The sequence below is a fragment of the Streptomyces sp. NPDC050121 genome, assembly GCF_044460385.1.
Lineage (GTDB): Bacteria > Actinomycetota > Actinomycetes > Streptomycetales > Streptomycetaceae > Streptomyces > Streptomyces soliscabiei.
In genome coordinates this window covers 173,015-282,643 of sequence record NZ_JBITJV010000008.1, presented here as the reverse complement: position 1 = coordinate 282,643, position 109,629 = coordinate 173,015, and the positions used below count along the sequence as shown (strand labels likewise).

The 109,629-nt window shown below is 71.7% G+C and carries 106 protein-coding genes and 8 pseudogenes (2 of these 114 only partly in view); 48 read left to right on the top strand and 66 right to left on the bottom strand.

The window, feature by feature from the left end:
* On the bottom strand, positions 1 to 901 hold the 5' portion of the coding sequence (locus tag ACIBTS_RS15455; RefSeq protein WP_399319639.1) for a D-alanyl-D-alanine carboxypeptidase. It extends 2,159 nt beyond the left edge of the window; 901 of the gene's 3,060 nt are visible here — the first part of the coding sequence; the start codon lies at positions 899 to 901; the stop codon falls past the left edge of the window.
* 223 nt (positions 902 to 1,124) lie between these two features.
* Between ACIBTS_RS15455 and ACIBTS_RS15450 the strand changes: the two genes are divergently transcribed.
* From ACIBTS_RS15450 to ACIBTS_RS15440, 3 genes are all read left to right on the top strand, one after another.
* Entirely contained in the window at positions 1,125 to 1,880 is a 756-nt protein-coding gene (locus ACIBTS_RS15450; protein WP_079661643.1) for a GPP34 family phosphoprotein, read from the top strand.
* Between the two features lie 373 nt (positions 1,881 to 2,253).
* The gene (locus ACIBTS_RS15445) at positions 2,254 to 3,111 is read left to right on the top strand and encodes a helix-turn-helix transcriptional regulator (protein WP_079661644.1); all 858 of its coding nucleotides are present in this window, start codon (positions 2,254 to 2,256) and stop codon (positions 3,109 to 3,111) included.
* A gap of 186 nt (positions 3,112 to 3,297) precedes the next feature.
* The gene (locus ACIBTS_RS15440) at positions 3,298 to 3,489 is read left to right on the top strand and encodes a DUF397 domain-containing protein (RefSeq protein ID WP_079661645.1); all 192 of its coding nucleotides are present in this window, start codon (positions 3,298 to 3,300) and stop codon (positions 3,487 to 3,489) included.
* Positions 3,490 to 3,648: 159 nt separating this feature from the next.
* On the opposite strand, the gene ACIBTS_RS15435 is transcribed toward ACIBTS_RS15440, so the two are convergent.
* Positions 3,649 to 4,152, bottom strand: a complete 504-nt coding sequence (locus ACIBTS_RS15435) for a glutathione peroxidase (protein WP_399319637.1) — start codon at positions 4,150 to 4,152, stop codon at positions 3,649 to 3,651.
* Positions 4,153 to 4,206: 54 nt separating this feature from the next.
* The gene (locus ACIBTS_RS15430; protein WP_399319636.1) at positions 4,207 to 5,202 is read right to left on the bottom strand and encodes an ArsR/SmtB family transcription factor; all 996 of its coding nucleotides are present in this window, start codon (positions 5,200 to 5,202) and stop codon (positions 4,207 to 4,209) included.
* Positions 5,203 to 5,299: 97 nt separating this feature from the next.
* Here ACIBTS_RS15430 and ACIBTS_RS15425 point away from each other — a divergent pair, with 97 nt between their 5' ends.
* Positions 5,300 to 6,508, top strand: a complete 1,209-nt coding sequence (locus ACIBTS_RS15425; RefSeq protein WP_399319635.1) for an MFS transporter — start codon at positions 5,300 to 5,302, stop codon at positions 6,506 to 6,508.
* Here ACIBTS_RS15425 and ACIBTS_RS15420 read toward each other — a convergent pair.
* From ACIBTS_RS15420 to ACIBTS_RS15400, 5 genes are all read right to left on the bottom strand, one after another.
* Positions 6,505 to 6,948: a MarR family transcriptional regulator gene (locus ACIBTS_RS15420; RefSeq protein ID WP_319670871.1), complete on the bottom strand. Its 444-nt coding sequence runs from the start codon at positions 6,946 to 6,948 to the stop codon at positions 6,505 to 6,507. The two genes, ACIBTS_RS15425 and ACIBTS_RS15420, sit on opposite strands and share 4 nt — an antisense overlap.
* Positions 6,949 to 6,981: 33 nt before the next feature.
* Positions 6,982 to 7,731, bottom strand: coding sequence for a hypothetical protein (locus tag ACIBTS_RS15415; RefSeq protein ID WP_399319633.1), 750 nt, complete (start codon positions 7,729 to 7,731; stop codon positions 6,982 to 6,984).
* 211 nt (positions 7,732 to 7,942) lie between these two features.
* On the bottom strand, positions 7,943 to 8,458 hold the full coding sequence (locus ACIBTS_RS15410) for a DUF4396 domain-containing protein (protein ID WP_399319632.1): 516 nt from the start codon (positions 8,456 to 8,458) through the stop codon (positions 7,943 to 7,945).
* A gap of 154 nt (positions 8,459 to 8,612) precedes the next feature.
* The gene (locus tag ACIBTS_RS15405) at positions 8,613 to 9,275 is read right to left on the bottom strand and encodes a DUF305 domain-containing protein (RefSeq protein ID WP_399319630.1); all 663 of its coding nucleotides are present in this window, start codon (positions 9,273 to 9,275) and stop codon (positions 8,613 to 8,615) included.
* A 99-nt stretch (positions 9,276 to 9,374) separates the two neighbouring features.
* Positions 9,375 to 9,776, bottom strand: a complete 402-nt coding sequence (locus ACIBTS_RS15400) for a DUF6153 family protein (RefSeq protein WP_399319628.1) — start codon at positions 9,774 to 9,776, stop codon at positions 9,375 to 9,377.
* Positions 9,777 to 9,955: 179 nt separating this feature from the next.
* Between ACIBTS_RS15400 and ACIBTS_RS15395 the strand changes: the two genes are divergently transcribed.
* The 3 genes and pseudogenes from ACIBTS_RS15395 to ACIBTS_RS15385 form a co-directional block, all read left to right on the top strand.
* Positions 9,956 to 11,032 carry an acyltransferase family protein gene (locus tag ACIBTS_RS15395; protein WP_399319626.1) on the top strand — a complete coding sequence of 359 codons (1,077 nt, stop codon included), beginning with the start codon at positions 9,956 to 9,958 and terminating at the stop codon, positions 11,030 to 11,032.
* 115 nt (positions 11,033 to 11,147) lie between these two features.
* Positions 11,148 to 12,059: an RNA polymerase sigma factor SigJ gene (gene sigJ, locus ACIBTS_RS15390; RefSeq protein WP_319670820.1), complete on the top strand. Its 912-nt coding sequence runs from the start codon at positions 11,148 to 11,150 to the stop codon at positions 12,057 to 12,059.
* Between the two features lie 17 nt (positions 12,060 to 12,076).
* Positions 12,077 to 14,176 (top strand): annotated as a pseudogene (locus tag ACIBTS_RS15385) (MMPL family transporter); the annotation flags it as partial.
* A 2-nt stretch (positions 14,177 to 14,178) separates the two neighbouring features.
* On the opposite strand, the pseudogene ACIBTS_RS15380 reads toward ACIBTS_RS15385, so the two are convergent.
* Both ACIBTS_RS15380 and ACIBTS_RS15375 read right to left on the bottom strand, forming a co-directional pair.
* Positions 14,179 to 14,484: pseudogene (locus tag ACIBTS_RS15380) on the bottom strand (class I SAM-dependent methyltransferase); the annotation flags it as partial.
* 91 nt (positions 14,485 to 14,575) lie between these two features.
* Complete coding sequence (locus ACIBTS_RS15375; RefSeq protein WP_399319625.1) at positions 14,576 to 15,463, bottom strand: LysR family transcriptional regulator; 888 nt, start codon at positions 15,461 to 15,463, stop codon at positions 14,576 to 14,578.
* Between the two features lie 133 nt (positions 15,464 to 15,596).
* Between ACIBTS_RS15375 and ACIBTS_RS15370 the strand changes: the two genes are divergently transcribed.
* Together ACIBTS_RS15370 and ACIBTS_RS15365 are read left to right on the top strand one after the other, a co-directional pair.
* Entirely contained in the window at positions 15,597 to 16,517 is a 921-nt protein-coding gene (locus ACIBTS_RS15370; protein WP_399319727.1) for an EamA family transporter, read from the top strand.
* A 26-nt stretch (positions 16,518 to 16,543) separates the two neighbouring features.
* On the top strand, positions 16,544 to 17,266 hold the full coding sequence (locus ACIBTS_RS15365) for an NAD(P)-dependent oxidoreductase (RefSeq protein WP_399319624.1): 723 nt from the start codon (positions 16,544 to 16,546) through the stop codon (positions 17,264 to 17,266).
* 113 nt (positions 17,267 to 17,379) lie between these two features.
* On the opposite strand, the gene ACIBTS_RS15360 is transcribed toward ACIBTS_RS15365, so the two are convergent.
* Entirely contained in the window at positions 17,380 to 18,444 is a 1,065-nt protein-coding gene (locus ACIBTS_RS15360; protein WP_399319623.1) for a glycoside hydrolase family 11 protein, read from the bottom strand.
* A 351-nt stretch (positions 18,445 to 18,795) separates the two neighbouring features.
* On the opposite strand from ACIBTS_RS15360, the gene ACIBTS_RS15355 reads away from it, so the two are divergent.
* Both ACIBTS_RS15355 and sigJ (ACIBTS_RS15350) read left to right on the top strand, forming a co-directional pair.
* Positions 18,796 to 19,470 carry a TetR/AcrR family transcriptional regulator gene (locus ACIBTS_RS15355; RefSeq protein ID WP_399319621.1) on the top strand — a complete coding sequence of 225 codons (675 nt, stop codon included), beginning with the start codon at positions 18,796 to 18,798 and terminating at the stop codon, positions 19,468 to 19,470.
* 82 nt (positions 19,471 to 19,552) lie between these two features.
* Positions 19,553 to 20,488 carry an RNA polymerase sigma factor SigJ gene (sigJ, locus tag ACIBTS_RS15350; protein ID WP_399319619.1) on the top strand — a complete coding sequence of 312 codons (936 nt, stop codon included), beginning with the start codon at positions 19,553 to 19,555 and terminating at the stop codon, positions 20,486 to 20,488.
* Positions 20,489 to 20,667: 179 nt separating this feature from the next.
* Here sigJ (ACIBTS_RS15350) and ACIBTS_RS15345 read toward each other — a convergent pair whose 3' ends face one another.
* A complete protein-coding gene (locus ACIBTS_RS15345) occupies positions 20,668 to 21,561 on the bottom strand; it encodes a phosphorothioated DNA-binding restriction endonuclease (RefSeq protein WP_399319617.1) in 894 nt (297 codons plus the stop codon).
* A gap of 115 nt (positions 21,562 to 21,676) precedes the next feature.
* Here ACIBTS_RS15345 and ACIBTS_RS15340 point away from each other — a divergent pair, with 115 nt between their 5' ends.
* Together ACIBTS_RS15340 and ACIBTS_RS15335 are read left to right on the top strand one after the other, a co-directional pair.
* The gene (locus tag ACIBTS_RS15340) at positions 21,677 to 22,132 is read left to right on the top strand and encodes a VOC family protein (RefSeq protein WP_399319615.1); all 456 of its coding nucleotides are present in this window, start codon (positions 21,677 to 21,679) and stop codon (positions 22,130 to 22,132) included.
* 84 nt (positions 22,133 to 22,216) lie between these two features.
* On the top strand, positions 22,217 to 22,735 hold the full coding sequence (locus tag ACIBTS_RS15335) for a hypothetical protein (RefSeq protein ID WP_399319613.1): 519 nt from the start codon (positions 22,217 to 22,219) through the stop codon (positions 22,733 to 22,735).
* Between the two features lie 182 nt (positions 22,736 to 22,917).
* Here ACIBTS_RS15335 and ACIBTS_RS15330 read toward each other — a convergent pair whose 3' ends face one another.
* Together ACIBTS_RS15330 and ACIBTS_RS15325 are read right to left on the bottom strand one after the other, a co-directional pair.
* Positions 22,918 to 23,958 carry an LLM class flavin-dependent oxidoreductase gene (locus ACIBTS_RS15330; protein ID WP_399319611.1) on the bottom strand — a complete coding sequence of 347 codons (1,041 nt, stop codon included), beginning with the start codon at positions 23,956 to 23,958 and terminating at the stop codon, positions 22,918 to 22,920.
* A gap of 109 nt (positions 23,959 to 24,067) precedes the next feature.
* A complete protein-coding gene (locus tag ACIBTS_RS15325; RefSeq protein WP_399319609.1) occupies positions 24,068 to 25,273 on the bottom strand; it encodes a right-handed parallel beta-helix repeat-containing protein in 1,206 nt (401 codons plus the stop codon).
* Positions 25,274 to 25,390: 117 nt separating this feature from the next.
* Here ACIBTS_RS15325 and ACIBTS_RS15320 point away from each other — a divergent pair, with 117 nt between their 5' ends.
* Positions 25,391 to 25,882: a hypothetical protein gene (locus tag ACIBTS_RS15320; RefSeq protein ID WP_079665235.1), complete on the top strand. Its 492-nt coding sequence runs from the start codon at positions 25,391 to 25,393 to the stop codon at positions 25,880 to 25,882.
* Positions 25,883 to 25,888: 6 nt separating this feature from the next.
* On the opposite strand, the gene ACIBTS_RS15315 is transcribed toward ACIBTS_RS15320, so the two are convergent.
* The 5 genes from ACIBTS_RS15315 to egtA all read right to left on the bottom strand — a co-directional run bounded on the left by ACIBTS_RS15315 (position 25,889) and on the right by egtA (position 30,617).
* A complete protein-coding gene (locus ACIBTS_RS15315; RefSeq protein WP_079663938.1) occupies positions 25,889 to 26,104 on the bottom strand; it encodes a dodecin in 216 nt (71 codons plus the stop codon).
* Positions 26,105 to 26,186: 82 nt separating this feature from the next.
* Positions 26,187 to 27,149, bottom strand: a complete 963-nt coding sequence (gene egtD, locus ACIBTS_RS15310) for an L-histidine N(alpha)-methyltransferase (protein ID WP_399319606.1) — start codon at positions 27,147 to 27,149, stop codon at positions 26,187 to 26,189.
* The gene (egtC, locus tag ACIBTS_RS15305) at positions 27,146 to 27,937 is read right to left on the bottom strand and encodes an ergothioneine biosynthesis protein EgtC (protein ID WP_399319605.1); all 792 of its coding nucleotides are present in this window, start codon (positions 27,935 to 27,937) and stop codon (positions 27,146 to 27,148) included. Before egtC ends, egtD begins: the two co-directional genes overlap by 4 nt.
* Positions 27,937 to 29,310 carry an ergothioneine biosynthesis protein EgtB gene (gene egtB / locus ACIBTS_RS15300; RefSeq protein ID WP_399319603.1) on the bottom strand — a complete coding sequence of 458 codons (1,374 nt, stop codon included), beginning with the start codon at positions 29,308 to 29,310 and terminating at the stop codon, positions 27,937 to 27,939. Before egtB ends, egtC begins: the two co-directional genes overlap by 1 nt.
* Positions 29,307 to 30,617 (bottom strand): ergothioneine biosynthesis glutamate--cysteine ligase EgtA, encoded by a 1,311-nt coding sequence (gene egtA, locus ACIBTS_RS15295; protein ID WP_399319602.1) that lies wholly within the window; start codon positions 30,615 to 30,617, stop codon positions 29,307 to 29,309. The genes egtB and egtA overlap by 4 nt, the downstream gene beginning before the upstream one ends.
* A 340-nt stretch (positions 30,618 to 30,957) precedes the next feature.
* On the opposite strand from egtA, the gene ACIBTS_RS15290 reads away from it, so the two are divergent.
* Positions 30,958 to 31,812, top strand: a complete 855-nt coding sequence (locus ACIBTS_RS15290) for a TIGR02452 family protein (RefSeq protein WP_399319600.1) — start codon at positions 30,958 to 30,960, stop codon at positions 31,810 to 31,812.
* On the opposite strand, the gene ACIBTS_RS15285 is transcribed toward ACIBTS_RS15290, so the two are convergent.
* The 3 genes from ACIBTS_RS15285 to ACIBTS_RS15275 form a co-directional block, all read right to left on the bottom strand.
* Positions 31,797 to 32,249, bottom strand: a complete 453-nt coding sequence (locus ACIBTS_RS15285) for a type II toxin-antitoxin system PemK/MazF family toxin (RefSeq protein WP_399319599.1) — start codon at positions 32,247 to 32,249, stop codon at positions 31,797 to 31,799. The two genes, ACIBTS_RS15290 and ACIBTS_RS15285, sit on opposite strands and share 16 nt — an antisense overlap.
* Positions 32,250 to 32,295: 46 nt before the next feature.
* Positions 32,296 to 33,789, bottom strand: coding sequence for an SPFH domain-containing protein (locus ACIBTS_RS15280; protein ID WP_319672576.1), 1,494 nt, complete (start codon positions 33,787 to 33,789; stop codon positions 32,296 to 32,298).
* 154 nt (positions 33,790 to 33,943) lie between these two features.
* Positions 33,944 to 34,162, bottom strand: a complete 219-nt coding sequence (locus ACIBTS_RS15275; protein ID WP_319347097.1) for a hypothetical protein — start codon at positions 34,160 to 34,162, stop codon at positions 33,944 to 33,946.
* 207 nt (positions 34,163 to 34,369) lie between these two features.
* On the opposite strand from ACIBTS_RS15275, the gene ACIBTS_RS15270 reads away from it, so the two are divergent.
* Both ACIBTS_RS15270 and ACIBTS_RS15265 read left to right on the top strand, forming a co-directional pair.
* Complete coding sequence (locus tag ACIBTS_RS15270; RefSeq protein WP_399319597.1) at positions 34,370 to 35,758, top strand: glycoside hydrolase family 43 protein; 1,389 nt, start codon at positions 34,370 to 34,372, stop codon at positions 35,756 to 35,758.
* Between the two features lie 113 nt (positions 35,759 to 35,871).
* Positions 35,872 to 36,558 carry a phosphatase PAP2 family protein gene (locus ACIBTS_RS15265; protein WP_399319595.1) on the top strand — a complete coding sequence of 229 codons (687 nt, stop codon included), beginning with the start codon at positions 35,872 to 35,874 and terminating at the stop codon, positions 36,556 to 36,558.
* A gap of 10 nt (positions 36,559 to 36,568) precedes the next feature.
* Here ACIBTS_RS15265 and ACIBTS_RS15260 read toward each other — a convergent pair whose 3' ends face one another.
* On the bottom strand, positions 36,569 to 36,973 hold the full coding sequence (locus ACIBTS_RS15260; protein WP_399319593.1) for a hypothetical protein: 405 nt from the start codon (positions 36,971 to 36,973) through the stop codon (positions 36,569 to 36,571).
* Positions 36,974 to 36,975: 2 nt separating this feature from the next.
* On the opposite strand from ACIBTS_RS15260, the gene ACIBTS_RS15255 reads away from it, so the two are divergent.
* A complete protein-coding gene (locus ACIBTS_RS15255) occupies positions 36,976 to 37,371 on the top strand; it encodes an ATP-binding cassette domain-containing protein (protein WP_399319592.1) in 396 nt (131 codons plus the stop codon).
* Between the two features lie 51 nt (positions 37,372 to 37,422).
* On the opposite strand, the gene ACIBTS_RS15250 is transcribed toward ACIBTS_RS15255, so the two are convergent.
* The 4 genes from ACIBTS_RS15250 to ACIBTS_RS15235 all read right to left on the bottom strand — a co-directional run bounded on the left by ACIBTS_RS15250 (position 37,423) and on the right by ACIBTS_RS15235 (position 41,120).
* On the bottom strand, positions 37,423 to 38,031 hold the full coding sequence (locus ACIBTS_RS15250; RefSeq protein ID WP_399319590.1) for a dihydrofolate reductase family protein: 609 nt from the start codon (positions 38,029 to 38,031) through the stop codon (positions 37,423 to 37,425).
* The gene (locus ACIBTS_RS15245) at positions 38,028 to 38,921 is read right to left on the bottom strand and encodes a metalloregulator ArsR/SmtB family transcription factor (protein ID WP_399319588.1); all 894 of its coding nucleotides are present in this window, start codon (positions 38,919 to 38,921) and stop codon (positions 38,028 to 38,030) included. Before ACIBTS_RS15245 ends, ACIBTS_RS15250 begins: the two co-directional genes overlap by 4 nt.
* Positions 38,922 to 39,009: 88 nt before the next feature.
* Positions 39,010 to 40,371 (bottom strand): 6-phospho-beta-glucosidase, encoded by a 1,362-nt coding sequence (locus ACIBTS_RS15240; protein ID WP_399319587.1) that lies wholly within the window; start codon positions 40,369 to 40,371, stop codon positions 39,010 to 39,012.
* Complete coding sequence (locus ACIBTS_RS15235) at positions 40,368 to 41,120, bottom strand: DeoR/GlpR family DNA-binding transcription regulator (RefSeq protein WP_399319585.1); 753 nt, start codon at positions 41,118 to 41,120, stop codon at positions 40,368 to 40,370. The genes ACIBTS_RS15240 and ACIBTS_RS15235 overlap by 4 nt, the downstream gene beginning before the upstream one ends.
* Positions 41,121 to 41,504: 384 nt before the next feature.
* On the opposite strand from ACIBTS_RS15235, the gene ACIBTS_RS15230 reads away from it, so the two are divergent.
* From ACIBTS_RS15230 to ACIBTS_RS15220, 3 genes are read left to right on the top strand one after another with little or no spacing between them, the layout of a single operon-like run.
* Positions 41,505 to 42,782, top strand: coding sequence for an extracellular solute-binding protein (locus tag ACIBTS_RS15230; RefSeq protein ID WP_399319583.1), 1,278 nt, complete (start codon positions 41,505 to 41,507; stop codon positions 42,780 to 42,782).
* 1 nt (position 42,783) lies between these two features.
* A complete protein-coding gene (locus ACIBTS_RS15225) occupies positions 42,784 to 43,839 on the top strand; it encodes a carbohydrate ABC transporter permease (RefSeq protein WP_399319582.1) in 1,056 nt (351 codons plus the stop codon).
* A gap of 50 nt (positions 43,840 to 43,889) precedes the next feature.
* Positions 43,890 to 44,669, top strand: a complete 780-nt coding sequence (locus tag ACIBTS_RS15220; protein WP_399319725.1) for a carbohydrate ABC transporter permease — start codon at positions 43,890 to 43,892, stop codon at positions 44,667 to 44,669.
* 362 nt (positions 44,670 to 45,031) lie between these two features.
* On the opposite strand, the gene ACIBTS_RS15215 is transcribed toward ACIBTS_RS15220, so the two are convergent.
* Together ACIBTS_RS15215 and ACIBTS_RS15210 are read right to left on the bottom strand one after the other, a co-directional pair.
* Positions 45,032 to 46,228, bottom strand: coding sequence for an SPFH domain-containing protein (locus tag ACIBTS_RS15215; RefSeq protein ID WP_399319580.1), 1,197 nt, complete (start codon positions 46,226 to 46,228; stop codon positions 45,032 to 45,034).
* Between the two features lie 14 nt (positions 46,229 to 46,242).
* A complete protein-coding gene (locus tag ACIBTS_RS15210) occupies positions 46,243 to 46,491 on the bottom strand; it encodes a hypothetical protein (RefSeq protein ID WP_399319578.1) in 249 nt (82 codons plus the stop codon).
* 209 nt (positions 46,492 to 46,700) lie between these two features.
* Between ACIBTS_RS15210 and ACIBTS_RS15205 the strand changes: the two genes are divergently transcribed.
* A complete protein-coding gene (locus tag ACIBTS_RS15205; protein ID WP_399319576.1) occupies positions 46,701 to 46,904 on the top strand; it encodes a hypothetical protein in 204 nt (67 codons plus the stop codon).
* Between the two features lie 155 nt (positions 46,905 to 47,059).
* Here ACIBTS_RS15205 and ACIBTS_RS15200 read toward each other — a convergent pair whose 3' ends face one another.
* Together ACIBTS_RS15200 and ACIBTS_RS15195 are read right to left on the bottom strand one after the other, a co-directional pair.
* On the bottom strand, positions 47,060 to 47,776 hold the full coding sequence (locus ACIBTS_RS15200; RefSeq protein ID WP_399319574.1) for a DUF6338 family protein: 717 nt from the start codon (positions 47,774 to 47,776) through the stop codon (positions 47,060 to 47,062).
* Between the two features lie 32 nt (positions 47,777 to 47,808).
* Positions 47,809 to 48,210 carry a hypothetical protein gene (locus tag ACIBTS_RS15195; protein WP_399319573.1) on the bottom strand — a complete coding sequence of 134 codons (402 nt, stop codon included), beginning with the start codon at positions 48,208 to 48,210 and terminating at the stop codon, positions 47,809 to 47,811.
* Between the two features lie 192 nt (positions 48,211 to 48,402).
* Here ACIBTS_RS15195 and ACIBTS_RS15190 point away from each other — a divergent pair, with 192 nt between their 5' ends.
* The 3 genes from ACIBTS_RS15190 (at position 48,403) to ACIBTS_RS15180 (ending at position 61,357) form a co-directional block, all read left to right on the top strand.
* Positions 48,403 to 51,168 carry a CHAT domain-containing protein gene (locus ACIBTS_RS15190; RefSeq protein WP_399319571.1) on the top strand — a complete coding sequence of 922 codons (2,766 nt, stop codon included), beginning with the start codon at positions 48,403 to 48,405 and terminating at the stop codon, positions 51,166 to 51,168.
* 154 nt (positions 51,169 to 51,322) lie between these two features.
* Positions 51,323 to 60,829, top strand: coding sequence for a hypothetical protein (locus ACIBTS_RS15185; protein ID WP_399319569.1), 9,507 nt, complete (start codon positions 51,323 to 51,325; stop codon positions 60,827 to 60,829).
* A gap of 84 nt (positions 60,830 to 60,913) precedes the next feature.
* The gene (locus ACIBTS_RS15180) at positions 60,914 to 61,357 is read left to right on the top strand and encodes a hypothetical protein (RefSeq protein WP_399319568.1); all 444 of its coding nucleotides are present in this window, start codon (positions 60,914 to 60,916) and stop codon (positions 61,355 to 61,357) included.
* A gap of 207 nt (positions 61,358 to 61,564) precedes the next feature.
* On the opposite strand, the gene ACIBTS_RS15175 is transcribed toward ACIBTS_RS15180, so the two are convergent.
* Together ACIBTS_RS15175 and ACIBTS_RS15170 are read right to left on the bottom strand one after the other, a co-directional pair.
* Positions 61,565 to 62,506 carry a transposase family protein gene (locus ACIBTS_RS15175; RefSeq protein ID WP_399319567.1) on the bottom strand — a complete coding sequence of 314 codons (942 nt, stop codon included), beginning with the start codon at positions 62,504 to 62,506 and terminating at the stop codon, positions 61,565 to 61,567.
* 72 nt (positions 62,507 to 62,578) lie between these two features.
* A complete protein-coding gene (locus tag ACIBTS_RS15170; RefSeq protein WP_399319565.1) occupies positions 62,579 to 62,782 on the bottom strand; it encodes a hypothetical protein in 204 nt (67 codons plus the stop codon).
* 10 nt (positions 62,783 to 62,792) lie between these two features.
* On the opposite strand from ACIBTS_RS15170, the gene ACIBTS_RS15165 reads away from it, so the two are divergent.
* Both ACIBTS_RS15165 and lspA read left to right on the top strand, forming a co-directional pair.
* Complete coding sequence (locus ACIBTS_RS15165; RefSeq protein ID WP_399319564.1) at positions 62,793 to 63,038, top strand: hypothetical protein; 246 nt, start codon at positions 62,793 to 62,795, stop codon at positions 63,036 to 63,038.
* A 145-nt stretch (positions 63,039 to 63,183) separates the two neighbouring features.
* Entirely contained in the window at positions 63,184 to 63,789 is a 606-nt protein-coding gene (lspA, locus tag ACIBTS_RS15160) for a signal peptidase II (RefSeq protein ID WP_399319562.1), read from the top strand.
* A 96-nt stretch (positions 63,790 to 63,885) separates the two neighbouring features.
* On the opposite strand, the gene ACIBTS_RS15155 is transcribed toward lspA, so the two are convergent.
* The gene (locus ACIBTS_RS15155) at positions 63,886 to 64,548 is read right to left on the bottom strand and encodes a TetR/AcrR family transcriptional regulator (protein WP_399319560.1); all 663 of its coding nucleotides are present in this window, start codon (positions 64,546 to 64,548) and stop codon (positions 63,886 to 63,888) included.
* A 63-nt stretch (positions 64,549 to 64,611) separates the two neighbouring features.
* Between ACIBTS_RS15155 and ACIBTS_RS15150 the strand changes: the two genes are divergently transcribed.
* Positions 64,612 to 65,238: a class I SAM-dependent methyltransferase gene (locus ACIBTS_RS15150; protein ID WP_399319558.1), complete on the top strand. Its 627-nt coding sequence runs from the start codon at positions 64,612 to 64,614 to the stop codon at positions 65,236 to 65,238.
* Between the two features lie 97 nt (positions 65,239 to 65,335).
* Here ACIBTS_RS15150 and ACIBTS_RS15145 read toward each other — a convergent pair whose 3' ends face one another.
* Entirely contained in the window at positions 65,336 to 66,256 is a 921-nt protein-coding gene (locus tag ACIBTS_RS15145) for a recombinase family protein (protein WP_399319556.1), read from the bottom strand.
* A 288-nt stretch (positions 66,257 to 66,544) separates the two neighbouring features.
* On the opposite strand from ACIBTS_RS15145, the pseudogene ACIBTS_RS15140 reads away from it, so the two are divergent.
* A pseudogene (locus tag ACIBTS_RS15140) lies at positions 66,545 to 66,988 on the top strand (helix-turn-helix domain-containing protein); the annotation flags it as partial.
* A gap of 140 nt (positions 66,989 to 67,128) precedes the next feature.
* Here the strand turns inward: ACIBTS_RS15140 and ACIBTS_RS15135 are convergent.
* Complete coding sequence (locus ACIBTS_RS15135) at positions 67,129 to 67,386, bottom strand: hypothetical protein (RefSeq protein ID WP_399319733.1); 258 nt, start codon at positions 67,384 to 67,386, stop codon at positions 67,129 to 67,131.
* On the opposite strand from ACIBTS_RS15135, the gene ACIBTS_RS15130 reads away from it, so the two are divergent.
* Together ACIBTS_RS15130 and ACIBTS_RS15125 are read left to right on the top strand one after the other, a co-directional pair.
* On the top strand, positions 67,366 to 67,632 hold the full coding sequence (locus ACIBTS_RS15130) for a hypothetical protein (protein ID WP_399319723.1): 267 nt from the start codon (positions 67,366 to 67,368) through the stop codon (positions 67,630 to 67,632). The genes ACIBTS_RS15135 and ACIBTS_RS15130 overlap by 21 nt on opposite strands.
* Positions 67,633 to 67,647: 15 nt before the next feature.
* Entirely contained in the window at positions 67,648 to 68,214 is a 567-nt protein-coding gene (locus tag ACIBTS_RS15125; RefSeq protein ID WP_399319555.1) for a recombinase family protein, read from the top strand.
* 32 nt (positions 68,215 to 68,246) lie between these two features.
* Here ACIBTS_RS15125 and ACIBTS_RS15120 read toward each other — a convergent pair whose 3' ends face one another.
* The gene (locus ACIBTS_RS15120) at positions 68,247 to 68,786 is read right to left on the bottom strand and encodes a GNAT family N-acetyltransferase (protein ID WP_399319554.1); all 540 of its coding nucleotides are present in this window, start codon (positions 68,784 to 68,786) and stop codon (positions 68,247 to 68,249) included.
* A gap of 118 nt (positions 68,787 to 68,904) precedes the next feature.
* Here ACIBTS_RS15120 and ACIBTS_RS15115 point away from each other — a divergent pair.
* Positions 68,905 to 69,204 (top strand): annotated as a pseudogene (locus ACIBTS_RS15115) (recombinase family protein); the annotation flags it as partial.
* Positions 69,205 to 69,275: 71 nt separating this feature from the next.
* Positions 69,276 to 69,743, top strand: a complete 468-nt coding sequence (locus ACIBTS_RS15110) for a recombinase family protein (RefSeq protein ID WP_399319552.1) — start codon at positions 69,276 to 69,278, stop codon at positions 69,741 to 69,743.
* A gap of 123 nt (positions 69,744 to 69,866) precedes the next feature.
* Here ACIBTS_RS15110 and ACIBTS_RS15105 read toward each other — a convergent pair whose 3' ends face one another.
* From ACIBTS_RS15105 to ACIBTS_RS15085, 5 genes are all read right to left on the bottom strand, one after another.
* Positions 69,867 to 70,514, bottom strand: a complete 648-nt coding sequence (locus ACIBTS_RS15105; protein WP_399319550.1) for a response regulator — start codon at positions 70,512 to 70,514, stop codon at positions 69,867 to 69,869.
* Positions 70,511 to 71,713, bottom strand: a complete 1,203-nt coding sequence (locus ACIBTS_RS15100) for a sensor histidine kinase (RefSeq protein WP_399319548.1) — start codon at positions 71,711 to 71,713, stop codon at positions 70,511 to 70,513. Before ACIBTS_RS15100 ends, ACIBTS_RS15105 begins: the two co-directional genes overlap by 4 nt.
* A gap of 153 nt (positions 71,714 to 71,866) precedes the next feature.
* Positions 71,867 to 73,012 (bottom strand): ABC transporter substrate-binding protein, encoded by a 1,146-nt coding sequence (locus ACIBTS_RS15095; protein WP_399319546.1) that lies wholly within the window; start codon positions 73,010 to 73,012, stop codon positions 71,867 to 71,869.
* A gap of 187 nt (positions 73,013 to 73,199) precedes the next feature.
* The gene (locus ACIBTS_RS15090; protein WP_399319545.1) at positions 73,200 to 74,189 is read right to left on the bottom strand and encodes a helix-turn-helix domain-containing protein; all 990 of its coding nucleotides are present in this window, start codon (positions 74,187 to 74,189) and stop codon (positions 73,200 to 73,202) included.
* A gap of 87 nt (positions 74,190 to 74,276) precedes the next feature.
* On the bottom strand, positions 74,277 to 75,251 hold the full coding sequence (locus ACIBTS_RS15085; RefSeq protein ID WP_319674238.1) for an alpha/beta hydrolase: 975 nt from the start codon (positions 75,249 to 75,251) through the stop codon (positions 74,277 to 74,279).
* 258 nt (positions 75,252 to 75,509) lie between these two features.
* Here ACIBTS_RS15085 and ACIBTS_RS15080 point away from each other — a divergent pair.
* Positions 75,510 to 75,725, top strand: a pseudogene (locus tag ACIBTS_RS15080) (hypothetical protein); the annotation flags it as partial.
* 19 nt (positions 75,726 to 75,744) lie between these two features.
* On the opposite strand, the gene ACIBTS_RS15075 reads toward ACIBTS_RS15080, so the two are convergent.
* Positions 75,745 to 76,692 carry an FkbM family methyltransferase gene (locus ACIBTS_RS15075; RefSeq protein WP_399319543.1) on the bottom strand — a complete coding sequence of 316 codons (948 nt, stop codon included), beginning with the start codon at positions 76,690 to 76,692 and terminating at the stop codon, positions 75,745 to 75,747.
* A gap of 188 nt (positions 76,693 to 76,880) precedes the next feature.
* Positions 76,881 to 77,444 (bottom strand): NADPH-dependent FMN reductase, encoded by a 564-nt coding sequence (locus ACIBTS_RS15070; protein ID WP_399319542.1) that lies wholly within the window; start codon positions 77,442 to 77,444, stop codon positions 76,881 to 76,883.
* A gap of 118 nt (positions 77,445 to 77,562) precedes the next feature.
* Between ACIBTS_RS15070 and ACIBTS_RS15065 the strand changes: the two genes are divergently transcribed.
* The 3 genes from ACIBTS_RS15065 to ACIBTS_RS15055 all read left to right on the top strand — a co-directional run bounded on the left by ACIBTS_RS15065 (position 77,563) and on the right by ACIBTS_RS15055 (position 80,990).
* Positions 77,563 to 78,219: a TetR/AcrR family transcriptional regulator gene (locus ACIBTS_RS15065; protein WP_399319540.1), complete on the top strand. Its 657-nt coding sequence runs from the start codon at positions 77,563 to 77,565 to the stop codon at positions 78,217 to 78,219.
* A gap of 94 nt (positions 78,220 to 78,313) precedes the next feature.
* Entirely contained in the window at positions 78,314 to 79,363 is a 1,050-nt protein-coding gene (locus ACIBTS_RS15060) for a LacI family DNA-binding transcriptional regulator (protein ID WP_399319538.1), read from the top strand.
* A 190-nt stretch (positions 79,364 to 79,553) separates the two neighbouring features.
* On the top strand, positions 79,554 to 80,990 hold the full coding sequence (locus ACIBTS_RS15055; protein WP_399319536.1) for an aldehyde dehydrogenase family protein: 1,437 nt from the start codon (positions 79,554 to 79,556) through the stop codon (positions 80,988 to 80,990).
* Between the two features lie 34 nt (positions 80,991 to 81,024).
* Here ACIBTS_RS15055 and trxA read toward each other — a convergent pair whose 3' ends face one another.
* Positions 81,025 to 81,405 carry a thioredoxin gene (gene trxA, locus ACIBTS_RS15050; protein ID WP_399319534.1) on the bottom strand — a complete coding sequence of 127 codons (381 nt, stop codon included), beginning with the start codon at positions 81,403 to 81,405 and terminating at the stop codon, positions 81,025 to 81,027.
* Between the two features lie 119 nt (positions 81,406 to 81,524).
* Here trxA and ACIBTS_RS15045 point away from each other — a divergent pair, with 119 nt between their 5' ends.
* The gene (locus tag ACIBTS_RS15045; protein WP_399319533.1) at positions 81,525 to 82,946 is read left to right on the top strand and encodes a dihydrolipoyl dehydrogenase family protein; all 1,422 of its coding nucleotides are present in this window, start codon (positions 81,525 to 81,527) and stop codon (positions 82,944 to 82,946) included.
* Position 82,947: 1 nt separating this feature from the next.
* Here the strand turns inward: ACIBTS_RS15045 and ACIBTS_RS15040 are convergent, their stop codons facing one another.
* Positions 82,948 to 83,592: a peptide deformylase gene (locus tag ACIBTS_RS15040; protein ID WP_399319531.1), complete on the bottom strand. Its 645-nt coding sequence runs from the start codon at positions 83,590 to 83,592 to the stop codon at positions 82,948 to 82,950.
* Between the two features lie 163 nt (positions 83,593 to 83,755).
* Between ACIBTS_RS15040 and ACIBTS_RS15035 the strand changes: the two genes are divergently transcribed.
* Positions 83,756 to 85,153, top strand: coding sequence for a PepSY-associated TM helix domain-containing protein (locus tag ACIBTS_RS15035; protein WP_399319530.1), 1,398 nt, complete (start codon positions 83,756 to 83,758; stop codon positions 85,151 to 85,153).
* A 163-nt stretch (positions 85,154 to 85,316) separates the two neighbouring features.
* Here the strand turns inward: ACIBTS_RS15035 and ACIBTS_RS15030 are convergent, their stop codons facing one another.
* The 4 genes from ACIBTS_RS15030 to paaK form a co-directional block, all read right to left on the bottom strand.
* Complete coding sequence (locus ACIBTS_RS15030) at positions 85,317 to 85,682, bottom strand: tetratricopeptide repeat protein (protein WP_319671624.1); 366 nt, start codon at positions 85,680 to 85,682, stop codon at positions 85,317 to 85,319.
* Positions 85,683 to 85,761: 79 nt separating this feature from the next.
* The gene (locus ACIBTS_RS15025; RefSeq protein ID WP_399319528.1) at positions 85,762 to 86,205 is read right to left on the bottom strand and encodes a MarR family transcriptional regulator; all 444 of its coding nucleotides are present in this window, start codon (positions 86,203 to 86,205) and stop codon (positions 85,762 to 85,764) included.
* Positions 86,205 to 86,690, bottom strand: coding sequence for a MarR family winged helix-turn-helix transcriptional regulator (locus tag ACIBTS_RS15020; protein WP_399319527.1), 486 nt, complete (start codon positions 86,688 to 86,690; stop codon positions 86,205 to 86,207). Before ACIBTS_RS15020 ends, ACIBTS_RS15025 begins: the two co-directional genes overlap by 1 nt.
* 80 nt (positions 86,691 to 86,770) lie before the next feature.
* On the bottom strand, positions 86,771 to 88,135 hold the full coding sequence (paaK, locus tag ACIBTS_RS15015; RefSeq protein ID WP_399319526.1) for a phenylacetate--CoA ligase PaaK: 1,365 nt from the start codon (positions 88,133 to 88,135) through the stop codon (positions 86,771 to 86,773).
* Positions 88,136 to 88,451: 316 nt separating this feature from the next.
* Between paaK and ACIBTS_RS15010 the strand changes: the two are divergent.
* Positions 88,452 to 88,976: pseudogene (locus ACIBTS_RS15010) on the top strand (NAD-dependent malic enzyme); the annotation flags it as partial.
* A 109-nt stretch (positions 88,977 to 89,085) separates the two neighbouring features.
* Entirely contained in the window at positions 89,086 to 89,664 is a 579-nt protein-coding gene (locus tag ACIBTS_RS15005; RefSeq protein WP_399319525.1) for a malic enzyme-like NAD(P)-binding protein, read from the top strand.
* A gap of 272 nt (positions 89,665 to 89,936) precedes the next feature.
* Here the strand turns inward: ACIBTS_RS15005 and ACIBTS_RS15000 are convergent, their stop codons facing one another.
* Both ACIBTS_RS15000 and ACIBTS_RS14995 read right to left on the bottom strand, forming a co-directional pair.
* Positions 89,937 to 91,019, bottom strand: coding sequence for a YihY/virulence factor BrkB family protein (locus ACIBTS_RS15000; protein ID WP_399319523.1), 1,083 nt, complete (start codon positions 91,017 to 91,019; stop codon positions 89,937 to 89,939).
* Positions 91,020 to 91,138: 119 nt separating this feature from the next.
* A complete protein-coding gene (locus ACIBTS_RS14995) occupies positions 91,139 to 92,128 on the bottom strand; it encodes an endonuclease/exonuclease/phosphatase family protein (RefSeq protein ID WP_399319722.1) in 990 nt (329 codons plus the stop codon).
* A gap of 299 nt (positions 92,129 to 92,427) precedes the next feature.
* Between ACIBTS_RS14995 and ACIBTS_RS14990 the strand changes: the two genes are divergently transcribed.
* Together ACIBTS_RS14990 and ACIBTS_RS14985 are read left to right on the top strand one after the other, a co-directional pair.
* Positions 92,428 to 93,114 (top strand): response regulator transcription factor, encoded by a 687-nt coding sequence (locus tag ACIBTS_RS14990; RefSeq protein ID WP_399319521.1) that lies wholly within the window; start codon positions 92,428 to 92,430, stop codon positions 93,112 to 93,114.
* A gap of 4 nt (positions 93,115 to 93,118) precedes the next feature.
* Positions 93,119 to 94,291, top strand: a complete 1,173-nt coding sequence (locus tag ACIBTS_RS14985; protein WP_399319520.1) for a sensor histidine kinase — start codon at positions 93,119 to 93,121, stop codon at positions 94,289 to 94,291.
* Between the two features lie 280 nt (positions 94,292 to 94,571).
* Here the strand turns inward: ACIBTS_RS14985 and ACIBTS_RS14980 are convergent.
* From ACIBTS_RS14980 to ACIBTS_RS14965, 4 genes and pseudogenes are all read right to left on the bottom strand, one after another.
* Positions 94,572 to 94,866 (bottom strand): annotated as a pseudogene (locus ACIBTS_RS14980) (ATP-binding cassette domain-containing protein); the annotation flags it as partial.
* 151 nt (positions 94,867 to 95,017) lie between these two features.
* A complete protein-coding gene (locus ACIBTS_RS14975; protein WP_399319519.1) occupies positions 95,018 to 95,947 on the bottom strand; it encodes a M56 family metallopeptidase in 930 nt (309 codons plus the stop codon).
* Positions 95,944 to 96,315 (bottom strand): BlaI/MecI/CopY family transcriptional regulator, encoded by a 372-nt coding sequence (locus tag ACIBTS_RS14970; protein WP_399319517.1) that lies wholly within the window; start codon positions 96,313 to 96,315, stop codon positions 95,944 to 95,946. Before ACIBTS_RS14970 ends, ACIBTS_RS14975 begins: the two co-directional genes overlap by 4 nt.
* A gap of 59 nt (positions 96,316 to 96,374) precedes the next feature.
* A complete protein-coding gene (locus ACIBTS_RS14965) occupies positions 96,375 to 96,500 on the bottom strand; it encodes a hypothetical protein (RefSeq protein WP_399319515.1) in 126 nt (41 codons plus the stop codon).
* On the opposite strand from ACIBTS_RS14965, the gene ACIBTS_RS14960 reads away from it, so the two are divergent.
* From ACIBTS_RS14960 to ACIBTS_RS14940, 5 genes and pseudogenes are all read left to right on the top strand, one after another.
* Entirely contained in the window at positions 96,487 to 97,161 is a 675-nt protein-coding gene (locus ACIBTS_RS14960; protein ID WP_399319514.1) for a DedA family protein, read from the top strand. The two genes, ACIBTS_RS14965 and ACIBTS_RS14960, sit on opposite strands and share 14 nt — an antisense overlap.
* The gene (locus tag ACIBTS_RS14955; protein ID WP_399319513.1) at positions 97,158 to 97,763 is read left to right on the top strand and encodes a phosphatase PAP2 family protein; all 606 of its coding nucleotides are present in this window, start codon (positions 97,158 to 97,160) and stop codon (positions 97,761 to 97,763) included. Before ACIBTS_RS14960 ends, ACIBTS_RS14955 begins: the two co-directional genes overlap by 4 nt.
* Positions 97,760 to 98,491 carry a phosphatase PAP2 family protein gene (locus ACIBTS_RS14950; RefSeq protein ID WP_399319511.1) on the top strand — a complete coding sequence of 244 codons (732 nt, stop codon included), beginning with the start codon at positions 97,760 to 97,762 and terminating at the stop codon, positions 98,489 to 98,491. The genes ACIBTS_RS14955 and ACIBTS_RS14950 overlap by 4 nt, the downstream gene beginning before the upstream one ends.
* Positions 98,492 to 98,498: 7 nt before the next feature.
* Positions 98,499 to 99,037: pseudogene (locus tag ACIBTS_RS14945) on the top strand (response regulator transcription factor); the annotation flags it as partial.
* Between the two features lie 591 nt (positions 99,038 to 99,628).
* Positions 99,629 to 100,291 carry a phosphatase PAP2 family protein gene (locus tag ACIBTS_RS14940; protein WP_399319509.1) on the top strand — a complete coding sequence of 221 codons (663 nt, stop codon included), beginning with the start codon at positions 99,629 to 99,631 and terminating at the stop codon, positions 100,289 to 100,291.
* A 35-nt stretch (positions 100,292 to 100,326) separates the two neighbouring features.
* Here the strand turns inward: ACIBTS_RS14940 and ACIBTS_RS14935 are convergent, their stop codons facing one another.
* The 10 genes in view from ACIBTS_RS14935 to ACIBTS_RS14890 are tightly spaced (at most 32 nt apart) and all read right to left on the bottom strand, a layout consistent with a single transcriptional unit that may run on beyond the window.
* Positions 100,327 to 101,661, bottom strand: a complete 1,335-nt coding sequence (locus ACIBTS_RS14935; protein ID WP_399319507.1) for a glutamate-1-semialdehyde 2,1-aminomutase — start codon at positions 101,659 to 101,661, stop codon at positions 100,327 to 100,329.
* 15 nt (positions 101,662 to 101,676) lie between these two features.
* Positions 101,677 to 102,222: a dTDP-4-dehydrorhamnose 3,5-epimerase gene (gene rfbC, locus ACIBTS_RS14930; protein ID WP_399319505.1), complete on the bottom strand. Its 546-nt coding sequence runs from the start codon at positions 102,220 to 102,222 to the stop codon at positions 101,677 to 101,679.
* On the bottom strand, positions 102,219 to 103,457 hold the full coding sequence (locus ACIBTS_RS14925) for a polysaccharide pyruvyl transferase family protein (RefSeq protein WP_399319503.1): 1,239 nt from the start codon (positions 103,455 to 103,457) through the stop codon (positions 102,219 to 102,221). The genes rfbC and ACIBTS_RS14925 overlap by 4 nt, the downstream gene beginning before the upstream one ends.
* On the bottom strand, positions 103,454 to 104,401 hold the full coding sequence (locus ACIBTS_RS14920) for a glycosyltransferase family 2 protein (RefSeq protein ID WP_399319501.1): 948 nt from the start codon (positions 104,399 to 104,401) through the stop codon (positions 103,454 to 103,456). The genes ACIBTS_RS14925 and ACIBTS_RS14920 overlap by 4 nt, the downstream gene beginning before the upstream one ends.
* The gene (locus ACIBTS_RS14915) at positions 104,398 to 105,705 is read right to left on the bottom strand and encodes a hypothetical protein (protein ID WP_399319500.1); all 1,308 of its coding nucleotides are present in this window, start codon (positions 105,703 to 105,705) and stop codon (positions 104,398 to 104,400) included. Before ACIBTS_RS14915 ends, ACIBTS_RS14920 begins: the two co-directional genes overlap by 4 nt.
* Complete coding sequence (locus ACIBTS_RS14910) at positions 105,702 to 106,955, bottom strand: DUF4910 domain-containing protein (protein WP_399319720.1); 1,254 nt, start codon at positions 106,953 to 106,955, stop codon at positions 105,702 to 105,704. Before ACIBTS_RS14910 ends, ACIBTS_RS14915 begins: the two co-directional genes overlap by 4 nt.
* 32 nt (positions 106,956 to 106,987) lie before the next feature.
* Positions 106,988 to 108,013, bottom strand: coding sequence for an NAD-dependent epimerase/dehydratase family protein (locus ACIBTS_RS14905; protein ID WP_399319499.1), 1,026 nt, complete (start codon positions 108,011 to 108,013; stop codon positions 106,988 to 106,990).
* A gap of 3 nt (positions 108,014 to 108,016) precedes the next feature.
* Positions 108,017 to 108,664, bottom strand: a complete 648-nt coding sequence (locus tag ACIBTS_RS14900; RefSeq protein ID WP_399319497.1) for a PIG-L deacetylase family protein — start codon at positions 108,662 to 108,664, stop codon at positions 108,017 to 108,019.
* A complete protein-coding gene (locus ACIBTS_RS14895) occupies positions 108,661 to 109,455 on the bottom strand; it encodes a glucose-1-phosphate cytidylyltransferase (RefSeq protein WP_319671600.1) in 795 nt (264 codons plus the stop codon). Before ACIBTS_RS14895 ends, ACIBTS_RS14900 begins: the two co-directional genes overlap by 4 nt.
* Positions 109,452 to 109,629, bottom strand: the final stretch of a protein-coding gene (locus tag ACIBTS_RS14890; protein WP_399319495.1) for a class I SAM-dependent methyltransferase. The gene runs 1,073 nt beyond the window's last position; 178 of the gene's 1,251 nt are visible here — the last part of the coding sequence; the start codon falls outside the window, past its right edge — the gene reads right to left on this strand; its stop codon occupies positions 109,452 to 109,454. Before ACIBTS_RS14890 ends, ACIBTS_RS14895 begins: the two co-directional genes overlap by 4 nt.

Genomic DNA, 109,629 nt, shown 5'->3' with positions numbered 1-109,629 from the left:
CACCAGCAACGGCCACGCGGTCCGCCCCGTCAGCCCCGGCGTCCGCGGCCGAGCGGTCCGTTGCGGCAGTCCCGACCTCCGCGGCCACGCGGTCCGTTGCGGCAGGCCCGGCCTCCGTGGACTTCCCGGTCGCGTCGGCGTTCGCCGGCTTCGCGGCTTCCTCGGCGGTCCCGGCTCGCGACGCCTGTCCGGTTTCGGTTGTTTCGTCAGTTTCTGTGGTTTCCGAGGTGCTTTCGGTCCTCTGATCCTCTGGCTCGCTGAGTTCCTCGGCGGCTTCGGTCTTCCCGGTCACGCCGACAGGCCGGCGCGGGTCGGCCTTCGCCGGGCTCGTGCCCTCTGGCGTCTCCGAGGCTTGTCCGGCCGCCGTGGCCTTGTCGGTCGTCCCGGTCTCGGCGGCGTCGTCGGCGGCGTTCTTGTCCCCGACCCCGTCCCCGTCCCCGTCCCCGGCCTCGTCGGCGGCCTCGTCGGCGGCCTCGGTCTCGCCGGTCCGGGCAGCCGGCCGGGGCGCGCCGACCTTCGCAGGCTTCCCGGTGTCCGCCGTCTCCGCGGCCTTTCCGGCTTCGTCGGCTGCGGACTCTGCCGCCGCGCTTCCTGCCGCAGGCTTCCCGGCCTCGCCGGTCTCGCCGGGCTCCTCTGTGGTGCCGGACGCGGTGAGTTCGTCGGGGGTCTCCGCGAGTGCGGGTTCGTCGGGGGTCTCCGCGGGTGCGGGTTCCTCGGGGGTTTCGGCTTTCAGGTCCCGTACCGAGAAGGCCCGGGTCGCCGTGTCCACGCCTCCTCGGGGCGCGGACGCCGCGACCCGCGGGTCGGGAACCGCACCCGCGCTCCCCGACGTCGGTTCCACCGACGACTCGCGCTGCTTCGACCTGTCGGGGGACTCGCCCGCCACCGATGCCTCCTCCATGTGCCGCACGCCGTCCGCGCGCCTGCCGAACCGTGAACCGCCCGCCCCGGACCCGCCTCGCGGCGCTGTCCGAACCATCTACCAGTGTCCTGTGTAGAGGGCTTGGCTCCTGCGGTAGACGAGAACGACATACCTACTGGTTCCACTACAAACAGGTCACGCACCCTCGACAGACCAATGTGAGAGGGGTCACCCTGTCATTCATCCACGCGGGGAGGCATGGATGGGCATGAGCCGCAGAACTCTTCCGGAAGAGTTGTTGCTGCTGGCGTTGGACCCGACCACGGGTACCACCGCACAGCCGCAGTCGCTCGACCTCGGTCTGGCCGGAGCGCAGCTAGTGGAGCTGGCGCTGGCCGGACGGATAGCCCCTGACGGGGATCGTATCGCCGTGGTGGCACCACGGCCGACTGGAGATCCGACTTTGGACTGCGCGTTGGAGTTGCTGCGAAGGCGCGGCGCTCCTGTGCGTGCCGTCCACTGGATCGGCGGGCCGCGTCTCGGGCTGCGCCAGACCTACCTCTCGCATCTGGAGCGCTGCGGCATGGTTACCGCCGTCGCGGGCCAGATGTGCGGAGTGCTGCCGACGACTCGCTACCAGGCGACGGACAACGACATCAGCCGGGAGATCAGGGCCCGGCTGGACTCCGCGATCCGCACCGGCGTCCCGCCGGACCCGCGGACCGCGGCGCTCGCCGCACTGGCGCACGCGGTCGGCCTCGGCAAGCACCTGTATCCGGGGAACGAGGGACGCTCGTCCCGCTCCCGGCTGCGGGACCTGATCAGGCACGACCCGATGGGCGGCCTCGTGGCGCACGCCGTGATGGACGTCCAGAACGGCGCGGCCGCACAGCCGCGTCGCCAGCAGGCACCCGCCGGCCGTCAGGCAGGACCGGGGGCCAGGCCCGCTCCGGAGCCCGCCCGTGGCGTTCCGGCGCAGCCGCACCGAGGTTCCATGGCGCGTGTCGTGGCCCACTGAGCCGCAGTCCCACGACGCACGCAGCTCACGAGTCGCACAGTCGCAAGTCGCACAGTCGCAAGCGGTAAGACGCACAACGCAAGACGCAGCACGCCTGACGTAAGTCCTGGTGGACGCGAGACCCGTTCGGGAGCCGCCGCGGCCCGCGCGGGGCGGAGGGACCAGTGTCCCGCCGTCCCGCGCGGACGCATGCCTGGAACACGTCGCCGCTCCCGCCGCGTTGCCCGGCATTCTTCGGAGGGCGACCCGAACTGGCGTGTACCGGCCGCATATCCACCGTTTTCCAGCGGTAGAAAGCACCTTGGTGGCAGTCTGCTCAGCAGCAGATACACAAAGTGTTGGTTACAGGCACGCAGCCGGAGGTGCACGTCCCGTGGCGTCCAATGTCAATCCCACTGTCAGGCGACGCCGGCTGGGCCAGGAGCTGCGTCGGCTCCGCGAGCTCAAGGGCATGACGGCCGAAGAGGTCGCCGAGCGCCTGCTGGTGTCGCAGTCGAAGATCAGCCGGCTGGAGAACGGCCGGCGCAGCATCAGTCAGCGTGACGTCCGTGACCTGTGCGGGGTGTACGAGGTCGAGGATCAGCGGATGGTCGACTCGCTGATGGAGATGGCCAAGGACTCCCGCCAGCAGGGCTGGTGGCATGCCTTCGGCGATGTTCCGTACAGCGTCTACATCGGTCTGGAGACGGACGCGGCGAGCCTGCGCGTGTACGACCCGCAGGTCGTGCCGGGGCTGTTGCAGACCCGTCAGTACGCGGAGGCGCTGATCTCGGGCGCGCTGCCGGAGACCGCGCACACGGAGGTCGAGAAGCGTGTGCAGGTGCGCATGCGTCGGCAGGAACGTGTCTCCTCGAGCGAGAACCCGCTGCGGTTGTGGAGCGTCATGGACGAGTCGGCGCTGCGCAGGGTCGTCGGCAGCCGTGAGCTCATGCGGGAACAGCTCGAACACCTCGTGGAGCAGTCCCAGTTGCCGCACGTCACCGTGCAGGTGATCCCCTTCGACATGGGCGCGCATCCGGGGCTGAACGGCCAGTACGCGATCCTGGAGTTCCCGGACACGGCCGACTCCAGCGTCGTCTACATCGAGGGCGTCACCAGCGACCTCTACCTGGAGAAGCCGAACGATGTGCAGAAGTACAGCGTGATGTACGAGCACCTGCGCGCCCAGGCCCTGAACGTGGACCAGTCACGCCAGTTCATCGCCGACATCGCGAAGAAGTACGTGCCCTGACAGACCCGTAGAGGGCCCGCATTGTACGCCTTCTCTCGGCCGGATGGAAGTTTCCAGTGGAATATGTCATCCGGTCGAGTGAATAGTCGCTTCGTCAGTCGATGTTGGCGAGTAGCGTCGATCACGCCATCGAGCAACAAGGTTGGCGCGATGACAGCAACTCAACAACTGCACTCCGGAGCAAAAATGGCAATTCGTCAGGGCAGCGCCCACACGTGGACCAAGTCTTCGTACTCCACGGGCAACGGGGCGTGCGTCGAGGTCAAGTCGCCGGCGGTCCAGGCCATGTTCGTCCGGGACTCCAAGGTCCAGGACGGTCCGAACCTGGTCTTCCCCGCCGACGCGTGGAGCGACTTCGTGGCATCGGTCAAGGCGTAGGGCAGAGGACTTCCCGACGCTCGACCGTCACCGATACAACTGCACAAGAACCACCCACGGGCCCTCTCGTCCAGCTCGCCGTCCTAGCCGAGAGGGCCCGGTGCTGTTCCCGGGGTGCCGGCTCCGCGAGGGCCGGCCCGGTTGGCCCGATCGGCCCCGTCAGCCCAGCTGGGCCTCGATGGCCGCGACGACCTCGGCGGCCTCCGGCTCGGTCTGCGGGGAGAAGCGGGCGACGACGGAGCCGTCCCGGCCGATCAGGAACTTCTCGAAGTTCCAGCGGATGTCGCCGTCGTGGCCCTCGCCGTCCGCGAACCCGACGAGCCGCTCGTACAGCGGGTGCCGCGCCTCCCCGTTGACCTCGACCTTCTCGGTCAGCGGGAAGGTCACGCCGTAGGTGGCCGAGCAGAACTCGGCGATCTCCTCGGCACTGCCGGGCTCCTGCCCGAGGAACTGGTTGCAGGGCACGCCGAGGACGGTGAAGCCCTGGCCGGCGTACCGCTCCTGGAGCTTCTCCAGGCCCGTGTACTGCGGGGTCAGGCCGCACTTGGAGGCCACGTTCACCACCAGCACAGCCTGGCCCGCGTACTGCGAGAGCTCCGCGGAACCGCCCTTGAGAGCGCCGATCTGGACATCGAGGGGAGAGGTACCGGAATCAGTAGTCATGCTCCGGATGCTAGCCCGCAAGATGACCCCACCCCTTCCGGGGGCACCCCCCGCTTACGATTCCGGTCCCCGCGCGAGTGCCCCGGCCGCTCGCGCCACCGCTTCGCCGGCCGGCGTGCGGGAGTACAGCACCGAGCGGCCCGCCCGGTGGCGTCGGACCAGGCCCGCGTCCAGCAGGACGCGCAGGTGGCGGCCCACCGAGCCGAGGCCCTGGCCGGTCACCGCCACCAGTTGGGTGGTGCTCAGGGGGCCCTCGCCGAGGAGCACGAGGACCGTCGCCCGCGCGGGGCCCAGCAGTGCGCTCAGCGCGGCCGGCGCGGCGCGGGCCCGCTCCCGGTGGCCCCCGGCCAGCGCCCCCGCGCAGGGGTAGACGACGGCGTACCGCTCCCGCCCCTCCCACGACACCCACCCGGCCTTCGGGGTGACCGGTACGAACACCAGCTCGGCCCCGGAGATCTCGCGGGGCGGATACTCGTGCAGGTTGACCTGAAACCGACTCTCGCCGAGCCAGCGTGTCCCCGGCCGCAGGGAGTCCAGCACGGCGGCCCAGCCGCCCCGGCTGACCTGCGCGGTCCGCGCCACCACGTCGGCCTCCAGGACGCGTCGCCGACGCTCCCAGTACGGCCGTACGCCCGCCTCCCACACGTACTCGAGCAGCGCGGCCGCCCGCTCGGAGAGGTCGTCGCGGTCCAGGGCGGCGGGCAGCGGGCCGGCCAGGGACATCCGAAGATGGTCGCGGACGTCCGCCGGACGGGCCGCCCGGACCCGGTCCACACCCTCCTCGAAACTCTCGCCGTCCCTCGGCGTGGGCGTGAGGAAGTCGGCGATCCAGTGCCGCCCCAGTCCGGCCCGCACGAGCAGCGCGGTCACCGGGTCGGCGGCGAGCACGGCGCGGTAGCCGGGGAGATGGTCGTGCAGCCAGTCGTGCTCGCCCGGGTGCGCGCCCACGCCCGCGTGCAGCAGCTTCAGGCTCGCGAAGGTCTCCGCGAGCGGCGAGAGCACGAACCGGCTGCGGGCCAGAGTGTCCGCGTTCACCTGCCACCAGCCCATGACCGTCCGGCCCCCCGTACAGATGTGGTCACGATCGACGTTTCGCGCCCCGGCGAAACAATAACCGCCCCTCCCCGGCCCGCCCCAGACTCCGCCCATGACCGGACACACGTACCGACAGCTCTTCCGCGTCCCCGAGTTCACCCCCCTCTTCCTCTCCTCCGCCGCCCACACCGCCGCCCAGACGGTGAGCGGGCTCGCCCTCGGCACGCTCGTCTACCGGGCCACCGACTCCCCGTTGCTGTCGGCGGTGAGCATGTTCGGCCCGTCGCTCGCCCAGGTGCTGGGCGCGACGTTCCTCCTCTCGGGGGCCGACCGGCTGCCCCCGAAGGCGACGCTGACCGGCCTCCCGCTCGGCTTCGCCGCCGCGACGGCCGTCCTCGCCGTGCCCGGACTGCCGGTGTGGGGGGTCTTCGTCGTCGTCCTCGTCCAAGGGCTGATCGCCTCGCTCGGCGGCGGCGTCCGCTGGGGCCTGCTGAACGAGATCCTCACCAAGGACGGCTATCTGCCCGGGCGTTCGCTCTTCAACATGATGAGCGGGCTCACGCAGATCGCCGGGTACGCCACCGGCGGCTCCCTGGTGACCGCACTCTCCCCACGCCCGGTGCTTCTCCTCGCCGTCCTGCTCTACGCGACCGCCGCCGTGATCGCCCGGCTCGGGCTGACCGACCGCCCGCCGCGCGCCGTCGGCCGTCCCTCGGCTGCCGTGACCCGACGCACCAACGCCGTCCTGTGGTCCTCCCGGCCCCGCCGCCTCACCTACCTGGGCCTGTGGCTCCCCAACGGCCTGGTCGTCGGCTGCGAGGCGCTCTTCGTGTCCTACGACCCCGACGCGGCGGGCATGCTGTTCGCGTGCGCGGCGCTGGGCATGCTCGCCGGCGACGTGACCGTGGGCCGCCTCCTCCCGCCGTCCCTGCGGCCCCGCCTCGCCACCCCGCTCCTGCTGCTCCTCGCCACCCCCTACGTCGTCTTCGCCCTGCACCCCGCGCCCCCGCTCGCCGCGGCCTGCGCCGGCCTGGCCTCCGTCGGCTTCGGCGCGAGCCTGGTCCAGCAGGAGCGGCTGATGGCCCTGACCCCGCCCGAACTCAGCGGCCACGCCCTGGGATTGCACTCGGCCGGCATGCTGACGATGCAGGGCGTGAGCGCGGCCCTGGCGGGCACGATCGCCCAACTCACCTCACCGGCCGCGGCGATGACGACGATGGCCCTCATGTCGATCGCGGTGACAACGGCGTTGAAACTCGCCGCCCGAACGAACACCGCCCGCACACCGAACGAACTCGCCAAACGCAGGGCAGGTCTCTAGGGCGTGTCCTGGACGTCGTCGGTGAAGACCGCCGGGACCTTGTTGTCGAGGACGACGCGGGCGAGGAGCGCGGTCAGCCGGTCGCGCTCGCTCGCGGTCAGGCCCGACGGCAAGGTCTCGATGCGGTGGCACGTCTCGTCGTAGAAGCCGTGCGCGAGGCGGTCGCCCTCCTCGGTGAGTCCGACGCGTACCGCCCGCCCGTCCCGCGGGTCGGGCTCGCGACGCACCAGGCCGCGCTGGACCGTCCGGTCCACGAGCCCCGTCAGGCTTGACTTGGCGAGCCCGAGCATCTCGCCGAGCTCACTCATGCCGTACGGCTGCGACATCAGCACGCACAGCAACTGCCCCTGCTGCGGAGTGATCCCGTGGACCCGGCTCGACTCGGCGTACACGGCGTTCACGAGGAACGCCGACCGCACCAACGCGGACACGACCCCCATCTGCTCACCTGCGCTTCTCCCCATGAGGGGAGCTTAGTGGCGGGTCGAGGGGGCGAGCCTGCGCAGCTCCTTCAGGTCGATCTGCTGAGGCGTGCCGCCGACTATCTCGACGGAGAAGACGGCTTCGAACGGATGCCCCTCGGCGACGATCGTGTCGGTGAGGAAAGCGGCATCGGCGAGGAGTCGCGCCGCGGCGCTCGTGCCGAACCCGAAACTCCCGGCGAGGATGACGATGTTCCGCTCCCGGTTGAAGGGGTTGGCCGCGCGAATGAGAATGCCCTGGTCGACGACCAGTTGGTCGTGGGAATCCATGACGCAGCGCATGACCTCCCCGGTGGACGCGTCATAGATGTTCGCGTCGTGGGCGTCGACCGAGCCGAAGGTGAACGTCACGGGCAGGCGCTGCATGACCTCGGCGGTCACCTGGTTGGAGTGCGGGCCGCCCACCAGTACGAGGTTGCCCTGGCGTTCGGGGCCGGTCAGCTGGTGGCTGGGCGTCAGCGGCAGATGGCCGACTCCCGCCCGCTGCAACTGCTGGCGCAGTTCGTTCAGCGCCAGCACGTCTCCGACGCCGACCAGTCCCGACCGCTCCCAGATGTAGTGCTCCTCCTTGATGAAGATCGACGTCACGACCCTGAGGTCGCTGGTGGCGAACGGCTTCCAGAAACTTCGCATGTTCCGAAACCGCCATAAGTCACGCAACCTGCCGAAGGACCAGCCGGCCACGAAAGCGATCGCCGCGGACGCCAGGTTGACCAGAAGGTCACGAAGGCTGCTGCTCATCCAGGGATGCTCCGATCGGGACCGGGGTGTGGCGCGGCCGTGGGCCGAGGCGGGCGGTGGCGGGGGCCCGCTGGATTCCTCCCCGTGTCGATCGTCGCCGTCACCGGGTGGCCTGCCGATCCCTGACGTATTTTTTCTCCGCCAGCAAGCCGGTGCCGGAGACTCACCAGGTCGGCCGGCGGGATCAGCAGGGTCAGTGGGATCAGTGGGGTCAGTGGTGGGCGTGGGCGACGGCGTGGCCCTTGCCTCGGCCGATCATCCACTTGTTCACCGGCGTGGTGATCACGAAGGCGACCACGAAGCCGCCCAGGAGCGTCGACCAGAAGAGCCCGTCCGACAGTTGGGCGTCCATCGCGCCCGGGGTGAGCGTGACGATGGCGTTGTCGACGAGTTCCATCACGGCGATCGACACGGTGTCGGCGGCCAGCGCCACCCTGATCGCGGCCCCGAGGTCCAGTCCGGCCCGGCGGACCGCGAACAGGGTGAGCGAGTAGCCGAACAGGAACGCCAGGGCGATCGCGAGGACCATGGTCGGCGCGTTGCCCCAGCCGAAGGCCGTGCCGACGACCATGCCGAGGATCTCGCCGATGGCGCAGCCGGTCAGGCAGTGCAGCGTCGCCCTCACCGCCATCTCCCAGGAGGCGCCTGCGTGCTGCGTCGCGTGAGCGCCGTGAGCGCCGTGAGCGCCGAGATCGGTGTGATCGGTGTGGTCATCGCTGCGGGGCATGGCTTCTTCTCCGTCCCGGGCGGGCTCCGTCGTCCCGTCCTGCCTGCCCCTCCTGTATACCCCCTGGGGGTATGTGGAATCCAGTGGGCGGGGGCGGCGAGGCCGGCCCGGGGTCCTGTTCGGACGCCGGACCGGCCTCGCCCCCTCGGGACGGTCAGCTCTTGCCGAGGAGCTTGTTCATCTCGGCGATCTCGGCGGTCTGGGCGGTGACGATGTCGTCGGCCATGGAGGTGGCGGGACCGTACTTGCCCTTGGTCTTCTCGATGCCGGCCATGTCCACGGCGCCCTTGTGGTGCTCGATCATCATGGTCAGGAACATGGTGTCGAAGTCCGTGCCGGACGCCTTCTCCAGCTCCGTCATGTCCGAGCCGTCCATCATGCCGGGCATCGCCGAGCCGCCCGAGTGGTCCATGCCGGGCATCGCCGAGCCGCCCGAGTGGTCCATGCCGGGCATGGCCGTCGGGACGTCCTCGCCCCAGGACGTCAGCCAGCCGCTCATGGTCTTGATCTCCGGGTCCTGTGCCTTCTCGATGCGCGAGGCGAGATCCTTGACCTTGGCCGAAGAGGCCCGGTCGGCGGCCAGCTTCGCCATCTCCAGGGCCTGGAGGTGGTGCGGGATCATGCCCTGCGCGAAGGACACGTCCTGGGCGTTGTGCGCGGCCGCCGGCGCGGAGCTGTGACCGCCCGCGTGTCCGGTGCCGCTGCTGCTGCCGTCACTGCCGTCGCCGTCATTGCCGCAGGCGACGAGGGTGAGCGCGGCGGTGACGGACACGGCCGCGAGAACGGCGCGGCGGGTCAGGGTACGGGTGTTGCGCATGCTGGAACTCCTGTTGTGCTGTGGGTGTTCTGCGAAGTGGATCCGGACGTGCCGAAGCGCACCGTGTCGCTGTGCCGGTGACGCGGTGCGGCGCGGTTTCTAGATCCGCAGGAGCTGGAGTTCCGCCAGGGAGGGTGGCGCGCGTGCGCCGTCCGGGGCCGTGCGCGCGTATGAGCGGACGGCGTCGGCGCGCACCGGGACGGCCACCGGGTCGGGAACCACGGCGGGCAGCGCCGGTGCGCCGCTCACCGCGGCCGCCACACAGGTCGGGTCGGCGTGATGGAGGTGCCCTCCACCGCAGCCGCCGTCGTCTCCGGGACAGCCCTTGTGGGCGCTCGCCGCGGCGACCTTCATGTGCTGCGGCCCCGCGTGTTCGTGAACGGCGCCGACGGGAGCCAGGGCGTGCATGCCCAACAGCCCGGCCAGCAACCCGAGCACGAGCAGCATCCGCAGGCGCCGCACGGGCGCCGGCGCGAGGTGCTGCTGCCCGGGATCGTTCATCGGGGCCAGCCTACGGGGCCGTCCGGCGGATCGCTCCGCCGCCCTCCGGATGCGCAGGGCGCTGGACGCCGAGCGGCTGCTGCGCGAACTGCTGGGACGTCAGGAGTGACGGGAGGTTTGCCCGGCCGTACGGCGGTTAGCAGCGCCGGGACAGGTGTCACGGCTGCACGCAGGAAGGCATGGGCATCGGGCAGGTCACCCAGAAGGACGTCGCGCAGAAGGACGTCCCGCAGACGGACGTCGCGCGCAGGGACGCGTTCTTCGACAACGCCAAGTACCTGGCGATCGTCCTGGTCGCCGTCGGGCATGCCTGGGAGCCGTTGCGCGAGGGCAGTCGTACGGTCACCGCGCTGTACACGCTCGTCTACGCCGTCCACATGCCCGCGTTCATCGTCGTCTCCGGCTATTTCTCGCGCGGGTTCGACGGCGGTCCGCAGCGCGTCCGGCGGCTGATCACCGGCGTGGCCGTGCCGTACGTGGTCTTCGAGGTGGCGTACACCCTGTTCACGCGATGGACGGACGACGCCCCGGACCGTGACGTCAGCCTGCTGGACCCGCTCTACCTGACCTGGTTCCTGGCCGCCCTGTTCATCTGGCGGCTGACCGCGCCGGTCTGGCGGCTCGTCCGGTGGCCGCTGCCACTCGCGCTGGCCGTAGCGACGCTCGCGACCCTCTCCTCCGCCATCGGAAAGGACCTCGCCCTGCAGCGGGTCCTGCAGTTCCTGCCCTACTTCGTCCTCGGGCTGCTGCTGCGGCCGGAGCACCTCCTGCTGGTGCGCCGTCGCGCGGTGCGGCTCGTGGCGGCGCCGGTCCTCGTGGGCGCCCTCGCGGTGGCGTACTGGGCGGTCCCCCGTATGGACTACGCCTGGTTCTTCCACGACGACAGCGCCGAACAACTCGGCGCGCCCGCCTGGTACGGCCTGTTCACGACGCCGGCCACGTTCGGCTGCTCCGTCGTCCTGGTGGCCTGCTTCCTGGCCTGCGTACCGGGACGGCGCACCTGGTTCACCGCACTCGGCGCGGGCACCCTCTACGGCTACCTCCTGCACGGCTTCGTCCAGCAGAGCGCCGGCCCCGCCCACTGGTACGCCCCCGCCTGGATCCACCGGCCCCTCGGCGCGGTCGCGGTCACCCTCGCCGCAGCCCTGACCGTGACCCTGCTGTGCACACCGCCCGTCCGGCGGGTCTTCCGGTGTGTGATGGAGCCGAAGGCGGAGTGGGCGTTCAGGAGGCAGGCCCCGGCGGGAGAGACGTAGATCACATTCTCCGGGTGGATGTCACACTCCGGGGGCCGGGATCCCTCTCAGTGCGGACTGCATCAGCGATGGAATGCGTCCGCGACGGACCGCATCCGTGACGGGAGGCCCAGCGATGTCCCACTCTCCGCCAGATCCGCAGGCGGCTTTCGACGACCACCGTGAGCTGCTCTTCTCCATCGTCTACAACATGCTCGGCAGCGTCGCCGACACCGAGGACGTGCTGCAGGAGACATGGCTGGCGTGGGCGGCCAGGAACCGGGAGCCGGGCGCCGAGCCGATCGAGCACCCGCGCGCCTACCTGGTGCGGATCGCGGTGAACCGGGCCCTCGCCCACCGGGCCGCCGTCAGCCGCCGCCGTGAGACCTACGTCGGGCCGTGGCTGCCCGAGCCGCTCGTCGGCCCCCTCACGGACACTCCCGTCGGCGACGACGCGGCCGACGCGGCGGTGCACGCCGAGTCGGTGTCGATGGCGCTGCTGGTCGTCCTGGAGACGCTCACACCGCTGGAACGCGGGGTGTTCGTCCTGCACGAGGTCTTCGGCTACGCCCACACCGAGATCGCGGACATCCTCGGCCGCAGCCCCTCGGCGATCCGTCAGCTCGCCCACCGCGCCCGCGAGCACGTCCAGGCCCGGCGCCCCCGCTACGAGCCCGCCCCGCACGTCCGGCAGCAGGTGACCGAACGGTTCCTGGCCGCCGCGCTCGGCGGCGACCTGGACGCCCTCCTGCGGATCCTCGCGCCGGACGTGACCCTGTGGAGCGACGGCGGAGGCCGCACCCGGACGGCGAGCCTGCGTCCGGTCCACGGCCGGGACAAGGTCGCCCGCCTGTTCGCCGCGCTCGCCCCTCGCTCCGGCCAGGGCCTCGACGTCGTCTACCGCAGGGTCAACGGCGACCCGTCGGCACTGCTGTTCGCCGGCGACACCCCCTACGCCGTCATGGTCCTCGACCTCACACCGGACGGCGATCAGGTGTGCGGGATCTACACCGTCGCCAACCCCGACAAGCTCGCTCACGTCAACTGAACACCGGGGGGATCCACATGATGCGGACAATGGCGTCCCTGCCCAGCGGCAGAGTGACGAAGTGGGTCGTCCTCGCCCTGTGGGCGGCCCTGCTGGTCCCGGCCGTCCTGCTGGCGGGCCGGCTCGGCGACGTCGAGGAGAACGACAACTCCGCCTGGCTGCCCGGCAACGCCGAGTCGACCGAGGTCGTCGAGCGGGCCGAGAGGTTCCGGCCCGACGACACCGTCCCCGCGATCGTGATCTACGACCGGCCCGGGGGCGTCACCCCGGCCGACCTGAGCAAGGCGCGGGCCGACGCCGAAGCCTTCAAGGGCGTCGAGAACGTCGTGGGGCGGCCGCAGGGCCCGATGACGTCGCAGGACGGCGAGGCCGTCCAGACCGTGGTCCAGGTGCACAAGGACAGGACGGGCTGGGAAGGGATCGGCAAGGTCGTCGACGCGCTCACCGAGGTCGGCGAGAAGAACGCCGACGGCCTCGGGTTCCACGTCACCGGACCGGCCGGTCACGCCTCCGACTCGATCAAGGCCTTCAGCTCGGGAGGCAGCCTGACGGCGATCACCGCGTCCGTGGTGGTCGTCATCCTGCTGCTCACCTACCGCAGCCCGGTGCTGCCCCTGCTGCCGCTGCTGACCGTGGGCGGCGCTCTGGTCACCTCGGAGGCGGTGATCTACCTGCTGGCGAAGAACGCCGGACTCACCGTCAACAAACAGACCGGCTTCATCCTGACCGTGCTGGTGTTCGGCGCCGCCACCGACTACGCCCTGCTGCTCACCTCGCGCTACCGGGAGGAACTACGGCGGCACGACGACCGGCACGAGGCGATGGCGCAGGCCCTGTACCGCTCCGGCCCGGCGATCCTCGCCAGCGCCGCGACCGTCGCGGTGAGCCTGACGCTGCTGATGCTGGCCACCCTGAACTCCACCCAGGGACTAGGTCCGGCCTGCGCCGTCGGCATCCTCGTCGGGCTGCTCGCCATGGTCACCCTGATGCCCGCCCTGCTGGTCATCTGCGGCCGCTGGATCTTCTGGCCCGTGAAGCCGGCCCAAGGGGCGGCCGGCGAGGGCGCGGACAGTGAGGGCGCGGACGGCGCTGACGGCGCGGACGGCGGTGTCTGGACCCGGGTCGGCACCGCCGTCTCCGGTCGGCCCCGACTCGTGTGGATCGGCACCGCGCTCGCCCTGGGCGTCATGGCGGTCGGGGTGTTCGGGCTGAAGGCCGACGGGCTCTCCAGCAAGGATCAGTTCACCGGCACACCACAGACGGCCGTCGGCGAGGAGATCCAGGCCAGGCACTTCCCGGCAGGGTCGGGCGACCCCGTCTACGTCGTGGCCAGGGCCGCGTCCGCGGAGCAGGCCGAGCGGGTGCGGGCCGCCCTCGCCGACGTCCCGGGAGTCGCCGCCGTCTCGACGCCGACGCTCAAGGACGGCGACGCCCTCATGCTGGGGGAGCTCGCGGACGATCCCAGCAGCACGGCCGCGATGCGCACCGTCGAGCAGGCCAGAACCGCCGTCCACGCGGTCGAGGGCGCGGACGCGCAGGTCGGCGGCACCACGGCGGTCGCGCTCGACACACAGAAAGCGGCCGCCCGGGACTCCGAGGTGATCATCCCCATCGTGCTGCTCGTGGTGTTCCTGGTCCTGGCGCTGCTGCTGCGGGCGCTCGTCGCACCGCTGCTGCTCATGGCGACAGTGGTGCTGTCGTTCGGCGCGGCCCTCGGCGTCAGCAGCCTGGTGTTCGACCACGTGTTCGGCTTCGCCGGGGCGGAAGCGTCGTTCCCGCTCCTGACGTTCGTGTTCCTGGTCGCCCTCGGCATCGACTACAACATCTTCCTCGTCACCCGGGTCCGCGAAGAGGCACTGCTGCACGGCACCCGGCGCGGCGCGCTGACCGGCCTGTCCGCGACCGGAGGCGTCATCACCTCGGCGGGGCTGGTCCTGGCCGGCACCTTCGCGGCGATGGCCTCACTCCCGCTGGTGTTCGCGGCCGAACTCGGCTTCGCGGTCGCGTTCGGCGTCCTGCTGGACACCTTGATCGTCCGCTCGGTCCTGGTCACCGCGCTCACCCTGGACGTGGGCCGCTGGATGTGGTGGCCCAGCAGTCTGTTCCGCCGGCACGACGACTACGCGACGGAGCGCGCCACGAGCAATGGCTGGAAAAAGCCCGTCTCCGACGGCGCCCGCCACTCGGGAGCCACGAATGCGGCCTCGGCCACAAGCCCGGCCAGCCGGTCCCGGCCGAGCGCCCAGTAGCTGGTCCGGCGGACCCGGACGCGCCAGTCCCCGTCCGCCGGCAACAGCTGGAAGTGCTCCAGGTCGTAGTGCTCGCCGTCCTCGTGCCAGTGCCACAGCTGGAAGGTGACGGTCCGTTCCTTTTCGTCGGGGCTTCGGTGGACCTGCGGTGGCGTGGCAGCGGGGCGGTCGCGCAGATCGGGCCGCGGTCGACGACGGCCTGTCGACGGCGGTCCGTCCACGACGGTCCGATGTCTACGACGGTCCGATGTCTACGACGTCCGATGGCTACGGTGCTCTGACGCCGAGGACGTCGAGCATCGCGCGGGTGGCCGGGCTGGGGTTGAACCGGCTCCACGCCAGGTACTCGACGCGATGCGGCCCGTCGGTCACCGGGACCAGCGCCAGCTCGGGGTCGTCGGCCGCCAGCGGCCGGATGAACGCCGACGGCAGCAGCGCGATGCCGAGCCCGCGCGCGACCAGCCGGGTGATCAGCTCGACGACGCCGGCCTCGTACGCGACGTCCCGGACCAGGCCCGCGGCGGCGAACGCCTGGTCGGACTGGGCCCGGGCCGGAGTCCCGCCCACGAAGTCCACGAACGTCTCCTCAGCGGTGTCCCGCAGCGCGACCCGGACCGCGCCCGCCAGCCGATGCCCGGCCGGCACCACCAGAACGTGCTCGTCGTGATCGAGGACGACGGTCTCCACCCCGGGCGGCCGCCCGCCCTCCGGCAGGCCGAGGAAGGCGAGGTCCAGATCGCCGCTGCGGATCGCCGCCGCCAACTCGTCGCTGCGACCGGAACGCAGCACCACCCGGACGTCCGGGTGCTGGGCGCGATATCGCTGCAGCAGCTCGGGGACGTCGACGGCGGCCGTCGTCACGATCACGCCGACGGCGAGCCGGCCCCGCACCACGCCGGTCGCGGCGGCGGCGTCGGCGACCGCGCGGTCGGCGGCGGCCAGACACTCCCGTGCGCCGACGAGGAACGCCGTTCCGGCGCTGGTCAGCTCGACGCGCCGGCTGGAGCGGGCGAACAGCCTCACCCCCAACTCCCGTTCCAGGTCGGCGATCCGATGACTGAGCGACGACTGCACCACCGAGCAGCGCTCCGCGGCGCGGGTGAAGTTGCTGGTCTCGGCCACGGCGACGACGTACCGCATCTGTTGAAGGTCCACGCGATCAATCGTTGTCGTTCATGGCTGCCATGACAAGCATGCTTTGGATTCATGGCCGCGACTGCCGAGACTTCAGCACATGCAGAACATGCAGAACACGCAGCACATGCAGAACACGCAGCACATGCAGAAGATGCAGACCCTGACTCCGACCGGGAGTTCACCGCTGCGGGCCGCGTCCGGCCGGCGGGCGACGACCGTCGCGCTGACCGCACTCGCCCCCGCCTCCTGGGGCACCACGTACGCCGTGACCACCGAACTGCTGCCGGCCGGGCACCCGTTGTTCTCCGGGCTGATGCGCGCCCTGCCCGCCGGGCTGCTCGCCCTGGCGATCACCCGCGTCCTCCCGCGCGGGGACTGGTGGTGGAAGGCCGCCGTCCTCGGCGTGCTCAACATCGGTGCCCTGTACCCCCTGTTGTTCCTGGCGGCCGAACGACTCCCCGGCGGAGTCGCCGCCACCCTCGGCGCGGCCCAGCCGCTGCTGGTCGCCGGGCTGGCCGTCGCGGCGCTCCACGACCGGCCGACGGTCTGGCGGCTCACCTGGGGTGTGATCGGCGTGGCCGGCGTCGGACTCGTGGTGCTCGGGCCTCAGGCCCGGCTGGACGCCGTGGGGGTGCTCGCCGGCCTCGGCGGTACGGCGGCCATGGCCGCCGGCATCGTCCTCCTCAAACGCTGGGGGCGTCCCGCGGGGGTCGGACCCCTGACCCTGGCCGGCTGGCAACTGGCATCCGGCGGGCTGCTGTTGCTTCCGCTGACCTTCGCGATCGAGGGGGCGCCGCCGCGGCTCGACGCCGGAGCGGTCGGCGGCTACCTGTGGCTCGGCACCGTGGGAGGGCTGATCGCGCACACCCTGTGGTCCCGGGGGATCGCCACGCTGCCGGTCGGCGCGTCCGCACCGCTGGTGCTGCTGTCGCCGCTGGTCGCCACGGTCGTGGGCATCGCGCTGGGCGAGTCGCTGAGCCTGCCGCAGAGCGTCGGTTTCGTCCTCGCCCTGGCCGCGTTGCTCGCGGCACAGCTCAACGCCCCGAACCTGAGAGGAACACGGAACCGATGAGGACAGGTACAGGTACAGGTACAGGGATGACGATCGCCGTGCTCGGCGCCACCGGGATGGTCGGCAGCCGGGTGATCGCCGAGGCCCGCGCACGCGGACATCGGGTGCCGGCCCTGTCCCGGAAGCCGGCGAGTGAGGATCCGGGCGTGACGCCGGTCGCGGTCGACGCCCGCGACCCCCGCGCCGTACGCGGGGCGTTGTCGCGCCTTGCGGTGCATGCGGTGGAGAGAGGGGAGGCGGTGGATGCCGTGGTGTTGACCGTGCGGACGGAACCGGTCGACCAGGAGTTCCTGGTCGGCGTCACCCGTACCGTCCTGGACAGTGCGGCACAGCTCGGGACGCGCGTCCTCGTGGTCGGCGGCGCCGGCGCGTTGCGCAGCCCCGACGACCCCGATCTCCTGGTCGCCGACAACCCCGCGTACGTGTCCGCCGAGTCGAAGGCCGTGGCCGCCGCCGGAATCGCTCAGCTGCGGACCTGCCAGGCCCACCCCGACGCCGACTGGGTCTACCTCAGCCCGCCGGCCCTGCTCGAACCCGGTGAACGCACCGGCCGCTACCTGCGCGGCACGGACACCCTGCTCACGGCCGCCGACGGCCGCTCGTGGATCAGCGCCGAGGACCTGGCCGTCGCCGTCCTCGACGAACTGGAGACGCCCGCGCCCGGCCCCGACCGCCACATCACGGTCGTCCACGCAGATCCCGGGGCGCCGCGGCCTCGAACGCCCGGCATCTCGGCGGCCACCCGCTGACCGGCTCCGCCCACGCGAACGGCCCCGGACGAGGAGTCCGAGGCCGACAGATCAGCGGCTCGACTCAAGACAGCGGCTCGACTCAAGACAGCGGCTCAGCTCGAGACAGTGCTTCAGCTCGCGGTGCAGGAGACGGTGGGCCAGGTCCAGTTGCCGTTGGGCTGGATGGTGACGCCCCAGTTGTTGCCGTTGCCGTTGGGTTTGGCGGTGAGGACTTGGGTGTTGGGGTAGGCGGCGGTGATGTTCCAGGTGGAGAGGACTTTCGCGGGGGAGGGGATGTTCATGGTGACGGTCCAGTTGCTGGAGCCGGTGACGGCGACGTTGAGGTTGTAGCGGTCGCCCCACTGCTGTCCCGCGGAAAGGGCCGCCGAACAACTGCTGCCGCCCCCGCCCCCACCTCCGCCGCCCCCTGAACCGGTCCCACCGACGGTGATGTTGGAGTTGCCGCTGCTCTGGTAGCCCTCCGTCGCCATGATCATGTAGTAGTTGAAGCTGCCCAGGGGCATCCCGGCCCGTGCCCACGCGTCGAAGTGGTTGCCGGTGGTGATGGTTCCGCCGGTCCTCTTCGACTGCCGGACACTCCAGTACTGGTCGAAGGTGCGATTGCCCTCGACGGACGGGGCGTTGTACCGCGTCGTCTTGTAGATGTCGTACGTGCCGCCGTCGCTGGTGACGGTGCCCTTGTACGTTCCCGTGGGCCGGTAGGTGCCCCAGTTGTCGACGATGTAGTACTCGACGAGAGGGTTCGCCGTCCACCCGTAGAGAGCCAGGTAGGCGTTGCCGGACGGGTTGAAGGTGCCCGAGTAGGTCACACTCCTGCGCCCGCCGTTGCTCCAGCCCTTGCCTGCGACGAAGTTCCCGGTGTTCCTCCAGGAGGTGCTGTAGTTGCCGCCGGAGGCCAGGTTCATGGAGACAGTGCCCGGCGAGTCCGTCCAGAACGAGTAGTAGTAGCCGCTGTCGGTGCCGGTCTGGTTCGTGGTGATGACCGTGTCGGCGTGGGCCGTGCCGGGCAGGGCCATCGCGGCCACGGCGACCAGCACGGTGGCGCAGACACCGCTGATGAACAGCCTGAAGCGGTTGAGCGGCCCGAAACGGGGGTGACCGCGGTTCGTCGGGTGTGCGGGTGCGGGTGCGGGTGCGGGTGCGGGTGCGGGTGCGGGTGCGGGTGCGTCGTTCATTTGCGTGCTTCCTCCTCGTCCTCGTGGGGCCGATGGGAGCCAACAGGCGCGACGGCACACAGTTTTGATATGGCCCTGCCAGCTGTCAATGCTTTCGGCGATGATCCCGAAACATTCACTCATTAAGTGATCGGCTTGGGTATGTGTATTGCCTGGTAGACGGGCCTAGGAGGGAGCAGGATTTGGAATTGATCGCCAACATCGCCGATATTGAGATCGCCTATGAGGCTTCCCCGCTCCGAATGTTTCGAAGAGTTTCCGATCGTATCGAATGAGAATGGCGTGCCGGCTGTACTGCCATCCCTGAAGAGAGAAAATGGATAGGATGCTCCGATTGCTGGAATGGTCGGTATGACCCCAGGCGCCCAGCCCTCCGACGACCCCGCCGCCCAGCCGCTGCGCAGCGACGCCGAGCGCAACCGGGGCCGGATCATCACCGCCGCGCGCACCGTGTTCGCGCGCGAGGGACTGAACGCCTCCATGGCCTCCGTCGCCCGCGAGGCGGGAGTGGGGATCGCCACCATGTTCCGCCGCTTCCCCACGAAGGAGGAACTGGTCGCCGCCGTCTTCGCCGACCGCATGGACGCCTACGCCGACCTGGTCGCCACCGCCCTCGAGGACCCCGACCCCTGGCACGGGTTCACCGGCTGCATCGAGACCGCCTGCGCGATGCAGGCCGCCGACAACGGCTTCGCCGACGTCCTGACCATGACCTTCCCCACCGCCAAGGCCATGGAGCGGCGCCGCGACGAGGCGTACGAGGGCATGGTGCGGCTCATCGGCCGCGCCAAGGCGACAGGCCGCCTGCGCGAGGACTTCGACCCCTCGGACCTGGTCCTGATCCACATGGCCAACCTCGGCGTCGTCTACGCCTGCCGCGACGCCGCTCCCGACGCCTGGCGCCGCGTCGTCGCCCTCCTGATCCAGTCCTTCGAGGCGCCGGCCCGCGGCCCCCTCCCCGCCTCCCCCGAACACGACGCCCTCTGCAAGGCCATGCTCCGGTCCAGTGCGACGAACGGAGTGTGAGGCGGCGTCCCGACCTCACACTTCGGTGCGCTGTTTCGTCGGACCGGTGAGGCCACATGCGACCGAGGGAGCCGTCCACACCATGACCACCCCATCAGGGCCAGCAGCCAGTCCGTCCGACCCGGGCCTGAGCATGCTCGAGAACGAGCGTCATCAGCTGATCAGTCTCGCGTACCGGCTCCTCGGCTCGGTGGCCGAAGCCGAGGACGTCGTCCAGGAGACCTACGCACGCTGGTACGCCATGACCCCACGACAGCGGGAGGACATCGCGTCCCCGGGCGGTTGGCTGACGACCGTCGCCAGTCGAATCTGCCTCGACCTGCTCGGCTCGGCACGGGCCAGGCGCGAGCGCTACGTCGGCGAATGGATCCCGGAACCGCTGCCCGACGGTACGGAGTGGATCAGTGGGCGGTGGGGCGGCGCCACCGTCGACCCGGCCGACCGGGTCACCCTCGACGAGTCGATCAACATGGCCTTCCTCGTCGTGCTCGACTCGATGACCCCGGCCGAGCGCGTGGCGTTCGTCCTGCACGACGTCTTCCGCTACTCCTTCGCCGAAGTGGCCGAGATCGTCGGCCGTACCCCGGCGGCATGCCGTCAACTCGCCGCGTCGGCCCGCCGCCGCCTTCACGCGGCGCAGCCCCACCCGACCCCGACGGCCCGACGCGCCGACATCGTCAGAGCCTTCAAGCAGGCATGGGAGGCCCAGGACATCGACGCCCTCATCGGCCTGCTGGCACCCGACGCCACGGCGACCGGCGACGGCGGCGGACTCGTCCCCGCCTCCCTCCGCCCGGTGGAGGGAGCCGAACAGATCGCACGCTTCCTCGCCGAACGCTCCCAAGCCGTCCCCGGCGTGACGATCCTGGAGACCACGGTCAACGGCCAGCCCGGTCTGACGGCCCAACTGGACGGCAACACCATGTCGGTCCTGGCGTTCGGCATTGCGGACAACCGGATCACACACATCTGGGCCGTACTGAACCCTGACAAACTCCGCCCTTGGACACGGACCTGACACCCACTCCGGGTGCGGTCGGACATCTGCGGCTTCTCCAGGCGCCTGTTGGGCCTGACCCACGGGCGAGCCTGTTGGGCCTGGGCCTGACCCACGGGTGACCGCCGGCGTCAACCGCCACGCTCAGCCACAGCCGTGGGCGTCCGACCGCGCCCCTGACGCCGGTGCCGACCAGGTGATCAGACAGCGGTGGCCGGGCGTGGACTGCCGTGGAAGACCTGGCTGGTGTGCCAGTCGCGGTGGGCGGCCGCGACCGGGCGGGCACCCGGCTGGGGGCCGACGAGCGGACGGCCGGCGAGCGCTATGACGTGCTCGCGGGCAGCGGAGCTGTGGCCCACGAAACGTTGCGACACCAGGATGCGGTGCCCGTCGCCGACACCGAGGACGCCCTTGTCGAAGAGCCTGTGGTGCAGTGAGCACAGGCACAGCCCGTTCTCGACGGCGTCGGGCCCGTCGAACGCCCACCAACGCACGTGCGCCGCCTCCAGCCCCACGGGCACCGCGCCGATCCTGCCGTCGTAACCGCAGAAGGCGCACCGGTACTCGTAGGCGGTCAGCACCAGTTCCCGCATCCGCCGGTCTCGCTGTCGTCTCACGGCCGAGAGCTGCTCGGTCTCCGTCGGCTCCAGCTCCAGGCCGGCGGCTTCGCACAGTTCGCTGTGAAGCGAGGGCGGGAAGTGCAGATCGAGCAACAGCCGCGCGATCCTGCCGAGGAGCGACGGGTCGCGTCGCAACGCTGCCCGCAGATCCGACGCGAGCTGCCCGGTGGCACGCGTTTCCCGAAGATCCCGCACCCCGGTCCCGGGACTGCCCGGCCCGCGATCAGTACGCACTTCCCAGACACCGTCGCTGACCAGGTGGTGGAACGGATAGGCGGGCGTCGTCCTGTTCGGCGGCCCGTACTCGGTCAACAGCCGCTGCAGGTCCTCTTCCACCGCGCTGTAGCGCAGCCCGCCGTCGGCATCCTCCTGGAACCGGCCGAGGGCATACAGGAGCAGTAACGGCTTGTGCGGAGCACGTGTCCCGCTCCTCGTCCACTGCCTCAGCTTCGCGGTGCGCTCGAGCCACTCCATGGCCCGTGATCGTAGTGACGTTCTGCCAGCTGACCCCGAGCCGACCACCTCAACCTCTCCAAGGGCCTGTTGCGAAGGTGGATCTTCTGTCAGACCTGCCTGGGATGCTCTGAGCATGGAGATGACAGTGCAGCTGACGATCGACTGCTCCGAGCCGCAGGGAATGGTGACCTTCTGGGCCGAGGCCCTTGGCTACGTGCCTGAGCCTCCGCCGAGCGGGCACGCCACCTGGCGTGCCTACTGGGCGGCCATGGGGGTGCCCGAGGCAGAGCTGCCGGCCGGTGCCGGGGACATTCCGGAGTCGATCATCGATCCCGCGGGACGTGGACCGAGGGTGTGGTTCCAGGAGGTTCCGGAGCCGAAGATCGCCAAGAACCGGTGGCACTTCGACCTGAAGGTCGGTGGGGGCCGTGACGTCCCACTGGACGTCCGCATACAGCGGGTCAACGCTACGGTGGAACGGCTGGTCAAAGCTGGTGCCACCGTGCTGCGAATCAAGGACGAGCCGAACATGGGGCTCTACGCCGCCGCCATGCAGGACCCCGAGGGCAACGAATTCGACGTCGTCTGAGGCCCGTTGATGTCACTTCTGAAACGACTGCGTGGCGCGCTCCCTGTGGAGCGGTGGGAGGCCACCGGCTTCCCCGGACGTTGAGTGGGCGGCACCGCCATGGTGCTCGGCCCACTCCTGATGCGGACCGGCGCGTTGTTGCGGGCCCGCTTCCATTTCTTCTACCCCGATCAACTCGTCGCGTACGAGCGGCACCCCACCCTGATGGCCACCGCATACGGTCTCTTTGCCGCGGGCAACCTGCTCCTCTGGCCCGCCGTGGCCGTGGTGGCTGCAAGGATCGGCACCCGCAGCGCCGGTTGGGGGCTGTGGGGCGGGGCCCTGGGGATGTTCGGACTGTTCGCCCGTGCCTTCCACGCGGGGGTGGACCATCTGGCCTTGTCACTGGTGCGTTCCCAAGGGGTCGGACCCGCCACCGAAGCGGTCTCCGCCGGCTACGGCGCCTTCCACGTCTTCGCCACGCTGAACCTCGCCATCCTCGCCGGGTGGATCGTCCTTGCCCTCGGTGCCTGGCGCACCCGGGTCCTCGGCCCGGTCTGCGCCGCCGCACTCGGCCTCACCTCGGCACTGCCCCTTAACGGCAGCCACCGCACCAGTCCCTGACGCTACTAGGGCGTGTTTCGAAAGTAGCGTCGTCCGCCCGGAGGGCGGGGCCCGCGGCGTCTGGTGCGGTGCATCGCAAGGCGGAGGGTCGTCCGCGTACTGGGCGTACGCGGACGATCCCGACAACGCGGCGAGGCGCCGTGCCAGGCGTCGCGGGCCAGACGGGACTTTCGAAACGCGCCCTAGGACCTGTCCGGGGACAGCGGCGGTCGGCTGCCGCTCCGCTCGCTGTGCACGATGGCGGCCAGCCGGCGGTAGGAGTCCAGGAGCGCCGCACGGTCGTACGTGCTCGTCGTGACCAGGACCTCCTGCGCTCCCGTCTCCTTCAGCACCGTCTCCAGTTCGTGGGCGACCTGCTCCTCGGCGCCCGCGAGGTGACCGGTCAGGCCGGACTCGTAGAAGCCGCGCTCCTTCGCGGTCATCGTGCGGGCCTCGGCCTCCTCCGCGGGCGGCAGCGGGGGGAAGGCTCCCCGGGTGCGCGAGTGCGCCATCGACCAGGCCTCCGGGATCAGCAGCCGCCGGGCCGCCTCGGGGGTCGCGGCCACGGCGATCGTCCCGGAGATGACGACATGGGGTTCCGCCGCCCAGGCGGAGGGCCGGAAACGGGTGCGGTAGTGATCGATGCCCCGCCGCATCTTCTCCCTGTCGCGCAGATCGCCGATGACCATCGGCAGCCCCGCGCGGGCGGCGATCTCCGCGCCCTCACCCATCGCCAGTACGAACGGCGGCACGGTCAGGCCCTGAGCCGGGTACGCGTGCACCCGGGTCGGGGAGGCGCCCCGGAACCAGCCGAGCAGTTCCTCCAGCTGGGCCGCGAAGTCGTCGGCGTCGTCCTTGTCCCGGCCGAGCGCCCGGCGCACCCCGTCGGTGAAGCCCACCGAGCGGCCCAGGCCCATGTCGATCCGGCCGGGGAAGAGCGATTCCAGCACGCCGAACTGCTCGGCCACGACCAGCGGCCGATGGTTGGGCAGCATCACCCCTCCGGTCCCCACGCGAATCGTGCGCGTCGCCCCGGCCACGGCGGCCGCGAGCACGGTGGGCGCCGAACCCGCCACACCGGGCACGCCATGGTGCTCGGAGACCCAGAACCGGTGGTAGCCGAGGCGCTCGGCCTCCTGCGCCAGCGCCACGCTGTCCCGCAGCGCCTGGGCGGCGGTGTGCCCCTCGCGGACGCGGGAGCGGTCGAGGACGGAGAAGCGGGCCGAGGCGATCACGGAACTCATACCGGGTTCAACGCCTGGTGGCCCGCAGGATTCCTCGACGGGCGCAGCGCCACCAGTGCCACCCGGTGTACGGCATCGCGGTCAGGCCTCGGGGCGCGGCGGTGCCGGGTCAGAACCGTGCCCCGACGGCCGCCCCGTTGCGCGGGACCAGGAACGACGGGGCGGACGGCAGCGTGCCGTCGGCCGCGCGGGCGCCGGTGAGCGGCCCGGCGTCCGTGCTCAGCACCGAGGACGCGTTCCATGTGCCGCCCAGATCCCAGGAGTTGCCGCTGGAGACGGTCGCCGAACCCAGCGCCGAGGCGCGCGCGTCGGCCACCGCGAGGTTGCCCGTGAGGCGGGCCTTGCCGCCGGAGGTGTCGAAGTCGAAGCCCGTGCCCGCGGCCGCGTAGGACGTGTTCCTGGTCAGGGCGAGGGCGCCCGGGTTGCCGTTGTCCGTGAAGCCGTGCGCCGCGTTCTTGAAGGCGACCGAGCCCTGCACGGTGTGCGCCACCGCCGGCGCCGGACTGCCCCCGCCCAGCTTGAACCCGTTGCCGTCACCGGCGAAGTCCGGGAAGTTCCAGCGGTTGAAACCGTTCCCGTACGCGACCGTGTTCTCGATCCTTATCGGCGAGGTGAACTTCCAGGCGTCGAAACCGTCGTCGACGTTGTTCCACAGGCGGGCGCCGCGCACCACGTTTCCCGTGCCGCTGCCCTCCTTGACGGCCAGCCCGTCCGCGCTCTCGCCGTTCTTGCGCGGATCCCGGTTGGCGTAACTGTCCAAATCGAGGATCTGGTTGTTCGCGGAGGCGCCCTGGAGCTGGAACCCCGACTCGTAGTTGTCGTGGGTGGAGAGCCGGGAGAAGACGTTTCCGTTGCAGCCGTCGCAGTACACGCCGTACGGGCCGTTCACGATCTCCAGGTCCGAGATCCGCCAGTACGCGGCCTCCTGGTGGATCGCCCCGCGCTCCGCGCGCGGGATGCTGCCGCCGACCGGGGTGTGGCTCGCGGGCAGCTGTTCGCCGTCGATGCGGACCCGCTCACCGCCGTAGGCGCCCAGGGTGATGGGCTGCGCGGCGGTGCCCGAGGTGGTGATCGTGATGTTGTCGGTGAGGGTGTAGGTGCCGCCGCGCACGGCGATGACGTCGCCGGGCGCGGCCAGGTCCACCGCCCGCTGGACGGTGCGCAGCGGCCTCGCGAGCGTGCCGGGCGCCGCATCGTTTCCGTTCGTCGCCACGACCAGGGTCCTGGGCGCGGCGGACGCCTCGCCCGCCGGGCCCGCCACCGTCACCAGTGCCGCACTCAACACCGCTGCCGTCCAGATCGACGCGTTGCGCATGGGCTCTCCCGCCTCCGCCAGTCCACTGTGCCTGCTTGCCGTCGTTGCTGCCGCAGGGCAGTGGGCGCCGGGGGAGGGAAGGTTGCCGGGGTCGGCGATCTGTTTAGGGTGAGCTTCGTGACCGACAGCAGCAAGAGGCCCCTCGCCGTGTTCGACCTGGACAACACCCTCGCCGACACGGCCCACCGACAGCGGTTCCTGGAGCGCGCGCCGCGCGACTGGACCGCGTTCTTCGCGGCCGCGCCGCAGGACCCGCCGATCCCGGAGGGCATCGCGCTGGCGCTGGCCCACGCCGAGGAGTGCGAGGTCGTCTACCTCACCGGCCGTCCCGAGCGCTGCCGTCGGGACACGCTGGAGTGGCTCGCCGCGCAGGGCCTGCCGGAGGGGCGCGTCCACATGCGGCGCAACGACGACCGCAGGCCCGCCCGGCGCACCAAGTTGGAGATCCTCAAGCGGCTCGCCGGCACCCGGGAGATCCGGGTGCTGGTCGACGACGACGAGTTGGTCTGCGCGGACGCCGAACGGGCCGGATTCACCGTCGTACGGGCGCGCTGGACCGCCCCTTCCGCCGCGCTGGAGACCGCGCAGGAGCGGGAGGGGCGGACCTGAGAGCCGTCAGTCGGACTCCTCCAGCCGGAAACCGACCTTCAGGCCCACCTGCCAGTGCTGGATCTGCCCGTCCTCGATCTGGCCGCGCACCTGGGTCACCTCGAACCAGTCCAGGTTGCGCAGGGTCTGCGAGGCACGGCTGATCCCGTTGCGGACCGCCTGGTCGACGCTGTCGGGCGACGTGCCGACGATCTCCGTGACCCGGTAGGTGTGGTTCGACATGCGGGTGCTCCTCTCCGCCGTGACGGCTGTGCCACGCGTCACTCCACCGTGCCTCAGTCTGCCGTGGAGCGCGAGCCGTCCGTCACCGCACCGTGCTCAGCGACAGGGCGAAGCGGCCCTGGGCGTCGGTCCACCAGTGGGTCAGCTCCAGTCCGGCGGCGGACAGTTCCGCGCGTACGCCCTCCTCCCGGAACTTCGCCGACACCTCGGTGCGCAGCTCCTCGCCGACCGCGAAGTCGACGGCGAGGTCGAGCGCGGGCACCTTCACGGTCTGCGCCGTACGGGAGCGCAGCCGCATCTCGATCCACTCGTGCTCCGGGTCCCAGAGCGCGACGTGGTCGAACGTGCCGGGGTCGAAGTCGGCGCCCAGTTCACGGTTGACGACGGCCAGGACGTTCTTGTCGAACGCGGCCGTCACCCCGGCCGCGTCGTCGTACGCCCGCACCAGCACACCCTCGTCCTTGACGAGGTCCGTGCCGAGCAGCAACGCGTCGCCGGGCGCGAGCAGCGCGCGCACCGAGGCGAGGAACACCGCGCGCTCGGCCGGCAACAGGTTGCCGATCGTGCCGCCGAGGAAGGCGACCAGGCGCGGGCCCGGGGTGTCCGGCAGGGCCAACCACGCGGTGAAGTCGGCGATCAGGGCGTGCACGGTCAGCCGTGGTTGTTCGGCGATCAGGGCCTGCCCGGCCTGGGTGAGGGCGCTCTCGCTGACGTCGACGGGCACATAGGTGTCCAGTTCCGTCAGCGCGTCGATCAGGTAGCGGGTCTTCTCCGAGGAGCCCGAGCCGAGCTCGACGAGGGTGCGGGCGCGGGCCGCCGCCGCGATCTCGCCGGCCCGGGCCACGAGGATCTCGCGCTCGGCGCGGGTCGGGTAGTACTCGGGCAGTTCGGTGATCCGCTCGAACAGCTCGCTGCCGTGGGCGTCGTAGAACCACTTGGGCGGCAGAGTCTTGGGGGTGGCGGTCAGGCCGCGCCGGACGTCGGCGCGCAGGGCGGCGTCCGTGGCGTCCTCGGGGAGGGTGCGGGTGATCTGGAACGGGCTCACGTGCCGGTCTCCTTGCGGGGTGCGGATGCCACGTCCGGGCTCGGGTCCTTGAGCGGGGTGAGCAGGACGTCGGCGCGGCTCGCCGCGAGCAGGGTGCGGTCGGGGACCTCCTGCCAGCGCGGATCGTCGTCGTAGGGTTCGGAGGCCACGACCGTGCCCCGGCCGGGCTCCGCCAGATACCAGAGGGTGTCGCCCCAGGCGGTCGCCGTGATGGTCTCGCCGTTGGTGAGGAGCAGGTTGAGCCGGGAGCCGGGGGCCGCCGCGGCGACCTCGACCACCGTGTCCGTCAGCGCCTGACTCTCCGTGTCCCCGCCGCGCAGCCGGGCCAGGACCAGCGCCCACACGAACGCCGAGTCGTTGCGGGCCTCCATCGACAGCAGCTCGGCGCCGGGCAGGGAGCCGGTGAGCGGCTCCAGCGAGCGCGGCCAGCCCGCCACCGCCCCGTTGTGGCTGAACAGCCAGCTCCCGGCCGCGTACGGCGCCGCCGCGGCCTCCGCGTCGGCCCCGGCCAGCGTCGCGTCGCGGACGGCGGCCAGCAGTGCCCGGCTGCGCACGACCCGGGCGAGGTCGGCGAAGGACAGGTCGGCCCAGATGGGCCCGGCCCGGCGGTAACGCGCCGGCACCGGATCCCCCTCGGCGTACCAACCCACCCCGAAACCATCGGCGTTGACCGTGCCGTACCGCTGTCGGCGTGGTGCCCACGACTGGCGGTACAGGCCGTGCGGCGGCTCCACGAGGAGCCGGCCGAGTGGCTCCTCGCGGCCCAGATAGGCGAGGTGACGGCACATCAGGCGGCACCGGCCGAGCGGGCGGTGCGGAACCCGGAGAAGATCTGCCGCCTGATCGGGTAGTCCCAGTTGCGGAACGTGCCCCGGCAGGCCACCGGGTCCACCGCGAACGAACCGCCGCGCAGCACCTTGTACTCGGGGCCGAAGAACACCTCCGAGTACTCCTTGTACGGGAACATCCGGAAACCGGGGTACGGGAGGAAGTCGCCGGCCGTCCACTCCCATACGTCGCCGATCAACTGCCTTACCCCGAGCGGGGATTCACCGGCCGGGTAGCTGCCGGCCGGGGCCGGGCGCAGATGGCGCTGGCCCAGGTTGGCGTGCTCGGGGCCGGGATCGGCGTCGCCCCACGGGTAGCGCATCGAGCCGCCGGTCACCGGGTCGAAGCGGGCCGCCTTCTCCCACTCGGGCTCGGTGGGCAGCCGGCGTCCGGCCCAGCGGGCGTAGGCGTCGGCCTCGTACCAGCACACGTGCACCACCGGCTCGTCGGGCGGGACCACCTCGGTGACCCCGAAGCGGCGGCGCAGCCACTGCCCGCCGTCGCGCCGCCAGAACAGCGGGGCGTGGATGCCGTGCCCGCGGATGTGCGCCCAGCCCTCCTTCGTCCACCAGCGCTCCTCGTCGTAGCCGCCGTCCTCGATGAACGCCTGGTACGCGGCGTTCGTCACCGGGGTGGTGTCGATGTGGAAGGCTGCCACCTCCCGCTGGTGTGCGGGCCGTTCGTTGTCCAGCGCCCACGGTTCGCCGGACGTGCCCATCGTGAACGGGCCGCCGGGGACGAGGACTTCGGACGGGCCGGTGAACAACGGCACCGGGTCGGGGTCGGGTGCGGTCAGGGCCTGCGGGCCGGTGCGGAGCTGATGGGTGATCAGCATCGTCTCGTCGTGCTGCTGTTCGTGCTGGGCGATCATCCCGAAGGCGAAGCCGGCCTCCGTCAGCCGGGTGCCCTGGAAGTCGGCCGACTCCAGCACGTCCATCACCCGGCCGCGCACCTCCGCCGCGTACCGGCGGGCCTCGGCGGGCGGCAGCAGCGGCAGCGAGGGCCGTTCGGCGCGCGAGTGCTCGAAGGCGTCGTACAGGCCGTCGATCTCGGGGCGCATCGCCTCGTGGCCGGCCACCGCGCGCAGCAGCCACAGCTCCTCCTGGTTGCCGATGTGCGCGAGGTCCCACACCAGCGGGGACATCAGCGGGGAGTGCTGGGCGGTGAGGTCCGGCTCCTCCACGCAGCTCGTCAGCAGCGTGGTGCGCTCGCGGGCCGTGGTGAGCGAGGCGAGCACGCGGGCGCGGAGGGTCTCCGCGTCCGGGGCGGCCGCAGCGTCCCCGGCCGGCTCGGTGGCCGGCGCGGGCTCGGTGTCCAGTGCGGGCTCGGTCATGTGCGGAGGTCCTTCCCGTACGCGCGGGTGTCCGTGCCGCGCAGGCGGTCGAGCTGGTCGTCGGCGGGGGTGCGGCCCTTGAGGACGTAGCGGTCGAAGTAGTCCCTCACCGCGTCCATGACGCCGTCGTCGGCGCCGAGACGGGGCAGGGCCCGCAGCGCCGTGGTGAAGCAGGTGACGGCGGCCTCGTGCAGCTCGGGGTCGGTCAGCCCGTAGCGGGCCGCGTCGATCCACAGCGGATTGTGCGGGGCCGGCAGCGGCTGGGCGCGCTCGGCCAGCGGCTTCATGGTGCGGTAGGCGTTCTCGGCCGCCTCCGGGTCGTCGAACAGCGCCGCCGTCACGGCGAGCGGGACGATCCAGCCGTCGTCGCCGGGCTGCGCGTCGATCATGCGCAGTTCCAGGTGGCCGCGCGGTCTGACCGGCGGGAACAGGGTGGTGAGGTGGTAGTCGAGATCCTCCCGGGTCGGCTCTCCCGCCCGGGTCCACTCCCGGAACGTGAGCCGCTCGGGCACCTCCCACGGCCCGCTGTCGCGCCGGACGCACATCACCGGCGCGTCCAGCACATGCCGGGCCCAGGCGGCGCGTGGATCGCCGTCCAGGACGGGTCCGCCCGCCCGCCCGGCACCGATCTCCATCCACAGCAACTGCCGGGTGGAACGCCAGCCGGTGGGGTTGCCGTCGAGCAGCGGGGAGTTGGCGAAGGCCGCCACCAGCACCGCGCCGAGCATGTGCGACAGCCACCAGCGCCGTCCGTGCCCCAGCGGGCCGGGCTCCTCGTACCCGGCGTCCAGGCAGACCTGCACGGAGGCCGAGGCACACATCATGGCGCGGCCGGCCGGGCCCGTGCGGTCGAGGCAGGCCTCCATGGCGTCGTAGCGGGGCTCGTGCAGGAACCGGCGGGGTGGGCGCCAGGGGTCCGTGCCGTTGCCGGAGAGGGCGAGTCCGTGCTCGGCCAGGGCCGCGCGGACGGCGGCGAGGTCGGCGGAGACGGTGCCCACGCACTCCATCAGGGAGGCGGCGGGCGGGGAGCTCAGTTCCAGCTGGCCGCCTGGTTCGACGGTGAGCGGCGAGCTCAGCGGCACGGTGCGCAGTGCGGCGTAAGCGGTTTCGAGTCGTTCGGTTGTGACGGGGAGCTGCGGCGAGCGCAGCTCGTGGACGAGCCATTCCACCTCGACCCCGACGGTGCGGGGCGGGCCGGTCTTGAAGCAGATGCCCCTGACCAGGGCCTCCACCTCGGCTTCGGTGAGGGCGGTGCGGCGCTCGGTACCTCCGGTGCTGTCGGTACAGTCGCTGACCGAATCGGACATGTCGGGATCCTCCTGAGATTCCACCATGCCACCGGTCCGGCCTCGGTGTGGCTGGACCGGCATAGCTCGTCCCACCCAAGTCCCTCGAAACGAATCGCACAAGGGTGCACAACGGCACTTTTGGGACCGGGAATGCTGGATTCCCTGCTCATTCCATGCCGATTTCGAGCTGTTTCCTATGTGTTTTCGGCGTGTCGGCACGGCGTTACCCGGCCCTGGAAACCCTGTTGCACCAGGTGTCCAGGATCGCTCACGATGCGTGCATGAGCACGGCGGGGGAGGCGGGCGGGGCGCGAGTGACCGCGCGGCACGCGACCATGGAGTCCACGGGGGTGGCGCCATGAGCGCGCGACTGCGCGGTATCGCCCGCGAGACGCAGGGGATCGTCGCCGCGGGCGGCTACCGCGCGTCCGACGGCCGCGAGGTGCCCCTCGCGGCGGCGATCGAGGCGGCTCGGGCGGCAACGCGGACGGCGGGACCGGAGCCGGTCGCCGTGCCCGAGCCGGTGGCTCCGGTCGCGGACACGCTGATCGAGGTCACGGGCGAGAGCAGCTTGGAGGCCGCCCGCCGGCTCGCCGACACCGGCCCGGTCGCGGCCTTGAACTTCGCCTCCGCCCGCAACCCCGGCGGCGGCTATCTCAACGGCGCCCAGGCGCAGGAGGAGGCCCTGTGCCGGGCCTCCGCGCTGTACACCTGCCTGCTCGCGGCCCGGGAGTTCTACGACCACCACCGCGCCCACCGCGACCCGTTCTACTCGGATCGCGTCATCCACTCACCGGCCGTGCCCGTCTTCCGTGACGACCGGGGCCGACTGCTGGACGAGCCGTACCCCGTCGGCTTTCTGACGGCCGCCGCGCCCAACGCGGGCGTGGTGCTGCGGACGGCGCCGGAGCGTGCGTCCGAGCTGCCGCGCGCGCTGGTTGTCCGTGCCGAGCGCGTCCTGGAGACGGCCGCCGCGCACGGCTATCGGCGCCTGGTGCTGGGCGCGTGGGGCTGCGGGGTGTTCCGCAACGACCCCGCGCAGGTGGCGGGGGCGTTCCGGGCCCTGCTCGCCCCCGACGGGCGGTTCGGGCAGACGTTCGACCATGTGGTGTTCGGAGTGCTCGACCGGACGCCGGGCGGCGCGGTGCGGGGCGCCTTCGAAAAGACGTTCGCCCCGCTTCAGGGTCTGACGGGCTCTCAGGTCCAGCCGTAGCGCTCATGCAGTCGCTGTCGGACCAGGTTGAACCGCATCCGGTCCAGCGCGCAGGCCTCGCGGCGCATGCCGTCCTCGTGGAGCCGCAGGATGCGGTCGACGTCCACCCAGGAGTCCCGTCCGGTCCGGTCCCACGGCCCAGTCCCGATCGCCACCCAGTCCCGGTCACTGTCATGCCGCTTGCTGGAGAGCTGTACGGCGAGGAAGGTGCCGCCCGCCTCCCGGGCGACGACGAGCACCGGGCGGTCCTTGCCCCGGCCGTCGTTCTCCTCGAAGGGCACCCAGGTCCACACGATCTCGCCGGGATCGGGGTCGCCGTCGTGCGCGGGGGAGTACTCCGTGCGCACCCGGCCGGTCTCGTGGGGATCGGCCTCGGTCGTGGCGGAGGGGCCGAAGCGGCCCGGGACGTCTGCATCTGCATCGGTAAACGCGGTCACGGGGGCACCTTAGAGGCTGCCCCCGTGACCGCGTTTCACCGCCGGGTCACTTCTCCTCGACCGGCACCCGCTGCGACGGCGGGCCCGAGGGCGGGCTCACGATCTGGTTGAGGGGCGAAGTCCCCTGCGGGGCCTGCCCGTTCTGGTTCATCGAGGCGAGCAGCTGACGGGCCAGACCGAGTCCCGTCCCGCCCATGGTGAGCGCCTTGGCGAACACGTCCGCCATGCCGTCCGCGCCGTTGAGCAGCACCATGTTGTCGACGTTGCCGAACGCGGACGCGCCGGCCCGCACGATCTCCGGCCAGTTCTCGGCGAGTTGCTGAGCGACGACCGCCTCCTGGTTCTCGGCCAGCGCGGCGGCCCGGGCCTTGATGGCCTCCGCCTCCGCAAGGCCCTGCGCCTTCGTCGCCTCGGCCTCCGCCAAGCCCCTGGCCTGCGCGGCGGCCGCCTCGGCCTCACCGGTGGCCCGGGTCGCGGCGGCGGTGGCCGCACCCCGGGACTTGGTCGCCTCGGCCTCGGCGCCGGCGGCCTGCTTGACCCGGCTCGCCTCGGCGGCGGACGCGAGCTCGGTCTCCTTCGCCTTGGCCTGCGCCGCCGAGATCCGGGCGTCGCGCTCGGCCTCGGCGAGCGTGCGCTTCTCGTAGGCCTTCGCGTCCGCGGGCTTGCGGACGTCCGCCTGGAGCTGCTGTTCCCTGCGGTGCGCCTCGAGTTCGGCGACCCGGGTCTCCTGGACGACGACCTCCTGCCGGGCGGCCGCGTCGGCGAGAGGCCCCGCCTGACGGGCCTTGGCGCCCGCCTTGTCCCGCTCGGCCTGGTAGCCGGCCTGCAGGATCTCGCTGTCCCGGGTGGCCTCCGCCATCCGCGCGAACGAAGCCTGTTCCGCCTCCGTGGCAAGACGGTTCGCCTCCGCCTGGGCGATGCGCGCGTCTCGCTGCACGGCCGCCGCGTGCGGCATCGCCAGGTTCCGGATGTAGCCGGTCGGGTCCTCGATCTCGTGGATCTGCAGGGAGTCCACGATCAGGCCCAGCTTCTCCATCTCCGTGCCGCAGGCGGCACGGGTCTGCCCGGTGAGCTTCTCCCGGTCGCGGATCATGTCCTCGACCGTCAACCCGCCCACGATGGACCGCAGATGACCGGCGAAGACGTTGTGCACCCGCTCCGACATCAGCTTCTGCTGGTCGAGGAAACGCCGGGCCGCGTTGGCGATCGACACGAAGTCGTCGCCCACCTTGAAGATGACCACGCCCCGCACCTTGAGCGGTATGCCCTGGTGCGTCACGCAGTCCACATGCAGTTCGGTCTCGTTCAGATCCAGCGACAGCTTGCGCACCACCTGCACGCCGGGCATCACCAGCGTGCCGCGCCCGGTGACGATACGAAAGCCCATCCCCGCTTCCAGGCCCTCGGTGCGGTGGTTGGAGCCGGAGATGACGAGTGCCTCGTTGGGTTCCGCGACCCGCCACATCATCTTGAAGAGACCGAGCAGAACGAGAACGGCGAGAACCGCCGCCCCCGCAACGACGCCGACAACCATCGGCATACGCCCCCTTTGGATGGTGCCCTGTCGGCACCGAACGAAGGGAGTGTGCGCCTGCCCGAGTCCAGGTTGAAGACGCCGAGGAATCCTTGTTGCAATCTTGACGCTTACGTTCCCGAAGTCGCACCAAATCGCTCTCACCTGCGCCGGAGCAGGCTCAACTGTCGTATGCCGGGGTGACGTAGACCGTTCTGGGCGGCAGGTGCTCCACCACCATCACCACCGTGCCGCACTCGATGCGGCCCGTGCCGTCCGCCGGGTAGGCGAGGAAGTGCTCGGCCCCGCCGCGCACCCGGACGATCACCTCGCCCACGAGTCCCGGCCCGATCGCCCCGGTGACCCGCCCCATGAGCCCGACCATCGACGCATCGTCCATGGTCACAGGGTACGGGTGGAACCCGCTCGGCCGGCCGGACGGTCCGCGACCGTTTCCCCGCGCCCAGGATGCGTGCCACAGCCGTCCCGCAGGCATCGTCTGTTACTGCGCGAAGGATTGACGTGTTCCTGTCTCGCCCCTACCTTCCGATCGATGTTCCGAACTGTGTTCGGAATTTCGAACCTTGAGCCGTAGGAGAGCCGCACCATGACGACACGTCCCCCCGCTCCGTCCCGCCGTGCCCTGCTGCGTGCGATGGCCGCGCTGCCCGCCGCGGCACTCGTGCTGGGCGAGGCGCCCGGCCTGCTCGGCACGGCCCTCGCCGCCGCGCCGACCGCCGGATCGGCCACCCGCTACACCATCGTGCCGTTCCTCAACAGCAACGACGGCACGGTGAACGTCTACCAGTCCGACGACGCCACCGACTTCCGACTGGTGCAGTCCTCCGCGTACACCCCGCCCAGCAACCGCATCCGCGACGCGAGCGTCTTCAAGCACACCAACGGCTACTACTACATCACCTACACCACCCACACCTGGCAGGACACCAGCACCACCATCGGCTTCGCCCGCAGCTCCGACCGGGTCAACTGGACGTTCCTGTACGACTACACGGTCCCGATCGCGAACCTCTCCCGCGCCTGGGCGCCGGAGTGGTTCGTCGACAGCGACGGCAGCGTCAACGTCATCGTCTCCTGCTCGGTGACCAGCGACGAGTGGATCTTCACCCCGTATCTGCTGAAGGCCACCAACTCCGCGCTCACCACCTGGAGTTCACCGGTCGCCCTGTCCGGCATCGGGTCGAACCACATCGACACGTACATCGTGAAGATCGGCTCGACGTACCACGCGTTCACCAAGAACGAGACGGCGAAGTACATCGAGTACGGCACCGCGTCCAGCCTCGCCGGCCCGTACACGATCACCAGGACCGGCGACTGGGCGGGCTGGGGCAGCTACCGCGAGGGCCCGTCCGTCATCCAGCTCGACAACGGCGGCTGGCGGATCTTCTTCGACGGCTACGGCGACGGCAACTACTACTACAGCGACAGCTACGACACCTTCGCCACCTGGACCGCGCCGAAGGCCCTGCCCGGCATCTCGGGCACGGCACGCCACTTCACGGTGATCAAGGAGACGGTGACCGGCGGCCCGGCCATCACGAAGAACGCCACGCGCTCCCTGCGCTCCGCCAACTACACCACCCGCTACTGGCAGGAGCAGTCCGCGCTGCTCAACCTGCCCGTGGTGACCAGCTCCAGCACCACCGCCGAGAAGCAGGCGTCCACCTTCACCGTCGTGGCGGGTCTCGCGGACGCGAACGCCTACTCCTTCCGCGACGCCTCCGGCAACTATCTGCGCCACTACTCCTTCCGGGGCCGCTTCGACGCCAACGACGGCACATCGACCTTCGCCAGGGACGCCACGTTCATCGCCCGGACGGGCTCGACGAGCGGTGCGATCCGTTTCGAGTCGTACAACTACCCCGGCTACTACCTGCGCCACTACAACTACCAACTCAGCGTGGAGCAGTCGGACGGCACGGACCTCTTCCGGCAGGACAGCTCCTTCGTGCCGGTGGCTGCCTGGGCCTGACCCGTCCTCCCTTCGGGCGATCGCTCCTCGACCCTCTTTCGTCTACAGTGCGCTGGACCGTCTACGTACCTGTAGTCAACCGGGCTCGTTCCGGCAGGAAAGAGGTCGCGGCCATGGCCCTCCTGCTCGCCTGCGTCTGCCTCGCGCTGTTCGCCGCCCTCGCCACGGCCGTGGCCGTGCGCGGGGGCGCCCCCCTGCCGGGCGACCGCGCCGTCCACGCCTGGTCGCTCGCGCACCGACCGCCGGTGGCCGAGGCGCTGGCACGCGGGGTCACCATGACGGGCGGGGGCGCCTGGCCGTATCTGATCGCCGTCGCGGCCGGGTTGATCGCCGGACGATCGCCTCGGGAGCGGCTCTGGTCGGTGGCGGTCGCCGTGGGCGTCCTCCTCGCCGGACAGTCCATCCGCTCCGGACTGATGGAGCTGCTCGCCCGCGCCCGTCCGGCCCCCGCCGACTGGGCGGCGGCCGCCTCCGGCTACGCCTTCCCCTCCGGCCATACGACGACCTCGGCGCTGGCCGCCGGTCTGCTGGCCTGGGCGGTGCTGCGGCGGACGGCGCCCGCCCGGGCCCGGACGGTATGCGCCGTGGCCGCCTGCTGGGCCTTCGCCGTGGGCCTGAGCCGCGTGTACCTCGGCGTGCACTGGCCGAGCGACGTCCTTGGCGGCTGGCTGCTGGCCGCCGCCTGGCTGAGCCTGTGCGCGCAGGTGGCGGCTCGCCGGCTGCCCGGGTTCACGACCCGTACGCCGCAGGAGCCGGGGGAGGAGGATCCTCCTCGCAGAGGCCGACCACGCCCCGGGTGACCGTGACCCCTCAGGGGGTGGCGATCGCCGGGGGCGCGGTGTGGAGGGTGAGGACGTGGTTGAAGCGGCGCAGGAGGAGCAGTGCGGTGGTTCCGAGGCCGATGAGGAGGCCCAGCCAGATGCCCACGGTGTCCCAGCCGGCGGCGAAGCCGAGGAGCGCGGCGGCCGGGAGGCCGACGAGCCAGTAGTCGACCAGGGTGACCCGGAAGCCGCCCTTGGTGTCGTCCAGGCCGCGCAGCAGGCCGCCGCCGATGTTCTGGGTGCAGTCGAAGAACTGCAACACCGCGGCGATCAGCAGCTGCGTCGCCAGATCGGTGGCGGAGGCGTTCTCGCTCTCGAAGAACGGCGCCAGCACCAGCCCCGGCACGGTGACGTACACCAGCGCCACGCTGCCCCGCCCAGGAGGTCTCCGCACGCGTGGCCGGACTCCTCGAACAGGTCGGTCTGGAGCCCGCGTTCGCCGACCGCCACCCGCACGAGCCGTCCGGCGGGCAGCGGCAGCGGGTCGCCATCGCACGAGCGCCGGCCGCCGAGCCCGACGTCCTGATCTGCGACGAGGTCACGTCCGCGCTCGACCCCGACACGGGTCGCTCGATCATGGACCTGCTGACCGGGCTGCGCGGGCGGCACGGCATGACGCTTGTCCTCATCAGCCACGACCTGCCCCTCATCGCCGACCGCGCGGACACCGTCACCGTGCTGGAAGCCGGGCGCGTCGTGGAGTCCGGCCGCACCGCCGACGTCTTCCACGCCCCCCGCCATGAGGCGACCCGGGCCCTGCTGGGCACGTACGCTCCCGCGGCCGGCCCCTGACGAGCACGACCGGTCGACAGCTCCGGCAGCGACCCGACGCAGGGCGGCAGTTCAGCGGATCCGGTCGTAGACCAGGGCCAATGTGCCGTGCTCGCCCGCCGTCTGACGGGCCAGCGACCACTTCCCCGCGGGCAGGCCGTCGTCGAAGAGGCGCGGGCCGCCGCCGAGGAAGACCGGGAAGACCGTGAGCGCGAGCCGGTCCACCTGGTCGGCGGCCAGCAGCGCCTTGATGACGCTCGCGCTGGAGAGCACGAGAACGTCGCCGCCCTCGGTCGCCCTGAGGTCCGCGACCGTCTCGGCGGCCGGCTTGTCGACGATCGTCGTCCGCTCCCACGGAGCCTCGCCGAGGGTGGAGGAGAGCACCACCTTGTCGGTGTCGACGAGCCACTTCGCGAAGGCCTCGTCGCGCGGGTCGGCGCCCTCCATGCCGATGACGGTGGGCCAGAAACCGAGGAAGCCCTCGGCGTTGACCCGGCCGAGCAGGGCCGTCGTCGCCGGCTCCCACAGGCTGGTCAGATGGTCGCGGGCGACGTCGGTGACCGCGTAGGGCATCACCCAGCTCATGTCCAGGGGGTTGTCCGGTCCGGCGTAGCGGCCGTCGAGGGAGAGGCTCATGTTGGTGACGACCCTGCGGCCGTGGGCGGCGGTCTGCTCGGTCATTTCGTGCTCCTCGGGTCCGTGTCGATGTCGGTGTCGAAGTCGGGGTCGGAGGCGCCGGTGTCGTGGGTGTCGTCGAGCTCCGCGGCGAGAGTCGCCGTCAGCTTGTCGAGGCTCTGACCGAAGCCGGTCTCGATGCCGGCGACGAAGTCCGCGGAGTCGACGGTGCTGTCGGTGATCCGGTAAAGGACGTCGAGGTCCGTGCCGGCGCCGGTGCGCGTGAGGACGAACTCGACGTGGGAGGTGAAGGCGAGACCCCCGTCGGGAAGCAGCGGGGAGAGCCGGTAGACGAGGCGCTCACCCGCGCTCACCTCGTGGACGACGCCCTCGGCGCGCCCGGCGACCAGGTCGGAGCCGGCGGCGTCCTCGGCGTCGCGGTACTCCAGGACGACCCGCCCGCCCTCTCGCGCCTCGAAGACGAGCTCGCAGACGCGCAGGTCGTCGGGTGTCCACCAACGGGCGAGCAGGTCGGGCTCGGTCAGGTGGCGCCACACGAGCTCGGGGCGCCCCTTCAGTGACCGGAGGAACCTGAACGAGCGGCCGTCGGCCCACCCCGGCTCCTCGGCGGCCAGCCGCTCCGCCCGGAGGCTGAGCCCATGGCGGTCGTAGGCCGAGCGGGGGCCGTCTGCTCGGTCCGCGGTGTCGGCGAGTCGGCTGAGCTCGGCGGCCAGGTCCCGCAGGGCGGCGGACCGCAGCGCGTAGACACGGCGCTGGCCGGTGCGCTGGGACGTGACGACGCCGGCCCGCTCAAGGGTCTGCAGATGCTTGGTCGTCTGCGGCTGACGCGCCTCGGCCAGCTGGGCGAGAACCCCGACGGAGCGGGGCCGTTCGGCCAGCAGGCTCACGAGCCGCCAGCGCGCCGGGTCGGCGAGCGCGGTGAGAAGTGCGTCCATGTCGACGAGTATTCCGGACAGAGAATATTCGTGTCAAGGAATATAGGTGGTGGGTCTGCCCCTCGCCGCCGTTGCTCGGGTGGACGCGTCAGCGGCCCAGGTAGGCGAGCTCGGGGAAGTGCTGCTGGTAGGCGTCCAGCAGGCGCTTGGCGACGGCGTACGAGTCGATCAGGGGGTGGATGGTCAGAGCCCTTATGGCGTGCGCGCGATCGCGGGTGGTGGCGGCCCGGATCACCGCGCGTTCCACGGCCTTGACCGAGCACACCAGGCCAGTGCCGTGGTCGGGCAGCGGGGCCCCGGCGATGGGGTGGGCGCCGTTGCCGTCCACATGGCAGGGAACCTCGATGACGGCGTCGTCGTCGAGGACCGGGATCCGGCCGCGGTTACGGACGTTGAGGATGAGGGTCGCCCGCTCGTCCAGGGCGATGGCACGCATCAGGGCGAGGGCCACCTGTTCGTAGCCGCCCGACTCCAGATCGCAGGAGTCGCGTTCCCCCATGCCTACGGCCTCGCGGTTCTCGGCCATGTAGGTGACCTCGCGCTCCAGGCGGGTCGCGTCCCAGGCGTTCCAGGCGGCGCGCGACGCCGGCGGGGCGTCGGCGACGGCGCCCAGGGAGTCGTAGAAGTGCTGCTGCTGGGAGTGCAGGAAGGCGCCCCGGGTCTGCTCGGCGGCCCCCGCCGAGCGCACCGACTCGCGGCTGAAGTAGTAGTAGTGCAGGTACTCGTTGGGCAGCGCGCCGAGCGTGCGCAGCAGATCGGCGCCGAAGAGTTTGCCCTCCTCGAAGGAGGTCAGCGCGGCCTCGTCCGCGAACAGGGACGGCAGCAGGTCCCGGCCCTCGGCGTACAGGCCGCGCAGCCAGCCCAGGTGGTTCAGGCCCACGTAGTCCAGGCGGACGCGCGCCGGATCGACGCCGAGCGCCCCGGCCACGCGGCGGCCGAGGCCCACCGGCGAGTCGCAGATCCCGATCACCCGGTCCCCGAGGTGGGCGGTCATCGCCTCGGTGACCAGGCCGGCCGGATTGGTGAAGTTGATGACCCAGGCCTCGGGCGCCAGGGCCGCGATGCGGCGGGCGATCCCGACCGCCACCGGGACGGTGCGCAGCCCGAAGGAGATGCCGCCCGCGCCGACGGTCTCCTGGCCCAGCACGCCTTCCGCCAGCGCGATGCGTTCGTCCGCCGCGCGGCCGGCGAGTCCGCCGACGCGGATGGCGGAGAACACGAAGTCCGCTCCGGTGACCGCCTCGTCCAGATCGGTGGTGGCGGTGACGGCCGGCGGGTCGGGATGCCCGGCCGCCTGGTCGGCGAGGACCTTGCGGATGGTGGCCAGCCGGGAGGCGTCCAGGTCGTACAGGGTCACATCGGTGACGCGCCCCTCGCCGCGGTCGCCCAGCAGTGCCCGGTAGACCAGCGGGACCCGGAAGCCGCCGCCGCCCAGGATCGTCAGTCTCATACTTCGACCACCTCAACTCCCGCCTCGCGCAGTCGATCACAGGTCTTCGCGTCCCCGGGCGCGTTGGTCACCACGACGTCGAGCTCCTCGGGACCGCACACCCGGGCCATCCCGGTGCCGGGGAACTTGCCGGCGTCCGCCACCAGGACCACCTGGGCGCTGGCGGCGATCATCGCCCTTTTGACGGGCACCTCGACCGCGGTGGTGTCCAGCACCTGACCGTCGGGTCGCACCCCGCTCGTGCCGAGGAACAGCAGGTCGGCGTGGACCTGGCGCAGGTTGTCCTCGGTGAGGAAACCGACCAGCGAACGGTAGTCGCGCCGCACCACGCCGCCCAGCAGGATCAGCTGGACGTCCTTGTCGTCCTGGAGTTCCTCGTAGACGGCGAGGTTGCTGGTGATCACGGTCAGGGACCGGCCGTGGAGATGGCGGGCCACCCGGTGAGCGGTGGTGCCGATGTCGAGCAGCACGGTCTCGCCGTTCCTGACGAGGTTTGCGCACCACAGGGCCAGGGCGTCCTTCGCCTGGACCCGGACGCCGGCCACGTCGGCGAACGGGTCGTCCTCGCCCACGACGGGGGCGGCGCCGCCGTACACCCGCTTGAGCAGGCCCTCGTCCTCCAGTTGTGCGAGGTCGCGCCGGATCGTGGCCTGACTCGCCCCGACCTTCTCGGCCAGGGCGACCACCGAGGTGGGCCCGTCCGCACGCAGTGCGCGCAGGATCAGCTGATGTCTTCGGTCAGGGAGCATGCGGCAGACCATACTCGCGAACTCGCCAAACTCAAGCAAAGTCGCGCATGGTTGTCTCGATATCTGCTTGACCCTTGTCAAACCCGCGCACCGGGTGCACTCTCTTGCGTAATTCGGAGCCAGGCCCGGACCCCACTCCGGTCGGCCGAAGCGGATGAACGGCGTATTCCGCCGTCACGACGCTCGGCGCCGTCTGAGAGGACCAGGTCACACACCCCGGGTGGCTGAAGGGTTACCACCCACGCCGATGCTCTTCAGCCACCCGGCCTCCTCGCCGCGCCCCGCCGCGGCCCAGCACTCGCAGGCCCTGTCGGACATGCCCGACACGTCGTACCCGCCGACCTCGCCCTACCCGCCGAACTCGCCGAAATCCAGGAGAAGACAGTGGACCTTTCCCGCAGACGATTCCTCCAGGCCGCCGTACTGACGGCCGCCGCGGCCGGCGCCACCGCAGCGTGCGGCGGCGGCTCCGGATCGAGCGGCAGCAAGGACAGCAAGAACCTGAGCCTCTGGTACTGGTCCGGCGGGCTGAGCGACAAGGTCGTCGCGGACGCCAAGAAGCACTTCTCCGACATCACCCTCAAGACCTCCGTGGTCGGCGGCGACTTCAAGACCAAGCTGCTCACCGGCCTCAGAGCCGCCCAGTCCGCCCCGGACATCACCGGCATCAAGGGCGAGGACATCGCCTCCTTCCTGCCCAACGCCGACCGCTTCGTCGACCTGAAGACCGTCGGCGCGGACAAGCTGATGCCGCAGTACCTGTCCTGGAAGCTGAAGCAGGCCACCACGCAGGACGGCAAGCTGATCGGCTTCCCGATCGACATCGGCCCCTGCGCCACGTTCTACCGCGAGGACCTCTTCGCCGAGGCGGGGCTGCCCACCGACCCGGCGAAGGTCTCCGCGGAGCTGTCCACCTGGGACGACTACTTCAAGGCCGGCGTCGAACTGCACAAGGCCGTGCCGAAGACCTACCTGATCAACAACATCGGCTCCGTGTTCTCGATGATGATCGGCCAGGGCACCCAGCGCTTCATCGACCAGAACAACAAGTTCATCGGCGACCAGGACCACATCCGTACCGCCTGGACCACCGCCGTGAAGCCCTACACCCTCGGCATCGACGCCAAGATCAACGACAACACGTGGAACGCCGCGATCGGCAACGGCTCCCTGGGCACCGAGATCGGCGCCGCCTGGCACGCGCTGGACATCAGCAACGCCGCGCCCGGCACCAAGGGCAGGTGGCGGGTGGCGGGTCTGCCGGGCGGGCCGTCCAACCTCGGCGGGTCCTTCCTGGCCGTCCCCGCGACCAGCGGCAACCCCGAGGAAGCCTTCAAGATCATCAGCTGGATCCTGGACCCGGAGAACCAGGCCCGCGGCTTCACCGACGCGGCCCTCTTCCCGACCGCCCCGGCCGCCTACAAGCTGCCGGCGCTGACCGGCGGCGACGCCTTCTTCGGAGGCCAGAAGACCATCGAGATCTTCGGCCCGGCTGCCGAGAAGATCCCCGCGGCCTACGAGGCCCCGGCCGACGCGGCGGTCTCCGCGCCCTACTTCAGCGAGCTGACCAGCATCGAGGCCAAGGGCAAGGACCCCGACGAGGCCTGGAAGGACGCGGTCGGCCAGGCCAAGCAGATCGCCCAGCGGCAGGGAGTGAAGTGACATGTCGTCCAGCCCGGTAGCCGGCCCGGCTCCCACCGGACCGACCTCCGGATCCGACACCGGTCCCACCGGGCAGTCGGCCCCGGACCGTCTCCACGGTCCGGGCCGACGCGCCTCCCGGATCCGGCCGGTGTCGGCCGGGGCCCGGCGGGGGCCGGGGCGGCAGGTCGCCAGACACTGGCCGCAGTACCTGGCCATCTCGCCGTACTACCTGATCTTCTCGGTCTTCATGCTCTTCCCGGTGATCTACACCGTGTACCTGGCGTTCCAGAAGTGGGACGGCATCGGGGACATGCACTTCGTCGGGTTCCAGCAGTTCCGGTTCCTGTGGGACGACCCGATTTTCTGGCTGTCCATCCGCAACACCCTCGTCATCTGGGTGCTGTCGACCGTGCCGATGCTCTTCATGGCGCTGGTGCTCGCGGTGCTGGTGAACTCCACCAAACGCCTCACCGCGTTCTACCGGGTCGCCCTGTTCGTCCCCAGCATCACCTCGCTGGTGGCCATCGCGATCTTCTTCGGTGCGATCTTCAGCAACAACTTCGGCCTGATCAACGCCATCCTGCGGGCCCTGCACGTGTCGGCCGTGCCCTGGCTGAGCAACGAGTGGACGATCAAGCTGGTGATCGCCGCGCTGATGACCTGGCAGTGGACCGGCTACAACGCGATCATCTATCTGGCCGGCCTCCAGGCGATCCCCTCGGAGCTCTACGAGGCCGCACGGATGGACGGCGCCGGACCGGTCCGGATCTTCTTCTCCATCACGATCCCGCTGCTGCGGCCCATCATCCTGTTCACCGTGGTGGTCTCCACCGTCACCGGACTGCAGAGCTTCACCGAACCCCAGGTGCTGTTCAACAGCGACGCCTCGACCAACCCCAACTCCGGTGGTCCGGGCCAGGCGGGCATGACCACCCTGCTGTACTTCTACCACCAGGCCTTCGACAACAACGACTTCGGCTACGGCGCCGCCATCGTCTGGGCCTTCTTCCTGCTGATCCTGCTCATCGTCCTGATCAACTGGCGCCTGGTGCAGCGTAAGGAGCGACGGTCGTGAACAGCCGGAACCGTAAACGCCTGCGGGGGCTCAGCGTCCACGCCGTCCTGATGACCGGCGTCGTCATCTCGGTGTTCCCGTTCTACTGGATCGTCGTCATGGCGACGAACACCTCGCAGGACATCTACAGGTACCCGCCGAAACTCTGGTTCGGCGACCACCTGCTCACCAACATCCAGCACCTGTTCGACAAGATGGACTTCTTCGGCTCACTCTTCAACACGGTGATCGTCGCGGTCTGTACGACGGCGCTGGTGCTGTTCTTCGACTCGCTGGCCGCCTTCGCCTTCGCCAAGTACGACTTCCCCGGCAAGAAGTTCCTCTTCGGCGTGCTGCTGTCGATGTACATCCTGCCGACCCAGCTGGCGATCATCCCGCAGTACGAGATCATGGTGCAGCTGGGCTGGCTGGGCACGCTCAAGGCGCTCATCGTGCCCGCCGCCGCCAACGCCTTCGGCATCTTCTGGATGCGCCAGTACACCTCCACCAGCGTCCCCGACGAACTGCTGGACGCCGCCCGCATCGAGGGCGCCGGGTTCTTCCGGCTGTACTGGCACGTGGTGCTGCCGTGCGTCCGCCCGGCCCTGGCGTTCCTCGGCATCTACACGTTCATCGCCGCCTGGAACGACTACATCCTGCCGTTGGTGATGCTGGTCAACCCCGACCGTCTCACCCTCCAGGTGGCGCTGGCCCAGTTGTACGCCGGCCACTCCACCGACTACAGCATGGTGATGGCCGGGGTGCTCCTGTCGGTCATCCCGCTGGTGCTGATGTTCACGTTCTTCGCCCGGGGCTTCATCGCGGACGCCACGAAGGGCGCCCTGCGCTGACGACGGCGGAGTGGGAGGCTGAGACGGCGGAGGCGGGCCCCGGTCGGGCGGGCCCGCTCGGGCGGGCCCTGGCCGACAGGGCCTGGGTTCTGTCTCTTTGGTCAGCGTCGGGTCCAGATGAGGATGCCGGCGAGTCGGAATGCGGCCTTGAGCCGGTTGACGCACCGCTCGACGGTGTTCCGCTGTGTGCAGACCTCTCGGTCCAAGCCGGGCGGTCGGACGGCTGCGGGATGACGTCTTCGACGTCCGCGGACCCGGTCTGCAGGCATCCGCGGCCCGATCCGGTCCCACATCGCCTCAGTGATCACCAATCGGCCAGGGACATCCGATCAACCGACCCACTCATCAAGGAGACACGCTCTTTAGTCGACGTCCACCGGGCCGTCGTCCGTCTTGCGGTCCTTGCCCGGGTGCAACTGGAGCAGGGCGCTGCCGTTGCCGTTGCCGTTCTCGGGGCGGCCGCGGCCCTCGCCGGAGTCCTGGCCGCCCAGGTTCTGGCGGACCGAGTCGAGGATCGTCAGGCCCTGGGAGACCAGGCCGGCGGCGATCTCGCCCAGGCCGTCCGCGCCGTTCAGGACGTTGACGTTGGCGCCGGCGAGGCCGCCGGCCGCCTCCTTCACGATCTGCGGAAGCTGGTCGATCAGCATCCGGTCGAGCGCGACCCGGTCGTAGGACGCGGCCGCCTCGGCCTGGATCTTCATGCGCTGCGCGTCGGCGGCGGCGAGCACCCGGATCCGCTCGGCCTCGGCCTCGGCCGGCTTCACGATCTCGGCCACCAGCTGCTGCTGGCGCAGCTTGGCCTGGCGCTGCGCCAGCTCGGTCTGGGCGGCGAGCACCTCCTGCTGGGCGTGGGCCTGCGCCAGCGGGCCCGCCTGGGCGGCCTGGGCCTGGGCGCGGTCCACCTCGGCCGAGTACGCCGCCTTGACGACGGCCGTCTGCCGGGCGTACTCGGCCTGCTTGCGGGCCGCTTCCTGCTCGGCCTCGACCGACGCCTGGGTGGCCTGGGCCTGGGCGATCTGGGCCTGCCGCTGGATGGCCGCCTTGTGCGGAGCGGACATCGCGTCGATGTAGCCGGCGTCGCCGTCGTCGATCGACTGGATCTGCAGCGAGTCCACGATCAGACCGATCTTCGCCATCTCGGTCTTGGAGGTGTCCAGCACCTCCGCGGCGAGCTTCTGCCGCTCGGTGACGATCTCCTCGACCGTCATCGAGCCGATGATGGCCCGCAGGTGCCCGGCGAAGATCCGCCCGGTCAGCACCGACATCTGGTCCTGGTCGGAGAGGAATCGCTGCCCGGCGTTGATGATGCTCTCGTGGTCGTTGCCGACCTTGAACGCGATCACGGCACGCACGTGCAGGGCGATGCCCTGCCTGGTCACACAGGTCTCGGTGACCTCGGCCTCGCACATCGACAGCGTGAGGAAACGGGTCTTGCGGAAGAACGGGATCACGAACTTTCCGTGTCCCGTCACCACTCGGAACGGCGCGCCCCCCAGTCCCCGCCGGCCCCCCGAGATCAACATCGCCTCGTCGGGAGCGGGAACGCGGTATCCGAACATCTCTCTTCTGCTCCTCAGTCGGCGTCGGCGAGATCGCCGAGCGCGTCCAATGGATCCCTCCACTCGATGACGACTACCTCGCGACATCCACGCGATTCGATCACCAGGACCGTCGCCCCAGTGGGTAGAGGATCCTCCGACCAGGCGAGAAAGGTCTCGGAACCGCCCCTGACCCGCACCAGGATCTCGCCGGGGCCCGCGGAACCGCGGGTTCCGACGAGCACCTTCCCCGTACAGCCGATCACGGCCTCATCCTGCGGCATCACCGGCCGCCCTCCAACGCTCTGGCCCACAGTTCAGACGATAGACCCACCAGGGCCGGGGGCCCAACGGGCAGGACGATTCGGCCCGCTGGGGCGGGCATACCGCCTTTCCCGCGACGGGAGACCGGGCCGGGACGACGGGGGCCGGGCCCGGTGATCAGATCGCCGCTGTCAGTCGTTGCCGTTGGGGGTGCGACGACGGAGTGGACGTGCTTCTGCGTGGCGCCGCTGCCCTGGGTCGCGCCGTACGCGCCCGCGAGCGGGCCCGGGGCCTGGCAGTCGACCTCGATCCACACGACGGGGCTGTGCACGCGGACGTAGAAGGCCGCCTTGGCCCGTCCGACGAAGGCCTGCACGAGGCCGAGGAGCCTCGCCTGCTGCGCGGCGGTCAGGGTGCCCGTGGCAGACGGTGACCGTCTCGCCGTCGATCTCCATCGAGGTCGGCTCCGAACCCCAGAAACAGGGGCTCATGACGACCTGGTCGCCGAGGACGAAGTAGTCTTCCGACGGAGACCGATCATGGGTCCGGGCCGCCCGCCCCGCAGCCTTCCCCGCGTTCCCGCCGGTCCTAGGGCGGTGTCGCGTCCGGCGGCTCCGGGTGGGCGTCCGGCGGCTCCGGGTGGGCGGGCGGTTCCGGGATGGGTGTGGGGGGCTGGGGCGGCAGGTCGGCTCCGTGGACGAGGACGATCTGGGGGCCGGGTATCGCCACGAACCGGGCCGGGTGGTGGCGCCGCTCCTGCCCGGGGTCGGTGACCGCGAGCGGCCACTGGAGCACCAGGTCGCCCTCGCCGAGCGTGTCCCGTTCACCGTCGAGGCTCAGCAGCTTCCCCTCCCACAGCCGTCCGTCGGTCAACTCCACCACCAGCCACAGCGAATGCCCCGGCGGAGTCAGCTCGACGGCCCTGCGCAGCGGGGGAGAGGGAGTATGCCGGACCGACGTGCCCTTGTGGCGGGCGACCACCACCCCGGCCGACCCCGCGATCCCCAGGCTGATCGTGAACGCCAGGACACCCGACCAGATGGCCTGCCAGGGATGAACGGTGAGGTAGGCGGAGCCCTTCAGCAGCCCTTCGAGCGGCAGCAGCGCCGTCCAGTGCGGCGCGAACAGCAGCACCACCAGCGTCCCCACGGCGCTGCCCGCGGCCCCCACGCACACCAGGTCCACGAGTTCCAGGAGCGAGGTGCGCCGACGTCGCGCTCGACGCACCTCGACGATACGGACGTAGACGTACCCGGGTGCGGCGGAGACGAGCAGCACGGCGAGCGCGACGACACTGGTCGGCATCTTCCCCCCTGCCTTCCTCCTTGTCTTGTCGCCTACCTTCGCGTCTGGGGCTCCCCGCCGCTCGGCGGCGGTGGTGGCGGTTGTGGTGGCGGTTGGGTGTTGGCGCTGCCGAAGGGGTCCGGGAGCCCGGCCGCCCCCGGGTTCGGCTCGGCCGGCATATCGATCCCTCGCGGGTCCGAGGTCTCGGTGAACTCGCCTTGGGGCAGGAGGTCCTGGAGGTCTGTGTGCGTGTGGACGAGCTCCGCGAGTTCCTCCTGGAAGTCGTCGTTGTCCAGACCGTGGGAGCGGTCGTAGAACTCGATCAGAGCTGCTCGGGTCCCCTCGGAGAGCCTGTGCCACCCGGCGTGGACGGCCTTTCGGACCCTCGCGTCGGTGACGCCACGCGGCAGGACGGGAAAGGCGGGGCGTCCGGAATCGGAACGGCTGGAAGGCACGGTCGCTGACACCTCCGGAGACGGCTGGCTGAGGGTGCCCGGACATCCTGCCAGTCTCAGTCCTGTGAAGGAGAACCCTTTCTCACACAAATCTGTTCATCGGTACGTAATCTGGGGGACGAGAGCGCGCCTCGCCTCGGCCGTCCGAAGACGTCACCGGGGCCTGAGGCCCGGGCAAGGGGGCACGGCACGGTGGTCGGGCAGAACAGGCCTTGTGAGTACCGGGACTTCACCGTCCGCCTGGTCCGGACATACCCGACGGACGGTACCGGTGACACCGGGGGCGGTTCCGGGAGGCTCTGTTTCGACGTGTACGCGGCGGAGGACGGGGTCCGGGTCCCGGGCAGGTCGCTTCACATCGAGAACGTACGGCAGTTCGCGGAGAGGTTCGACGAACTCGGCGTCACCGACTCCGACATGGCGAGCATCATGGGGAGCGCGCTGCTTCCCAAGCCCGTCGACGCCTGCTTCCGGGCCGCCCTGGAGGACGCTCGGCAGCGGCGGGCCGGAGTCCGGCTGTGCATCGAGACCACCGACCCCGAACTGGCCGCCGTCCCCTGGGAGATCTGCACCGTGGAGGTGAACACCGCGGGCGGCGGACCGGAACGGCGGTTCCTGTACCGCCACGAGGCGGTGTCCGTGGCGCGCAGGCGTGTCGGCTCCTTCCGGCCGCCGGAAGCGGAAGCCTTCGCCCGTGAGACCGGGCCGGTGGTCGTGGCCACCGCGCTGGACGTCGTCGACCGCCACGGCCGCTTCGGACTCCAGGAGCGCAAGCCCGGCGTCGGCGGGCACATCTCCGCGATCAGCGCCGTGCAGGCGGCCGATCGGCTCCAGGGCACACGCTACGAGCCGGTGGTGACCCAGGACCCCGTCAGCCGCGACCAGCTGTGCGACGTCCTCGCCACCCAGGCCTGGGCGTTCGTGTTCGGCGGCCACGGCACCGCCGACGGCATCGTGCTCACCGGGCCCGGCGGCCGCGAGGACCTGGAGCTGATGACCGCGACCGACCTCGCCCGCGTCCTGCACGCCGCGAACGTGCAGGTCGCCGTCCTCGCCGCATGCCACACGGCCACCGAGAGAGGCCCCGGCTCCGTCGACACGCCGAGCGGCTGGAGCAGCGTGGCCGGGACACTCGTCGACGGCGGAGTCCCGTGGGTGATCGGCATACGCGGCCTGGTGGACGACAAGGTGGCGGCCGAGCTGACCCGGCAGTTCCTGGCCGGGCTGAAGGACGGCGACTCCGTGGAGAACGCGCTGGCCCGGGCCCGCGACGAGGTGGGCAATCCCGGATGGCTCCCCGTGCTCCACACCTCCGAGTCCGCGCCGGACGCCCGGTTCCGGCCACCGGCGCAGGCCGTGGCGCGCGAGGAACTCACGGCGTTCCCGGCCGTGTCGGGGGAGCGGGCCACCGCGGGTCGGCTCGTATACGACGAGGGCCCGTGCCGGCTCGACGTCCTGTGGGGCCTCGACCGGGGCCCGATCCGCGGCGTGCTGGCCGACCGGCCCGACACCCGGCTCGCCGACGAACTCGACCGCGTGGAGTACGGCCCGCTGGCGCCCGCCACCACACCCCCCGGACGCCGGGAGGCCGGGACCGCGCTGTTACCCCGGCGGCAGTGGTACGAGCTGCGGTGCGACGGCGCGGAGGTCCCGGGCTCCCCGGACGCGCTGAACCTCCTGGTCTCCCGCCCGTACGGCTGGAACGTGCACATGAAGGCGCATCCCGACGGTTCCTCCACGGGGTTCGTGGTGTGCTGGGACGCGCCCCGCGGCTGCGCTGCGGGCGCCGTCCGTCCTGCCGTGGACCTCATGCGGGCGGTCGCCTCGCTGCTCCCCGGCGCGGCAGTGCTGCTGCATGTCCGAGGGGACGACGAGGAAGTGCTGCTCGGTGCGGCCGAAGAGGCGGCCGGGTCGCTGCCCGCCCGCGACGACGGCTCGGGGATCGCGCCTGCGGTACTGACCCGGGTGCGATGGGGGGACGCCGCCTGGCGCACCGCCACGGAAACCGGTCGGCCCAGGGACGCGGAGGCCGCCGTACCGACCGACGCCGCCTCCTCCGGACGACTGACGGCCCGCGCCCGCGCCGACCGCTACAAGCGGAAGAGGGGGCAGCAGGATGCGGCCGAGCAGCGGTTGAACGCCGCGCGCACGTTCATCGCGGAGCTGGAGGCGGACGACGAGGACTCCGATCTGCTGGCGGATCCGGCGTTCCTGGCGAGCGAGGTGTTCCGGGTGGGCACCCGACCCGAGGTCGAGGCACTGCTCACCGTCCTCGCACGGGAGCGGGACGACGACGAGGAGCGCTACGCCTCGCTGGCCGCCGCGGCCACCCGGGAGGACCACCTGGACGTCTGGCTCGCCGCCGCGGAGGGGCTTCCCACGGCGAGCGGCGAACCCGCCGAGGACGCCAGACCGATCGACCCGCTGTGGCTGCCGCCCGCCCTGTTCCCCGAGGCGGTCCGGACCCGCGTCGCGCTGGGGCTCCTCCGGCGTGGCGACGATCCCGCGCGGGCCGTCCCGGGACCGCTCTGGGACGGCCAGGTCCCCCAGGACCTGCGCCGGGTGTTCGCCTATCTGCGCTCCGCGCCCAAGGGCCGGGACACGGCCGAGGGCAGAGCCGCCGACCTGAAGTTCCTGCTCGGTCTCCGCAGTTACGAAGCCGCGGCCATCGCGCTGCGGGCCGGCGTCGGCCAATCTCTGTCGATCCGTGAACTGTCCCCCGCCGAGCCGAAGTTCCCCGACGGACGACTGTCGCCCGCGGGCTGGGCGGCGCTCGCGTCCCGCCCGCTGGAGAGGGCCTCCGTGCGGCTGCTGAGCGGCGAACTCGCCGAGTGGATGCAGCGAGCCGTCGGCTTCCACCGCAATCCCGCCGAACCCGACGGCGACAACCTCCGTTTCGCCGAGGGGCTGCGCCGCGCCCTCTTCACCCCGCACCCGCCGTTCGCCGCCTCCGCCTGACCGCCTCCGCCTGACCGCCTCCGCCTGACCGCCTCCGCCTGACCGCCTCCGCCTGACCGCCTCCGCCTGACCGCCTCCGCCTGACCGCTTCCGTCTGATCACCGCCGTTCGACCACCTTCGTCACCACCCCTCATCGACACACGAGGAGAGTCCGTGCTCGCTGCCTGGTACCTCTGTTCCTGTCTCGGTCTCACCATCCGGCAGAGCGCCGACTACCTGGACATCCTGGAGATCCTGCGCTCGAAGAAGAGTGACGAGCACCATCTGGCCGCCGCCGTCGAGAAACTTGTGGAGTGCGAGCCGTCGCTGCGGCTGCACGGACTCGGCCACGTCCTCGCGGCGGCGCGACGGCCGGAGCATGGCGCCGAGCAGGGTGACGCCGAGGCCGGCGGAGGCGCGCTCGGTGTGGCCGCACTGGCCATGGCCACCCGACTCTGCGAGGGCCTCGTGGAGTGGGCGGCCCCCGCCCAGGCCGACACCCGGCGGAAACTGAACGACCTGCTGAAAGAGGCCCTCGACGGCTCCCACCACCCGGCGTACGTCGAGCGGGTCGCCGCACTGCTGGGCGAGTGCGACCAGCGGGCCAGGTCCGTGCCCACCGAGGCGATCCCCTACCAGAGCGTCGACGGCACCGTGTTCGAGACGCTCGCCCTCACCCTGCTCGTGGCGGCCGTGGCGCAGGACCCGGACGACGCCGCCAAGCTGTGCGTGGGGGACGACCGCCCCGAGGTCGTCACCGACGCGCTGGCGAACCGGCTGGGACGGCTGCCGCTGCTCGTCGCCGTCGACGCCGTCCTGGCCGCCTCCCCAGAGGAGGCGGACGACGCCGTACGCACGGCCGTGTGGCACGCGGGGCAGGGCTCGGCGGACCTCGAACCCGATCTGCTGACGGCCGCCGCCCGGTCCTGGTTCCCCGCCCGCCCCCAGCACGGCGACCCCGCTTCCGACGAGGACCCGCAGGACCTGGAGGACCTTGCGAGACGCTTCGAGACCGAGCTGGGCACCGGCCTGCTGTTGCGTGGCTGGGCGGGGGACAGACGCGGTGTCGGGGCGCGCGGAAGGGAGGTGCTGGCCCGGCTGGGCTGTGGGTCGGACGGCCTCTCGGACGCCCGGGTACGTACCGCCCTGTGGCAGCTGATCCTCTGGGAACTGTTCGCCGAGGACGCACCCGCGCAGGCGCTGGAGTCGGCCGCGCGCTGGTGGGGCGCGCCCGCCAGGTACGAGAAGCGGACCCTGTTCGACGGCGCGCTGGCCGTCCTGCCGTCCGCCGAGGCGACCGACTCCGAACGGCAGACGGCCGTCGACTGGATCGGCACGATGGTGCGCAGGCCCTACCGGCCCGCAGGAGCACCCGCGGTCACCTGGCGCGACGATCCGGACGGCCTCCCGCCGCACGTGGTGTGCTCGCCCTGGATGTGGCGGGGCGACAACCGCTTCTCCCTCAAGGGCCTGAGGGAGTCCCCGTCCACCTGGTACCGGAGCTGGGACCATCTCGACCTGCTGCGGGTCACGGCGCTGGCCCCGATCGCGGTGCGGCTCCTGCGCGAGGCCCACGACCCGGTCCCGCCCCTGGACTTCGACGGGCGGCGGCCGACCGACCCGGCCGTGGCGTTCCTGTTCCACGTCAAGGACGTCTTCACCGACCCCAGTTGCCGGTTCTTCCTCACCGCCCTGCGCACCCAGTCCCGTCCGGACGAGCTGACCGTGGACGTCCGCCTGGCCGCGCTGGTGATGCACGGCCATCTCACCGTGGGACGCGCCGGGCGGGGCCTGTACTCCGAGGTTCCCGTGTCGCTGTTCGCGGACTTCCTGATCGACGGCCCCGGCGACGTCAGCGAGGCCGAGGAGAAAACCCAGTGGTACCAGCTGTTCTCGCGCCCCGCGTTCAACGGGGCGCGGGACTGGATCACGGACTCCGCGGCCGGCGCCCGGCTCACCGGCACCGACGAGGCCCACGGGCCGCGCTGGTTCGACGGCAGTGTGCCGCATGCCCGCCGGGTGCTGACGACGGCCGTCGACCGGCTCCTGCCCATCGACCGGGCGGAGGGCGGGGCCACCGCGGAGAAGGCGCAAAAGGAGGGCAAGAGCGCCCGTCGGCAGAAGTACACGTCCACCAAGCCGTTCCTGAGGTCGCTCGGTGAGGACTTCACACCGGATCTCGTGACGGCGGCCCTCGCCGAGATCGACCGGGACTGGATGGCGCCGGACCGGCTGGACCAGCTCGTCGCGAGGCACCGCGGGCCGCGGGAGGCCGCTCGTCGGCGCGGTGAGGCGATCCAGCCGGGACTGCGCCTGGACGATCTCCTGGTCGCCGAGCGCTACCCGGCCCAGACGTGGCAGCACAACCACGAGAACATCGAACTGCTCGTTCCCGACCCGTTCGATCCGCAGGAGTGGCAGCACTACCGGGAGCCGTTCGAGCGGTTCCTCACCAACATCGGCGCCGTCCCGCTGACCCTGCAGACGCTCAGGGTGGCGGCCCTGCTGCAGGCGGAGCAGCCGGAGACCATCAGCCACGGCGAGCAGTGGCTCACGTCCTGGCAGCGGTTGATGGACAGCGTCACCCACAGAAACCACCTGGGCCGATTCATCCGCAGGGCGGCCCTGGAGATGTTCCGGACACCGGACCGGGGCGTGGACGCCCAGGACCGGGTGCGGCGGGTCCTGGAACGGGTCGTCGGCAGCGTCGTGGCCTTCAGCGCCGAAGCCCCGCGCTACTACCAGATCCTGCTGTCGGAGGAGGCGTTGAGGCCCGGCCCCGGCGCCGCGCAGCCGCTGCCGCCCGAAGGGATGAACCGGCTGCGGGAACAGGCCCTCGACGCGATCCGCCGCCGTAACTGGCATGCGCAGCGGGCCTCCGAGCCGACGACCGGTCCGTGGGAGGTGATCGAGGGGCGACGGTCCCGCGACGATGTCGACGCGCAGGTCCGCGCGTTCGTCGCGGCCGCGGCCACCACACCGCTGACGTCCGACCCCGGGAAGACGCTGGGGGACACGTTCGTCAGATCGTGGGAGCGGTACGCGCTGAGCCTGCCGGGCCGTCCCGGGGACGAGCGGGCGGACCCCCGGCTGGTCGTCGCCCGGGGAGTACGCCACCGGACCGGGGAGTCGTGGTCCGGTCTGGGTCCCTGCAAGCTGGAGCCCGAGGAGAGCGGGCGAGACGGCTCCGGGGCCACCGATCTCGGCTCCCTCTCCCCGGACGAACGGCGGGCGCGCCTCGCGGCATGGCGCGACGCCCTGCAGTCCCGGACCGTCCTGGGCATGGTCTGCGCGCGTGACGCCGCGGGGGCCGGTGTACGGATCAACTGGGGCGCGGGGTCGCCGCTGTCCGCCGAGGACGGCGGGAAGCTGGAGGTCGGCGACCCCTGCGTGGTGCAGGTGGTGTGGGACCCGGCGCGTGAGAGCTGGCGGCAGGCGGAGGGTGACACCGCCCGCCGGGCGGGCCGCGCCGACCCGCGCGACGGAGAGGTGCGCACCGCGCGCATCCGCAACGACGACGGCAGGGTGCGCGTCGCCGTGGACGGCGTGCCGGGTGACGCGGTCGACGGCGGGGCCGCCGCCGTGCTCTGGGAGCCGGACCTCTCGCAGGTGGTCGCCCGGCAGGGCGACAGCGCCGCCCCGGACGCCCTCACCACCCTCGCCCGCTGGGACGCGGCCACGAGCCGCTGGCTGCCCGTCGACCGCTCGCTGACCGAACTCGTCGCCGCCGACCTGCCGTACGAGGCTCCGGACGGCCGGCGCGCGACGGTCCTGGTGTACGCGGGCCACGCGGAGACGGACAGGCCCGAGGAGTCCGAGGCGAGGCGCTTCTCGACCGTCGCCGGCCGCAGCTATCTGCTGCGGCCCCAGGACTGGGTGGACCCGGAGGCGCTCACGGCCGTCCTCACCCCCGCGGCGCGTGGACCGCTCGCCGGCGAACAGGACGAACTCCAGGGGAACGGCGCCGCGCCTGCCCCCGGGATGCTCGTCTACGTGGCGCTGGGCGAGGGGCCCGATCCACGGCTGGACCTGCTCCCGGACCCGCCCGCCGGAGCGAAGAAGCGGTGGCCCGCCCTCGCCTCCGGTGCGGGCCGCGACACCCGCAACGTCGACTGGCTGGCTCTCTTCGACGAACCCGAGGCACGGCCGTGGCGGGCCACCGCCCACCAGGTCGACACCAGGGCGGACAAGACCCCCCTCTGGCAGGTGCAGGTCGACGACCTTGCCGGCTATCCGACGGGCGCGGGCTTTCCGCCTCGGGTGACCGTCGAGGGCGTGGAGTCCGGCGACGGCGCGGAGCGGCTGTTCCAGCCGCGGCCCTGGGACGAGCAGGCCGCCCGAGCCGCCCGGGTGCTGGGCGACCTGCTGCCCGTCCAGCGCCTGGAGGACGCCGAACAGCCCCCGAGCGGGGCGCGGTTCGACGCGTTCTGGCAGATCGAACCGGGCGACACGTTCCCGGTGCGGTCCCTGGACCGGCCCCGCGCCACGACGCCGACGGTCGGGGCCACGGCCGGAGCGGGCTTCCCGGTCCTGCTGGAGCGCTCCGGACTGCTCTTCGAGGACCGGACCGTCGCCGGCCTCACGCTGAGCGTCACGCGGGTCACCCCCGTGCCCGCGCGGTCCGACCGGGACGCGATCCCCCTCCCGGACCTGGAGCTGTGCACGCGCCTGGGGACGAGCACACCTCCCGACACCGGGGTGGAGGGCGTCGTCGTCCAGTTGATTCCGCTGCTCGACGACTCGGTCGACTCCTACGACGTCTGGCTGCGCGCGCCGGGTGAGGAGCCGCGGCTGTGCGCGCTGCCCGCCGCCTCCTTCCGCACACCCGTCCGCGACGCCGGCACCACGTTCCGCGGCACACGCACCCAGGACGGCTGGCTGTTCACCCCGCGACAGGTGCGTGGCACCGCGTTGCACCAGGTGCGGAAAGCCTCGGTGCCGCCCGGGGAGTCGTGGGAGTTCCAGGGGCCCGTCGGCCGCCCCGGGCACCAGGAGTCAGGGCTCTACACCCAGCGGCGCACCGGCGAGATCGTGCTGGCCCCGCCGCTGGCCGAACGCCCCCGCACGCGGGTCGTCGTGCGCGTCGCCCTCGGCACGTGCCAGGTCCGCTCCCGTCAGATGTCGCTGGTGCTCGCAGGGATCGGCACGTCCGCGGCGGTGGGCATCGTGCCCGCCGCCCTGGCCGGCAGGATCGTGGCGGGCAAGGTCCCGATCACCGGGATCCACTTCGAGCTCGCCTCGGAGGGTCCGGACGAGCCGGCGGACGGAAGCCCGATCGCGCTACGCCGCTGCTTCGACGTCGGCCCCGGCCCCCGCACCAAGCCGAGGGCCGCCCCGGACCGGCCGCGCACCGAGGAGGACCTCTGGCGCCAGGGCTACGACGCCGGGAAACCCCTGACGGAAACGGGCGCACTCAGCGGCAGAACGTTGACCGTGCGCGGGCACCAGCTCCCGGTACGCCGCGACGACGGTCCCTTCGTACGGGCGGTCCGGTACTCCCTGAACGACGTCAGGGCGCTGATCGTCGTGGAGAACGGCGACCTTGTCGCCTCGACCCGCCAGGTGCCCCCGCTCGACGCTGCGCAGTTCGCCCACTACCTGTCCACGACGCTCTCCGCGAAGAAGGGCCGCGTGTGCGAACTGCGGCGCAGGCTCCACTACGTGGGGACCTTCCGGCAGGGCGGGGAGACCCTGTGGCACTTCGAGTGGGGGCGGGGCTACACGGTCGCCCTGCGCCCCGGTGAACTCACCTGCGACGGCAAGCCCTGCGGCGAGGCGTTCCCGCTGTTCCACGGCGACCAGTTGGTGCGGCTGAGGTACCGGGAGGAGGCGTCCGGCCGGGTCACGGTGGACTTCCGCTCGGGCGACATCCGGGTCCAGGCCGGTACCCGGGTCGCCCACGAGGCACAAGATGACGGCTTCCTCCACCAGGTCACCGTCTTCGCCGACCCGAGCACCGGCGAGGTACGGATTCGCCGGGTCAGGCTGACACCCCGTTTCCTGCCGCGGGCCGACGAGCGGTTCCAGGACGTGAACATCGCCGCGCACCTGTCCAGGCCCGACCGGGAGAAGGTGCTGCGGCTGCTCGGGGACAGCGCCCAGGCGACCGAACTGTGCGTGCTGGCCCGCTTCGACCGCGACCAGTACCTCGCCACCAAGGGCGTGGTGCGGACCTTCCGCTACGTGGAACCCCGGTTCATCGGGGCGCACGACGGGCGAGGCCCCGCCAGGAACCGCCTCTTCATGGTCGCGGACGGCATCACACGCGATGCCGGCGGCACCTATCTCACCCTGAAGCTGCCGGAGTCGGTACGCCAGCCCGAGGGCACCGAGCTGAAGGTGCGGGTGTACCCCCGTGACTTCTCCGTACGGCCCAACCTCCTGCCCCGCATCCACGACGAGGTCGGCGGCGACGGCAACGGCGCAGCCGAGGAGTCCGACCCGGCGCTGCGGTACCGGGGAGTCGTCTTCCTGGTCGAGGTGAGTCAGGGCACGACGCCCGGCACCTGGCGGGGCAGACTCACCTCCGCGCCCGCCAGGGACGCGCGCACGCTCGTCAGCGCCGTACGGCAGGCCGGAGGATCGCTGCTCGCGGTGGTCGCCGACGAACGGGGGCGCACGGTCGAGGTCCTGCCCGGTGTGATCTTCGAACTGCCCCAGGACGCCTGGAAGTTCGCCGACGAGGTGGGCAAGGGCGCGATCGTCCGGCTCTACCCGCGCGGCGGCGAGGGACTGTTCGTCGGCCTGGCCCAGCGACCGGACCACGCCTATCTGCACCGGGACGGGCGGGGCCGCGTCGCGCTCGTCGAGGAGTCCTCGAGCCGCGGCGACAGCCGCGCCGCGTTCCAGGTGCGCGGGCTGCCCGCCCTGTCCGTCGGAGTGGCCGAGGCCCTCGCGAGCCGCCTCCGCGACACCCGGCTGCCCCAGACCGCCGTGCTGCTGCGTTCCGGCGCCAAGGTGACGGCCGTGTCCCCCGGCCCCCGCGCCCAGGTGCGGGCCGCGAGGGTCGACACGACGAACAGGGACAGCGCGGAGGCCGTCCTCAGGCCCCTCCGGCTCGGCGGCAGCAAGCCGCCGGAGGGACCCGTCCCCTGGTCCCGGCTCAGCTTCGCCGACGGCTCCGTGGAGGACCTCCGCGCCCACTGGGCCAAGCCCCGGCCGGACGGCACCGCCGGGGCCCGCGCCGCCGACCGCTGGCGCGCGCCCGTCTTCTTCGACGACGACGGCAACGGCGGCTGGACCCTGCGCTACCGGTCAGACCGGCTGCTCAGGAACTTCGCCCTGCCCGCGACCACGCTGACCGAAGTGCCGCGGCCGGCCGGCTCCGCCTGGTACACCGTGGCCGGACCGGCCCGGGACAACAGGGGCGCCGCCTACGGTCTGTGGCTCGAACTGAGCCCCGGCGCCGTCATCGAGGTCCACGGCCGGTTGGTCATCGGGCCGTCCGGGCACCCACTGGCCGACCTCTCCTGGGACCGCTTCGGGCCGGGCGACCAGGTACGCCTGGAAGTCGTTCGGGGCGCGCTCGCCGCACCGCGCGAGCTGCGGCTGTCGGACTGGCGCCCGGGCGCACGCGCCGCCTGGTCGGCCGGTCTGCGGGACCGGGTGTGGCTGCCCGTCCGACCGCTGCCCGGCAGGAACGGCGTCGAGCTGGGCGTGAGGCACTTCCGTTGCCGCTACCCCGTGATCGACCCCGCCGCCGCGCTCGCCCCGGGCGGCTTCCTGCACTCCGCGCTGCCCGGGGCGACGGCGGTCGTCCTGGACAGCGCCGCCAACACCCTCTCCGGCGCCCCCGAAGCGGGTCCGGCACCCGGCGACTGCGCCCTGCTCGGCCTCGACCCGCAGGGCGCGCCGACCCTCCTCGGCCTGCCGCACCGCAGGGTCGGGCTGAGCGAGGACGCGGCCGGATGGCCCGGCGGAGGCTGGCTGCGCGACCTGCTCGCCGACGGGCCGGCGGCGCTGCTGGAGCAGCTGGAGGGTCTGCCGGTGACCATCGAGGAGTGGGGCGAGGAGGCCGTCATCGTGTCGCGCCGACTCCAGCCGGCCGGGACACTGCCGGAGAGAGCGACGATGCTGTGCACCGCGCTGGCCGAGACCGGTGGCGACCTCGTGGTGCGCTGCGGGGGAGCACTGCACCTGCTGCCCCTGCGGGAGGTCGTGCCCGGCCTTCCGGAGCAACTCGCCGTCGAGGCCGCCCGCTTCCTCAGCGGCCGTGCGCCGCACGAGGAGCAGGAGAACAGGCGAGGCCAACGGCTGTGGTGCCAGTCGACGATCCCCGGCGACCGCGGTCGGCAGGACGGCGCCGCCCCGGTGCTCCACGTCCGCCTGCCGCTCGCCCCGCTGTCACCCCACGCGGACGAACTGCACGCCACGCCGCGCGGCGTGCTGGTCCCGTCCGACGGGCCCGACCGTCCGCCGCACGGTCTGCTGCTGGAGGCGGACCGCGACCGGCGCTGGCACTGGATGCCGGCCGAGCGGGCCTCGTGGCTGCCCGATCCCACGGCCGGGGAGCTGCGCGCCGCACTCGTCGACGGCGCACGGCCCGTGCGCGTGCGTCGACTGGCCGACGACACGGTGTCGGTGCTGCACGTGCGCGACGTCGAGCGCGCGCGGCTCGCGCTGCGGCCGGGCACCCGGCTCCGGGTCGCCCCCGGCAAGGACCGGGAGCGGACGGCGGACGGACCGCGGCCCAGGGTGGCGCGCGCCCTGCCCACCGGAGTCCTCGTGCAGCTGCGGCCCGCCCAGGAGGAAGGCGTACGGTCGGGCGAACAGCTGTGGTGCGAGGTGGAGCGGCTGGACACCGGGCACGGCCGGGGCACTGTCGGCGTGGTGCCGGTCGGCAGCCGCCGGCACCGGGTGGACCTGCCGAAACGCCTCGCCGTGGACTTCGCGACGACCGCGGCCGCACAGCAGGCCGCACTGCTCGCGACCTGCGCCGCCCAGGACGTCGTCGCCGAGGCGTATCTGTTGCCGCGCGCACCCGAGGCCCCGCTCTCGTCCGACGCCCGCCAGGCCCTGCGGCGCTGGCTCACCGAGCACGGAGCGGCCGCCTACCACCTGGTCGCCGATCCCGAGGCGGCCGACCTGGATCTGGAGCTGACGGACGTCCTGGCCGCGACCCTCCTGCTGGAGCGGCACGGCCGAAGCAGCCCGTCGCATGCCAGGGGCGCGGTCCTGCTCGCCCATCACCTGGGGCTGCGGGCGACCCGCTCGCTGCACGTGGAGCCGCTGGTCCGGTCCTGGGCCGCGCTCGAACGGCGGGCCGCCGACCCCCGTCTGGCGCGGCTCCGGTTCCCGGCCGAGCTGGACGACACCCAGCTGCACACCGTTCGCTCCTACGGCAACGGGCTGCTGAGCCAGACCGACGGCGCGGGAGACGAGCACACCGACGCGCCCGTGGCCCGTGCCGCTCTCGCGGCGGTGGGCGACCTGCCGCCGGGCGAGGACCTGTCGAAGGGCGCCGACTGGCTGTCGCCGCTGGCGGCCCTGGGCCGGGCCCTGCACCCGCCGAAGGGCGAGGCCACCGCCCAGACCGAGCTGGACCCCGGCCAGCGCGACCAGCTGCACACCTCGCTGCGCAACGCCCTGAACGTCCCGATCCCACTGCTGGCCCACGCCGGCGCCGTCCCCGCCGCCCAGCGGGACCTGGCCCGACTCGTCCTGGAGGAGGACATCGAATGAACGGCCACGGCCGCTGACCCGTATCTCCTCGCGAACGCCCGGCCACAGGCGTGGCCGGGAAGCGCGCCGAAAACGGAGTTGTACGTGCTTCAGCAGTCCACGGCCCGCCTCGTGCGCGGTGCCGCATTGGCCGGCAGCCTGGGCCTTCTTCCCCTCACGACCGCGTGCAGCGGCGGCGAGGACGACGCGTCCGCGAAGAGTACGCCGGCGCCCACGGCGGTGACCGCCGCTCCGGCGGCCGGGGTCGTGGCGCCGGCGAAGGTCGAGGTGATCGCCGGCCTGACCGGCTGCACCGCCGAGATCCGCATCGAGGCGGACGAGCTGCGCCAAGGCGTCTGCCACACGGCGGAGGCCGACTACCTCATCACGACCTTCCCCGAGGAGAAGTACAAGGAGACCTGGCTGGAGTCCGTCGGCATCTACGGCGGCAAGTACCTCGTGGGCTCCCGCTGGGTCGTCAGCGCCCAGCCGATGCTGCTGGAGCAGTTCCGGCCCAAACTCGGCGGCATCATCCAGCAGTTGGGCTGAGCCCGTCAGCTCTTGAAACGGCTCGGCTACCTCAGCCCGATCGAGTACGAGGAGAAGCACTACGCCGACCAGGCAGCGACCGAACAAGTGAACCTGAAACCACGTCAACCCGCTCTGACCAGCTACGCCATGGCTCCTGGTCCAGCAGTGGCAGCAGGGCGCGACCCAGGTGCGCACAGCGACGCCACAGCGTGTCGTGGTCCGAGGTCATGATCGATCCTCTCCACAGCAGTTGGAGGGCCTGCCGCTCGAGCGGCAGGCCCTCCAACGTCCCACTACGCGCAGGCTGGGTACAGGACGAGGCTGGACGTTGTCTGAGCGGTTGACTTCGAGATTTGTCAGGACGAGCAGGGCACGCAGGAGGCGCGTGGCGCGAGCGGGATCGGTACGGAGTTTGGTGAGGGTCCGCCAGTTCTTGAGGTGGGCGAAGCCGTGTTCGACCGGTGCGCGTCCGACAGCGAGGACGCGGTTGGCGGTCTTCTGGCCGGGTGTGAGCTTATGCGTGCGGCTGGCGTGGAAGCCGGTGACGATCACGGGGTCGCGTACGTCGTTGTCCAGGCCGCGGAAGCCGAGGTCCGCGAGGGCGCCGAGGCCGGCGGCGCGCAGGTGGGCCAGGATGCGGTCGTGGCGGGCGGCGGTGATGTCGTGCGTGCGGCCGGGCCGGGCTGCGGATATCCAGAGCAGGCGGCTCTTCTCGTCTGTCAGGGCGAGGGAGTGCAGGCCGTGATGGTGGTGTTTGCCGGAGTAGTTCCGCCGGTCGGCCTTCCCGGTGCGGCGCTGGGTGGGGATGCGGGTGCCGTCGATCAGGACCACCTCCCCGCCCCGCTTGGCGACCTTCTTCAGGACGCGGTCCAGGCGTGGTGCCTGAGCGGCGAGCAGGGCGATCAGCTCGTCGCGCCATCGGCGGACGGTGGACTCGGAGACGTTGTTGCCGCCGGCCATGTCGGCCAGGCGCTGGTCGTGGCGCAGCACGGCCAGGACGATCACCGCGATCCGTCCGGGCGGCAGGACCCGCCACCTGGACCGTATCGCCTTCAGATGGCGCCGCAGCAGACCGGCGAGGTGGCTGACGGTCCGCGTGGACAGTGGCAGACGGCACTGGTAGACAAGCGGGCAGGTGCCCTCGGCGCGTTCTTTGGTTTTCGTCACACAATTCCAACGGCCCCCGGGGGCACCGTGGTTACGCCCGTAGCGCACCACTGTGGGTGGTAGCGTCCCCGGTCACAGGCGGGTGGTGAACCGGCCGTCGGGCAGTTTGCGCAGCCGACCGCGATCAACGAGTCTGACCAGCCTTCCGCGTAGCGGTTCCAGCTTGGCCCGCACGGTGACGTCGACTCCCAGTATCTCGCCGACCTGGCGGGCCATGACCGGACCGGCGGCCTGCCACACGGCGGCGAGGATGTGTTGGTAGTCCGGCGGGAGCATGGTCTCCTCCATGTACCGGCGTGCGGTGCGGGATCAGCATCACCGCCCGGCCGCCCACCTGCCCCGGCGCCGGCGCGACCGAGGCGCGCTCGTCGGCGAGCTGTTCGCTCACCCGCTCGACCCGCTCGGCGACCGCGAGTTCGTCCCGCTCGGCCCGCACCTCCGCCAGCTGCTTGGCCAGCTGTTCTTCGAGTTCGTCCAGTTCCGCGCGCCGCGCGGTGATCCGTTCCAGCAGCGCGGGATCCAGCATGCATAGATCGTAGAGGGCTGTTGGTGGTGGGCTGCGGTCAGAGCCAACAGGATCTGACCGCAGTGGTGTGAAAGCTGGAGTCAAGCACCTGTTGAACGTTTCACCCGGCAGACACTTGTAATGTGGGCCTGTCCAGGGCGGCTCAGCATCCATGGAGCAGATCATCACTACCGACAATGCCTCGCAATCCCAGCCCGAGACAGCAACGCGTGCTGTTGATGAGCGCGCACTGGCTCCTCTGCTGACGGCGGCCGCTCTCACCTATGCCTTGGATCTCGGCAGCAAGCTTGTGGCTGTCTCGCGGTTGGAAGGTCAGGAGCCCGTTGCCATAGCGGGCCGTGTGCTCACGCTTCAGGTGTTCCGTAACTCGGGTGCGGCTTTCAGTTCGGGCCAGGCTTTCACTGCTGTGTTCGCGGCGATCTCGGTCGCGGTTGTCGTGGTCATCGCGCGTGTCGCGCGTAGGCTTCAGAGCCTTCCGTGGGCTGTCGCTCTGGGCCTGCTGCTTGGGGGTGCGCTCGGCAATCTCACTGACCGGATCTTCCGGGCGCCCGGGGTCTTCCGCGGGCACGTCGTCGACTTCATCTCCGTTGAGCACTTCGCGGTGTTCAACCTCGCCGATTCGGCCATTGTCTGCGGCGGTGCCCTGGCAGTCCTCCTGTCGTTCCTGGGCACTTCCCTGGACGGCTCGACCTCGCAAGATCGGCAGGGCCGGATCCTTCTCGCTCCGCGAAGAGATGCTCCAGACCCGAGAGCTTGACTGCCGCGTAGCGGAGGCTCGGCATCCCCTTCGGAATCTTCAGCAGTAATTGGCGCGTGGTCTCTCGCCGGCGGCTGTCGCCGAAGGATCGGTGGCCTACTCGTGATCAGTGCAGAGGTGGGCAGTGAGGGCCGCGCAGGCCCACTCCTGCCAGGCCTCGGGGGACCAGCCCCGGTCGCGGACAAAGATCAGGTATAGCTCTGGGCTGAGCAGCCCGTACAACAGGTCGGCGGCGCGGGCGGTGTCGACGTCGGGGCGGGCGTCGGGTTTGGAGGTCAGTGTCTTCGCCGCGGCGTGCTGGACGGTGTAGCGCGGGTCCGGGCCGGCGGGCCACTGTGCGGCGATCTCCGGGTCGGTGGCCGCCGCAGCGGCGATCAGGGGCATGATCGGGGCGACTCGGCTGAGGATGTCGCGCACGCCCCGCACGTGAGCGCGCAGTTGCCCGGCCGCGGTGGGCTCGGCGCACGCGGCACGGAACCAGTCGCGGTCCATCGTGGCGACCGGTTCAGCGTCGCCCGCGATGGACATGTCGACGACGTCCTTGAACAACGCACGCTTGTTACGGAACACGAAGTACACGGTCTGAACAGCCACGCCAGCGCGATCCGCAACCTCCTGAAGGCTTGTCGCTCCGTACCCCTGCGCGACGAACAGGTCCCGCGCCGCCGCGACGATCTTCTCGCGGGTGCGCCGCGAACGCTCAGCCCGCTTGTCGGGGCGCTTGACGTTCTGTCCGTCGGATCCCTTGACCGCATCCATGCCGGGAGTCTATCTCTAGAGTCACTCACTAGAGTTAGACTCTAACTTCTTGGAGGGGTAGCGATGAGCGAGACTCGGACGGCTGCGGAGCTCGACCAAGAGGCGGCTGTGCGCCGCGCGTTGGAGGACTTCTACCGGGACGGCAAGCCGCCGTGGGACAGCGGCATCACGCCGTCCGAGCTCCTGGCCCTGATAGAGGGGCCCGGCGCGCTGACGCCAGGCCAGGTCCTCGAACTCGGCTGCGGCACCGGGACCAATGCGGTGTACCTGGCCCGGCACGGCTGGCGGGTGGCGGCCGTCGACCTGGTCGACCGCGCGGTCCGGCAGGCCAGGGAGAAGGCCGCCGCGGCCGGAGCGGACGTCACGGTGCTGTGCGGGGACGCCACCCGACTCGACGAGGTGGGCGTGCCCGGCCCGTACGACCTGTTCTTCGACCTGAGCTGCTACTGCGGGATTCCACCGCACCGCCGCGACGCCTACGCCGCCGGCCTCACCAAGCGCGCCGCCCCCGGCGCACGATTGCTGATGTTCGGGTACGGGCCCGGGTCGTTTGACGACTCGTGGTCCGGCGTCACTGCGGACGAACTCAGCGCCAGGTTCGCTGGGTGGCAGCTGGCCGACGTGACGCCCGGCACGAACCCGGTCCCGACTTTCTGGTTCACACTGCACCGCGCCGCCGCCGCGGCGTGAGCTCAGTCGCACCAGGCGGCTTCGCGCCGCGGACATCGCGCGCGGTCGTTCTCATAAATGTTCATCTGTGAGAGTTCTGCGACAGCCCCCGGATTGATCACGCTCCGGCTGTAGCGAGGGTGCTGACGCGGTTCTCATACTCCCGGCGGGCCTTGCGCTGGGCCGGGACGCCCTGGGCGCCGTCGAGGGGCTGGCAGTGGGCGAGGAGCTGGCGGTGGACCGCCGGGGTGGTGCTGACGCGCAGTGTGTAGCCCTGGCCGCGCCGTACGGTCACGCCGTGGTCGAGGGCGGCCCTCTCGGCGGGCTCCAGCTCTGCGGCGCGGAGGAAGTCGGCAACCTTGCCAGGCATGTCGAGGGTGACCGGCGGCTCTGGGGCCGAGGTGTCCGCATGGCCGACGGTGGTGTATTCAGGCATGAGGTCGGCGACAGCCGTGCGGATGGCGCCCCGGCTGACGCCGTGCTCGCGGGCCAAGGCGGCGATGGACCGGCCGCCCAGGTACGCCGTGCGCACGGCCTCGGCCTTCTCGGTCGCGATGGCAGGGCGGCGGCCACCCTTGCTGCCCTTGGCTTCGGCGGCCCGCAGCCCGTCGTACGTCAGCTCGCGCTGGAGATCGCGCTGGAGTTCACCAGCGGCGGCGAGGGTCTGAACCATGAACTTCACGGTGGACAGCAACTCTCCGGTGCGCGGGTGACGGGCGGTGAGGTCCATCACGGAGAACGCGCCGTCGTGGATGCGCAGGGCGAGACGATCGCGGTGGAGGACGTCGAGGACGTCGAGGATGTGCTGGGTGCCGCGCACAAGGCGGAACATCTCGGAGATGTGCACGGTGTCGCCCGGCCGCGCGTACGTCAGCAGCTCGCCGAACTTCGGCCGCTGAAGGGGGTGGAGGCGGCTGGAGGTGCCCGGGTCCTCCTCGAACGTCACCGGGTCCTCGATCCCGGCCTCGTCCAGGACGAGGTTCTGCCGGGCGGTCGACTGCTGGTCGGTCGAGACCCGCTTGTAGATCAGGTTCGCCATCGGGGCCCTTCCGCGCGGAGGAACGAAGCCTATCTGTCGTCAAACCCTGTCATCAATCACCATCGGATCGGATTGGATCGGCGCTGCCCCGGAGTCACAGAATGTCCGGGTTCATTGGATGCTTGCGGCGCCTGTCGGCAAAGGTTCGTTTGACGACACCATTCAGCCGGGGCGAGGAAGCCTGGGGCCGGCGGAACACAGTGCGGGGGCGCGAAAGTTCGCGGGCGCCGGTTTCGTGCGCCCGTGCGCCGGTGAAGGACAGCCCCGGCGGGCGGCACGCTGTTGGGCATGGCGACATCGCCCGTCAGCCTCGCGGCGCTGGGGAACCTGACCGGTTCTCAGCGCGAAGGAGCGATGCGCCGGTTCGCAGTGCTACGGCCTCACCTTGAGGACGGTGTCCCGCTGGCGTGGGCCGCCGCCGAGGCGGGCGTCGCCTGCCGGACCGCGCAGCGGTGGGCTGCCGCCTACCGGGATCGGGGTCCTTCCGGTCTCGTCCGCGCCCGGCGCTCGGACGCCGGGCACCGCCGTGTCCCGGAGGAACTTCGGCACTTGGTCGAAGGGCTGGCCCTGCGCCGACCGGCACCGCACCTGACGTGGGTGCACCGGCGGGTCGTCGAGGTCGCCAAGGACCAGGGCTGGCCGGTGCCCTCGTACAGCACGGTGTACTCCATCGTCCGCGCGCTCGACCCCGCCCTGGTGGTGCTCGCGCACGAGGGGGCCAAGCGGTACCGGAAGGTGTACGACTTGATCCACCGCCGAGAGGCCGAGGGCCCCAACGCCATCTGGCAGGCCGACCACACCCAGTTCGACCTGTGGGTGATCGCCCCCAGCGGCAGGCCTGTCCGGCCCTGGCTGACGGTCATCGAGGACGACTACTCCCGCGCGATCGCCGGGTACGCGGTCAACCTCGGTGCCCCCTCCGCGCTGAACACCGCGCTCGCACTGCGCCAGGCGATCTGGCGCAAGCCGGACCCGGCCTGGCACATCTGCGGCATCCCCACCATCTCGGTCTCGGCGGGCCGGACACGGCGGCGTGCTTCACGACGCGATCCGCCCGCAACACCGAGCTTCTCGTCGTCGACGAGGCCGACCGTCTCAAGACCCCGAGCCTGGAACAGATCCGGGACCACTACGACCGCACCGGCGTCGGCGTGGTCCTCATCGGCATGCCCGGGATCGAGAAGAGCCTCGCCCGCTACCCCCAGCTCTACAGCCGCGTCGGCTTCGTCCACCACTACCGGCCGCTCGCGCCGAACGAACAGCACCTCGTCCTCGCCCGGCACTGGCCCCACCTCGTCCTGGACGACCTTGGAGACTTCACCACCGCCGAAGTCGTGGAAACCGCCCGTGAATCCCTCGTCGTCGGAGTCCTGTGATGGCTGCCTGCCTCATTGGCTACGGGCTCTCCACCCTGCGCGACCCGCGCCCCGCCGAGGCTGGGTGCTCTCCTCGCCGCTGGGTGCCACTCAGTCTTCCTCGACATCACCCACCGCACCACCGGTCCGCGACCGGTCCGGGACGCGGCCTTCCGGCACGTCCGTCCCGGTGACTGCATCGTCATCGTGCGGCTCTCCAGGTTCGCCGCCGGCCTGCGCAACCTGCACGACCTGCTCCACCAGCTCGACGATGCACGCGTCGGACTGCGCTCCCTGGAAGAACCAATCGACACCACCGCGCCCGACGGCGACCTCGTCATCCGCGCAGTCGACGCCACCCTGCAACTCCAAGCCGCGTGGATCGCCGAAGTCACAACCGAGGGACAGACCGCCGCCCGTGCTCGCGGACAACGTCTTGGGTCCCCTCCCAAGCTCACCCCTGAACAGGCTGATCTCGCACGCCAGATGCATGCTGCGGGCCACCCCGCCCCCAGCATCGCCGCCATGCTCAAGGTCGCGACATCGACCATCTACCGCCTGGTACGGCAGCCCCCGGACGCCGTCGAGGACGACGAGAACTGACGGCTGGCACACCACCCCTTTCGAGCACGGGCTCAAGCGAACGGCGTGACCGGGGACCGCATGCCGAGCCACTGCTCGGCATCCCAGGCATGGAACCGCTCTACCTCGGCGAACCCCAGCTTTGCCGCGAGGCGCATCGAACCGACGTTGGCGGTCTGGGTGGCGAGCACCACCGGCTCGCCGGGAAGGACGCCGTCGAACCAATCGAGTGCCGCCGCGCACGCCTCGGCGGCATACCCGAATCCCCACGCCCGCGGCAGAAACAGGTAGCCGAGATCGACCTTCCCAGCAGCAGCCGCGCGACGATGCTCCGGTGCTCTCCTGAGCAGGATCTGGCCGATCATCGCCCCGTCGAGATCAACGACGAAACTCCCCGGCCACCGCTCGGGCACCCCGGGCAGCTCGCGCTCAAGCTCGTCACGCGGGCGGGGGCCGCCGAGGTAGGTGTGCACCTCTGGCGACGCCAGCAGCTCGATGAACGCCGCACGGTCCCGGGCCTCGGGCTCACGGAGCACGAGCCGCTCGGTCTTGATCGGGGCAGGTGGCCAGGTGACGGACCCTAGTTCAGTCATGGCGGGCAACCTATCGCGCGCCCGCAAACGCGCTTTCACAACTCCCGAACAAAGCCACGGCATCGGCGTCAGATACCGCTGAAGATTCAGCGACGTGAAGCTCTGAAGGTCACAGATCATGCCCATAAAACGGTGCCAGAAAGTCGTTGTGCTCAAGAACTTGAGCAGCACCCTTTTCTGTACGATCTGGCGGGTGCAGACACCCCAGGACGACGACACCGCCGACCTCCTCGCCCCCGTTCCGGCCGTACGGTCCGGCGGCCTCGTGGGATATGCACGCGTATCCACCAAGGGACAGTTGCTCGACCGGCAGATCCACGCCCTCACCGAAGCGGGCTGCATCCGGATGTTCGCCGACAAGAAGTTCGGCAAGAACGCCGAGCGCGAGGAATTGTGGAAGGCCCTCGACTACCCGCTCGAGGGCGACACCCTCGTCGTCCCGTCGCTGGACCGGCTCGGCCGTTCTATCCAGGACCTCACCCCGCGATCGTGTCCGGCCTGCGCAAGCGTGGCGTCGGCTTCACCTCGCTGCACGAGGCGCTCGACACGACCACGCCCGGCCAGCGCCTGGTCTTCCACGTCTTCGCGGCCCTGGCGGAGTTCATCCGCGAACTCATCGTCCAGGGCACCAATGAGGGCCTGGACGCCGCCCGCGCCCGAGGCGCCCGCCTCGGCCGCCCGCCGGCCATGACCGAAGAACAGGTACGCCACGCCCGCGACCTGCTCGCCCGCCCGGAGAACACCGTCACCTCGATCGCGAAGCTCCTCGGCGTCTCCCGCAACACCATCTACAACTACGTGCCCGAACTAAAGGTGCGGCGTCGGCCAGCGCCCTGCGGTAGACATCGGCGGTCGCCCGCGAGCAGGAGCCGTCCCGGTTCTTGCGCTCGGAGGGGAACAGCGGGGCGCCCGTCCTGGTGTGGTCGGCGTCGAAGTGGCCCCAGACGTCCTCGATGAACCACCGCAGGCCGACCGACCCGGCCCTCGCGCCGGAACAGGCCAAGGTCTGAGCCGCGGGAGACGACGAGGGGGCACCCGCGCTGCCGGGTGCCCCCTCGTGGTACGTCTCAGTCGTACGTCTCACGCGAGGTCCAGCAGCCCCCGGCGCACCGCCTCCGACACCGCGGCCGCGCGGTTGTCCGCGCCCAGCTTGCGGTAGACCCGCACGAGGTGCGTCTTGACGGTGGCCTCGCTCAGGAACAGGGCCTCGGCGATGGAACGGTTGCTCAGCCCGTCCGCCAGCAGCCGCACCACCTCCACCTCCCGACCACTCAACTCCCGCTCGAGAGTGGGCACTTGGGCGACCAGCTCACCCACCACGTCCGCGGCGAGGCCGAGCGCTCCGGCGGCCGCGCCGCGCACGGCCCGAAACAGCTCCTCGGGCGGACCGGCCTTCAGGACGTAGCCCCGCGCCCCCGCCTCCAGCGCCCGCACGACATCGACCCGCCCCGAGTAACTCGTCAGCATGACCACAGGGACGTCCGGCGCCACGGCCCGCAGTCTGCGCACCGCCTCGATCCCGTCGATCCCGGCCCCGCCGCCCGCGAACCGCAGATCCATCAGCACCACGTCCGGGACCAGCGCAGCCGCCAGCCGCACCGCCTCCTCCCCGGCGCCCGCCTCGGCGACCACCTCCAGGTCCTGCTCACCCTCCAGCAGCGCGCGCAGCCCGGCCCGGACGACGGCGTGGTCGTCCGCCAGCAGCAGACGCAACACGGCGCCGGTCACCGGGCGGCCACCGCACTCGGCGCGCCCGCCGGCGGCCGGACCGGCGACGACGTGGGCACCGTGGCCCGCACCCAGGTACCCCGTCTGGGCGCGCTGCCGACCTCCAGATCGCCGCCGCACTCGCGCAGCCGGGTCCGGGCCGCCGGAAGTCCGAGCCCGCGGCCCGGACCCGAAGCGAAGGCGCCCCGGCCCGTGTCGAACCCCGCTCCGTCGTCCCGTACTTCGAGCTCCACCCGGTCGGCGTGCCCGTGCAGGGTGACCAGGACGTTTCCGGCGCGGGCGTGTTCGCGCACGTTGGCCAGGGTGCTCTGGGCGACCCGGAACAGGGTCGCGGCCGTCCGGCCGTCCACGGCGGGGCGGGGTGCGCCCCGCGACCGGAACCGCACCCGGGCCGCCGCCCCTTCCGCCTGCGCGCGAGCGCACAGCAGCCGCAGCGCGCCTTCCAGACCGGCCTCGTCGACGGCGGACGGCGTCAGGTCGCGGATGATCCTGCGGGTCTCCGCGAGGTTGGCGTGCAGACCGTCGGCGACGGCCCGGACCCGGGTCCGCGCCACGTCCGGACGGGCGTCCCAGTCACGCTCCGCCGCCTGCAGCAGCATGACGCCGCCGGCGAGTTCCTGGGCCAGTGTGTCGTGCAGGTCCCGGGCGATCCGGGTCCGTTCCGCCAGCACCCCGGCCTCACGCTGCTGCCGGGCGAGCACGTCCCGGGTGCCGCGCAACTCCTCCACGAGCCGCAGCCGTTCGGCGGCGTCGCGCTGCTGAGCGCGGTAGAGGGCCACGGTGCCCCACACGGCGGCCACCGGGATCAGCGCGAACTCCAGGTCGAACTGGTTGGCGCTGCGCTTGAGTTGAGCGGCGAGAACAAGACTGAGCACGGCCACCGCCACCCCGGCCGTCCGGGGACCGAGCACCCGCAGCGCAGCGCAGGCCAGCGGCACCGCACACCACGCGTAGGCGGCCGTGAGCGAGCCGGGGGCGAGGAGAACGAGGGCGGTCCACAACGCCAGCAGCGCCCCCACCCACACGGGACGGCCGTACCGTCCGAGCCGGTCCCCGGCGGCCAGCCCGCCCGCGTAGACGACCGCGAGCAGCCCGCTGACGGTCACGATGTCCCAGCACAGCCCGATTCTGAGCTGCTCGAGCCGGACCAGTCCGGCGCCGACGACGAGGAAGAACGTCAGATGGGAGACATGGTCCAACGCCGACCGGCTCCCGCGGACGGTCCTCGTGGAGGAAGGGACGGGAGCGCGGTCGGGCACGGCGGAACCCCTTGGACGATGATCCGTTCGAACAGGGGTGCCGAGTCTAGCCGTCGGCTGTATGGACCGCGTGAGGGTCGCGGACGCCGTCCGTCACGCCCCCGGGTGCAGCCCGAGCACGCCCGGCGTGGGGTCGCCCTCGACCTCGCCGAAGTACAGGGCGAACGTCTGCTTCAGACGCTCCACCTCGGCCCGGTCGGACATGAAGCGAGGGAAGCCGTCCAGGTTGCCGTTGGCGTACTCCCAGATCGGCTTCAGACCGGTCGGGGGAGTGATGTCGGTGCGCACCGACCAGCCGCTGGACGACTGAGTGGCCGTGGACAGCTGCCAGTTGAGGTAGAGCTTGGCGGCCGTGGAGTTCTTCGCCGCCTTGAGGATCGCAGCCCGCTGGCCCCAGGACATGAAGGGGGTGTCGTCCGATATGACGAGCTTCACCGGGCCGGTCGACAGGGGCGAGCCGGAGCCGCCGACGCCGATCGCGTGGGTGCCGGCGCGGACGGCCGCACCGGGGGAGTTGCTGCCGCGGGCGAACCGCACGTCCTGGGCGGCGAGTTTCGCCACCCAGTCCCAACCGTAGTGCTTGACGTACAGCGAGTACAGGAAGAGAACCGCGTCGTCGTCGTGCGGGTAGGACGAGGCGATCTTCCCCTTCCAGCCGGCGTCGACCAGGTCCAGCGGGGTGCGCGGCGCGTCCGAACCGACCGCGGCCGTCCCGTACATGAAGCTGAACGCGATCGCGCCGATCGCGACCCAGGCGCCCTGCGGGTCCTTGAAGGCGTCATACACCTTGGAGAACCCGGCGGGCCTGTAGTGCAGCAGCCGCCCCTGGGACTTCCAGCGGACGAAGTCCTGGAGCGTCTGGAGCTGGACGACGTCGGGGACGAGGGTGCGGGTGGCGAACTGGTTGTCGACGCGCACGTCGTGGTACTTGCTGTAGTCCACGACCAGCGTGAGATCGATGCCGGGGAAGGCCTTCAGGAAGGCAGCCTTGGTGCCGTCCTGCTGGGTCGGGGTGTCCCCGCCGGCGTAGACGACGAGCTTGCCGCCTTCCGCGAGCGCGGCCTGGTACAGCTCGTCGAGCGACCTGCTCTCCTCCGCGCCGGAGCCGGTCCGGCGGGGGGACGTGGACGACGTGGTCGCGGTGGACGCGGACGCGGGGGCGGCGCCGAGGGCGCCGAGGCCGAGGGCGGCACCCGCCCCGGTCGCGAGGAGACGCCTTCTGCTGGGGAATCCGGACATGGTGGGGAGACCTCTCAGGACTCGGAGGGGGGTGAGGACCGGGCGCCACGGTCGAGGTCGAGTCTGCCGGGCCCGACGGCCGGTCCGCGTCGTCCGGACGGCGCGGATGACGGGCGTACGGTCGAATCCCCGTTCAACCGATCGGTTGAACGCCCCCTGCGGCCGCCTCGCCCTCGCAGGAGCGCCGCTACGGCCGCGCCAGCCGCTGCATCGTCAGCGCGAGGTGCAGCCGCAGCCGGCCCTGGGGTGTGCGCACCGGCCACCCCAGCAGATGCTCGGCGTGCACCAGCCGGTCCTGGAGGGTGGAGTGGTGGACGTTCGCCTCGACGGCCGCCGCCCGCAGACTCGCCGTGGCGGTGACGGCATACAGGGTGGCGAGCAGCCAGGGGGCGTCCGCGGCGGCCGCCTCGACCGCGTGGACGTCCGGCGGCGGCTCGGCACCCGGCACGACGAGGTCGGCCAGCAGGGCGACGCCGCCGAGCTCGTCGGCGTACACGACCCGGGGCCCGGGATCCTGCGCGGTGCCGTCCGCGGTGAAGCGGAGCGCGGTGCGGGCCGCGGCCCAGGAGCGGGGCAGGTCCGGCACCGGCACGGCGGGCCCGACACCGGCCCGGCCGGCGGGCACCGCGTCCCGGGCGTCCGCGGGCAGCACCCGGGGCCGGCCGCCTGGGGTGGCCAGCGCGCGGGCCGGTGCGGCGGGGTCGAGGCCCAGCCGGCGGGCCGCATGCCGCCGGGCCGGCTCGGCGGCCGTGGCGTCGAGGAGGGTCTCGACGAGCGCGGGATCGTCGAGCGGGGCCCGTCCGCGCGTGCGGTCGAGGACCAGACGTGCCGCGCCGGCCGCCCGTTCCAGGATCACCGCGTCCACGACGCTGGGCACGGCGCCGGTGCGTTCCAGCCACAGCGCGGGAGCGCCGTCGGGCGTCAGACCGGTGGACGGCCAGGCCGGGTCCGGCGGCAGGTCCGTGTCCCGGCGGGCGCCGTCGGCCTCCACCCGGATCCGCACCCGCCGGTCGGCGTCGACGAGCCGCGCGGGCACCCCGGCCAGCACCGCGGCCCCGCGCACCAGCGCCTCCACTCCGGCCCGCGACTCGGCGAGCCGGTCGAAGTAGGCGATGACCTGCACGGCGGCTCCGGCGTCCGGGTCCAGCGCCGTCAGGCGCCCGGCCAGCTCTTTCATACGGCCATGATGCGCCACGCGGGCCCGCCGAGGAACGGACCGCCTCGGATCCGCACCCGGTACCGGCGGCCGGGCCGCCCGCGGGAGTCACTCGGCGAGCAGCCTGCGCAGCCAGTCCAGGTGGGCCGCGCGGGCCGACCGGGACAGCGCGGCCTGCGGCGCGAAGCCGTCGAAGCCGTGGAAACCGCCCGGCCAGACGTGGAGTTCCGCGATCCCGCCGGCCTGCCAGATCCGGGTGGCGTAGGCGACGACCTCGTCCCGGAAGGTCTCGGCGGAGCCCACGTCGAGGAAGGCCGGGGGCAGCCCGGACAGGTCCTCGGCGCGGGCCGGCGCCGCGTACGGAGAGACGTCCGGTCCGCCGCGCCGCTCGCCGAGCAGGGCGCCCCACCCGGTCTCGTTGGCCGTGCGGTCCCAGACGCCGAGGCCCGCCATCTGGTGGCTGGAGGGGGTGTCGTTGCGGTCGTCCAGCATGGGGCACATCAGCATCTGGCCGAGCGGCCGCGGGCCGCCCCGGTCGCGCAGCAGCAGGGCGAGTGCCGCGCTGAGGCCGCCGCCCGCACTCGCTCCGGCGATCACGATCCGCTCCGGGTCTCCGCCCAGTTCCTTGGCGTGCTCCGCCGTCCACAGCAGACCGGCGTACACGTCCTCGACGGGCGCCGGATGCGGGTGTTCGGGCGCCAGCCGGTACTCCACGGACACCACCACCATGTCCAGTTCCCGCGCCCAGTCGAGGGCGACGTCCACCCCGACCCGGTTGTTGCCCAGGACCATGCCGCCGCCGTGCACGTGGTAGACGACCGGACGCGGCCGGTCGGGGGCCGGCGAGGTGGGCCGGCAGATCAGCAGCGAGATCTCGGCGGCGCCCTCGGGGCCGGGCACCGTGCGGTCCTCGACCTCGAAGGCGCCGTCCGCGGTCAGGTCGAGCTCGGCGAGCAGTTCGATCCCCGGTCCCTGCCGGATGACCTCGATGTCCTCGGGGGCCATCCCCGGTTGGATCATCTCCTTGATCAGTTCCAGGGCGGCGGCGAGTTCGGGGTCGAAGGGCGGCGGCACGTACGTCATGGGCTTCTCCTCACGCGAAACGCGGATGCGCGGCGGCTCGTACGGCTCATGATCGGCGCATCCGCCGTCCTGGTGGGCGCCGCCGTACGGCGGAACCTGCCCGCCGTTCGGCGGGTGACGCCCGTCTCCACCCGCGCAGCTTGCCAGGCCATGACCCTTTGTTCACTTACGCGGGATGGAAAGGAACAAACCGGACGTCTCGGTCGGGGAGGCCGGCATCTGGACGGTCGTCTGGGTCGTCCTGGCCTGTCCTGACCATGGGCCGAGCAGAACGGCGAGCGGGTCATGACCCCGATGCTGGTCGTGATGCTGGCGATCGGCTCCACCGACGTGCTGTTCGCCCTCGTCCCGGAGATCGGCATCCCGTTCTCCCTGGGCTGCATCGTGCTGGTCCTCGCGGTCACGACGCTCACCAGCCTGCGGGCCGCCAACCGCCAGGAGGCAGCGGGAGAGGCCGCGGCGGAGCCCGAGACCGGGGCCCTGCGGGACGGTTCTACGGCGGAGGCGCCGCGTCCGCGCGCATCAGCACGCAGTCGAACTCGATCACCCGGCCGGTGGTCGCCTCGCGGGTCACGGGGTACATGCCGGTGATGCCGAACCCGGCGGCCTCGTACACCGCGACGGCCTCGCCCATGCCGGGGCTGCCCTCGTACAGCTTCAGCACGGCGACCTCGGACTGCATCCCCGCGAACTCCGCGATCCGCTCCCCGGCCCCGGCGAACACCTCCAGGTCATAGCCCTGGGTGTCCATCTTCAGGTAGGGGCGCGGTTCGGCGAGGCCCTCCAGCGCCTCGTCCATGACCTCCGCCAGCCGGCGGACGCGGATCTCCTCGGTTTCGGCCTTCGCGAACCGGCTGTAGCGGCCCTTGCCGTAGTCGCTCGCCGACAGCAGGGAGTTCATCGTCTGCCAGCCGACGTGGATCTCCGCCGTCGTCTCCTCGCGGCCCAGCCCGCACCGGTACACGTGCCAGTCGGGGTCGTGCGCGGCGGCCTTCTCCAGCCGGGCGAAGGTCTCGGACGTCGGCTCGAAGGACACGATCCGGCCGGTGTAGCCGAGCCCGCGCAGCCGCTTGGCGTACTGGCCGGTGTTGGCGCCGACGTCGAAGACGCAGTTCACACCGTAGAGCTCCAGCATCGCGGCGACGTGCTGGGTGCAGAGGTATTCGGCGGCCGCCAGCTGCAGTCTGCGCTCGTCGAGCCGCTCCGGAGCGTCCATGAGGAGCAGGGTGGCGGTGTCGCCCAGCCGCACGGCGGCGCCCCGGGCGACCCCGGCCCGCGCGCCGTCTCCCGTCCGCCGCAGCACCCAGGTGTCCTTGTCCGCACGGGTCGCCTCGTACGGGCCGCCGCCCCGCGAGACCACCGCCGTACCCGGCCCGAGATCGGTCACCCGGACGCCGGCACGGGGCATCAGGTCGAGCAGTCGTCGATAAAGGGTGCGCATCTCCCCACCCCTATCAGACATGACCGGAAAACGTCTGCAGTTTGACCGACATTCGCGGTCGACGGCGGCGAGGCGACCGGCGGCTGCCGGTGGTGCCGGGCAGGTCCGAAGGCCGCGCAACGTCAGCGGGGCCCGGAAAACCGCTCCGGACCCCGTTCGTGCCTGAGTGCCGCGTGGCGTCAGCGCATTCAGGCGGCCGCGACCTCGCCCGCGTGCCCGTGCAGCCGGGCCACGACCTCGGTCAGCTGGGCGGCGACCTCGGTGTCGTCGACCGGGTGGGTCTCGGCGAAGCGGGTCAGGGAGCCCGGGATGGACAGCTTCAGGTCCTCGATGACCTTGCCGCCGGCGATGCCCACGGCCTTGCGGGCCTCGTCCTGCGCCCATACGCCGCCGAACTGGCCGAACGCGGTGCCGACCACGGCGACGGGCTTGCCGCCGAAGGCGCCGGCGCCGTAGGGGCGCGACAGCCAGTCGATGGCGTTCTTCAGGACGGCCGGGATGGTGCCGTTGTACTCGGGGGAGAAGAGCAGGAAGGCGTCGGCGGCCTGGGCGGCCTCACGCAGCTTGGCGGCGGTGGCCGGGACGCTGCCTTCGACGTCGAGGTCCTCGTTGTAGAAGGGGATCTCGGCCAGGCCCTCGAAGAGGTCGACCTCGGCGCCCTCGGGAGCGACCTTGACGGCCGCCTCGGCGAGCTGGCGGTTGGTCGAACCGGCGCGGAGGCTGCCGACGAGCGCGAGGATGCGGACAGACATGGGTACTCCCAGAGGCTGAAACATTGCTGTTAGGAATCCGGACCGAGGTCCGTTTAATGTTCTAGCACCCCAACCGGACCGCGGTCCAGTTTCATTCCCGGTGCTTTACGCTGAGTTCATGTCCGCCCTGCTGCCGCCCTGTCCGGATCCCGAGGAGACCACTGGCGAGCCCGAGCTGCTGCAACTCGGTTCGCCGGACGACGAGCCGTGCCTGCGCGCCGACGCGGCCCGCAACCGGGCCAGGCTGCTGTGTGCCGCCGCGCGGCTGATCGCCGAGCACGGGGCCGCCGGAGTCACGATGGAAGCGGTGGCGACGGCCGCGAACGTGGGCAAGGGCACCGTGTTCCGCCGCTTCGGCGACCGCACCGGACTGCTCACCGCGCTGCTGGACCACTCCGAGAAGATGTTCCAGGCCGCGTTCCTGAGCGGCCCCGCGCCGTTGGGGCCGGGCGCGCCGCCCGTGGAGCGGCTGAGGGCCTTCGGCGTTGCCCTGCTGCGGCGCGCCGTCGACGAGCTGGACCTGCAGCTCGCCGCCGAGCCCAGCCCGGAGCGCCGCTACTCCGTGCCCGTGCGCCGTGTCCACCACAGTCACCTGATGATGCTGCTGCGGCAGGCGGTGCCCGACGCGGACGCCGAACTGCTCGCCCACACGCTGATGGGGTACCTCAACCCCGTTCTCGTCCACCACCTGACCCGGCAGTGCGGGCTGCCGCCGGCGCGGCTCGAGGCCGGCTGGAGCGACCTGGTCGACCGGGTGACGTCGATCCCGGCGTGAGCCGAAGAGGACACGACCGGTCAACTCTGGTCGGCGGCGGCCCCTCGCATTTCGACGTCCCCCGCCCGGAACCCCGCCCACGGCTTCTGCCAAGATGCCGTACGTCATGGTGCAGATACCGAACACGCCCGCGCCGACGAAGTCGCCGGCGCCCCGCCCCGTGCCCACCAGCGCCGACGTGGCCCGCCTGGCCGGCGTCTCGCGCGCGACCGTCTCCTACGTCCTGAACAACACCAGTGCCGTACGGATCAGCGAGCCCACCCGCCGCCGTGTTCAAGAAGCCGCCAAGGAACTCGGCTACGTGCCGCACGCTGCCGCCCGCACCCTGCGCGCCGGACACAGCAGGATGGTCCTGATGCCCACCCTGCCCGTCCCGGCCGGCCACCTCTACAGCCAGTTCGTGCACGACTTCCAGGGGGCGCTCAGCCGCCTCGACTACACCGTCGTCCAGTACGGCACCACCGGTCTGCACGGCGACGCCGCCGCCCGCGCCTGGGCCGAACTGCGGCCCGTCGCCGTGCTGGTGCCCACCCCCGGCATCGGCCCGGAGGGGGTCGCCGTCCTCAAGCGGTCCGGCGCCCGGGCCGTGGTGACCCTCAGCCCCGTGGCCGTCGAGGGCGCCCGCTCGGTGCGCCTCGACCACGCCGACGTCGGCCACAGCGCCGCCACACACCTGTACGCCCGCGGCCGCCGCCGGATTGGTGTGGTCGTCCCCGAGGAGCCCGGCATGGAGGTGTTCTCCACGCCCCGACTCGCCGGCGCCCGCGCGGCCCTGCACGGCACCGACGCCACCGTCGCCGAGCTGCCGCTCGTCTACACGGAGGAGTCCGCGGCCGCCCTCGCCGCCCGGTGGCGGGGCCTCGGCCTGGACGCCGTGTTCGCCTACAACGACGAGTACGCCATGCTGCTGATGCGCGCCCTGCAGGACGAGGGCTTACGCGTACCGCAGGATGTGGCCGTGATCGGCGCCGACGACCTCGTGCTCGGCCGGCTGCTGCGGCCCCGGCTCAGCACCGTCCGCATCGAGCTGCCCTCGGGCCGCGACCTCGCCTGGCTGCTCGACGAGGCGGTCCGCGACCCCACGGCCGCCCAGGTGTCCCACGAACAGTGCGCAGCCACGGTCGTGCACCGCGACTCCAGTTGACCCATGATCCGTCGGCTGTGTCCTCAGGTCCCCGGCAGGACACATGACTAGGATGTTGCACGCTCAACCAGATGGGATGCGCGGTTCACCGCATCCCGCACGCCGCCGCCCAACTGGCGGCGACCGCACGGGACTTCCGCTTTCCCGTGCGAGCCGTCAGTCCCGTGGGTCCACTGATCGGAGAGCCGTCATGCCGTTGCTCGACCCCCAGACCTGGCAGTCCCGCCCCCTCTCGGGCCCCCAGCACACCGTGACCGAGCCCGCCACCGGCGACGCGCTGGGCACGGTCGTCCTGGCGAGCGGCGCGGACGTCGGCCCGGCCGCCGAGGCCGCCCGCGCCGCACAGGCCGAGTGGGGGCGCCTTCCCCACTTCGTGCGCGCCGGAGTGCTGCGCAAGGCCGGCGACCTGTTCGCCGCGCACGCCGACGAACTGCGCGACTGGATCGTCCGCGAGTCCGGCTCCATCCCCGGCAAGGCCGACTTCGAACTGCACGTCGCCGCCCAGGAGTGCTACGAGGCCGCCGCCCTCGCCTCCCGCCCGGCCGGCCAGGTCCTGCCCAGCGAGGCGCCCCGGCTGTCGTACACCCGGCGGGTCCCCGTCGGCGTGGTGGGCGTGATCTCCCCGTTCAACGCCCCGCTGATCCTGTCGATCCGCTCCGTCGCCCCCGCCCTCGCGCTCGGCAACGCGGTCGTCCTCAAGCCGGACCCGCGCACCGCGGTGTGCGGCGGCCTCTCGCTGGCCGCGGTCTTCGCGGAGGCGGGCCTGCCCGAGGGCCTGCTGCACGTCCTCCCGGGCGGCGCCGAGACCGGCGCGGCCCTGGTCGCCGACCCGCACGTCCCGGTGATCTCCTTCACCGGCTCCACCGCGGCCGGCCGCGCCGTCGGCGAGGCCGCCGGACGCCACCTCAAGCGCGCCCACCTCGAACTCGGCGGCAACTCCGCCATGATCGTGCTCGCGGACGCCGACCTCGACGCGGTGATCTCCACGGCCGCCTGGGGCTCCTTCTTCCACCAGGGCCAGGTCTGCATGACCACCGGCCGCCACCTGGTGCACGCCTCCCTCTACGAGGAGTACGTCGAGCGGCTCGCGGCGAAGGCCGACGCCCTCGCCGTCGGTGACCCGCACCGCGCTCAGGTGCACCTCGGCCCGCTCATCGACGGCGGCCAACTCGCCAAGGTGCACGGCCTGGTGGAGGCCAGCACGGCGGCCGGCGCGAAGCTCGCCGCGGGCGGCACGCACGAGAACCTCTTCTACCGGCCGACGGTCCTCGCGGGCGTCGACGACACCACCCCCGCCTACGCGGAGGAGGTCTTCGGCCCGGTGGCCCCGGTGCGCCCCTTCCACACGGCGGACGAGGCGGCGGCCCTGGCCGCGCGCAGCTCCTACGGCCTCGCGCTCGGCATCGTCACCCGGGACGCCGCCCGCGGCCTCGACCTCGCCGAGCGCATCCCCACCGGCATCGTGCACATCAACGACCAGACGGTGAACGACGAGGCCGTGGCGCCCTTCGGCGGGGTCGCCGCCTCCGGCACCGGCGCCCGCTTCGGCGGCGAGGCCAACCTGGAGGCCTTCACCGACGTGCGCTGGACGACGGTGCGCGGGGACGTGGCGCCGTACCCGTTCTAGGAGAACGGACCCGGGGCCGGACCGGCCCTGGAGGTCACTGGCTGTCGGAGGCGTCCTGCTGCGCCTCGACCGCCTTGCGGACCTCGTCCATGTCCAGCTTGCGCGCCTGTCCGATCACGTCCGTCAGGGCGGCCTCGGGCAGCGCGCCCGGCTGGGCGAACACGGCGACCCGGTCCCGGACGATCATCAGCGTGGGGATCGACTGGATGCCGAAGGCCGCGGCCAGCTCCGGCTGCGCCTCGGTGTCCACCTTGCCGAACACCAGGTCGGGGTTGTCCTGCGCCGCCTGCTCGTACACCGGCGCGAACTGACGGCACGGCCCGCACCACGACGCCCAGAAGTCGATCAGGACGAAGTCGTTGTCCGTGACCGTCTGGTCGAAGTTCTCCTTGGTGAGCTCCACGGTGCTGCTCATGACCTGAATCCTTCTTCCCTGTGGGGGGCGAAACCGTCCGCACAACACGGCGACCCGGAAACCTATTCCGCGCCCCTACCCGTGTGGTCACCGGCCACACCACCCACCACACTGAGCCCATGACGGAAACGGAAACCAACGTGTACGACGTCGTGGTGCTCGGGGCCGGGCCCGTGGGGGAGAACGTCGCCGACCGCACCCGCGCGGCCGGTCTCACCACCGCGATCGTGGAGAGCGAACTCGTCGGCGGCGAATGCTCCTACTGGGCGTGTATGCCCAGCAAGGCCCTGCTGCGCCCGGTCATCGCCCGCGCCGACGCCCGCCGCGTGCCGGGCCTGCGCCAGGCGGTCCAGGGCCCCCTCGACGCGGCCGCGGTCCTCGCCCACCGCAACTACTACACCTCCGACTGGACGGACGACGGCGCCGCCCGGTGGATCGACAGCATCGGCGCCGACCTCTACCGCGGCCACGGCCGCCTCACCGGCCCGCGCACGGTGACCGTGGGGGACAAGGTGCTCACCGCGCGGCACGCCGTCGCCGTCGCCACCGGCACCCGTGCCGTCCTGCCCGACCTGCCCGGACTCGCCGAGGTCAAGCCGTGGACCAGTCGGGAGGCGACCAGCGCGCAGGCCGTGCCCGGCCGGCTCGTCGTGGTCGGCGGCGGAGTCGTCGCCACCGAGATGGCCACCCTCTATCAGGCCCTCGGCGCACAGGTCACCGTGCTCGTGCGCGGCAAGGGCCTGCTGAACCGCATGGAGCCGTTCGCCGGCGAACTCGTCGCCGAGGCGCTCACCGAGGCCGGCGCCGACGTGCGCATCGGCGCGTCGGTCGAGTCGGTGACCCGCACGGCGGACGGCGCCGTCGTGGTCGTCACCGGCACCGGCGACCGTATCGAGGCCGACGAGATCCTCTTCGCCACCGGCCGCGCCCCGCACACCGACGATCTCGGCCTGGAGACCGTGGGCCTGGAACCCGGCTCCTGGCTCACGGTCGACGACAGCCTGCTCGTCACCGGCACCGACTGGCTCTACGCCGTCGGCGACGTCAACCACCGCGCCCTCCTCACCCACCAGGGCAAGTACCAGGCGCGCGTCGCGGGAGCCGCCATCGTCGCCCGCGCGGCCGGCGCCCCTGTCCAGGCGGCCGAACCGTGGAGCGCCCATGCCGCCACGGCCGACCACGAGTGCGTCCCCCAGGTCGTCTTCACCGACCCCGAGGCCGCCGCGGTGGGCCTCTCCCTCGCGGAGGCCGAGCAGGCCGGGTACCGGGTGCGGGCCGTGGACGTCGACATGACCTCGGTGGCGGGCGCGGGCCTGTACGCCGACGGCTACAAGGGCCGCGCCCGGATGGTCGTCGACCTGGAGGAGGAGATCCTGCGCGGCGTCACCTTCGTCGGGCCGGGCGTCGGCGAGCTGATCCACTCCGCGACGGTCGCGGTCGTCGGCCAGGTCCCGATCGCCCGCCTGTGGCACGCCGTCCCGTCCTACCCCACGATCAGCGAGGTGTGGCTGCGGTTGCTGGAGGCCTTCCGGGACAACTGACCTACGGCAGCTCGAAGCCCAACGCCTGCGCCGCCGCTGCCGGAGTCGGCTGCGCCCACCGCTCCAGTACCGCCTGATTGGCGCAGAGCGACCGCAGTTCGGCCCGGTCGAGGTAGAGCAGGCCGTCGAGGTGGTCCGTCTCGTGCTGGACGATACGGGCGGGCCAGCCGCCGAACACCTCGTCCAGCGGCCGGCCGTGCTCGTCCTGGCCGGTCAACCGGACCTCGGCATACCGGCTCACCACCGCCTGGTAGCCCGGCACGCTCAGACAGCCCTCGAAGAAGGCGGCGGGGGCGGAACCGACCGGCTCGTAGGCCGGGTTGACCAGGACCCGGAACGGCTGGGGCACCCGTCCGCGCGCCGCCCGCACCTCCTGGGGCACCGGCGCCGGGTCCTCGATGACCGCGATCCGCAAGCCCACACCGACCTGCGGGGCGGCCAGCCCGACGCCCGGCGCCGCGTGCATGGTGACCCGCAGGGCCTCGACGAACCGGGCCAGCAACGCGGGGTCGAGCTGGCCGTCGTAGCGCACGGCGCCCGCGCGCAGGACCGGGTCGCCGGCCGTGACGATCGGCAACGGGCCGCCGGGGGCGAGGAGTTCCTCGATCCGGTCGGCAAGGGGCGTGCGGGGACTGGGAGATGCCATCGGGCCAGGATGCCACGGACAACCACCGTGTGACGCAGGTCACTTGAAGTCGCGGGAACTCGGGGGTGCTCTCCTGCGACTACTGGTGCGCCCCGGCTGAAGAACGTCCCCCAGCCCTCGGCTCCCCGTCCCCGCTCCCCCCTGACCCCGGAGAAGCCCGCCGATGTCCACCGCTCCCTCGACGACCATGGACGAGGCCCCGCAACCGGCAGCCCCCGCACCGAAGTCCCGCGGCCCGTGGGCCCCGTTGCGCTCGCTGGTCCTGCGCCTGCACTTCTACGCCGGCCTGTTCGTGGCGCCCTTCCTGCTGGTCGCCGCCGCCACCGGGTTCCTGTACGCCGGCGCGTTCCAGGCCGAGAAGCTCCTGTACTCCCACGAGATGACCGTGCCCGTCGGCGACGCCAAGCTGCCCATCTCCGCGCAGGTGGACGCCGCCCGCAAGGCCCACCCCGAGGGCACGGTCTCGGCCGTCCGTCCCTCCCCGCAGGACGACGCCACCACCCGGGTGATGCTGTCCGGCGTCAAGGGAGTCGACTCCGGCCACACCCTCGCCGTGTTCGTCGACCCGTACACCGCCAAGGTGCGCGGCGCGCTGGAGCAGTACGGCGCGACCGGCGCGCTGCCGCTGCGCACCTGGATCGACGAGTTCCACCGCGATCTGCATCTCGGCGAGAACGGCCGCCTCTACAGCGAACTCGCCGCGAGCTGGCTGTGGGTGATCGCCGGCGGCGGCCTCGTGCTGTGGTTCACCCGTCGCCGCGCCCTGCGCAAGGTGCGCGGCACGAGCGGCCGGCGCCGCACGCTCGGCCTGCACGGCGCGGTCGGCGCGTGGGCCGCGGCCGGGTTCATCTTCCTGTCCGCGACCGGCCTGACCTGGTCGACATACGCGGGCGCCAACATCGACGAGTTGCGTACCTCCGTCGGCCAGCCCACCCCGTCGGTCTCGGCGGCCGTCGGCGGCGGCGAGCACGCGGGTCACGACGCGGCCTCCGGAAGCGGCGGGGACGCCGAGCACGGCGTCGGCCTCGACGAGATCCTCGGCGCCGCGCGCGCCGAGGGGCTGGGCGACCCGGTCGAGATCGTCCCGCCCGCGGACGCCTCCTCCGCGTACGTGGTCAAGCAGGTGCAGCGCAGCTGGCCCGAGAAGCAGGACTCGGCCGCGATCGACCCGGCCACCGGCAAGGTCGTCGACGTGCTGCGCTTCGACGACCACCCGCTGCTCGCCAAGCTGACCCGCTGGGGCATCGACCTGCACACCGGCGTTCTGTTCGGCCTGGTCAACCAGATCGCGCTGATGCTCCTCGCGCTCTGTCTGATCCTGCTGATCGTGTGGGGCTACCGCATGTGGTGGCAGCGCGGCCGCGGCTCCGCCTTCGGCCGGCCGATCCCGCGCGGCGCCTGGGCGCAGGTCCCGCCCTACGTCCTCGTCCCGCTGATGGCGGCGGTCGCCGTGGTCGGCTACTTCGTCCCGCTGCTCGGCATCCCGCTCGCCGGGTTCATCGTCGTGGACGTCGTCCTCGGGGAGATCGCGCACCGAAGGGGGCGCCGGACGGCCGTCTGAGCCCGTCCGGCCCGGCGGGCGCCGAAGTAGCGGTACCAGCGGTGGCCCACGAAGGTATGGGGACCAGGGTGTTCGGCGGTCCAGAGCGCCGGAGCCGTGATCGCGTGGGGTCACGCGGTTCACGGCTCCGGCTCCGGTCGCGGTGCTGTGCGGGCGGGGTGCGTCAGGCCTCCGGGAAGTCTCCCGCCAGCGCCGAGGCGAGGCGCAGATGCGGGCCCGCCTCCTCGTGTCGGCCCTGCCGCTCCAGGGTGCGGCCCAGCATCAGCCGCGCGTAGTGCTCGACCGGGTCGCGCTCGACGATCACACGCAACTCGCTCTCGGCGCGCAGGAGTTGGGCCGAGTGGTAGTAGGCGCGGGCCAGCAGCAGCCGGGGCCCGGTCTGCTCGGGCACCTCCTCGACCAGACCGACCAGGACCCGCGCGGCGGCGGCGTACTCCTTCGCGTCGAAGAACAGCTGAGCCCGCTCCCACCGCTCGGCCGGCGTGCCGTGACCGTAGTACGCGGAGTCGTGCGTCGTCTCGTATGTCATGTCCACTCGTGCCTCCTTCGACGCCGACAACCGGATGCGGTGGTTGAATATTCCACCATCGGCGGGGGTGACGGGACGGCTATGAGGTCAGGGCCGCCAGCTCCGCGTCGGCCCGTTCGGTGATGCGCGCGAGGACGCGTCCGGCCGTCGCCAGGTCCTCCGCCGGGATCCCGGCGTAGATCCGGGCCGAGACCTCGCCCGTCTCGGCGCCGATCGCGGCGAACAGTTCGCGCCCGGCGTGCGTGGGGCTGATCAGCGGGCCGTCGGCGGCCAGCAACCCCTTGGTGAGCAGCGTGCCGACGGTGGCGCGCACGTCCGCCGCGTCCACCTTGAGGTCCGCGGTGACCCGCTCGACGAGTGTGCCGAGGTCCAGCGGACCGTCGGCGACGACGGCCCTGCGGACGACGATCTGCTCCTGGAAAGTGGCGCCGTGCCGGGCCAGGACGTGCTCCAGGACGGCGCGGCCCGCGTAGTGCGCCAGGCCTATGGTGCGGCCGTTGGCGGGCTGTGGGGTTGAGGTCATCACTGCTCCTGAGGGGTCTCGTCGGTGAAGTCGAGCGGCGTGTCGAGCAGGAGCGCCAGCTCGCTCTTGAAGGTGTGCGTCCGTGCGCTGTCCAGGCCGCCGAGCGGTTGCAGCAGCTGCTCCAGCAGTCCCTGGACCACCTGGACGGCCCGTCGGGTGACGTCCTGGCCCTGTTCGGTGAGCGCCAGTTGGACGGCGCGCGGATCGCGGGGGTCGCGGGTGCGCTCGATCAGCTCCGCGGACTCCAGGGCGCGCGCGAGCTTCGAGACGTAGAGCGGCTCGAGCCCAGTGTGGTCGGCGAGGCGGCGCTGGCTGGGGCGCTCACCGGCCCGCTGCATGCCGTGGAGCGAGGCGACCAGCGAGTACTGCGCGTGCGTGAGGCCGAGCGGCGCCACCGCCCGGTCGACGGCCACGCGCCACTTCGTCGACAACCGCCACACCAGGTAACCGGGCGTGGCCCGTTCGGAACCGCTGCGCTCGCTCATGGGCAATACATTACATGGCTACTATGTCCATGGCTACTAAATCCGCGCGCCCGTCGTCGGGGCGACCCGTGCCGAGCGGATCACGCCTTGCGCAGGTCCCTGACCCGGCGCAGCTTGCCGAGCGAGCGCTCCAGGGTCTCCGGGTCGACGATCCTCACCTCGACGCGCACGCCGACGGCGTCCTTGATCCCCTGGGCGATCGCCCGGGCGGCGGCGTCGCGCGGCTCCGGGCGCGGGCCCGGAGCCGTGTCCGTACCGGGGCGGGCTTCGACGAGGACGGTCATGTGGTCCATCCGTTCGCGCCGGCTCAGCTGGATCTGGAAGTGCGGGGCGACACCGGGCGTGCGCAGCACGATCTCCTCGATCTGGCTGGGGAAGACGTTCACCCCGCGCAGGATGATCATGTCGTCGCAGCGGCCGGTGATCTTCTCGATACGGCGGAAGGCGGGTCGGGCGGTGCCGGGCAGCAGCCGGGTCAGATCGCGGGTGCGGTAGCGGATGACCGGCAGCGCCTCCTTGGTGAGGGAGGTGAGGACCAGCTCGCCCTCCTCGCCGTCGGGCAGCACCTCGCCCGTGATCGGGTCGACGACCTCCGGGTAGAAGTGGTCCTCCCAGACGTGCAGCCCGTCCTTGGTCTCCACGCACTCCTGCGCCACACCCGGACCGATCACCTCGGACAGGCCGTATATGTCGACGGCGTGGAGGTCCATGCGCTCCTCGATCTCGCGGCGCATCTCCTCCGTCCATGGCTCGGCGCCGAAGATGCCGACCTTCAGCGAGGTGGAGCGCGGATCGACGCCCTGACGCTCGAACTCGTCGAGGAGCGTGAGCAGATAGGAGGGGGTGACCATGATGATGTCGGGCTGGAAGTCCTGGATGAGCTGCACCTGCCGTGCCGTCATGCCGCCCGACGCGGGGATCACTGTGCACCCGGCCCGCTCGGCCCCGTAGTGGGCGCCGAGGCCGCCGGTGAACAGCCCGTAGCCGTACGAGATGTGCACCTTGTGTCCGGGGCGGCCGCCTGCGGCGCGGATCGAGCGGGCCACCACATCGGCCCACATCGACAGGTCGTTCTCCGTGTAGCCGACCACGGTGGGGCGGCCGGTGGTCCCGCTGGAGGCGTGGATGCGGCGGATCTCGGACGGGGGGACGGCGAACATGCCGAAGGGGTACGTGTCCCGCAGGTCGGCCTTGGTGGTGAAGGGGAACCGGGACAGGTCCTTCAGTGAGCGGCAGTCGTCGGGCCCGACCCCGGCCTCGTCGAACTTCTTCCGGTACTGCTCGACGTTGTCGTAGGCGTGTCGCAACGTCGCCCGCAGGCGGTCGAGTTGGAGCTCCGTCAGCTGCTCGCGCGTCATCCGCTCGCCGTCGTCCAGCAGCTCCTGGGGGAGCGGCTCGCCCCGGCGGGATCGGGCGACGGCCGGGGCTGTCGGTTCGGTGCTCATCGCGACTCCTCGCCTCCATGCTGCGACCCTGCGGCCGCGGCCTTTCGTCAGGGGGCCGCGTCACCGTCTCCACCGCCCTGGGAACCGACCGAACATTCGGTTAGCGACACGGCCAAGTAATCCAGCCGTCCCACTGCATGTCAAGAGGCGGATCGCCTGCCCACCGCCGTCGAGGAGTCCGCCCTTGTCTGACGGCATCGTCACCTCCGGCCTCTCTTCGCCGCCCGTCGCGTGTGTCGGGGTCGGATGGGTACCTGGGGGCGAGGTGACGAACGAGTCCTGACGGCAAGCGCCGCGGCCGACGTGAGGAGATCCCATGGTCCACAGGCGCGGGGGACCGGGTGGCCGTGCGCTGCTCGCGGACCCGTCGAGCAACAAGGGTGTCGCCTTCACCCAGCAGGAGCGGGAACGGCACGGCCTGGTCGGGATGCTGCCGCCCGGGGTGCTGCCCCTGGAACTCCAGGCGCGACGGGCATGGGAGCAACTGCGGGCCCAGCCGGACGACGTGGCCAAGAACGTGTACCTGGAGCAGCTCCACGACCGCAATGAGGTCCTCTACTTCCGGCTGCTCTGCGACCACCTCCCCGAGCTGCTGCCGGTCGTGTACGACCCGACCGTGGGTGAGGCGGTCAAGCGGTACAGCCACGAATACCGCCGGCCGCGCGGCGTCTATCTGTCCGTCGACCGCCCGCAGGACGTCCGTCCCGCATTCCGGGCGCTCGGCCTTGGCCCCGACGACGTCGACCTGGTGGTGGCCACCGACGGGGAGCAGCTCCTCGGCATCGGTGACTGGGGTGTCGGCGGCATGCAGCTCTCTGTCGGCAAGCCGGCGGTCTACACCGCCGCCGCGGGTATCCACCCGGGGCGGGCCGTGGCGGTGATGCTCGACGTCGGCACCGGGCCAGGCGCTGTTCAACGACCCGCTGTACGTCGGCAACCGGCACAACAGGGTGCGCGGGGAGGCGTACGACGTGTTCGTCGCCGCTTTCGTGGAGGCGGTCGGCGAGCTGTTCCCGCACGCGCTGCTGCACTGGGAGGACTTCGGCCCCGGCAACGGCCGCCGGCTCCTCGAGCGGTACGGCGACCAGCTGTGCACCTTCAACGACGATCTCCAGGGCACCGGCGCGATCACGCTGGCCTGCGTCCTGAACGCGGCACGGGTCTCCGGCACGCCCCTGCGGGACCAGCGGATCGTGGTCTTCGGCGCGGGGACGGCCGGTGTGGGCATCGCCGACCAGCTGCGCGACGCCATGGTCCGCGACGGGCTGGACCACGAGGAAGCCACCCGCCGCATCTGGCCTCGCCGACCTGTCGAAGCCCGGGGCCGCCCTGCTGCCGGAGGTGCGGAACCTGCGCGCCTCCTCGGCCGTGGTCGCCGCGGCCGTCGCCCGCCGCGCCGCCGAGGAGGACGTCGCGACGGTCCGCCTCGACGACGTCATCCAGCAGATCCAGGACGCCATGTGGCAGCCCGAGTACCGCTGACCGCAAGGGCGCTGACGGCAAGGGGGCTGACGGCAAGGGGGCGCTGACGGCAAGGGGCGGCCCTGATCGCAAGGGGGCGGGGGAGCGGCGTAGACCTCCCCAGGCGCTTCGCCGCTTCCCCGCCGACATGGCCCGATTACCCCGGCATGCCGGTTCCAAGCCCGGCATCTCTGAGCGTGCAGCGGACGCCTCAGGCGATCAGCGCCACCACCCTGGCGATCAGTCCGATCGCCATCACGGACCGCCGCCCGGTTCGATTCCCGGGGTCACTTGTTGGGGCTGGTGGAGCTGTACCCGGAGGCGACCGGTCCCCACTCGGTCACCGGGAGCGGGTGTCGGGCCCGAGGCCACGGCGGTCCTCCTCGTCCCACGTCCGGGTGTCGCGCGGCTGGACGTACGGTTCCTCGTCGGCCGGAAGGCCCCCGGCGACGGCTCGTTGACGCACCAGCTCCGCGTCGAACTCCAGGCCGAGCAGGATCGCCAGGTTGGTGATCCACAGCCACACCAGGAAGATGATCACACCGGCGAGAGCGCCGTAGGTCTTGTTGTACGAGCCGAAGTTCGCCACGTACAGCGCGAACCCGGCCGAGGCGGTCATCCAGATCAGCAGGGCCAGGCCACTGCCCGGCGTGATCCAGCGGAAGCCGCGGACCCGCGCGTTGGGGGTGGCCCAGTACAGGACCGCGATCATTACCGTCACCAGAACCACCAGCACCGGCCACTTCGCGATGGACCACACGGTCAGCGCCGTGTCACCGGCCCCGAGCGCGGCGCCGACCTGCCGGGCCAGCCCGCCGGTGAACACGACGATCAGTGCACTGATCACAGCCATCACCATCAGCAGCACGGTCACGCCGACCCGCACCGGCAGCACCTTCCAGACCGGGCGGCCCTCGGGGATGTCGTAGACCGCGTTGGCGCTGCGGATGAACGCGGCGACATAACCGGACGCCGACCACACCGCCAGGACCAGACCCACGATCGCCATGATCGAGCCGAGTCCGCCCTTGCCCTGCATCTGGTGCACGGCATTGCGCAGGATGTCCTGGGCCGCGCCCGGGGCGAGCTTGCGGATGTTGTCCAGGACCGCCTGCGTGGCCGACTGCCCGACGATCCCCAGCAGCGACACCAGCGTGAGCAGGGCGGGGAACAGCGCCAGGATCGAGTAGTAGGTCAACGCGGCGGCCCGGTCGGCCAACTCGTCCTTCTTGAACTCCTTGAGGGTGCCTTTCAGCACCGCTCCCCAGGAGCGCTTGGGCAGGTCCGTCGGCTTCTCGGGGGCCCGCCGCTCAACCCGCTCGTCCGGCCCGGCGGCGGACCGGGCGGCCTGCCCCGTGCCGCACTCGCCGTCCGCCGCGGCGCGCTCGCCGTGCCGTTTGTGCGGCTTCAGTGTCCGTACCATTCCGCCCGGGTATCCGCCGCTGCGCCACCCATGCGTGAACACATGACATGAATACGTGCCATATCGGGCGTTCATGGAACGGTCCCCGAGGTGTCGCCGTGGTGGCCTCGGGCGGTGCCTCACCAGCTGATTCCGGCCGCCACCGGCAGGTGGTCGCTGCCGGTGGCCGGCAGCACCCACGAGCTGTCCGGCTCCACGCCCCTGACAAGGATCTGGTCGATCCGTGCCACCGGGAACTTCGCCGGCCAGCTGAAGCCGAAGCCGTCCCCGGCCACGTCCTGGGCGGAGCGCAGCCGCGAGGTGATGCCGTCGAACGCGCGGTCGTCCATCGTGCCGTTGAAGTCGCCGAGCAGCACCACCCGCTCGTTCCGCTCGGCGGCGATGGCCTTGCCGAGCGCCTTCGCGTTCCTGTCCCGCGAGTCCGTCCAGAAGCCCACCCTGGGATTCACCCGTACCGACCCCAGGTGGGCCACGTACACCGCCAGCGGCCCCTGGTCCGTGGCCACCGTGGTGCGCAGCGCCCGGCTGGAGGCCAACTTGACCTCGATCGGCTTGGTGTCCGCCAGCGGTCCGACGTCCTGCGCGATGTCGACCGGCCGGGTGTCCGACAGCGGCAGCTTGCTCCACAGCCCGACCGTGCCCTGCACGGCGTGGTACGGGTACGCCGTCGCCAGCTCCTTCTCGTACGTGCCCCTGGCCTGCTCGGTCAGCTCCACCAGGGCCAGCACGTCCGCGCCCGAGGCGGCCAGGTCGCGAGCGGTGCCGACCGGGTCGGGATTGTCGGCGCCGACGTTGTGGCTGACGACGGTGAGGTCGCTGCCCGGGTGGGACTTGTCGCCGAGCAGTCCGCCGAACAGGTTCAGCCACACCACGACCGGCAGCAGCAGCGCGGCCACCGCGGAGGCGGAGCGGCGCCACAGCGCCCCGGCCAGCAGCACCGGCACGAACAGGCCGAACCACGGCAGGAAGGTCTCCACCAGGCTGCCGAGGTTCCCGATCCGGTTCGGGATCTTCGCGTGCAGCAGCATGAGCAGCCCGAGCAGCAGCGCCAGCGCCGCGAGGACCGGGCCGCGCTTCCAGGGCCCCGGCCGGGAGGCGGCACGGATCAGGCGGCGGACGCCCGCGCGCCGGCCGTCGGCGCCGGTGGCCAGGAGGCCTGCGCCGCCCTGCTCCGTCTGCGCCGTGTCCACCGGCGCCACCGTCTGCGCTCGCTCACTGCCCGTCACTGCTGCGTCCTAGGGTCCCGGGTGGGGTCGGCATGTTCGTGCCGGCCCCCACGATCGACCGAGGGCTGCCGTGCCGACAGTGGTGTTCGATTCATGCCACCAGTCAAGGCGGCGCCGTGTTGCCGGCACGTATGCGGATTTCGATACGCGGACGATATGCGCCGCCTCGTAGCCTGAACCGCATGCGTGTGCTGATCGTCGAGGACGAGCCCTATCTGGCAGAAGCCATCCGCGACGGCCTGCGCCTGGAAGCGATCGCGGCCGACATCGCAGGTGACGGCGGCACCGCCCTGGGTCTGCTGAGCATCAACGCCTACGACATCGCCGTCCTCGACCGCGACATCCCCGGACCGACCGGCGACGAGATCGCCAAACGCATCGTCGCCTCCGGCAGCGGCATGCCGATCCTCATGCTCACCGCCGCCGACCGTCTCGACGACAAGACCACCGGGTTCGAACTCGGCGCCGACGACTACCTCACGAAACCCTTCGAAATGCGCGAACTCGTGCTCCGGCTCAGAGCACTCGACCGCAGGCGTGCCCACAACAGACCGCCCGTACGGGAGATCGCGGGCCTGCGTCTGGACCCGTTCCGCAGAGAGGTCTACCGGGAGGGCCGCTACGTCGCCCTGACCAGGAAGCAGTTCGCCGTGCTCGACGTCCTCGTCGCCGCCGAAGGCGGGGTGATCAGCGCCGAGGAACTCCTGGAGCGCGCGTGGGACGAGAACGCCGACCCGTTCACCAACGCCGTGCGCATCACCGTCTCGGCACTGCGCAAGCGGCTCGGCGAACCCTGGATCATCGCCACCGTGCCGGGCGTCGGCTACCGCATCGACACGCAGCCGGCGGCCGGAGACGAGGGAGATTAGGGAGATGAAGGAGGCGAGGCAGGCGGGTACGGACAGGCCGTCCGGAGTGAGCGTTCGCGTCAAACTCACCCTCAGCTACGCAGGGTTCCTCATGCTGGCCGGCGCCCTGCTGCTGGCCGCCGTATGGGTGTTCCTCCTGCGTTACGTCCCCGACCGGGCGATGCTCATCAACGCCGGTGACAAGCCCGCGAGCGATGTTTTTCCCGTCCGGTCCGCCCTCCTGGCCGTTTTCGCTCCGAGGGCAGCCGCGGTGTTGGCGTTCCTGCTGGTGTTCGGCCTCGTGGGAGGGTGGATCCTCGCCGGCCGCATGCTTGCCCCACTGACCCGCATCACCGACGCCACACGCACGGCGACGAACGGATCACTCTCTCACCGGATCCGGCTGCCGGGCCGCAACGACGAGTTCCGCGAACTCGCCGACGCCTTCGACACGATGCTCGCGCGGCTCGAAGCACACGTCGCCGAACAGCGAAGATTCGCAGCCAACGCCTCGCACGAGCTGCGCACCCCGCTGGCCGTCTCGAAGACCCTCATCGACGTGGCCCGCACCGACCCGACGTGCGACACCCGCGAAGTCATCGACCGTCTCCACGCCGTCAATACCCGAGCGATCGACCTCACCGAGGCACTGCTCCTGCTCAGCCGAGCCGATCAGCGGTCCTTCACGCGGGAACGCGTCGACCTGTCCCTCATGGCGGAGGAAGCCACCGAAACACTCCTTCCCCTCGCGGAAAAGCGGGGCGTCACCATCGAGACCCGCGGCGACATCACCCCCACGATCGGATCGCCGGCGCTCCTGCTGCAGCTGACCACTAACCTCGTGCACAACGCGATCGTCCACAACCGGCCCGACCAGGGCACCGTGTGGGTCGACACGAGCGTGCACCCCGGCACGGTGGTGCTCACGGTCGAGAACACCGGCGAGAGGGTCACCCCGGAGCTCGCCTCGACCTTCACCGAAGCCTTCCGGCGCGGCACCGAGCGCGTGCACACCGACCACGCGGGCGTCGGCCTCGGCCTGGCCATCGTCAGGACCATCACCCACGCCCACGACGGAACGCTCACCCTCACCCCGCGCCCGGCCGGCGGGCTCCGCATCACCGTGGAACTACCCGCGACAGCCCCGCACCCCGACAGGTCCCCGCACACGGACAGGTCCCCGCACATCGACAGGTGAAGAAAACGCACCCGGCACCGCACGGCAGACCGTGGTTCAGTCCACGCTGGGCCGGGCGAGACCCCGTCGTAGGCGAAGATCACGGCCTGGATGCGGTCGCGGGCTCCGATCTCACCGTTGGTCCAGCCCCTGCGACGGCGACGAGGATCTCGCGCTCGCGGTCGGTGAGTGAGGCGAGTCCCGGGTCCTCGACGGAGTCCGCGCGGTGCGCCGGCACGTAGCGGGCGTACTCCTCCAGAAGGCGGCGGGTGAGGGCGGGCGCGATGACGGCGTCGCCGGAGAGCACACCCTCCGGGTCCAGCCCGTTGACCGGCTCGTCCAGCATCACCGTCTGCGGATCGCCCAGCAGCGCCGCCGCGATGCCCAGCCGCTGCTCCATCCCGAGGGAGAAGGCGCCGCCCGCTTCTCGCGACGCTGCCGAGGCCCGCGAGGTCGATGACCTCGTCGACCCGGCGGCCCGGAATGCCGTGGGTCAGCGCGAGGGCCCTGAGGTGGTTGTACGCCGAGCGGCCCGGGTGGATCGACTTCGCCTCCAACAGCGCGCCGACCTCCTGCAGCGGCGCCCGGTGCCGGGCTGCTCGGCCGTCCTCACCTCCATCGCCTCACCCGCAACGCCAAGACGCGGATCACCCCGATCCGGTGGTACCGGGAGGCTGAACCGCGCCGGGCGCGTAGTACCCCGGTACTACGCGCCCTCTGGGCGGAGCCGCCCGCGGGCCGGTCCGGTCACGGGCCGTCCTCGCCCTGGGCGATCTCGACCTCGTGGTGGAAGTCGACCACGCCGGCCGTTCCGGCCGCGACGGACAGGACGGTGCAGGCCACGAGGAGGAACGCGGTGAAACGCCGGGCGCGCGAGCGCCCCTCGACGGGCCGGAGGAGGGCGGCGACGCGTTGCGGCACGGGCCCGGTCGTCGCCGCGGGTGCGAAGTCCGGGCGGGTGGAGGGGGAGGCGTGGCCGGCGAGGGCGGCGCGGGCGATGGCCGTGGCGATCAGGCGCCGGTCGCCGACGACGGTGGCGGCGGCCTCGTCGGCGGCCCGCTCCACAGCGAGCCGGATGGTCTCGCGGGCCGTGCGCAGGGCGGGGTGGCAGTGCGCGGCGAGTTCGGCCGCGGCCAGGAAGTAGTGGTGGCTGGCCCGGTTGTGGGCGCGTTCATGGGCGAAGAGGGCCTCGCGCTCGGCGGAGCCGAGGCTGCGCAGCATGGCGGTGGTGACGACGATGCGGTGGGGCCGTCCGGGCAGGGCGTACGCGTCCGGGTGCGGCGAGTCGACGACGCACAGGTCGCCGGCGGTGGGGCGGCGGTCGGCCTGCGTCCGGGCGGTACGCCAGGCGCGGGTCTGCCGCAATGCGGAGCGCACCAGGGTCCAGACGCTGAGGGTGAGCACTCCGGTGGCCGCCATGGCCGCGGGGAGGACGAAGTGGTCCGAGGGGGTCCGCAGGGGGTGGACGAGTTCGCCGAGGGCGGCGAAGGCAGGGAGCTTGAGCAGTCCGGTGAGCACCAGGGCGCCGAGGGCGGCGACGCAGGTTCCCGCCAGGGCCAGGGCCGAGGCGGTGAGGACCCACAGCGCGGTGGCGGGGGCGAGGCGGTCGAGGGTCCGGCGTGCCAGCACGGGTGCGAGGAAGGGCAGGACCAGCGGGACGAGCAGCAGGGCGGTCATCGCTCGTCACTCTCCAGGAGCCGGCGCAGGTACTGCTCGTCGCCGGGGCTGAGCTGGGCGACGAAGCGGGCCAGGACCGTCTCCCGGTCGGTGTCCCGGTCGAGTTCGGTGTGCATGCGCCGGGCGGTCAGGCCGGGAGCGTCCTGGACGGGGGAGTAGGCGTAGCCGCGTCCCTGCCGCTCGCGGCTGACGGCGCCCTTCTCGTGCAGGCGGGTCAGTATCGTCGCCACCGTCGTGCGGGCCAGGCCGAAGCCGAGTTCGGTCCGCAGCCGTCCGGGCGTGAGCGGGACCCCGGCGACCCACAGCGCGGCCATGACGGCGGCTTCGAGCTCGCCGGCCGGCCGTCTCTCGTCCCTCGCGTCGGTCATGGGAACGTTCCTCACTCCGCCATCGTCTACAGTGCAGTAGACCGTCTACAGGATTGTAGTCAGTTGTCGGCGCCGCCATGCCGGGCGTTCTCAGCGCGTCCGACGGTCGGCACGAAGGTCGAACGACGAAGAACGAACGACGAAGAACGAACGACGAAAGGGCTCTCGACGATGACCACAGCCATGCACCTATCGTCGCAGCTCGCCGTGAATGTGCTGGACGCCCGGTCGTTGCTGTCCGCCTTCGGCGTGCTGGGCGTGGGTGTGGTGCTGTTCGCCGAGACCGGACTGTTGATCGGCTTTTTCCTGCCGGGCGACTCGCTGCTGTTCACGGCCGGTCTGCTGTGCACCGGCTCTGCCGACCGCGGCCTGAAACTGTCGCTCGGCCCGCTGCTGGTGGCCGCGGCGGTGGGGGCGCTGGCGGGCGCTCAGTGCGGATATCTCCTGGGCCGAAGAGCGGGCGGCGCCCTGCTGGCGCGCAGCCGCTCGGCCCGCCTGCACGAGGGGGCGCAGCGCGCGGAGGAGCTGCTGGAGCGGTACGGATACGCGAAGGCGATCGTGTTGGCCCGCTTCGTCCCGGTGGTGCGCACGGTCCTGAACCCGATGGCGGGCGCCCTGGGGGTGCCGGTGCGGACGTTCACCGTCTGGCAGGTGGCCGGGGGGCTGGTGTGGAGCCTCGGTCTCACCTTGGCGGGATACGCGCTGGGCTCCTCCGTGCCGAACGTGGACCGGTATCTGCTGCCGATCGTCGCGGTGATCGTGGCCCTGTCGCTGATTCCGCTCGCCGCCGAGGCATACCGCTCACGTCGGGACGCGAGGGCGAAGGCCGAGGAGGCACGCGGATGATCCTCGCCCTCGACGGCTCGTCGGTCGACGGCTCGGCCTACACCGACGTGGTGAACCTCGCCCAGCATGCTCCGGCGTGGCTGGACGACACGGTGACGGCATGGTCGACGTACGGGCTCGCCCTGTTCGCGGTGCTCATGGCGGTCGGCTGGTGGCGCGCCCGGCGGGCGGGCGCCACCGCGTCGGTGACGGCGCTCGCCGTGCCGTTCGTCGTGGTCGTGGCCTTCGGGGTGGACGCGATGCTGAAGCTGCTGGTGCGCGAGGACCGGCCCTGTCAGAGCCTACGGGCGGCGACGCTTGAGGCGTGTCCGGCGCCCGGCGACTGGTCCTTCCCCAGCAACCACGCGGCCATCGCCGCGGCCGCGGCCGTCGCCCTGCTGTTCGTCTCCCGCCGGCTCGGCGCGGTCGCCGCGGTGGCCGCCTGCGCGATGGCCGTCTCACGTGTCTGGGTCGGCGCACACTACCCCCACGACGTGCTGGCAGGCGTCGTGGTGGGCGCTGTGGCCGCCCTGCTCGTCATGTCGGCACTGCGCAGGCGTGCGGAGGCCGCAGCCCTGCGGCTCACGGCCACCCGCCTGCGTCCGCTGCTGGTGGTGTCGTGAAGCGCGGCGAGGTAGCCGAACTGGCCGGCAGTTGCGGCCTCGGCGCCTGGGCGGCGTTCGGCGTACTGGGCATGGTCGTGGCGGGCCACGACGGCGGGCCGCTGTTCGCGGACGCCGACCTGCTGTCGTGGTCCGTCGGCCACCGCCCCGACGTGGCGGTGGCGTTCGCCCGCGGGCTGACCGCCACCGGGACGGGCCTCGTCCCGTTCGCGTTGGCCGCGCTGGCCGGAGTCATCGCGGGACGCACCCTCCGGCAGCGCGCGCTCGCCGTCGCGCTCTGTCTGGCCTGTCTCGCGGGGGGCCAGGCGCTGCGGTACGCGGTGATGGCGCTCGTCGCGCGGCCGCGGCCACCCCTGGCGGACTGGGAGACGCATGCCTCGGGGTGGGCGTTCCCATCCGGTCACACCACCACGGCGGCCCTCACCGCGGGGCTGCTGATCATCGCCGTCCGGGTGCGCGCCCCACGGGGCGCAACCCTGCTCGCGCTGATCATCGGCGGCTGGGGCGCGCTGGTCGGACTGACCCGCGTCTACCTCGGGGTGCACTGGTTCACCGACGTCGTCGGCGGCTGGCTGTTCGCCCTCGGCTGGCTGGGAGTGTGCCTGTGTGCCGTGGCCCGTCGGCTGCCCGAGCGCTCGACCCCCGGTACGACGGACACGGCACGAGAACAGAAGGAGGGCCGCGCGCCGGACGATCCTGGTCGTCGAGGACGATCACGCCCTGCGTGACGTGTTGATGCGCGGGCTGCGCGAGGAGGGCTTCAACACCGTGCCCGCGCCGGACGGCGCCACCGCCCTGCGGCTGGCCACCGCCGACATCTGTGCCGCCGTGCTCGACATCGGGCTGCCCGACGCCGACGGGCGGGACGTGTGCCAGGCGATGCGCGCGAACGGATTCCTCTCCCCGGTCATCTTCCTGACCGCCCATCACCGGCTGCCCGACCGGCTGTCCGGGTTCTCGGCCGGCGGCGACGACTACCTGCCCAAGCCGTTCCACCTCACCGAACTCGCGGCCCGCCTGCGGGCAGCCCTGAAACGGGCCGCGCCGCCACCTGCCGTCACGACAGGAGACCCGGTACTGGACGCCGTCCGGCACCTGGCCGGCGTCCGAGGTACCCGGGTCGATCTGACCCCGACCGAGTTCCGTCTCCTGGCCGTGCTCATGGCGGCCTCCGGCGGCATCGTGCGCCGCCGCGAACTGGTCCGGGGCGCTGGCCCGAGGGCGCCCAGGTCCACGACAACCCGCGGCCGGCCACCGCCTCCAGCACCAGGCGGACGACGAACTGCGCACCCGCGCCGCCGCCGTCGCGACGACCGTCGACACCAGCGGCACGACGGTACGCGTCCTGGAAACCTCCCACGACGAACTCCTTCGGAGGCCGTCTCGCCCACGCCCGTCGTCAGCACCTTGATGATCCAGAAGTAGACGGTCATCTCCGGCACCTTGCTCGCCATGTGTCGGGCGTGGCGCGCATGCCGGTCGTGAGTGAGGTGATCAGTCGTCACGGCAGGCACGATGGCACGGCGCCCGCCGCTTGCCCCAGACCCCTTTGCCAGAGTTTTGGCGCCTCTGGTGCCTTCGTTGCCCGAGGCTCGTCCAGGTCTGAACGCAACCTGAACACGATGGCCGAAGGGCTGGTCACGGGCGCACGGCGGGTGTACCGGGCCCAGCTTCGAGACACCCATGACCCGCGGTGTCGTCCCGAACGCTGACCCGCGGGCTTTTCGACGGCGGTTCGGCGCGAGGCATTGTTGGTTAGGGTGGCGAACAGAGACTGATTTTTCGTGCAGGAGGGGGAGATGCATCGCAGGGTTGCAGCGCCAGCCGGCGACCGAGGCACCGTAGGGACCGGACGCGGTGGGCGGGTGACCGGCCGGTCGGCGCCCGCGGTGCTGCCCCGGTCGCTGCGCGCGTGGCTCGGACTGATCGCAGCGCTCGCCGCGCTGGTGGTCGTCGTGCTCGGCGTCCTGTACGCCGGCCACGGCGAGCCCGGCAGGGTGGACCGGTGGATCATCCAGCCGACGGCGGACAGTGTGCGGCCGCCCTGGAGACGCGTCGCCCTGGTCATGGACTTCCTGGGGGAGCCCGCCGGATCGGTGCTGCTTGTCACGGCCGTCGTGGCGGGCTGCCTGCTGCTTCGGCGTCCTCGCGCGGCGGTGCTCGTCGTCGCCGGCACCGCCCTGACCGTGGGGACGACGACGCTGCTCAAGCACGTGGTGGGACGCACCATCCACGGCGACGACAACCTGTCCTATCCGAGCGGGCACACCGCCTTCCTCACCGCGCTCGTCCTCGTGGTGGCCCTGCCCGCGACCGGCCGGCTCGGCCTCGGCAGGACGGCCGGCCTGTCACTCGTGCTCGCCGCGGCGCTGGTCGCCGGCGCCGCCATGGGCTGGGCGCAGGTCGCCCTGGGCGCGCACTACCCGACCGACGTCCTCGGCGGCTGGTGCACCGCGCTGGCGGTGATCCCGGCGACCGCGTGGCTGATCGACCGGACCGCCGACGCCCGTCAGCCAGAACGCCGCTGACGTCACGTCACGTCCCGGCACATCATCACGCCATGTCACGCCAAGCGGCGGAACACGGGCTGCACCGGCCGCCCGGCCAGCCAGGGGGTGGGGTCGGCCGCGTCAAGTGCCTTCCGGTACACCGCACACGCCTGGGCCACCACGTCGACGGTGTGATCGATGTCGGCGTCGTCGAGCGCGCTGCTCACCACGAACGACGGGGCCAGCACCCCGCCCGCGAGAAGCCGGCGCAGGAACAGGGTGCGGTACCGCTGTGACGGCTGGAGGTTCTCGTCGAGGGTGGCGAAGACCAGGTTGCTGGCCCGGCCCCGGACGACGAGGTGGTCGCCGACGCCCATGGCTGCCGCGGCGTCGCGGACACCGGCGGCCAACCGCTCGCCGAGGGCGTGCAGCCGGGCGGTGACGCCCTCTTCGACGTAGGTGGTGAGCACGGCCATCGCAGCTGCCAGGGAGTGCGTCTCCGCACCATGCGTGGTGGACAGCAGGAACACCCGCTCGCCGGAGTGACGCAGCCCGCCCCGCTCCATCAGCTCGCGGCGCCCGGCCAGCGCGGAGACGGCGAACCCGTTGCCCAGCGCCTTGCCGAACGTGGAGAGGTCGGGGACGACGCCGTACAGGCCCTGGGCGCCCGCCTCGGACCAGCGCAAGCCGGTGATCATCTCGTCGAAGATCAGTACGCAGCCGTGCCGGTCGGCGAGTTCGCGCAGGCCGGCGAGGTACCCGGGCGGCGGCTCGGTGTGGGTGGCGGGTTCGAGGATCAGGCAGGCGACCTCGCCCTGGTACCGGGTGAGCAGTTCCTCCGTGGCGGCCAGGTCACCGTAGGGGAAGGACATGGTGAGCTCATTGGTCGCCGCCGGAATGCCGGCGGACATCGGGGTGGTGCCGATGAACCAGTCGTCGACGGAGAAGAACGGATGGTCGGCGCAGAGAGCCACCCGCGGGCGCCCGGTGGCGGCGCGGGCCAGGCGCACCGCGGCGGTGGTGGCGTCGGAGCCGTTCTTCGCGAACTTCACCATCTCGGCGGTGGGCACCGTCGCCAGGAACCGTTCCGCGGCTTCGACCTCCACGATGGACGGCCGGACGAAGTTGCTGCCGCGGTCGAGTTCCCTGCGCACCGCCTCGATCACACGTGGGTGGGCGTGGCCGAGACTGACCGACCGCAGACCGGAGCCGTACTCGACGTAGCGGTTGCCGTCGACGTCCCACACGTGGGCGCCATGGCCGTGGCTGATGACCGGGGCCAGGTGCTCGGGGTACTGGTCGTCGCCCTTGGCGTAGGTGTGCGCGCCCCCGGGGATCATGGCGTGCAGCCGCTCGTTCGCGCTCCGCGACCGGGGCAGGAGGAGTTCCGCGGTGTCTACGGTGTCCACACCGACCTCAACTTTCTACTGTTGCTTCAGGACCTCGGCGAGGCTCGGCGCCTCGCGGTCCCGCTGGGACATCGAAGTGACCGGCAGCGGCCAGGGAATGGCGAGCTCCGGGTCGTCGAACGCGATCGTCACGTCCTCGGCCGGATCGTGCGGGCGGTCGATCCGGTAGGAGGTGTCGGCGGTTTCGGTGAGCGCCTGGAAGCCGTGCGCGCACCCCGCCGGGATGTACAGGGTCACCTGTGTCTCGTCGGACAGCTCGAAGAAGCCGCGGTTGCGGTAGGTCGGCGAGTCCGCCCGCAGGTCCACGACGACGTCGAAGATCCTCCCGTACGAGCACCGCACCAGCTTGGCCTCGCCGGCGCCGGAGCGCAGGTGCAGGCCCCGCAGCACGCCCCGGGCCGAGCGGGACAGGCTGTCCTGGACGAAGGCGTCCGGGTCCAGGCCCACCGAGCGGACCACGTCGGCGTCGAAGGTGCGGCAGAAGAAGCCGCGTTCGTCGGCGTACGGTGTCGGCTCGAACAGGAACGCGCCGGCGATCTCCCGGACTTCGGTCGCTTTCATGGAGCCTCCTGCCGGGCGTGGGCCTGCTCGTGGTCGGTCGTCGGGAACAGGGCCGCGGTCAACGCGGTGAACTGGTCCTCGAGTTGCCGGGTGGCGGCCAGGTTTCGTTCGGCGAGTAGCTTCCGCAGCTCCGCCGAGTGCTTCTCCAAGGACCGGAACTGCTCGAGCAGCCGGTCGGCGTCGACCTCGCGTGCCGGGTGGCAGTACGCGCCGAGGCCCATCCGGTCCATGAGCGCGTCGCTCTTCGCCGCATAGCAGAGGGCGAGCACGGGCGTTCCGGTCTTCAGCGCGCAGATCAGGTTGTGGTAGCGGACGGCCACCACGGTGTCGGCGGCCGCCATCTCGTTCATCAGGTCCGCCAGCGAGGCCGGTTCGGCCGCGGTGACCAGTGGTGAGTCGACCGCGTCCAGGACAGCGGCGACCACCGACAAGTCGCACTGGTCGCCGGTGAGCAGCCGGACCGGCCTGCCCTCCTCGACGAGCGTGCGGACGAACCGGATAGTGCCGTCGAGGTAGCGCCGGTATATCTCCTCGGCCCGGGCGCGGTCGTCGTTGCCGCCGTGGAAGTCCATGACGCCGAGGCAGACGGGACCCGGCGTGCCGGTGGGCGCGCTCGCCGGCGGTGTCGGCAGGGAGAACGCGAGGTCGGGGTAGACCTCGTCGCGCGCGGTGTCCACGCCCATCGCCCGCATCGCGTCCCGGGACTGGCCGTCCCGGTACGACCGGTACGCGGCAAGCCGCGCCGACCAGCGCACCAGGGCCCGGGTCGGGCGGCTCTGGATCTCGGCGGCGCCGACGCCGACCAGCGCGACCCGGGTGCGCGTCAACCGTCCGCTCGCGCAGAGCAGGAACAGGGAGTACGGGAAGCCCCACGGACGCAGCGGCAGGGTGGCCTCCAGTACGCCCATGCCGGGCACGATCACGACGTCGTGCCGGCGCACCCAGGCGGCGGTGCGGAAGACGTCGACGAGTTTGCCCAGGCCCTTCGACGCGATCGCGCCCGCACGGGACGCGGTCCGGTACTCCGCGCGGTTCCAGTGCAGCCGCGTCGCGGGGATCCCGAACTTCGCCGTCACCGCTTCGGGTCCGCCGCACAGCGCGTCCACGACCGCGTCCGGGTGCTCGGCGCGGAGGTAGCCGAGCACGGCTTCCAACGATCCGTCGTTGCCGAGGTTGCCGGAGCCGAGCAGGCCGAACAGCCCCACGCGCACCGGAGTTTCGTCCGCGGACGTCATGCGCGCCTCCCCTCACGGCCGGCGACGAGAGCGTCGACGGAGACGGTCAGCTCGGCCGGGTCAACCGGGGCGCGGTCCTCGACCCGCTCGCCGGCGCCCGGCCGGACCCGGCTGGTCATCCAGGCGGCCAGGTGGCGGTAGCAGGCGCGCCGGTCGGCCGGGGACAGCGGGGCCCGCCAGATCGCCGAGGTGAAGCCCCAGACGTACTCGGCGAGCAGGCGGGGCGTCGGGTGCAGCAGGCCTGCCCGGCGCGGGTCCAGGTTGACGCACCGGGAGCGCTTGGACGGGTTCGCCCGCTCGGCGCGGGTGGGGTGGTCGCGGCGGAAGTACAGCAGTTCCGGCACCTGGTGGAAGCGGCCGTGCAGGGCGATCTCGGCGACGAAGGTGCGGTCCGCGTGGTGGTAGCTGTCCATCGGCTTCACCCGGCGCAGCGCGTCGGCTCGGATCACCCCGTAGAAGTCGTCGCCGCCGGGCTCGAACAGCATGCTGCGGAAGCGCTCCGGCGCCTGCGGCGAGTTCGTCGCAAGGGTGTACTCGTAGGGGACCTTGACCTGGCCGTCGGCGTCGATGACCGCCTGGTCGGCGTGCGCGAGGATCACGTCGGGCTGCTCGTCCAGGGCCTGGACGCAGCGCCGCAGCAGATCGCGGGCGTAGAGGTCGTCGTGCGAGGCCCACTTGAACAGTTCGCCGCGGCACTCGGCGAACACCCGGTTGTGGTTCGGTGTGGCGCCGACGTTGCGGGGCAGCCGAAGGTACCGGATGCGCGCGTCCTGCGCGGCGTACTTGCGGCAGATGTCCTCGGTCCCGTCGGTCGAGGCGTTGTCGGAGATGACCAGCTCGAAGTCCTCGTAGGTCTGGCCGAGCAGCGCGTCGAGCGATTCCGCCAGGTACTCCTCGCCGTTGTACACGGGCAGGCCGATGGTCAGCCTGGGTTGGGAGGTCATGAGGTCCTCACTTCGGGGATGGGGTTGTGGCGGTGCTCGCGCAGGGCGGATCGCAGTTGCAGCCACCAGACGGCCGAGCCGCTGAGGGTCGCGGCGGCGACGCCCCAGGCCGAGCCGGCGGTGCCGCCGACGGCCGCGCCGCCGAGCCCGCCGCCGACGTAGCAGGCGGAGGCGAACAACTGGCAGCGCAGGCTGCGCCGGGCCGCGCCGAGCGCGCGCAGGCCGGCCGCCGCGCCGGTGCCGAGGCCCGCTCCCGCGACGCTGAGGGTGATCTGCACGATGAGGTGCGACGAGGAGTGCCAGACGTCGCCGAGCGCAAGTTCACCGAGCCGGCCCGGCATCAGCAGCAGCGCCGAGCCCCAGAGCAGCGCTCCGGCGGCCTGCCCGCCGCCGAGGAGGAGGCAGAACCTGCCCAGTTGGTGCGGGGCCTGCCGCAGCACCCGTGCCGCCTCGGGGACGGTGACCAGCGAAAGCCCCATGAGTACGGCGAGGAACGGGCCGAGCAGGAGCTCGGCGCCGCGCACCGTGCCCACCGCGCCGACCCCGACGATCACGCCGAGCCCGTATGCCCGCACCTGGCTCGCGCCGCTGAGGCTGACGTTCTCGACCAGGTACCGGTAGCCGAGGTCGCGCTGTTCGCGCAGCCACCCGCGCGCCTCGGTCATCCGGGGCCGGATTCCGGACTGGATGTAGCCGCACCCCGCCGCCACCGTGGCGGACGCGCCCCAGGCGAGCACGAAGGCGGCCACGCTGTCCACGTGGGCCGCCACCACCATGGCCGGGACGAGCGCGATGCCCCACACGACGTCGTTGACGAACGCCTTCCGCCCGGCACCGGCAGCGAAGAACGAGAACCGCCAGGCGTCCTGGAGCAGCAGACCCGGCAGCATGAGACCCAGGGCCGCGAAGGCGGGCCCCACGCGGCCGCCGAGACCGAGGCCGGCCACCAGGCAGACCACGCCGAGGGCCGAACCGACGCCGAGGGCGGTACCCGTCGAGCGGGCCACCGCCCCGCGCCAGGACGCCTCCGGCACGCCGCTGAAGCGCACCACGAGCGGGTCGGTGGCCAGGCCCCGGGAGACGTTGAGCACCACGCCGTAGGTCACCCAGGCCAGGCTGAACACGCCGAACGCGGTGACCCCCAGCGAGCGGGCCACGTAGATGCCCACCGCGAAGTTGCTGATGCTGGAGGCCGCCTGGTCGGCCAGTCCCCAGGACAGCCGGCCGACGAGGGCCCGCTTGGCGGATCGGGCCGGTGGCGCCGCTGTCCGGGGATTCTCCCCCTCGACGGGCATGGACGTCATGTCTTGATCAGCCCTGCCTCGTGCAGCGCGTCGGCCGCGTCGGCGACGGTGTCGAACGGTAGTCCGGACCGCTCTGCGACGTCCAGCAGACTGTGCCCGCCGTCGGAGAGGTTGAGCACCCAGAGCATGGCCATCTGGGCCTGCTTGGTGTCGCTGCGGCCGCCGAGCGCGTCGTACAACCCGCGTCGCCCCAGCTGTGGTTCACCGTACGGGCTGAGGTTGACGTACCGCCGGTTGCGGTCCAGGACGGCGAACGCCTCGCGGCAGACGGCGAGGGTGTCCGCCATCGCCTGAGGGGAGACGAAGTCCAGGTCGTCCGCCGAGGTGTGGTACTCGGGGTAGCCCGCGTACGGGGTACGGGTGAGCGAGCCCACGCCGAGATCGAACCCGGGCGAGCAGTACTGCCGCTCGTCGTAGCCGTACGGAGTGAACTCGTTGACCTGATGCGGGCGTTCGGATGCGGTCAGTACGTGCCGCAGCACCCGGTCGATCTCCGCGTCGCCGCGCCTGCTCTGCTTGTACGTCAGGCTGCCCCGGTCGCCGGCGCAGGCCAGCACCAGCCCGTGCTTGACCCGCTCCACCCGCTCCGCGTTGCGGGCCAGCCAGGTGATCGCCCCGATGGTGCCGGGCGCGAAGATGAACCGGTAGGTGTAGTACGGCGTCGTCGTCGCCAGCGCGCGGGCCAGGAACGTCGCCACCGCGATGCCGGCCAGGTTGTCGTTGGCCAGCGACGGGTGGCAGACATGGCAGGAGACGATCACCTCGTCGGCGACCCGCCCGGGAACCACGTGCTCGGCGTAGGTGAGATGGCCGTCGGCGAGCGTGGAGTCGATGCGCACCTCGTACTCGCCGTCCGGCATCGCGTCCAGGGTGTCCTGGGCCAGGCAGAACCCCCACTGCGGGTGGTAGTAGCTGGTGCGGTACGGCACCCAGGACGGGTGGTCCGGCAGGGTGTGCAGGTGTCCGCGCAGCTCGGACAGCGGCATCGTCGCCGACACCGGCACGCTGTAGCCGAGGACGTGCAGGCTGGACGCGGCGAAGTCGACGACCCGGTGGCCGGCGGCGTCGGCGATGTAGGCGTCGCGGATGTTCCACTCCTGCGGCACCGTCCAGTCGAGGACCTGGGTCCCGGTCGGCACCTCGTGCATCTGCAACGGGACGTACTCGCCGACGATGTCCAGGGTGGCGCGCACCCCGTCGCCGGTGATGCTCCGGCACAGCGGGTACAGCCGCTCCACCAGGGCGTACATCTCCTCGTCGGCACCTCTTTTTACATGCGTGGTCACCGGCGCCACCGCAGGGTGTCGTCGACCGTGCCGGCCTCGGACGCGGCGCGCAGCACGGCAAGCCGGGTGAAGCGCCGCTCGAAGTCCTGCCGGGTCAGCCCGTGTTTCCGGTAGGCGTCGGCGAGTTCGAGCGCGCCCTGCTTCACCGTCCACTCGCAGTCGAAGCCGGGGATCGCCGTACGGAACCGGGAGAAGTCCACCCGGTAGGACCGCGGATCGGCGCCGTTCTCCCCGGTGATCACCACCTTCGCCCCGGACACCGCCTCGGCGACCTGGTCGGCGATCTCGGCGACCGTCACGTTGTTGATCTCGCTGCCGATGTTGAACGCCCGGTCGTGCACCGCTGCCCGCGGCGCGACCAGCGCGGCCGCGAAGGCCCGGGCGATGTCGGCGGCGTGCACCAGCGGGCGCCAGGGCGTGCCGTCGGAGAGCACAAGGACCTCGCCGGACAGGAGCGCATGGCCCACCAGGTTGTTCAGCACGATGTCGGCGCGCAGCCGGGGCGAGTAGCCGAAGGCGGTGGCGTTGCGCATGTACACCGGGCTGAAGTCGCCGTCGGCGAGCGCGTGCAGATCGTCCTCCACCCGCACCTTGGACTCCGCGTACGGCGTCACCGGGCGCAGCGGGGCGTCCTCGGCCACCAGGTCGTCGCCGCCTGCGGCGCCGTAGACCGAGCAGGTGGACGCGTACAGGAAGCGCCGTACCCCGGCGTCGCGGGCCAGCCGGGCCAGCCGCACGGACGCGTGGTGGTTGATGTCGTAGGTGAGGTCCGGCGCCAGCGATCCCAGTGGGTCGTTGGAGAGCGCGGCCAGGTGGATCACGGCGTCGACCCCGGCCACATGCTCGGCCGTGACGTCGCGCAGGTCCACCCGGTGCCCCGGCGGGTCCGCGGGCGTCGGGCCGAGGACGCAGTCGGCGAACAGGCCGGCGTCCAGGCCGACGACCTCGTGCCCGGCGGCGGCGAGGACCGGGGCCATCACGGTGCCCAGATAGCCCTGGTGTCCGCTCAGTAGTACGCGCATGGTTCAACCCCCCAGGTTGAGCGTGAGTTTGGCGACGTCGAACGCCTCGGCGTAGCGGGCCTGGCATTCGATGCCGCGGATCCGGGCAAGGCCGAGGAAGGCCTCCCGGTCGTACCAGGGCCGGTGCCGCTGCGAGGGGTAGTGCTCCTGCAGCAGCCGTACCTTCTGTTCGGCGATCTCCGACGACAGCGGCTGGTACGCCGCCGGACGGCCGAGATCGCCGTCCCACTTGACGATCTCGTAGCCGAGCACGAGATGGTCGCGGAACGCGGTGGGGACCAGCTGCGCCAGGCCGCGGTGATCCTGGTGCGCGTCATCGGTGCGCGGGGCCAGGATCAGCTCCGGGTCGGTCTGGGCGCGCAGCTCCTCGACCGCGGCCTTGGCCTCCTCCCAGTGCGCCGGCAGCCGGCCGTCCGGCAGCTTGTGCACGGTCAGCCGCAGGTCGGCGCCCGGGCAGAAGGCGGCGAGCGCGGCCTGCTCCTCCTGCTCCCGCTCGCTGCCACCACCGGAGAGCACCAGCGCGTCGACGCGGACACCCGGCCGCGCGAGGCACAGCGTCAGCAGTGTGCCGCCGGCGCCGATGGCGATGTCGTCGCAGTGCGCGCCCACCGCGACGATCCGGTCCAGGCGCCCGGCCCCGAGCCGGATCACGCGCCGACCCAGGCGTTGTCCCGCTCCCACACGGCCCACGGGCGTTCGCCCCGGGCGTAGGCGTCGTCGAGCGCGGCCCGCTCCTTCACGGTGTCGGTCGGCTTCCAGAAACCGCGATGCTGGTGCGCCACCAGCCGACCCTGCTTGGCCAGTTGGGCGCATCCGTCGGCGACCAGGTCCCCGTTCTCCGGGATGTGGTCGAAGATCTCCTGGCGGAGCACGAAGTAGCCGCCGTTCTCCCACAGCGGCATGTCGCTCACCGCGGTGATGCCCCCCACCAGGCCGTCCTCGCCCAACTCCACGCAGTGGAACGACGACTGCGGCGGCACCACCATCATCGACGCACCGGCGTCACGCCGGGCGAACCGGTCGATCATCTCCGGCAGCGGGGCGTCGGTGAGCACGTCGGCGTAGTTGGCGAGGAACATCTCGTCGCCGTCCAGGTGGTGCCGCACCCGGCGCAGCCGCTCCCCGATCGGGGACTCGATGCCGGTCTGCGCGAACGTGATCGTCCAGTCGGCGATGTCGGTGGACAGCAGCTCGGTCCGTCCACCCCGCAGCACGAAGTCGTTGGACGTCGTCTCCTCGTAGTTGAGGAAGAAGTCCTTGATGTGGTGAGCCCCGTAGCCGAGGCACAGGATGAACTCCCGGTGCCCGAAGTGCGCGTAGTAGCGCATGACGTGCCAGATCAGCGGCCGCGGGCCGACCATCGCCATCGGCTTGGGCACGTCGTCCGCGGCGCCGCTCCGCATCCGCATCCCGTAACCGCCGCAGAACAGAACGACCTTCATGCTGTGACCTTTCGAGACGCGACCTCGACAATGCTCAGTTCCGGGATGGGAAAGACCAGTCGGCCGCCCCAGTCGCCCACGAAGGCCAGCTGCTCGACCAGCTCGGCCCGCAGGTTCCACGGCAGGACGACGACGTAGTCCGGCTTGTCGGCGGCTATCTGCTCGGGCGGCAGG

Bases quoted from the DNA above. Each gene is read 5' to 3' on its own strand.
- ACIBTS_RS15450 (WP_079661643.1), top strand. From the start codon at position 1,125: ATGGGCATGAGCCGCAGAACTCTTCCGGAAGAGTTGTTGCTGCTGGCG.
- ACIBTS_RS15440 (WP_079661645.1), top strand. From the start codon at position 3,298: ATGGCAATTCGTCAGGGCAGCGCCCACACGTGGACCAAGTCTTCGTAC.
- ACIBTS_RS15435 (WP_399319637.1), bottom strand. From the start codon at position 4,152: ATGACTACTGATTCCGGTACCTCTCCCCTCGATGTCCAGATCGGCGCT.
- ACIBTS_RS15430 (WP_399319636.1), bottom strand. From the start codon at position 5,202: ATGGGCTGGTGGCAGGTGAACGCGGACACTCTGGCCCGCAGCCGGTTC.
- ACIBTS_RS15425 (WP_399319635.1), top strand. From the start codon at position 5,300: ATGACCGGACACACGTACCGACAGCTCTTCCGCGTCCCCGAGTTCACC.
- ACIBTS_RS15420 (WP_319670871.1), bottom strand. From the start codon at position 6,948: ATGGGGGTCGTGTCCGCGTTGGTGCGGTCGGCGTTCCTCGTGAACGCC.
- ACIBTS_RS15415 (WP_399319633.1), bottom strand. From the start codon at position 7,731: ATGAGCAGCAGCCTTCGTGACCTTCTGGTCAACCTGGCGTCCGCGGCG.
- ACIBTS_RS15410 (WP_399319632.1), bottom strand. From the start codon at position 8,458: ATGCCCCGCAGCGATGACCACACCGATCACACCGATCTCGGCGCTCAC.
- ACIBTS_RS15405 (WP_399319630.1), bottom strand. From the start codon at position 9,275: ATGCGCAACACCCGTACCCTGACCCGCCGCGCCGTTCTCGCGGCCGTG.
- ACIBTS_RS15400 (WP_399319628.1), bottom strand. From the start codon at position 9,776: ATGAACGATCCCGGGCAGCAGCACCTCGCGCCGGCGCCCGTGCGGCGC.
- ACIBTS_RS15395 (WP_399319626.1), top strand. From the start codon at position 9,956: ATGGGCATCGGGCAGGTCACCCAGAAGGACGTCGCGCAGAAGGACGTC.
- sigJ (WP_319670820.1), top strand. From the start codon at position 11,148: ATGTCCCACTCTCCGCCAGATCCGCAGGCGGCTTTCGACGACCACCGT.
- ACIBTS_RS15370 (WP_399319727.1), top strand. From the start codon at position 15,597: ATGCAGACCCTGACTCCGACCGGGAGTTCACCGCTGCGGGCCGCGTCC.
- ACIBTS_RS15365 (WP_399319624.1), top strand. From the start codon at position 16,544: ATGACGATCGCCGTGCTCGGCGCCACCGGGATGGTCGGCAGCCGGGTG.
- ACIBTS_RS15360 (WP_399319623.1), bottom strand. From the start codon at position 18,444: ATGAACGACGCACCCGCACCCGCACCCGCACCCGCACCCGCACCCGCA.
- ACIBTS_RS15355 (WP_399319621.1), top strand. From the start codon at position 18,796: ATGACCCCAGGCGCCCAGCCCTCCGACGACCCCGCCGCCCAGCCGCTG.
- sigJ (WP_399319619.1), top strand. From the start codon at position 19,553: ATGACCACCCCATCAGGGCCAGCAGCCAGTCCGTCCGACCCGGGCCTG.
- ACIBTS_RS15345 (WP_399319617.1), bottom strand. From the start codon at position 21,561: ATGGAGTGGCTCGAGCGCACCGCGAAGCTGAGGCAGTGGACGAGGAGC.
- ACIBTS_RS15340 (WP_399319615.1), top strand. From the start codon at position 21,677: ATGGAGATGACAGTGCAGCTGACGATCGACTGCTCCGAGCCGCAGGGA.
- ACIBTS_RS15330 (WP_399319611.1), bottom strand. From the start codon at position 23,958: ATGAGTTCCGTGATCGCCTCGGCCCGCTTCTCCGTCCTCGACCGCTCC.
- ACIBTS_RS15325 (WP_399319609.1), bottom strand. From the start codon at position 25,273: ATGCGCAACGCGTCGATCTGGACGGCAGCGGTGTTGAGTGCGGCACTG.
- ACIBTS_RS15315 (WP_079663938.1), bottom strand. From the start codon at position 26,104: ATGTCGAACCACACCTACCGGGTCACGGAGATCGTCGGCACGTCGCCC.
- egtC (WP_399319605.1), bottom strand. From the start codon at position 27,937: ATGTGCCGTCACCTCGCCTATCTGGGCCGCGAGGAGCCACTCGGCCGG.
- egtB (WP_399319603.1), bottom strand. From the start codon at position 29,310: ATGACCGAGCCCGCACTGGACACCGAGCCCGCGCCGGCCACCGAGCCG.
- egtA (WP_399319602.1), bottom strand. From the start codon at position 30,617: ATGTCCGATTCGGTCAGCGACTGTACCGACAGCACCGGAGGTACCGAG.
- ACIBTS_RS15290 (WP_399319600.1), top strand. From the start codon at position 30,958: ATGAGCGCGCGACTGCGCGGTATCGCCCGCGAGACGCAGGGGATCGTC.
- ACIBTS_RS15280 (WP_319672576.1), bottom strand. From the start codon at position 33,789: ATGCCGATGGTTGTCGGCGTCGTTGCGGGGGCGGCGGTTCTCGCCGTT.
- ACIBTS_RS15275 (WP_319347097.1), bottom strand. From the start codon at position 34,162: ATGGACGATGCGTCGATGGTCGGGCTCATGGGGCGGGTCACCGGGGCG.
- ACIBTS_RS15270 (WP_399319597.1), top strand. From the start codon at position 34,370: ATGACGACACGTCCCCCCGCTCCGTCCCGCCGTGCCCTGCTGCGTGCG.
- ACIBTS_RS15265 (WP_399319595.1), top strand. From the start codon at position 35,872: ATGGCCCTCCTGCTCGCCTGCGTCTGCCTCGCGCTGTTCGCCGCCCTC.
- ACIBTS_RS15250 (WP_399319590.1), bottom strand. From the start codon at position 38,031: ATGACCGAGCAGACCGCCGCCCACGGCCGCAGGGTCGTCACCAACATG.
- ACIBTS_RS15245 (WP_399319588.1), bottom strand. From the start codon at position 38,921: ATGGACGCACTTCTCACCGCGCTCGCCGACCCGGCGCGCTGGCGGCTC.
- ACIBTS_RS15240 (WP_399319587.1), bottom strand. From the start codon at position 40,371: ATGAGACTGACGATCCTGGGCGGCGGCGGCTTCCGGGTCCCGCTGGTC.
- ACIBTS_RS15235 (WP_399319585.1), bottom strand. From the start codon at position 41,120: ATGCTCCCTGACCGAAGACATCAGCTGATCCTGCGCGCACTGCGTGCG.
- ACIBTS_RS15225 (WP_399319582.1), top strand. From the start codon at position 42,784: ATGTCGTCCAGCCCGGTAGCCGGCCCGGCTCCCACCGGACCGACCTCC.
- ACIBTS_RS15220 (WP_399319725.1), top strand. From the start codon at position 43,890: ATGACCGGCGTCGTCATCTCGGTGTTCCCGTTCTACTGGATCGTCGTC.
- ACIBTS_RS15215 (WP_399319580.1), bottom strand. From the start codon at position 46,228: ATGTTCGGATACCGCGTTCCCGCTCCCGACGAGGCGATGTTGATCTCG.
- ACIBTS_RS15210 (WP_399319578.1), bottom strand. From the start codon at position 46,491: ATGCCGCAGGATGAGGCCGTGATCGGCTGTACGGGGAAGGTGCTCGTC.
- ACIBTS_RS15200 (WP_399319574.1), bottom strand. From the start codon at position 47,776: ATGCCGACCAGTGTCGTCGCGCTCGCCGTGCTGCTCGTCTCCGCCGCA.
- ACIBTS_RS15170 (WP_399319565.1), bottom strand. From the start codon at position 62,782: ATGCTCCCGCCGGACTACCAACACATCCTCGCCGCCGTGTGGCAGGCC.
- ACIBTS_RS15165 (WP_399319564.1), top strand. From the start codon at position 62,793: ATGTACCGGCGTGCGGTGCGGGATCAGCATCACCGCCCGGCCGCCCAC.
- lspA (WP_399319562.1), top strand. From the start codon at position 63,184: ATGGAGCAGATCATCACTACCGACAATGCCTCGCAATCCCAGCCCGAG.
- ACIBTS_RS15155 (WP_399319560.1), bottom strand. From the start codon at position 64,548: ATGGATGCGGTCAAGGGATCCGACGGACAGAACGTCAAGCGCCCCGAC.
- ACIBTS_RS15150 (WP_399319558.1), top strand. From the start codon at position 64,612: ATGAGCGAGACTCGGACGGCTGCGGAGCTCGACCAAGAGGCGGCTGTG.
- ACIBTS_RS15145 (WP_399319556.1), bottom strand. From the start codon at position 66,256: ATGGCGAACCTGATCTACAAGCGGGTCTCGACCGACCAGCAGTCGACC.
- ACIBTS_RS15120 (WP_399319554.1), bottom strand. From the start codon at position 68,786: ATGACTGAACTAGGGTCCGTCACCTGGCCACCTGCCCCGATCAAGACC.
- ACIBTS_RS15095 (WP_399319546.1), bottom strand. From the start codon at position 73,012: ATGTCCGGATTCCCCAGCAGAAGGCGTCTCCTCGCGACCGGGGCGGGT.
- ACIBTS_RS15090 (WP_399319545.1), bottom strand. From the start codon at position 74,189: ATGAAAGAGCTGGCCGGGCGCCTGACGGCGCTGGACCCGGACGCCGGA.
- ACIBTS_RS15085 (WP_319674238.1), bottom strand. From the start codon at position 75,251: ATGACGTACGTGCCGCCGCCCTTCGACCCCGAACTCGCCGCCGCCCTG.
- ACIBTS_RS15075 (WP_399319543.1), bottom strand. From the start codon at position 76,692: ATGCGCACCCTTTATCGACGACTGCTCGACCTGATGCCCCGTGCCGGC.
- ACIBTS_RS15070 (WP_399319542.1), bottom strand. From the start codon at position 77,444: ATGTCTGTCCGCATCCTCGCGCTCGTCGGCAGCCTCCGCGCCGGTTCG.
- ACIBTS_RS15065 (WP_399319540.1), top strand. From the start codon at position 77,563: ATGTCCGCCCTGCTGCCGCCCTGTCCGGATCCCGAGGAGACCACTGGC.
- ACIBTS_RS15060 (WP_399319538.1), top strand. From the start codon at position 78,314: ATGCCGTACGTCATGGTGCAGATACCGAACACGCCCGCGCCGACGAAG.
- ACIBTS_RS15055 (WP_399319536.1), top strand. From the start codon at position 79,554: ATGCCGTTGCTCGACCCCCAGACCTGGCAGTCCCGCCCCCTCTCGGGC.
- trxA (WP_399319534.1), bottom strand. From the start codon at position 81,405: ATGAGCAGCACCGTGGAGCTCACCAAGGAGAACTTCGACCAGACGGTC.
- ACIBTS_RS15045 (WP_399319533.1), top strand. From the start codon at position 81,525: ATGACGGAAACGGAAACCAACGTGTACGACGTCGTGGTGCTCGGGGCC.
- ACIBTS_RS15040 (WP_399319531.1), bottom strand. From the start codon at position 83,592: ATGGCATCTCCCAGTCCCCGCACGCCCCTTGCCGACCGGATCGAGGAA.
- ACIBTS_RS15035 (WP_399319530.1), top strand. From the start codon at position 83,756: ATGTCCACCGCTCCCTCGACGACCATGGACGAGGCCCCGCAACCGGCA.
- ACIBTS_RS15030 (WP_319671624.1), bottom strand. From the start codon at position 85,682: ATGACATACGAGACGACGCACGACTCCGCGTACTACGGTCACGGCACG.
- ACIBTS_RS15025 (WP_399319528.1), bottom strand. From the start codon at position 86,205: ATGACCTCAACCCCACAGCCCGCCAACGGCCGCACCATAGGCCTGGCG.
- ACIBTS_RS15020 (WP_399319527.1), bottom strand. From the start codon at position 86,690: ATGAGCGAGCGCAGCGGTTCCGAACGGGCCACGCCCGGTTACCTGGTG.
- paaK (WP_399319526.1), bottom strand. From the start codon at position 88,135: ATGAGCACCGAACCGACAGCCCCGGCCGTCGCCCGATCCCGCCGGGGC.
- ACIBTS_RS15000 (WP_399319523.1), bottom strand. From the start codon at position 91,019: ATGGTACGGACACTGAAGCCGCACAAACGGCACGGCGAGCGCGCCGCG.
- ACIBTS_RS14990 (WP_399319521.1), top strand. From the start codon at position 92,428: ATGCGTGTGCTGATCGTCGAGGACGAGCCCTATCTGGCAGAAGCCATC.
- ACIBTS_RS14985 (WP_399319520.1), top strand. From the start codon at position 93,119: ATGAAGGAGGCGAGGCAGGCGGGTACGGACAGGCCGTCCGGAGTGAGC.
- ACIBTS_RS14975 (WP_399319519.1), bottom strand. From the start codon at position 95,947: ATGACCGCCCTGCTGCTCGTCCCGCTGGTCCTGCCCTTCCTCGCACCC.
- ACIBTS_RS14970 (WP_399319517.1), bottom strand. From the start codon at position 96,315: ATGACCGACGCGAGGGACGAGAGACGGCCGGCCGGCGAGCTCGAAGCC.
- ACIBTS_RS14960 (WP_399319514.1), top strand. From the start codon at position 96,487: ATGACCACAGCCATGCACCTATCGTCGCAGCTCGCCGTGAATGTGCTG.
- ACIBTS_RS14965 (WP_399319515.1), bottom strand. From the start codon at position 96,500: ATGGCTGTGGTCATCGTCGAGAGCCCTTTCGTCGTTCGTTCTTCGTCG.
- ACIBTS_RS14955 (WP_399319513.1), top strand. From the start codon at position 97,158: ATGATCCTCGCCCTCGACGGCTCGTCGGTCGACGGCTCGGCCTACACC.
- rfbC (WP_399319505.1), bottom strand. From the start codon at position 102,222: ATGAAAGCGACCGAAGTCCGGGAGATCGCCGGCGCGTTCCTGTTCGAG.
- ACIBTS_RS14925 (WP_399319503.1), bottom strand. From the start codon at position 103,457: ATGACGTCCGCGGACGAAACTCCGGTGCGCGTGGGGCTGTTCGGCCTG.
- ACIBTS_RS14920 (WP_399319501.1), bottom strand. From the start codon at position 104,401: ATGACCTCCCAACCCAGGCTGACCATCGGCCTGCCCGTGTACAACGGC.
- ACIBTS_RS14915 (WP_399319500.1), bottom strand. From the start codon at position 105,705: ATGACGTCCATGCCCGTCGAGGGGGAGAATCCCCGGACAGCGGCGCCA.
- ACIBTS_RS14910 (WP_399319720.1), bottom strand. From the start codon at position 106,955: ATGTACGCCCTGGTGGAGCGGCTGTACCCGCTGTGCCGGAGCATCACC.
- ACIBTS_RS14905 (WP_399319499.1), bottom strand. From the start codon at position 108,013: ATGCGCGTACTACTGAGCGGACACCAGGGCTATCTGGGCACCGTGATG.
- ACIBTS_RS14895 (WP_319671600.1), bottom strand. From the start codon at position 109,455: ATGAAGGTCGTTCTGTTCTGCGGCGGTTACGGGATGCGGATGCGGAGC.